At 64.3% G+C, this 115,343-nt stretch carries 89 protein-coding genes and 1 tRNA gene (2 of these 90 only partly in view); 48 read left to right on the plus strand and 42 right to left on the minus strand.

Features of this window, described 5'->3' with window-relative positions; genetic code table 11:
- Both P6U30_RS29640 and P6U30_RS29645 read left to right on the plus strand, forming a co-directional pair.
- A protein-coding gene (locus P6U30_RS29640) for an ABC transporter substrate-binding protein (RefSeq protein WP_407166341.1) crosses the window boundary here: on the plus strand, window positions 1-774 show its 3' portion. Its footprint begins 456 nt before the window's first position; only the last 774 of its 1,230 coding nucleotides appear in the window; the start codon falls outside the window, past its left edge; it ends in the stop codon at window positions 772-774.
- Between the two features lie 96 nt (window positions 775-870).
- The gene (locus tag P6U30_RS29645; RefSeq protein WP_407166342.1) at window positions 871-1,974 is read left to right on the plus strand and encodes a mandelate racemase/muconate lactonizing enzyme family protein; all 1,104 of its coding nucleotides are present in this window, start codon (window positions 871-873) and stop codon (window positions 1,972-1,974) included.
- 297 nt (window positions 1,975-2,271) lie between these two features.
- Here the strand turns inward: P6U30_RS29645 and P6U30_RS29650 are convergent, their stop codons facing one another.
- Window positions 2,272-2,637: a hypothetical protein gene (locus tag P6U30_RS29650; protein WP_407170563.1), complete on the minus strand. Its 366-nt coding sequence runs from the start codon at window positions 2,635-2,637 to the stop codon at window positions 2,272-2,274.
- A 194-nt stretch (window positions 2,638-2,831) separates the two neighbouring features.
- On the opposite strand from P6U30_RS29650, the gene P6U30_RS29655 reads away from it, so the two are divergent.
- Window positions 2,832-3,056: a hypothetical protein gene (locus P6U30_RS29655; RefSeq protein WP_407148083.1), complete on the plus strand. Its 225-nt coding sequence runs from the start codon at window positions 2,832-2,834 to the stop codon at window positions 3,054-3,056.
- Between the two features lie 445 nt (window positions 3,057-3,501).
- Window positions 3,502-4,293: an extracellular solute-binding protein gene (locus P6U30_RS29660; protein WP_407166343.1), complete on the plus strand. Its 792-nt coding sequence runs from the start codon at window positions 3,502-3,504 to the stop codon at window positions 4,291-4,293.
- A gap of 353 nt (window positions 4,294-4,646) precedes the next feature.
- Here the strand turns inward: P6U30_RS29660 and P6U30_RS29665 are convergent, their stop codons facing one another.
- The 6 genes from P6U30_RS29665 to P6U30_RS29690 form a co-directional block, all read right to left on the minus strand.
- A complete protein-coding gene (locus P6U30_RS29665; RefSeq protein ID WP_407170564.1) occupies window positions 4,647-6,380 on the minus strand; it encodes a protein kinase domain-containing protein in 1,734 nt (577 codons plus the stop codon).
- 266 nt (window positions 6,381-6,646) lie between these two features.
- Window positions 6,647-7,465 (minus strand): formate/nitrite transporter family protein, encoded by an 819-nt coding sequence (locus P6U30_RS29670; protein ID WP_407148090.1) that lies wholly within the window; start codon window positions 7,463-7,465, stop codon window positions 6,647-6,649.
- A 488-nt stretch (window positions 7,466-7,953) separates the two neighbouring features.
- Window positions 7,954-8,703: a transporter substrate-binding domain-containing protein gene (locus P6U30_RS29675; protein WP_407166344.1), complete on the minus strand. Its 750-nt coding sequence runs from the start codon at window positions 8,701-8,703 to the stop codon at window positions 7,954-7,956.
- A gap of 162 nt (window positions 8,704-8,865) precedes the next feature.
- Complete coding sequence (locus P6U30_RS29680; protein ID WP_407166345.1) at window positions 8,866-9,291, minus strand: DUF4399 domain-containing protein; 426 nt, start codon at window positions 9,289-9,291, stop codon at window positions 8,866-8,868.
- Window positions 9,292-9,422: 131 nt separating this feature from the next.
- Window positions 9,423-10,991 carry an SUMF1/EgtB/PvdO family nonheme iron enzyme gene (locus tag P6U30_RS29685; protein WP_407166346.1) on the minus strand — a complete coding sequence of 523 codons (1,569 nt, stop codon included), beginning with the start codon at window positions 10,989-10,991 and terminating at the stop codon, window positions 9,423-9,425.
- Window positions 10,992-11,174: 183 nt separating this feature from the next.
- Entirely contained in the window at window positions 11,175-12,353 is a 1,179-nt protein-coding gene (locus tag P6U30_RS29690; protein WP_407166347.1) for an MFS transporter, read from the minus strand.
- A gap of 73 nt (window positions 12,354-12,426) precedes the next feature.
- Here P6U30_RS29690 and P6U30_RS29695 point away from each other — a divergent pair, with 73 nt between their 5' ends.
- Both P6U30_RS29695 and P6U30_RS29700 read left to right on the plus strand, forming a co-directional pair.
- A complete protein-coding gene (locus P6U30_RS29695) occupies window positions 12,427-13,227 on the plus strand; it encodes an AraC family transcriptional regulator (protein ID WP_407166348.1) in 801 nt (266 codons plus the stop codon).
- 144 nt (window positions 13,228-13,371) lie between these two features.
- Window positions 13,372-14,724 (plus strand): malonyl-CoA decarboxylase, encoded by a 1,353-nt coding sequence (locus P6U30_RS29700; RefSeq protein WP_407166349.1) that lies wholly within the window; start codon window positions 13,372-13,374, stop codon window positions 14,722-14,724.
- A gap of 147 nt (window positions 14,725-14,871) precedes the next feature.
- On the opposite strand, the gene P6U30_RS29705 is transcribed toward P6U30_RS29700, so the two are convergent.
- The 7 genes from P6U30_RS29705 to P6U30_RS29735 form a co-directional block, all read right to left on the minus strand.
- Window positions 14,872-16,041 carry a mandelate racemase/muconate lactonizing enzyme family protein gene (locus tag P6U30_RS29705; protein ID WP_407166350.1) on the minus strand — a complete coding sequence of 390 codons (1,170 nt, stop codon included), beginning with the start codon at window positions 16,039-16,041 and terminating at the stop codon, window positions 14,872-14,874.
- Window positions 16,042-16,220: 179 nt separating this feature from the next.
- Window positions 16,221-16,490, minus strand: coding sequence for a DUF3297 family protein (locus tag P6U30_RS29710; protein ID WP_407166351.1), 270 nt, complete (start codon window positions 16,488-16,490; stop codon window positions 16,221-16,223).
- Window positions 16,487-16,963: a glutathione peroxidase gene (locus P6U30_RS29715; protein WP_407166352.1), complete on the minus strand. Its 477-nt coding sequence runs from the start codon at window positions 16,961-16,963 to the stop codon at window positions 16,487-16,489. Before P6U30_RS29715 ends, P6U30_RS29710 begins: the two co-directional genes overlap by 4 nt.
- Window positions 16,964-16,981: 18 nt before the next feature.
- Window positions 16,982-18,373, minus strand: coding sequence for an amidase family protein (locus P6U30_RS29720; protein WP_407166353.1), 1,392 nt, complete (start codon window positions 18,371-18,373; stop codon window positions 16,982-16,984).
- A gap of 155 nt (window positions 18,374-18,528) precedes the next feature.
- On the minus strand, window positions 18,529-19,098 hold the full coding sequence (locus P6U30_RS29725) for a c-type cytochrome (RefSeq protein ID WP_407166354.1): 570 nt from the start codon (window positions 19,096-19,098) through the stop codon (window positions 18,529-18,531).
- 189 nt (window positions 19,099-19,287) lie between these two features.
- Complete coding sequence (locus P6U30_RS29730) at window positions 19,288-20,559, minus strand: PQQ-dependent sugar dehydrogenase (RefSeq protein ID WP_407166355.1); 1,272 nt, start codon at window positions 20,557-20,559, stop codon at window positions 19,288-19,290.
- 174 nt (window positions 20,560-20,733) lie between these two features.
- The gene (locus P6U30_RS29735; RefSeq protein WP_407148107.1) at window positions 20,734-20,991 is read right to left on the minus strand and encodes a DUF6894 family protein; all 258 of its coding nucleotides are present in this window, start codon (window positions 20,989-20,991) and stop codon (window positions 20,734-20,736) included.
- A gap of 321 nt (window positions 20,992-21,312) precedes the next feature.
- Here P6U30_RS29735 and pqqA point away from each other — a divergent pair, with 321 nt between their 5' ends.
- The 6 genes from pqqA (at window position 21,313) to pip (ending at window position 25,758) form a co-directional block, all read left to right on the plus strand.
- Window positions 21,313-21,393, plus strand: a complete 81-nt coding sequence (gene pqqA / locus P6U30_RS29740; protein WP_035635412.1) for a pyrroloquinoline quinone precursor peptide PqqA — start codon at window positions 21,313-21,315, stop codon at window positions 21,391-21,393.
- Between the two features lie 145 nt (window positions 21,394-21,538).
- Window positions 21,539-22,468 carry a pyrroloquinoline quinone biosynthesis protein PqqB gene (gene pqqB / locus P6U30_RS29745; protein WP_407166356.1) on the plus strand — a complete coding sequence of 310 codons (930 nt, stop codon included), beginning with the start codon at window positions 21,539-21,541 and terminating at the stop codon, window positions 22,466-22,468.
- A gap of 20 nt (window positions 22,469-22,488) precedes the next feature.
- Window positions 22,489-23,244, plus strand: coding sequence for a pyrroloquinoline-quinone synthase PqqC (gene pqqC / locus P6U30_RS29750; RefSeq protein ID WP_407170565.1), 756 nt, complete (start codon window positions 22,489-22,491; stop codon window positions 23,242-23,244).
- Window positions 23,245-23,253: 9 nt separating this feature from the next.
- On the plus strand, window positions 23,254-23,562 hold the full coding sequence (pqqD, locus tag P6U30_RS29755) for a pyrroloquinoline quinone biosynthesis peptide chaperone PqqD (RefSeq protein ID WP_407166357.1): 309 nt from the start codon (window positions 23,254-23,256) through the stop codon (window positions 23,560-23,562).
- Window positions 23,559-24,779, plus strand: a complete 1,221-nt coding sequence (gene pqqE / locus P6U30_RS29760) for a pyrroloquinoline quinone biosynthesis protein PqqE (protein ID WP_407166358.1) — start codon at window positions 23,559-23,561, stop codon at window positions 24,777-24,779. Before pqqD ends, pqqE begins: the two co-directional genes overlap by 4 nt.
- On the plus strand, window positions 24,769-25,758 hold the full coding sequence (gene pip, locus P6U30_RS29765) for a prolyl aminopeptidase (protein ID WP_407166359.1): 990 nt from the start codon (window positions 24,769-24,771) through the stop codon (window positions 25,756-25,758). Before pqqE ends, pip begins: the two co-directional genes overlap by 11 nt.
- Before the next feature lie 474 nt (window positions 25,759-26,232).
- Here pip and P6U30_RS29770 read toward each other — a convergent pair whose 3' ends face one another.
- On the minus strand, window positions 26,233-28,581 hold the full coding sequence (locus tag P6U30_RS29770) for a caspase family protein (RefSeq protein WP_407166360.1): 2,349 nt from the start codon (window positions 28,579-28,581) through the stop codon (window positions 26,233-26,235).
- Between the two features lie 195 nt (window positions 28,582-28,776).
- On the opposite strand from P6U30_RS29770, the gene P6U30_RS29775 reads away from it, so the two are divergent.
- From P6U30_RS29775 to P6U30_RS29790, 4 genes are all read left to right on the plus strand, one after another.
- The gene (locus P6U30_RS29775) at window positions 28,777-29,448 is read left to right on the plus strand and encodes a hypothetical protein (RefSeq protein WP_407166361.1); all 672 of its coding nucleotides are present in this window, start codon (window positions 28,777-28,779) and stop codon (window positions 29,446-29,448) included.
- Window positions 29,449-29,691: 243 nt separating this feature from the next.
- The gene (locus tag P6U30_RS29780; protein ID WP_407166362.1) at window positions 29,692-31,491 is read left to right on the plus strand and encodes an FAD-dependent oxidoreductase; all 1,800 of its coding nucleotides are present in this window, start codon (window positions 29,692-29,694) and stop codon (window positions 31,489-31,491) included.
- Complete coding sequence (locus P6U30_RS29785) at window positions 31,461-33,308, plus strand: 2-oxoacid:acceptor oxidoreductase subunit alpha (protein ID WP_407148114.1); 1,848 nt, start codon at window positions 31,461-31,463, stop codon at window positions 33,306-33,308. Before P6U30_RS29780 ends, P6U30_RS29785 begins: the two co-directional genes overlap by 31 nt.
- Complete coding sequence (locus P6U30_RS29790) at window positions 33,305-34,360, plus strand: 2-oxoacid:ferredoxin oxidoreductase subunit beta (protein ID WP_407148115.1); 1,056 nt, start codon at window positions 33,305-33,307, stop codon at window positions 34,358-34,360. Before P6U30_RS29785 ends, P6U30_RS29790 begins: the two co-directional genes overlap by 4 nt.
- Window positions 34,361-34,918: 558 nt before the next feature.
- On the opposite strand, the gene P6U30_RS29795 is transcribed toward P6U30_RS29790, so the two are convergent.
- The 4 genes from P6U30_RS29795 to P6U30_RS29810 form a co-directional block, all read right to left on the minus strand.
- Complete coding sequence (locus P6U30_RS29795) at window positions 34,919-36,109, minus strand: ABC transporter substrate-binding protein (RefSeq protein WP_407166363.1); 1,191 nt, start codon at window positions 36,107-36,109, stop codon at window positions 34,919-34,921.
- A gap of 230 nt (window positions 36,110-36,339) precedes the next feature.
- A complete protein-coding gene (locus P6U30_RS29800; protein WP_407170566.1) occupies window positions 36,340-37,884 on the minus strand; it encodes a SpoVR family protein in 1,545 nt (514 codons plus the stop codon).
- Window positions 37,884-39,155: a YeaH/YhbH family protein gene (locus P6U30_RS29805; RefSeq protein ID WP_407170567.1), complete on the minus strand. Its 1,272-nt coding sequence runs from the start codon at window positions 39,153-39,155 to the stop codon at window positions 37,884-37,886. The genes P6U30_RS29800 and P6U30_RS29805 overlap by 1 nt, the downstream gene beginning before the upstream one ends.
- A 105-nt stretch (window positions 39,156-39,260) precedes the next feature.
- Window positions 39,261-41,204 (minus strand): PrkA family serine protein kinase, encoded by a 1,944-nt coding sequence (locus tag P6U30_RS29810; protein WP_407148117.1) that lies wholly within the window; start codon window positions 41,202-41,204, stop codon window positions 39,261-39,263.
- Between the two features lie 496 nt (window positions 41,205-41,700).
- On the opposite strand from P6U30_RS29810, the gene P6U30_RS29815 reads away from it, so the two are divergent.
- The 8 genes from P6U30_RS29815 (at window position 41,701) to P6U30_RS29850 (ending at window position 50,446) form a co-directional block, all read left to right on the plus strand.
- Window positions 41,701-42,312 carry a hypothetical protein gene (locus P6U30_RS29815; protein ID WP_407166364.1) on the plus strand — a complete coding sequence of 204 codons (612 nt, stop codon included), beginning with the start codon at window positions 41,701-41,703 and terminating at the stop codon, window positions 42,310-42,312.
- Between the two features lie 40 nt (window positions 42,313-42,352).
- Complete coding sequence (locus tag P6U30_RS29820; protein WP_407166365.1) at window positions 42,353-42,799, plus strand: DsrE family protein; 447 nt, start codon at window positions 42,353-42,355, stop codon at window positions 42,797-42,799.
- 217 nt (window positions 42,800-43,016) lie between these two features.
- Window positions 43,017-45,863, plus strand: a complete 2,847-nt coding sequence (locus tag P6U30_RS29825) for a bifunctional transaldolase/phosoglucose isomerase (protein ID WP_407166366.1) — start codon at window positions 43,017-43,019, stop codon at window positions 45,861-45,863.
- A 12-nt stretch (window positions 45,864-45,875) separates the two neighbouring features.
- The gene (gene gnd, locus P6U30_RS29830; protein WP_407166367.1) at window positions 45,876-46,859 is read left to right on the plus strand and encodes a phosphogluconate dehydrogenase (NAD(+)-dependent, decarboxylating); all 984 of its coding nucleotides are present in this window, start codon (window positions 45,876-45,878) and stop codon (window positions 46,857-46,859) included.
- Window positions 46,860-46,862: 3 nt separating this feature from the next.
- Complete coding sequence (gene zwf / locus P6U30_RS29835) at window positions 46,863-48,371, plus strand: glucose-6-phosphate dehydrogenase (RefSeq protein WP_407166368.1); 1,509 nt, start codon at window positions 46,863-46,865, stop codon at window positions 48,369-48,371.
- A 2-nt stretch (window positions 48,372-48,373) separates the two neighbouring features.
- Window positions 48,374-49,126: a 6-phosphogluconolactonase gene (gene pgl, locus P6U30_RS29840; protein ID WP_407166369.1), complete on the plus strand. Its 753-nt coding sequence runs from the start codon at window positions 48,374-48,376 to the stop codon at window positions 49,124-49,126.
- A gap of 28 nt (window positions 49,127-49,154) precedes the next feature.
- Complete coding sequence (locus P6U30_RS29845) at window positions 49,155-49,643, plus strand: gluconokinase (RefSeq protein ID WP_407170568.1); 489 nt, start codon at window positions 49,155-49,157, stop codon at window positions 49,641-49,643.
- Complete coding sequence (locus P6U30_RS29850; RefSeq protein ID WP_407166370.1) at window positions 49,640-50,446, plus strand: HAD family hydrolase; 807 nt, start codon at window positions 49,640-49,642, stop codon at window positions 50,444-50,446. Before P6U30_RS29845 ends, P6U30_RS29850 begins: the two co-directional genes overlap by 4 nt.
- A gap of 108 nt (window positions 50,447-50,554) precedes the next feature.
- On the opposite strand, the gene P6U30_RS29855 is transcribed toward P6U30_RS29850, so the two are convergent.
- Together P6U30_RS29855 and malQ are read right to left on the minus strand one after the other, a co-directional pair.
- Entirely contained in the window at window positions 50,555-52,360 is a 1,806-nt protein-coding gene (locus tag P6U30_RS29855; RefSeq protein WP_407166371.1) for a glycoside hydrolase family 15 protein, read from the minus strand.
- A 15-nt stretch (window positions 52,361-52,375) separates the two neighbouring features.
- Window positions 52,376-54,328, minus strand: coding sequence for a 4-alpha-glucanotransferase (gene malQ / locus P6U30_RS29860; RefSeq protein ID WP_407166372.1), 1,953 nt, complete (start codon window positions 54,326-54,328; stop codon window positions 52,376-52,378).
- Window positions 54,329-54,531: 203 nt separating this feature from the next.
- Between malQ and P6U30_RS29865 the strand changes: the two genes are divergently transcribed.
- From P6U30_RS29865 to treY, 6 genes are read left to right on the plus strand one after another with little or no spacing between them, the layout of a single operon-like run.
- Window positions 54,532-56,478: an alpha-1,4-glucan--maltose-1-phosphate maltosyltransferase gene (locus tag P6U30_RS29865; protein WP_407166373.1), complete on the plus strand. Its 1,947-nt coding sequence runs from the start codon at window positions 54,532-54,534 to the stop codon at window positions 56,476-56,478.
- Between the two features lie 10 nt (window positions 56,479-56,488).
- Window positions 56,489-59,794, plus strand: coding sequence for a maltose alpha-D-glucosyltransferase (treS, locus tag P6U30_RS29870; RefSeq protein ID WP_407166374.1), 3,306 nt, complete (start codon window positions 56,489-56,491; stop codon window positions 59,792-59,794).
- Window positions 59,791-61,938 carry a 1,4-alpha-glucan branching protein GlgB gene (gene glgB, locus P6U30_RS29875; protein ID WP_407166375.1) on the plus strand — a complete coding sequence of 716 codons (2,148 nt, stop codon included), beginning with the start codon at window positions 59,791-59,793 and terminating at the stop codon, window positions 61,936-61,938. Before treS ends, glgB begins: the two co-directional genes overlap by 4 nt.
- 3 nt (window positions 61,939-61,941) lie before the next feature.
- Window positions 61,942-64,014 carry a glycogen debranching protein GlgX gene (gene glgX / locus P6U30_RS29880; protein ID WP_407166376.1) on the plus strand — a complete coding sequence of 691 codons (2,073 nt, stop codon included), beginning with the start codon at window positions 61,942-61,944 and terminating at the stop codon, window positions 64,012-64,014.
- Window positions 64,011-65,765, plus strand: coding sequence for a malto-oligosyltrehalose trehalohydrolase (gene treZ, locus P6U30_RS29885; RefSeq protein WP_407166377.1), 1,755 nt, complete (start codon window positions 64,011-64,013; stop codon window positions 65,763-65,765). The genes glgX and treZ overlap by 4 nt, the downstream gene beginning before the upstream one ends.
- 4 nt (window positions 65,766-65,769) lie before the next feature.
- A complete protein-coding gene (gene treY, locus P6U30_RS29890) occupies window positions 65,770-68,556 on the plus strand; it encodes a malto-oligosyltrehalose synthase (protein ID WP_407166378.1) in 2,787 nt (928 codons plus the stop codon).
- Window positions 68,557-68,574: 18 nt separating this feature from the next.
- Here treY and P6U30_RS29895 read toward each other — a convergent pair whose 3' ends face one another.
- A complete protein-coding gene (locus P6U30_RS29895) occupies window positions 68,575-68,886 on the minus strand; it encodes a polyhydroxyalkanoic acid system family protein (RefSeq protein ID WP_407166379.1) in 312 nt (103 codons plus the stop codon).
- Between the two features lie 168 nt (window positions 68,887-69,054).
- Here P6U30_RS29895 and P6U30_RS29900 point away from each other — a divergent pair, with 168 nt between their 5' ends.
- On the plus strand, window positions 69,055-69,219 hold the full coding sequence (locus P6U30_RS29900; protein ID WP_074125080.1) for a DUF3309 family protein: 165 nt from the start codon (window positions 69,055-69,057) through the stop codon (window positions 69,217-69,219).
- A 127-nt stretch (window positions 69,220-69,346) separates the two neighbouring features.
- Here the strand turns inward: P6U30_RS29900 and ligD are convergent, their stop codons facing one another.
- A complete protein-coding gene (gene ligD, locus P6U30_RS29905) occupies window positions 69,347-71,962 on the minus strand; it encodes a DNA ligase D (RefSeq protein ID WP_407166380.1) in 2,616 nt (871 codons plus the stop codon).
- A 106-nt stretch (window positions 71,963-72,068) separates the two neighbouring features.
- On the opposite strand from ligD, the gene P6U30_RS29910 reads away from it, so the two are divergent.
- Window positions 72,069-72,953 carry a Ku protein gene (locus P6U30_RS29910; protein WP_407166381.1) on the plus strand — a complete coding sequence of 295 codons (885 nt, stop codon included), beginning with the start codon at window positions 72,069-72,071 and terminating at the stop codon, window positions 72,951-72,953.
- A 116-nt stretch (window positions 72,954-73,069) separates the two neighbouring features.
- Here the strand turns inward: P6U30_RS29910 and P6U30_RS29915 are convergent, their stop codons facing one another.
- From P6U30_RS29915 to P6U30_RS29945, 7 genes are all read right to left on the minus strand, one after another.
- On the minus strand, window positions 73,070-73,309 hold the full coding sequence (locus P6U30_RS29915; protein ID WP_407166382.1) for a DUF6496 domain-containing protein: 240 nt from the start codon (window positions 73,307-73,309) through the stop codon (window positions 73,070-73,072).
- 146 nt (window positions 73,310-73,455) lie between these two features.
- Window positions 73,456-74,145, minus strand: coding sequence for a response regulator (locus P6U30_RS29920; protein WP_407166383.1), 690 nt, complete (start codon window positions 74,143-74,145; stop codon window positions 73,456-73,458).
- Window positions 74,142-76,856, minus strand: a complete 2,715-nt coding sequence (locus P6U30_RS29925; protein ID WP_407166384.1) for a DUF4118 domain-containing protein — start codon at window positions 76,854-76,856, stop codon at window positions 74,142-74,144. The genes P6U30_RS29920 and P6U30_RS29925 overlap by 4 nt, the downstream gene beginning before the upstream one ends.
- Window positions 76,857-76,895: 39 nt before the next feature.
- Window positions 76,896-77,501 carry a K(+)-transporting ATPase subunit C gene (locus P6U30_RS29930; RefSeq protein ID WP_407166385.1) on the minus strand — a complete coding sequence of 202 codons (606 nt, stop codon included), beginning with the start codon at window positions 77,499-77,501 and terminating at the stop codon, window positions 76,896-76,898.
- 148 nt (window positions 77,502-77,649) lie between these two features.
- Entirely contained in the window at window positions 77,650-79,761 is a 2,112-nt protein-coding gene (kdpB, locus tag P6U30_RS29935; RefSeq protein WP_407166386.1) for a potassium-transporting ATPase subunit KdpB, read from the minus strand.
- A 15-nt stretch (window positions 79,762-79,776) separates the two neighbouring features.
- Window positions 79,777-81,480: a potassium-transporting ATPase subunit KdpA gene (gene kdpA, locus P6U30_RS29940; RefSeq protein ID WP_407166387.1), complete on the minus strand. Its 1,704-nt coding sequence runs from the start codon at window positions 81,478-81,480 to the stop codon at window positions 79,777-79,779.
- 118 nt (window positions 81,481-81,598) lie between these two features.
- Window positions 81,599-81,688 (minus strand): K(+)-transporting ATPase subunit F, encoded by a 90-nt coding sequence (locus tag P6U30_RS29945; protein ID WP_018454042.1) that lies wholly within the window; start codon window positions 81,686-81,688, stop codon window positions 81,599-81,601.
- 390 nt (window positions 81,689-82,078) lie between these two features.
- On the opposite strand from P6U30_RS29945, the gene P6U30_RS29950 reads away from it, so the two are divergent.
- From P6U30_RS29950 to P6U30_RS29995, 10 genes are all read left to right on the plus strand, one after another.
- A complete protein-coding gene (locus P6U30_RS29950) occupies window positions 82,079-82,540 on the plus strand; it encodes a hypothetical protein (protein WP_407166388.1) in 462 nt (153 codons plus the stop codon).
- Window positions 82,541-82,666: 126 nt separating this feature from the next.
- Window positions 82,667-84,058 (plus strand): NfeD family protein, encoded by a 1,392-nt coding sequence (locus P6U30_RS29955; RefSeq protein WP_407166389.1) that lies wholly within the window; start codon window positions 82,667-82,669, stop codon window positions 84,056-84,058.
- Window positions 84,055-84,816 (plus strand): slipin family protein, encoded by a 762-nt coding sequence (locus P6U30_RS29960; protein WP_407166390.1) that lies wholly within the window; start codon window positions 84,055-84,057, stop codon window positions 84,814-84,816. The genes P6U30_RS29955 and P6U30_RS29960 overlap by 4 nt, the downstream gene beginning before the upstream one ends.
- 149 nt (window positions 84,817-84,965) lie before the next feature.
- Entirely contained in the window at window positions 84,966-85,373 is a 408-nt protein-coding gene (locus P6U30_RS29965; RefSeq protein ID WP_407166391.1) for an Hsp20 family protein, read from the plus strand.
- A 10-nt stretch (window positions 85,374-85,383) separates the two neighbouring features.
- Window positions 85,384-87,777 carry an endopeptidase La gene (gene lon / locus P6U30_RS29970; RefSeq protein ID WP_407166392.1) on the plus strand — a complete coding sequence of 798 codons (2,394 nt, stop codon included), beginning with the start codon at window positions 85,384-85,386 and terminating at the stop codon, window positions 87,775-87,777.
- 205 nt (window positions 87,778-87,982) lie between these two features.
- Window positions 87,983-89,050: a PAS domain-containing protein gene (locus P6U30_RS29975; protein WP_407166393.1), complete on the plus strand. Its 1,068-nt coding sequence runs from the start codon at window positions 87,983-87,985 to the stop codon at window positions 89,048-89,050.
- Window positions 89,047-89,670: a response regulator gene (locus tag P6U30_RS29980; RefSeq protein WP_407166394.1), complete on the plus strand. Its 624-nt coding sequence runs from the start codon at window positions 89,047-89,049 to the stop codon at window positions 89,668-89,670. Before P6U30_RS29975 ends, P6U30_RS29980 begins: the two co-directional genes overlap by 4 nt.
- 425 nt (window positions 89,671-90,095) lie before the next feature.
- On the plus strand, window positions 90,096-91,364 hold the full coding sequence (locus P6U30_RS29985) for an amidohydrolase family protein (RefSeq protein ID WP_407166395.1): 1,269 nt from the start codon (window positions 90,096-90,098) through the stop codon (window positions 91,362-91,364).
- A gap of 54 nt (window positions 91,365-91,418) precedes the next feature.
- On the plus strand, window positions 91,419-91,955 hold the full coding sequence (locus tag P6U30_RS29990) for a DUF1097 domain-containing protein (RefSeq protein WP_407166396.1): 537 nt from the start codon (window positions 91,419-91,421) through the stop codon (window positions 91,953-91,955).
- A 286-nt stretch (window positions 91,956-92,241) separates the two neighbouring features.
- Window positions 92,242-93,789, plus strand: a complete 1,548-nt coding sequence (locus P6U30_RS29995) for a gamma-glutamyltransferase family protein (RefSeq protein ID WP_407170569.1) — start codon at window positions 92,242-92,244, stop codon at window positions 93,787-93,789.
- Between the two features lie 28 nt (window positions 93,790-93,817).
- Here the strand turns inward: P6U30_RS29995 and fdhF are convergent, their stop codons facing one another.
- From fdhF to mobB, 7 genes are all read right to left on the minus strand, one after another.
- A complete protein-coding gene (gene fdhF / locus P6U30_RS30000) occupies window positions 93,818-96,583 on the minus strand; it encodes a formate dehydrogenase subunit alpha (protein ID WP_407166397.1) in 2,766 nt (921 codons plus the stop codon).
- Window positions 96,580-98,286, minus strand: a complete 1,707-nt coding sequence (locus P6U30_RS30005; protein ID WP_407166398.1) for an NADH-ubiquinone oxidoreductase-F iron-sulfur binding region domain-containing protein — start codon at window positions 98,284-98,286, stop codon at window positions 96,580-96,582. Before P6U30_RS30005 ends, fdhF begins: the two co-directional genes overlap by 4 nt.
- Before the next feature lie 147 nt (window positions 98,287-98,433).
- The gene (locus P6U30_RS30010) at window positions 98,434-98,712 is read right to left on the minus strand and encodes a hypothetical protein (protein ID WP_407166399.1); all 279 of its coding nucleotides are present in this window, start codon (window positions 98,710-98,712) and stop codon (window positions 98,434-98,436) included.
- Window positions 98,713-98,805: 93 nt separating this feature from the next.
- Entirely contained in the window at window positions 98,806-100,461 is a 1,656-nt protein-coding gene (locus P6U30_RS30015) for an OFA family MFS transporter (protein WP_407166400.1), read from the minus strand.
- Between the two features lie 328 nt (window positions 100,462-100,789).
- On the minus strand, window positions 100,790-101,059 hold the full coding sequence (locus P6U30_RS30020; RefSeq protein ID WP_407166401.1) for a sulfurtransferase TusA family protein: 270 nt from the start codon (window positions 101,057-101,059) through the stop codon (window positions 100,790-100,792).
- A 38-nt stretch (window positions 101,060-101,097) separates the two neighbouring features.
- Complete coding sequence (gene glp / locus P6U30_RS30025; protein WP_407166402.1) at window positions 101,098-102,351, minus strand: gephyrin-like molybdotransferase Glp; 1,254 nt, start codon at window positions 102,349-102,351, stop codon at window positions 101,098-101,100.
- A 9-nt stretch (window positions 102,352-102,360) separates the two neighbouring features.
- Window positions 102,361-102,888 carry a molybdopterin-guanine dinucleotide biosynthesis protein B gene (gene mobB, locus P6U30_RS30030; RefSeq protein ID WP_407166403.1) on the minus strand — a complete coding sequence of 176 codons (528 nt, stop codon included), beginning with the start codon at window positions 102,886-102,888 and terminating at the stop codon, window positions 102,361-102,363.
- A gap of 263 nt (window positions 102,889-103,151) precedes the next feature.
- Between mobB and P6U30_RS30035 the strand changes: the two genes are divergently transcribed.
- Window positions 103,152-104,042: a formate dehydrogenase accessory sulfurtransferase FdhD gene (locus P6U30_RS30035; protein WP_407166404.1), complete on the plus strand. Its 891-nt coding sequence runs from the start codon at window positions 103,152-103,154 to the stop codon at window positions 104,040-104,042.
- Window positions 103,987-104,661: a molybdenum cofactor guanylyltransferase MobA gene (gene mobA / locus P6U30_RS30040; RefSeq protein WP_407166405.1), complete on the plus strand. Its 675-nt coding sequence runs from the start codon at window positions 103,987-103,989 to the stop codon at window positions 104,659-104,661. Before P6U30_RS30035 ends, mobA begins: the two co-directional genes overlap by 56 nt.
- 510 nt (window positions 104,662-105,171) lie before the next feature.
- Here mobA and P6U30_RS30045 read toward each other — a convergent pair.
- The 3 genes from P6U30_RS30045 to P6U30_RS30055 form a co-directional block, all read right to left on the minus strand.
- On the minus strand, window positions 105,172-105,606 hold the full coding sequence (locus P6U30_RS30045) for a hypothetical protein (RefSeq protein WP_407166406.1): 435 nt from the start codon (window positions 105,604-105,606) through the stop codon (window positions 105,172-105,174).
- A 457-nt stretch (window positions 105,607-106,063) separates the two neighbouring features.
- Window positions 106,064-107,959: a molybdopterin biosynthesis protein gene (locus P6U30_RS30050; RefSeq protein ID WP_407170570.1), complete on the minus strand. Its 1,896-nt coding sequence runs from the start codon at window positions 107,957-107,959 to the stop codon at window positions 106,064-106,066.
- A gap of 120 nt (window positions 107,960-108,079) precedes the next feature.
- Entirely contained in the window at window positions 108,080-109,192 is a 1,113-nt protein-coding gene (locus P6U30_RS30055; RefSeq protein ID WP_407166407.1) for a molybdopterin-binding protein, read from the minus strand.
- Window positions 109,193-109,398: 206 nt separating this feature from the next.
- Between P6U30_RS30055 and P6U30_RS30060 the strand changes: the two genes are divergently transcribed.
- Entirely contained in the window at window positions 109,399-110,589 is a 1,191-nt protein-coding gene (locus tag P6U30_RS30060) for an ABC transporter substrate-binding protein (protein WP_407166408.1), read from the plus strand.
- 73 nt (window positions 110,590-110,662) lie between these two features.
- Here the strand turns inward: P6U30_RS30060 and P6U30_RS30065 are convergent, their stop codons facing one another.
- Window positions 110,663-111,631, minus strand: a complete 969-nt coding sequence (locus tag P6U30_RS30065) for a TAXI family TRAP transporter solute-binding subunit (RefSeq protein WP_407166409.1) — start codon at window positions 111,629-111,631, stop codon at window positions 110,663-110,665.
- A gap of 123 nt (window positions 111,632-111,754) precedes the next feature.
- Here P6U30_RS30065 and P6U30_RS30070 point away from each other — a divergent pair, with 123 nt between their 5' ends.
- Both P6U30_RS30070 and P6U30_RS30075 read left to right on the plus strand, forming a co-directional pair.
- Entirely contained in the window at window positions 111,755-112,723 is a 969-nt protein-coding gene (locus tag P6U30_RS30070; protein WP_407166410.1) for a Bug family tripartite tricarboxylate transporter substrate binding protein, read from the plus strand.
- Window positions 112,724-112,891: 168 nt separating this feature from the next.
- Window positions 112,892-112,967: transfer RNA gene (locus P6U30_RS30075), tRNA-Ile, on the plus strand.
- Window positions 112,968-112,981: 14 nt separating this feature from the next.
- On the opposite strand, the gene P6U30_RS30080 is transcribed toward P6U30_RS30075, so the two are convergent.
- Complete coding sequence (locus tag P6U30_RS30080) at window positions 112,982-114,229, minus strand: site-specific integrase (protein WP_280976145.1); 1,248 nt, start codon at window positions 114,227-114,229, stop codon at window positions 112,982-112,984.
- A 980-nt stretch (window positions 114,230-115,209) separates the two neighbouring features.
- On the opposite strand from P6U30_RS30080, the gene P6U30_RS30085 reads away from it, so the two are divergent.
- Window positions 115,210-115,343, plus strand: the start of a protein-coding gene (locus tag P6U30_RS30085) for a hypothetical protein (RefSeq protein WP_280976143.1). It continues 1,132 nt past the right edge of the window; the window shows 134 of its 1,266 coding nt (coding positions 1-134); it begins with the start codon at window positions 115,210-115,212; its stop codon lies beyond the right edge, outside the window.

The raw sequence follows: 115,343 nt of genomic DNA on the forward strand, positions 1-115,343 counted from the left end.
ACCATGGGCTGGCAGCCGAGCTACCAGGTGGAAGCGCGCATCTACGCCAAGTACATCCTGCAGAACTATCCCGGCAAGACGATCGGCGTGCTCTACCAGAACGACGATTTCGGCAAGGACTACCTGATCGGCCTGCACGACGGTCTCGGCGATCAGGCCAAGAAGCTGATCGTGGTCGAATCCGCCTACGAGACAACGTCGCCGACGGTGGATTCCCAGGTGGTGCAGATCAAGGGCGCCAATCCCGACATCTTCGTCAACATCGCGACGCCGAAATTCGCGGCGCAGGCGATCAAGAAGGTCGCCGAGCTGGACTGGCATCCGGTGCAATTCCTGACCAATGTCTCAGGCTCGATCGGCGGCGTGATGAAGCCGGCCGGCTATGAGGCGAGCCAGGGCGTTCTGTCCACCGCATACCTGAAGGATCCCAAGGACGCCGAGTGGAAGAACGATCCGGCCATGAACGAGTGGCGCGCCTTCATGACCAAGTGGTATCCCGAGGGCGATCTCGACGATGCCGCGACCGTGTTCGGCTATGGCGTCGCCAAGGGCCTCGAGCAGGTGCTGCGGCAATGCGGCGACAACCTCACGCGCGAGAATGTGATGAAGCAGGCCGCCAGCCTGAACTTCGAGATCGGCATCTATTTGCCGGGCACGAAGATCAAGACCGGGCCTGACGACTATGCGCCGATTGAGCAGCTTCAGATGATGCGCTTCAAGGGCGAGAGCTGGGAGCGGTTCGGCCCGGTCATGAGCGGCGGCAAGGAATCGTAAGCGAACGCGCATTCCTGAACGGCGCATCCCCGTATTCCGAGATGCGCCGTTTGCGCTTATGATCCTGCCCGGCAGGTGACCGCAAAGGCAGCAACAATGAAAATCACCGACGTCCGCGCCCACCATATCCGCATCCCCTATGACGCCGGCCCCGCGAGCTTCCGCCAGGGCGCATCTGCGATCTCGGCGCTCGACATGGTGATCGTTGAAGTCTCGACCGATGCCGGCCTGACCGGCTGGGGCGATGCTTTTGCCTATGTCTGCCCGAAGACGAGCAGCATGGCGGTGAGCGAAATGATCGCGCCGCAGGCGCGCGGCCTCGAAGTTCCCGACGCCGCGGGCATTCCCGCGGTCATGGAACAGATCCAGCGCAACCTGCATCTGTTCGGCCGTTACGGCATCACGATGTTTGCGATCTCGGCGCTCGACATCGCGCTGTGGGATCTCGCCGGCAAGGTGCAGGGCGCGCCACTGCATCAACTGATCGGCGGCGCCAAGCGCCAGACGATCCCGGCCTATGCCAGCCTGATGCGGATCGGCAACGCCGCGCATATCGCTTCCGAGTGCAAGAAGGCGATCAAGTCAGGCTATTCCGCGATCAAGCTGCACGAGACCACGATCCCGGCCGTGACGGCCGCGCGGGAGGCGATCGGGCCCGCCGTGCCGCTGATGGTCGACATGAACTGCCCGCTGGATGGACCGGCGGCGATTCAGTTCGCGCGTGACTGCAAGCAGGCGGCGCCGATGTTCCTCGAGGAGCCGGTCTGGCCGCCGGAGGATTTCGCGACGCTCGCCGAGGTGCGCAAGGAGGGCCGGCTCGACATCGCAGCCGGCGAGAATGCCTGCACCGTGCATCAATTCCGCCAGATGATGACCGCGGGCGCGGTCAGTCATGCGCAACCGTCGGTGACCAAGGTCGGTGGCGTCACCGAATTCCTGAAGGTTGCGGTGCTTGCCGACGAGTTCGGCGTCAAGGTGATCCCGCATTCGCCGTATTTCGGACCTGGCTTCCTCGCGACGTTGCACCTGATGGCGATCCGCGACGAGGGGATGATCGAGGTGTTCTTCATGAAGCGCCCCGCCTGCCTGTGGGGCGACCGCATCGACGTCGACGCCAGCGGCAATGTCGCCGTGCCGCAAGACCCCGGACTCGGCTACGAGCCGGATCGCGCCGTGATGGAGAAGTATCGGGTGGCCTAAGCCTGATGAGATAAGTTTGAGCAGTCTCCGCGAAAGGACTGCGCTCCCTCCTTCGCAAGCGTAGGGCAATCGCATTTGAGAGCAAACCGCCCTGCGGCCATCCTTCGAGACGCCATTGGCGGGCTCCTCAGGATGAGGACTTGTTTTGCGGCACAATAGTAGACCCTCATGGTGAGGAGCGCCGCTTGCGGCGCGTCTCGATCCACGAGGCCGAGGATGTGCGCAGCCCAAGGCGGCATATGCGATAGCCTTGCCCGCAAGCGGAAGAGGGAAAGCGAATTCGCGGATAGTCCCTGCCTATTTCGTGTCCTTCGCAGGCGTTGCATCCTTCGCTGGCGGTGTGTCGGCTTTCTTCTTCAAATCGTCAGTCATCTTGACCTGGGCAGCCTGCAAGTCGGCGACGAGCTTCTGAAGGCTCGCGACCGAGCTCTTCAAGGTTTCGATCTGGCGATTGGCGGCATCGAGCTTCTGCTGATGGTCGATCGTGAGCTTGTTGATGGTCTTCTGCAAAAAATCGACGTTGCTCTGCAGACAGCTCGTGCGCCGTTCCATGGTTTTTTCCACGGTGCAGATTTCGATGCCGGGTACGTCCTGCGCGCGCGCTGATCCGACAGCGGCGAACGCAAGCGGCACGACAAAGGCAACAGCAAAACGAACGATCATCATCATCCCCAATCCAGCGCGCCGTTCACAGCTTTGTGCTTGTAACGTTGAAAGCGAGGCAGACATACCACACTGATACCGCATTCAAGCTGTGTGCTTCGCCCATTACGGGAACTTCTCGTGGGGACGGGGACTTCGGAACTTGTTTGGTTCGACCCTATTTGGCTCGACCTTGGGCAGTGGAGACAAATCACATGGCAACGCGCGAGAAACGGCTGGCTCAATTCGATGGCAACGGCGCACCTTCGCCAGACCAATGCGTGGAAGTGCTTTGCGAGGATCATAGCGGGACATATCAATTGCCGTTCGCCTGCCGTTTCGTCGATGGCCAGTGGCGCAATGACACAACCGGCGGCGCGTTGGAGGCCAACGTCATCGCCTGGCGCAAGCCGCGCGAGAAACAACCGGGCGCGGCCTAGGCGGTTCGCGGTTTTCCGCTCCAAAACATCGAGCATGATCTTCCCGCGGCAAAACGCCGCCGACGGGAAGAATCTCTCCGATTGGCGTACGGCCGGACGTGCGGCCGGAAGATGCGCGACGCGTGCTGTTCCAAAACGCGACGTGATCGCACGCGGCCTTAAGATTCGGAACGTGGACGGAACGAACCGCGTCCGAATCGCTGATCGAGCGCCGTACTCCGTTGTTCACGGCTAGATCTGGTCATTCAGCCGAGGCTGCGCACCACATCCAGAAGCATGACGATCAGCCGCGACCAACGGCCATCGACAAAAGGTTAAGCGCCCGGCGGATGGGCCAAGCGATGACGATGGAGCGCTGGTCACGCCCCCTTCTGAGCATTAGTCTCCGCGCCACGGCGACGTCGTGCCCAAGAATCGCCCCTAGTCGTCCCTGGGAGAAATCTCCATGCGCCGCCATGCCCTCCGCGCCCTCGCGCTCGCTTTCGTCGGCGCGCTGGCCATCACCACGGCCGCCTCCGCCGCCGAAATCCACGTCATGATCTCGGGCGGGCTGACCGCGGCCTACAAGGCGCTGGTGCCGGAGTTCGAGCGCAAGACCGGCCACAAGGTGGTGACCGCCTACGGGCCGTCGATGGGCACGACGGTGAACGCAATTCCGATGCGGCTGCAGCGCGGCGAGCCGGCGGATGTGCTGATCATGGTCGGCTATGCGCTCGGCGATCTCGTCAAGCAGGGCAAGGCGGCGGCCGACAGCCGCGTCGACCTCGTGAAGTCGCCGATCGGAATTGCAGTGAAATCGGGCGCACCGAAGCCGGACATCAGCTCGGCCGACGCGGTCAAGCAGGCGCTGCTGGCAGCGAAATCGGTCGCCTATTCCGACAGCGCCAGCGGCGTCTATGTCTCGACCGAGATGTTCCAGAAGCTCGGCATCGCCGACCAGATGAAGGGCAAGGCACGAATGATCCCGGCCACCCCGGTCGGCGAGATCGTCGCCAAGGGCGAGGCCGACATCGGGCTTCAGCAGGTCGCCGAGCTGAGACCGGTCGCCGGCATCGACATCGTCGGTCCGCTGCCGGAGCCGTTGCAGAAGATTACCGTGTTCTCCGCCGGGATTGCCACGGGGTCGAAGGAGCCCGACGCCGGCAAGGCCCTGATCAGCTTCCTCGCCTCCCCGGACGCGCGCGACGCACTGATCAAGAGCGGGCTCGACCCGATCCCGGCCGGCGCGACACATTGACGGTATCTACGGCTTGCCTGTAGCCGCATTGACCACTCTTTCCCCGTCATGCTGAGGCGCTCGCGCAAGCGAGCCTCGAAGGATGAATCGGCCACAGCCGGCCGTACATCCTTCGAGACGCGCGTGCCGCGCTCCTCAGGATGACGGGGCGCACTGCTCCACCCCGTCATTGCGAGCCAACGGATCGCACGAACGCGCGCCCGATGACAGGCTCCGCGAAGCAATCCATCGTACTTCCCCGTCATCCTGAGGCGCTCGCGCAGCGAGCCTCGAAGGATGAATCGGCTACAGCCGGGCCGTACATCCTTCGAGACGCGCGTGCCGCGCTCCTCAGGATGACGGGAATGGGTCGCTCACCGAGCATGATGCGCGCCATAGGCGAGCAGTCCGATCACGACCAGCGCCAGCAGCAGTGTCGTCGACTTCCAGAACAGCACCGGGTTGCGCTCGATCAGCGGCGTCGACGACGTCGTCAGATATTTCGCATTGGGATTGCGCAGGTCGAACAAGAATTCCGACAAGCTATCGTAGCGCTTCAGCGGATTGGGATGCACGGCGCGCTCCAGCGCGCGGTCGACCCAGATCGGGATGTCGCGGCCGCCATGCGCTGGAGCATAGACCAGCCTGCTGAAATCGGACCGGCGGCAGGCGCGCGCGATCTGCGCGCCATAGGGCAGCCGCCCTGTCAGCATCTGATAGGTGACGACGCCGAGCGAGAACAGGTCGGACCGCGTCGAACCACCCTCGCCCAGAAAGTACTCCGGCGCGGTGTATTGCTGGGTGCCGAGGATCGCCTCCGTGCCCGCGGACACGGCCTCGGCGACGCCCGAGATCCGCGTTGACCCGAAATCGATGATCTTCACCGTCCCGGTCTTGTCGATCATGATGTTGTCGGGCCTGACGTCCTGGTGCAGCATCTCCTTGCGGTGGAAGGCGCGCAGCCCCTTGGCGATCTGCTCGGCGATGTCGCGCACCGTCTCGAGCGCCGGATCGGGATGGTCGATCATCCACTGCCGCAATGTCTGGCCGTCGACATATTCGGTCGTGACGTAGAGGAAATTGCGCCTGCGCTGTGGCAGCCAGGGCTTCAGCACGTGCGGGCTGTCGATCCGCTTGGCGACCCACTCCTCCATCATGAAGCGCTTCAGATAGGCCGGATCATCGCGCAGGTCGATCGACGGGATCTTGATCGCAACCGTGGTGCCGGAGTCCTCGTCGAGGGCGAGATAGATGTGGCTGCGGTGTGAGGCATGCAGCTCGCGCACGATACGGTAGCCGTCGAAGCGCATCCGCGCCTCGAGCAGCGGCGGAAGCGGCAGCTCGGTCGGCTGGCCGAACATCTCGCTTGCGTCGCCGTCGGGCAGCTCGTCGATCCGCACGATCTGCGCGGTGAGATTGTCCGGGCTGCCGCGCTCGAACGCCTGCTCCACGATCGACCGCGCGGCGTGGTCGAGATCGGCGGCGCCGTCCTGGATGATCTTCGCGAGCTGGCGCGACGGCACATGCTCGTAGATCCCATCGGTGACCAGCAGGAAGATGTCACCCGGCTCGAGCCGCAGGTTCTGGTAGTCGATCTCGAGCTGGGGGTTGACGCCGAGCGCGCGACCGAGATAGCTCTGCTGCGAGGAGATCACGACGCGATGGTCGTTGGTCAACTGCTCGAGGCTGCCGCCGGACACGCGGTAAATTCTGCTGTCGCCGACGTGGAACAGATGCGCTGACGTCGACTTGATGACGATGGCACTGAGCGTGCAGACGTAGCCCTTGTCCTTGTCGTAGGGATTGTCGCTGCGCCGGGTCTGCGCGTGCAGCCAGGAATTGGTCGCCTCCAGCACGCGCTGCGCCGAGGTCTTCACCGACCAGGATTCCGAGGTGCAGTAATAGTCGGTCAGGAAGCCCTTGACCGCGGACTCGGCAGCGATGCGGCTGACGCTGCTGGAGGAGATGCCGTCGGCAAGCACCACCGCGATACCCTTCAGGCCGAGCAGCGGCTCCTCAGGGATCAAGACGCCGTGGAAATCCTGATTGGTGTCCTTGCGGCCCTTATCAGAGAATTGCCCGACCGATATTTTCAGCCCGCGTGGCATTGCCTTGTTCAAGCGATGGGTCCCTCCACCTCAGGAGCAGGACTCTCGCATATGCCGCGTTGGGCGGCTGCGCACATACTCGGCCTCGTGGCTCGAGACGCGCCGCAGACGGCGCTCCTCACCATGAGGGTCTACTATTGTGCCGCAAGACGAGACCTCATCCTGAGGAGCCCGCCAAAGGCGGGCGTCTCGAGGGATGGCCGCAGGCGCTCTTCTCCCAAATGCGATTGCCCTAGCCTCAGGAGAGACCCATCTGCCTGCGGAGATCAAGCCGCGAGACGCTCGCGCTTCGGCGCCGTCTTCACATGCGTCGTGTAGAGCGTCAGCCCGGTGAAGGCGATGCCGCCGGCGAGGTTGCCGAGCACGGTCGGGATCTCGTTCCAGATCAGATAATCCATGATCGAGAACTTCGCATGGAGCATCAGGCCGGACGGAAACAGGAACATGTTCACCACGGAATGCTCGAACACCATGTAGAAGAACACCAGGATCGGCATCCACATCGCGATCACCTTGCCGGGGACCGTGGTGGAGATCATGGCGCCGACCACGCCGGTGGAGACCATCCAGTTGCACAGCATGCCGCGGATGAACAACGTTGCCATGCCGGCCGCGCCGTGCGCGGCGTAGCCGAGCGTGCGGCCTTCGCCGATGTTGCCGATCACCGTGCCGACCTTGTCGGGCTCCTGCGTGAAGCCGAACGTGGTCACGAAGGCCATCATGAATGCCACTGTCAGCGCGCCGCCGAAATTGCCGATGAAGACGAGGCCCCAGTTGCGCAACACGCCGCCGAGCGTGACGCCGGGGCGCTTATCGAGCAGCGCGAGCGGCGACAGCACGAACACGCCGGTCAGGAGATCGAAGCCCAGGAGATAGAGCATGACGAAACCGACCGGGAACAACAACGCGCCGATGATCGGCTGGCCGGTGTTCACGTTGATGGTCACCGCGAACCAGGCCGCCAGCGCGAGGATTGCGCCGGCCATGTAGGCGCGGATCACGGTGTCGCGTGTCGACATGAAGACCTTGGATTCGCCGGCGTCGACCATCTTGGTGACGAATTCGGAAGGTGCGAGATAGGCCATTTCGTCAAGTCCCCTTAAACAATCTGGTCGCGCCGATGCGACGCGGGCTGGTTGAAAATGCTCGCCCGTCCGGGGACGCTGGTCGGGATCGGAACGGCGAAGCGGCTGCTGCAACGCCGGCTGAACGTCCGGTGCACGATCAAGGCAGGGATTGGCGGGCGATCGCAGAACTCAAGTCGCAACGATTGCTCGAGGCGCGCAGGCATGGCGCCTTGATCCCTTGGCCTCGGCCGGCACTGGCCTGGGCGCTCCGGAGGACGGCAGTCGTCGTTGACCGCAGCAATCAAAAGCAATGGGTATGCCAATCGCCAGCGCTGTCGCCGACACGAAAAACCGTTTGGATACAATAGCTTTGTGATCACCCCGGAAGACCGGACGGCAGCCTGCTGCCTATTTATGCAGCCTGCACAGATGTCGCCCACGGCAATGCGCGTGCCGCAGGCGGAGCTTGGCGGCCTGCTCGGCCCTCCGACAGGTGCAGATGTGCGCTACTTCGCCCCGGTGCGGATCGGCGTGTCCTTCAGGCCATTGTCGTCATAGGCCTTGCGCAGCGTGCCGTTGGTGGTCGCGTCCGTCATGAATTTGCTGACGAAGGCTGCGGCGAGCGGACGGTTGAGCGGCACCGCGACCGCAGTCACGGTCTGCTTGAAGGTCTCGTCCAGCACGCGCGTGCCGGGAATCTTCTTCGCCATCGCATTGAGCTGGTCGCGCGACAGCGCAAACGCGTCGATCCCGCCGCTCTTCAGGAGATTGAAGATCTCGTCATAGGTCTGATACCCCGTGACCTTGGCGTGCTTGAGATGCGCGATCGCGCCGCGCATGGTCGTGGTGTTGTTGACGGCGGCGACCTTGACGCCGTCCCGATCGAGCTCGGCGAACGTCGTCACCGTCGAGCCCGGCCTGACGATGTAGGTGGCGTCGGCGACCTCGTAGATCGGACCGAATGTCATTTTGGTCTCGCGCTCGGGATCCTTCGGCAGGAAGGTGACGTCCCAGCTCTTCTTCGCGGCCGCGTCGGTAATCTGCCCGGAATTCTGGTGCACGACATATTCGATGGGCATGCCGAGCTGTGCGGCCATCGCCTTGCCGAGATCGACTGGGACGCCGGCATAGCCGCCGCTCGCGGTGCGGGTGCACCAGAACGCACCGCCGGCCGGGCTGATCGCAATCGCGACCCGGAGCTTTCCGCTCGGCGCGATCTCATCCTTCAGGTTATCGGCATTGGCTGACACGGTCATCGTCATCACTCCCAGAACGAGGCCAGCCAGACTCGACAGGTGACGAGACATCGGACTTCCCTCCACGCCGGATCAGCGCCCGGCAGGGCCGGCAACAAACCGCATACGTCGGGGAAGCGCAACCGCCAGTTTGCGCAAGGCAGCCTTCGGTGCGGGAGTGGTTTAGCGGACCCTGATCGTGATCTTCTCGGAGACGACGGGAGGATTGAAGGGATAGTGCTTGGCGTCGCCGAGCACCAGTTGCAGCGTATGCTTGCCGGGCGGCAGCTCGAGCCGGGTCTCGGTCTGGCCCGCACCGAAGTGCAGATGCGCCTTGTCCGAGGGGATCGGCTCGTTGGGATTCAGCGGCTCGTCGACGTCGATAAGGAGGTGATGATGGCCGCTGTTCGGATAGTCGTCGCCAGCATGGGTGACGCCCATGTTGCGCAGGCCGAAGCGGCACCAGAACGCGCCTTTGACGGTCGCCCCGTTGTGCGGCCAGACGAAATACAGCACCGCATCCTTGGGCGCCGGCTTGCCTTGCGCGTAAGCGGGGCTTGCAAATAGCGCGACCGCTGCTGCAAACAGAAAAGTGTAGACGACCCTCATCGATTGCCCTCCAAGCCATCCCAACAAAACCTCGAAGCATGCAGGCCACGGACGCAGCCTCATGGTTCGCCTGGCGATGCGCGGCATCGTCCAGAGATGCGCGTTCCGTGCTCCTCACCATGAGGAGCAAATTAGGGTGATAGCGCGACCCGGAAACCGTGGGTCGGATAACGAACATTGGTGTCGTAATTGTCGCGATTGGCCGGCCGCATATAGCGCGCATCGTTCTTCCAGGAGCCCGAGCGGATCACATGGGTGAAGCAGTCGCGGTCATGCCACGCCGCACCGTCGGCCGGCGCGCCCTGGTAATTGCGGTGCCAGCAGTCTTCGACCCATTGATCGACCCCGCCGCCCATGTCGTAAAGGCCGAACGGATTGGGCTTGAAGCTGCCGACCTTGACCGGCTGTTCGGCCGCGGCATCGCCGCCGCAATCCTTGCAGCTCGCCACGCCCGATTGCACCTGATCGCCCCACCAGTATCTGGTCTGCGTGCCGCCACGGGCGGCGTATTCCCATTCGGCCTCGCTCGGAAGCCGGTACGGCTTCTTCGTGGTGTCCGCGAGCCACGCGACATATTGCTTCGCGTCGCTCCAGCTTACATTGGTCACCGGCGCGTCGTTGTTGCCGGTTGCCGTAAAGCCGCAGCCCTTGGCGGCCGCGCAGGCATTCCATTCGCGCACGGTGACCGGATATTTGCCCATGGCAAACGGCTTGACCGTCACCCTGTGGATCGGCCGCTCCGAAGCGTCATCATTGCTGCCCATCGCAAAGCTGCCGCCGGTCAGCGAGACCATGTCGGGCTCGGGCAGGGCCGCGGCTTGCGCCGATGGAGCGGGGCTCGCCGAGGGCGCAGGTTGCGGCTGGGCCGAGGATTGCTGCGCGGTCGGCGCCGGCACCGGGCTCGGCACTTGATTTGGCGCAGCCGGCCCGGCCGCAGGCGATGGCTCGGCCGGCTTCGGCGCGGGAGCGGGAGATGACGACGGCGCCAGCGCCACCTCGCGCGGATTGCCGCGCGGCTGCATCAGCAAGTACCAGAGCGCGCCGCCGGCGATGATCGCGATCGAAAGCCCGAGCAGGACGAGCAGGACGTTTTCGCGACGCCTGCGCGTCCGGGTATACGCCGCCGCATCCGGCAGCACGCGATAGACCCTGACCGGATCGGTGATGTTCTTGACCCTGCGGTCGCCGAGCGACTCGTAGCCGCACACCAGTTTGTGCTTGATCTGCTCGTAGATGCCGCCGGAGATGAAGACCTCGCCCGGGTCGGCGATCCCCTCCAGACGCGCGGCGACATTGACGCCGTCACCATAGATGTCGTCGGGCTCGATGATGATGTCGCCGAGATTGACCCCGATCCGGTATTCGATCCAGAACTCCTTCGGCACCGCTGCATTGCGACCGACCAGGTTCTGCTGAATGACGATGCTGGAGCGGACGGCCTCGACCGGACTGTCGAACATCGCGATGAAGCCGTCGCCGGTGGTCTTCACCAGTCGCCCGTGGTGCTCGGCGATGGTCGGCTCGATCAGATCGCGCAGGATTCGCTTGACGCGGGTATGGGTGCCCTCTTCGTCGAGCTGCATCAGCCGGCTGTAGCCGGCGATGTCGCCCGCCACGATCGCGGCAAGCCGTCGCGGCACCGGGCCGTCGGACGGCGGCTTGCCCGGCTTGCCTGATTTAAAATCGCGGATTTCACCCATGATTCCGGTTGCTCCACAAACCCCAAAAGGCAGTGTTTAAGGCGCAACCGGCGCCTCAGTCCCCGAAACCCCGCAAAGCCTACCACACCGTCGTGCCGGGACAAGCGAAGAACCGCACTCCGCTTGCGACGGATGCGCGCTCCCTGAACGAGGCGGAACCGGCGCGGCAGGGCGCTCCCGCCGTCAATTCACCTGCGCGACCGGCGTCCTGATCTCGCGCGGCAGGATGATCGCGGCGGCGACCGCGAGCAGGCACAGCGCCGCAAAGGCGCGCAGCATCGTGGTGAAGCCGCCCTGGTCATACAGCCAGGCGACAAGACCGACCGAGGCACCGGCGGCGGTGAAGCCGACGAAGTAGCGCACCGCATAGGCACGCGAGCGCCATTCCTCGGTGGTGTATTTGCCGACCATCGCGTCATTGACCGTCACCTGGCCGAACGCGCCCATCACGATGCCGATCGAGACCACGATCAGCGGCAGATTCGACAGGCTCGCCGCGAGATAGAGGAACGGCGCCAGCACGAAGGACAGCGGCAGCGCCACCGCCTTCAGCGAATGCTTATCGAGCAGCTTGCCGATGGTGTACTGCGTCATCGCGCCGAACACGTAGACGCAGGCGGCGATCAGGCCGAGCAGCGCCGGGCTCCTGGTCAGGCCGGCGAGCCGCTCGGCGAACAGCTTTGGCAGCGCCACGGTGACCGCGTTGAACGTAGTCGAGATCGCGATCACGACGATCAGCAGCGCCAGCACCACACGCCACATGTCCTCCTTGGCGACGCGGACCTGGGCCGCGGCCTGCTTCGAGCCCTTGCGGTCCTCGTGCACGACTGTCATCGCGAAGGCGATGCCGACCAAGACGGTGATGATGCCGGGCAGGATGAAGGCCCAGCGCCAGCCGAGATACTGGCCGATCACGCCGGTGACCAGCGCCGAGGAGGCGACGCCGAGATTGCCCCAGACGCCGTTGATCCCCATCTGCGCGCCGAGCTTCTCGGCATAGGACACGATCATGGCGGTGCCGACCGGGTGGTAGATCGAGGCGAAGACGCCGATCGCAAGCAGCGCGGCGCCGAGCTGCAACGGCGTCTGCACGAAGCCGACCGAGATCATCGAAAGCCCGATCCCGACGAAGAAGATCACCATCATGTGACGGCGGCTCCAGCGGTCGCCGAGCCACCCCGTGACCAGCGAGCCGGCGCCGAAGGCGATGAAGCCCGGCGTCGCATAGGGCAGCAGCTCCGAATAGGCCATGCCGAGCGCCGGACCCATGATGATGACCGCGGCGGCGAAAATCAGCATCGAATAGTGGTCGATGAAGTGGGCGGCGTTGACGAAGGTAATCACCCGGCTGGGGCTGTTCATGGGCCAGTCCTGACTCGAATCTTCAACTGATCGAAAATAGGTTATAGGAGCTTGTCCTGACGGAATGTCGCCAATGACTATCGCCGAACCGCCAATCCGAGCGCTTCATGACGACCGGCGCGCCGCCGAGGACGGCGTGCACCTGGTCGCGCGCAGCTACCGGAAAGGCGTCCGGCTCGACCCGCACATGCACCGCGAGGCGCAACTGGTCTACGCCGCGAAGGGCACCATGCAGGTGACCACGCCGAAGGGCCGCTGGCTGGTGCCGCCGGACCGCGCGGTCTGGGTGCCCGCGCTGTTCGCGCATGCGATCGATGTGCTCGCCGACATCGAGATGCGTACGCTTTATTTCGACCAGGCATGGCTGGCACGCGAGAAGCGCAGCGACAGCCTCACCAACGAATTCGTGGTGCGGGTGTCGCCGCTGCTGCACCAGGCGATCCTCGCGCTGTTCGACGGCGCCGGCAGCCGCGAGCGCTCCGAGCTGCTGGTCAGGCTGCTGATGCTGGAGCTGCACCGCGCCGAGGATCCCGCGACCTTCATCCCATTGCCGCAGGAGCCGCGTTGCCGGCGCGCTGCCGACGTCGTGCTGGTGGATCCAACGCGCGACTATGAGATCGAGACGCTGGCGCGCACGGTCGGCACCTCGGCGCGGACGCTGTCGCGGCTGTTCTCGGCGGAGACGCAACTCTCCTTCAAGAGCTGGTGCCAGCGCGCCCGCATCGCAGCCGCGATCGAACGTCTCTCGACCGATGCCAATGTTTCCATCAAGCAGATCGCATCCGATCTTGGCTATGCCAGCGTGCCGGCGTTTTCCCATGCCTTCCGCCAGGTCACCGGCACGACGCCGACCAAGTTTGCGGAGAAAACGTGAACGCAATCCATCATCAAGCGCAGGCACGACCAATTATACCATTGGTGTGCCGCGACATATTTCCGTACGATCGATGCGCTTGATTCCAGTGCTCCCGGCCTTAAATCCCGTGTAAGGTTCGGCTAAACTGGATATGACCCACCGATGGCCAACGCCTTTTTCTCCGATCTGCTCTCGACCATTTCCGAACGCGGCCGCACCCTGCTCCGCCGCGCGGTCCCGACCAACGACAAGCAGGATCCTTCCGAGCTGCTGGACTTGTGCGAGGCATTGCTATCGGGGCGCGGTGAAGCCTCCGGCACTGCAATGGCGCGCGAGGTGCTCGATCGCTACCACCACCTCGATGGTGACGGCCGGCTGTCCTTCTTCCACACGCTGGCCCGCGATTTCGGACCCGATCAGGCCAGACTGCTGCAGGCCATCGAGAGCTGGCGCGCGCAAGCCAATGGCGACGACGCCAGCGACCTGCATTTCGCCTCCGAGCCGCGCCGGCAGGAATTGATTCGCCGGCTCAACCGCGCGCCCGGTGGCACCGGCGAACTGGTGTCGATGCGATCCGATCTGCTTTCACTGATGAATGGCAACAAGGACCTCGCCGCGCTCGACCGCGACGTGGTGCATCTGCTCTCATCCTGGTTCAACAGGGGATTTCTCGTGCTGCGCAGGATAGACTGGTCGTCGCCGGCCAATATTCTGGAAAAGATCATCCGCTACGAGGCCGTGCATGAAATCCGCGACTGGGACGATTTGCGCCGACGCATCGATCCGGTCGACCGCCGCTGCTACGCCTTCTTCCACCCCGCCCTCGCCGACGAGCCGCTGATCTTCGTCGAGGTGGCGCTGACCGAATCCATCCCGGGCGCGATCGCGCCGCTGCTCGCCGAGGAGCGCGAGCCGGTGCCGGTCGAGCGCGCCCGCACCGCCGTGTTCTATTCGATCTCGAACACCCAGCGCGGCCTCGGCGGCATCTCGTTCGGCAGCTTCCTGATCAAGCAGGTGGTCGAGGAGCTGCGCCGCGAATTGCCGAAGCTCGACAATTTCGTGACGCTGTCGCCGGTGCCGGGCTTCATGCAGTGGGTGAAGCAGGCAACCGACGTGCCGCTCAACGACGACGATCGCTCGTTGCTGGAGGGCCTCGGCAAGCCCGATTGGTTCGAAAATGCCGAGCTCGCGACGCAACTGCGCGCGGTGCTGGAGCCGCTCGCCGCCTATTATTTCCTGAAGGCGCGCACGCCCAAGGGCCGGCTGATCGACTCGGTCGCACGCTTCCATCTCGGCAACGGCGCGCGGCTGGAGCGGATCAACTGGCTCGGCGATCTCTCGCCGAAGGGGATGCGTGAATCCGCCGGCATCATGGTCAACTACCTCTACCGGCTCGACGACATCGAGAAGAACCACGAGGCCTACGCCAACACCGGCGAGGTGATCGCCTCCGGCGCGGTGAAGAAGCTGCTCAAGGGCGAAGGCCGGCGTCGGCTGGACATGCGGCTGGGGTAGGAGCCGCAAAGCTCTCCACGTCATTGCGAGCGCAAGCGAAGCAATCCATCCCTCAGCACTCGCGGAGGCATGGATCGCTTCGTCGCTTCAGCGAAAAATTGCTTTTGCAATTTTCTCGCGAGCCGCCCGCAACGACGACGAGGCGTACTACTCCGCCAGCGCCTTCATCTCCTTGTAGAGATCGGACTTGCCCTCGAACCCGATGCCGGGAAGATCGGGCATCGTGATGTGGCCGTCCTCGACCCGCACGCCGTCGGGGAAGCCGCCGTAGGGCTGGAACAGGTCGGGATAGCTCTCGTTGCCACCGAGCCCGAGACCGGCCGCGATGTTGAGCGACATCTGGTGGCCGCCATGCGGGATGCAGCGGCTCGGCGACCAGCCGTGGATCTTCAGCACCGCGAGCGTGCGCTGATATTCGCACAGCCCATAGGACAGCGCGCAGTCGAATTGCAGCCAGTCGCGATCCGGCCGCATGCCGCCGTAGCGGATCAGGTTCCTGGCATCCTGGTGGCTGAACAGGTTCTCGCCGGTTGCCATCGGCCCCGGATAGAACTCGGCGAGCGCTGCCTGCAGCGCGTAATCGAGCGGATCGCCGGCCTCCTCGTACCAGAACAGCGGATAGTCCCGCAGCATCTTGGCGTAGGCGATCGCGGTCTCCAGATCGAAACGGCCGTTGGCGTCGACCGCGAGCTGCGCGTCCTTGCCGATCTCCTTCAGCACCGCCTCGATGCGCTCGCGGTCTTCGGCCAGCGGCGCGCCGCCGATCTTCATCTTCACGACGTTGTAGCCGCGATCGAGATAGCCGCGCATCTCCTTGCGCAAACCCCCGAGGTCCTTGCCCGGATAGTAATAGCCGCCGGCGGCGTAAACGAACACGCGCGGATTGGCGGTCAGGCCGTGGCGCTCCGCGAGCAGGCGGAACAGCGGCTTGCCGGCGATCTTCGCCACCGCATCCCACACCGCCATGTCGATGGTGCCGACTGCGACCGACCGCTCGCCATGGCCACCCGGCTTCTCGTTCGACATCAACGTCGACCACACCTTGTCGGGATCGAGATTGTCGCCGCTGGCATCGAGCAGCGACTTCGGATCGGCGTCCTTGAGCCGCGGCGCGAAGCGTTCGCGGATCAGGCCGCCCTGCCCGTAGCGGCCGTTGGAATTGAAGCCGTAACCGATCACCGGCTTGCCGTCGCGCACCACGTCGGTGACGACAGCGACCAGGCTCGAGGTCATCTTGGTGAAATCGATATAGGCGTTGCGGATCGGCGACGAGATCGGCTTGGTGACCTCGCGGACGTCGATGATACGGACGGACATGGGGTATGCCTTTTTTCAGTTACGCGGGGCTCTCGCTTCACCGTCGTTGCGAGCCACCCGGTCGGCGCGAAAGCGCCGCCGGATGACAGGCTCCGCGAAGCAATCCATTCATCCGCACACTTGGATGGAATGGATTGCTTCGTCGCTTCGCTCCTCGCAATGACGATTGGTCCGAGGCCTCAGGACTTTGCCTTATCCCGGAAATACGGTTCGACCGGACCGTGCACCTTGATGGTCAACGGATTGCCGTAGCGGTCCTTGGCATTGCCGGCGGTGACGCGCACCCAGCCCTCGCTGACGCAATATTCCTCGACATTGGTCTTCTCGATGCCCTTGAAGCGGATGCCGACGTCGCGCGCCAGGATCTCCGCGTTGTAATACGGGCTGTTCGGATCGACCGAGAGACGGTCGGGCAATTGGTCGTTGGTGGTGTCGTTGTTCTCGCTCATAGCAGCGCCTCGATATCCTTCCTCAATCCTTCGGGCCGGGCAGTCGGCGCATGGCGCGCCACCACCTTGCCGGCGCGATCGACCAGGAACTTGGTGAAATTCCATTTGATCGATGCGCCGAGCAGGCCCGACTTCTCACGCTTCAGATACTCATACAGCGGGTGTGCGTTGGCGCCGTTGACGTCGATCTTGGCGAACATCGGGAACGTCACGGCGTAATTGGTCTCGCAGAACTCCGCGATCTGTTTGGCGTCGCCCGGCTCCTGCGCGCCGAATTGGTTGCAGGGAAAGCCGAGCACCGCGAAACCACGCGACGACAGGTCGGCATGCAGCTCCTGCAGGCCCTTGTATTGCGGCGTGAAGCCGCAGGCGCTCGCGGTGTTGACGATCAGCAGCACCTGCCCTTGGAACCGCTGCAACTGCACGTCCTCGCCGGCCAGCGACCTGGCGGTGAAATCATAGACGCTCGGCATCCTGTCTCTCGTCGTGACCTATGTCGCCGGATCGATCGCCGCCGATGGCGTGCCGCCGGCCTCGATCGCCTCGCCCGCGGCGAGGCAGAGGTCTTCGCGGTAGCGGCCGGCCACCAGTTGCACGCCGACCGGAATCCGCCCGACCAATCCGGTGGAGACCGTTAGCCCGGGGAGCCCCATGAAGGGAATGGCAATCTGCGGCAATTGTGCATGCCACACCCGTGCAAACGACGCCTCGTCCTTGCAGTCGAGTTGGTCGGGGAACGGCAATTCGCCGGACACCGGCATCAGCAGCACCGGATATTGCTCGAAGAACGCGAACCACTCGCGCGTCAGGGTGGCGCGGCGGGTCAGCGCCTGCGACAGGTCGAACGGGTGCACCTTGGCGCGGTTGCCGCGCAGGCAGGCGAGCGCGCCCGGATCGCCCTCGCGCTCGGCAGTCGCGAGCTGGGCCTTGTAGCCGTCGCCGAGCCAGAGCCTGGTCTGGATCTCGGCGGCCTCGCGCAAGGGCGGCGTATTGGCGATTTCCTCGACGATCCAGCCCGCTTGCTGCAGCCGCTTGCCGGCATCGGCCACCGCGGCGACCACCTCGGGCACGGGGTTGAGGCCGTCTGGGTTGAGGCACATCGCGACGCGCTTCTCCCGTGGCGATCCCTCGAGCGGCACCGGCGCATACCAGGGATCGCGATAGTCGGGCGCCGACATCGCCGCCAGTGCGATGCGCAGATCGTTGACGGTGCGCGCCAGCGGACCGGATACCGCGCTGATCTGCGGACCGATCGGGCGCTCCGGCAGCGCCGGATTGAACGCCGGGATGCGGCCCATGCTCGGCCGCAGGCCATGCACGCCGCAGGCATAGGCGGGATAGCGGATCGAGCCGGCGATGTCGGTGCCATGGGCGATGTGGCCGATGCCGGCTGCGACCGCCGCACCGGCGCCGCCCGAGGAGCCACCCGGCGTGATGGCTGGATCGCGCGGGTTCTTGGTGTCGCCGTGAATGAGGTTGGTGGTGAACCAGCGATAGGAGAAGGCCGGACAGTTGGTGCGGCCGAGCAGCACCGCGCCGGCCTTGCGCAGATTGGCAACAACGGGATTGTCGGCCCTGGCGATGCTGTCGCGCTGCAGCTTCAAGCCGTTGGTGGTGGCATAGCCTTCCTGGTCGACATTGACCTTGATGGTGACCGGCACGCCGGCGAGCGGCCCCATCTCCTCGCCGCGCGCGATCGCCGCATCGATCGAGGCGGCCTGCGCCAGCACATCGTCGGGCCGGTGATCGACCACCGCGTTGATCTTCGGGTTGACCGCATCGAGCCGGGCAAGCCCCGCCTGCGCCGCCTCCTTTGCCGAAACCTTCCTGGACTTGATGAGGCTGGCCAGTTCGGTGGCCGACAGACGCCAAAGATCCTGCATGTGCTGCTCCGTGTGGTAGGAGGCGTTTTACAGCATGATCCGGAAAAAGTGTGCAGCGGTTTTTCCGAAAAGATCATGCTCAAAAAGAGCGCTAAAGCGCGGCGCTGCTTTAGCGCCGCGTGAAGGACATGGCCAGCGCTGCGCTGCCCGATATCTCAGCGAACGCGGGCGATGTAGTAGGCAAGGTCGCCGATCTGTTCCTTGGTCACCGTCTGCATCACATCGGCCATGGTGGCGTCGTAGCCGTGACGGCTGTTATCCTTGTATTCGGCGAGCGTCTTGGCGAGATAGTCCTCGCGCTGGTTGGCGATGCGCGGCACGTTTTCCTTCCCCGAATAATCCGTGTTGTGGCAGGTGTTGCAGCGGTTCTGCTGCGCCAGCGCCTGGCCACGCGCGATTCTAGCAGGATCGCCGGCATCCGCCGGCGGAGCTGGCTTCGGCAGCGTGGCGATGAAGTCGGAGAAGGCCCTGAGGTCGTCGTCGGTGAGCGGCTTGGCCATCTCGTTCATCGGCTCGAAGGTGCGCAGCTTCTCGCGAAACATGAAGAGCTGGATCAGCGCATATGGCGCCTGCTGGCCGCCGAGCGAGGGCGTGTTCTCGGTTTCCGACGTGCCGTGCTCGCCGTGGCAGGCAAAGCACGGCGCGGCGCGCTCCTGGATGGTTTCGGCGTTGGCGGCGAACGCGATGGAGGCAAGTGCCAGGATGGCAGTGATGGTTTTGTACATTGGCTGCTCCCGGCATATTCCGTCATTGCGAGGAGCTCGCGACAAAATTGCAAAGCAATTTTGCGCTGAAGCGACGAAGCAATCCATCTCTGCGCAAGGGGCGGAATGGATTGCTTCGCTGAGCTTGTCATCGGGCGCGCATTCGCGCGACCCGTTGGCTCGCAATGACGGTAGCTAAGTTGTTTGAGCTTACTGATTGGCGACCTTCGGCTTGCCGTAGGAGACGCGATAGATCGCGCCGTTCCAGTCGTCGGAGACGAGCAGCGAGCCGTCCTTCAACAGCATCACGTCGACGGGGCGGCCGACATATTTGTTGTCCTGGAGGAAGCCGGTCAGGAACGGCTCGACCGACTTCACAGTGCCGTCCTTGTTCAGCTTGACCACGACGACGTCGCCGCCCTGCTTCTGCGTCTTGTTCCAGGAGCCGTGGCGCGCGACGAAGATCGCGTTCTTGTAGGTCTTCGGGAACATGCTGCCGGTGTAGAAGCGCATGCCGAGCGAAGCGGTGTGCGGGCCCATCAGGCCGACCGGCGGCGTGTAGTCCTTGCAGGACTTACCCCAGCCGAGCTCCTGATCGATGATGTTGCCCTGGTAGCAGTACGGCGCGCCGAAATCCTCGCCGGCCTTGGTGACGCGGTTGAGCTCGTCTTCCGGCACTGTCTCCGACAGCCAGTCGCGGCCGTTATCGGTGAAGTACATCTGCTTGGTCTCGGGATTCCAGTCGAAGCCGACCGTGTTGCGCACGCCGAGCGCGTAGACCTCGGCGCCGGAGCCGTCGAGACTCATGCGGCGGATCTGGCCGTGGTCGGCGTCATGCAGCACGTTGTTGCCGGGCTGGCCGACCGGGACATAGAGCTTGTTGTCGGGACCGATGGCGATGAACTTCCAGCCGTGCGCTTCGTCCTTCGGCAGCTTGTCGTAGATCACGGTGGGCTTCGGCGGGTTGTCCAGGACGTCCTCGACGTTGTCGATCTTGGAGACCTGCGAGAGTTCGGCGATGTAGAGCGTGCCGTTCTTGAAGGCGACGCCGTTCGGGCGATAGAGGCCGGAGGCGAGCACCTTGACCGAGCGTTTGCCGTCCTTGTTGATGATCGCATAGACCTTGTCGACGAGGCGGCTGCCGACGAACACGGTGCCCTTGTCGCCGAGCGCCATCGAGCGCGCATTGGCCATGCCGGCGGCATAGACCTCGACATTGAAGCCCGCCGGAGCCTTGAGCTTGGCGAGCGGCAGCTTATCGGGTGAGGCGGGGAGCGGCGGTGGGGCGACGGGAGCGAGCTTAGCGGCCGCCTCACCGTCCGGACGGCCGATCAACGGCGAGCCCGGCGGCAGCGCCTGGGCGGGTGTGGCGCCAGACGCAGGCGGCGCGGCGGGCTGCTGCGCCGCGGCACCGAGCGTCAATGCAGCGAAGACGGCGCCAGCCAGCAGCAGGCTGCGCGGCGCGAATGAGCAACGTATCATGGTGGTCTCCCCTGGGCGGAAGCCGTCTTGCTTGACTGGCACCGGTGACATCGACCGGCGTCGGCGGCCTTCCCGAACCCCTAATCTCCCAATTGTCCCGAGCAATGCAATCGAAAAACATGCCGGACGCAGACGCGCAGGATTCGATGCTGCGCCGCGCGACCTTTCGACGCGTCAATGCCTCGTCATCGAGCGGTCCGGGCGGTCGAGGATCGCCTCCGTGAACGGAAACTCGAGCACGATCTCGCCCTCGTCGTCGGTCACCTCGATCACCGCGCTCAGCAATGCGCCGTCGGCGCCCTCGGTTTTGAGCAGTTCGCGAATCATGGCCCGGGCCATTTCCCAGGCGCGATCGGGATCGCGCAAAACCTCGCCCTCGGGATCGGAAATCAGCTCGTCGCCGATACGGGTGTTGAAGAAATAGCGTGGCATCGGCTGAACTCGGCTCAGTTGGGCACCCCTCGTCGCCGCGGGCGCGAAAATTGTCCACCAGGACCTTGGGAGGAGGCTTGCGAGCCCAACCCCCATCCCAACATCACTATTCACCCAACTCCGAACAACAGGAAAAAGGTCTGATGCCACGGGCTTTTGAGGGGACGATGCGCACAACTCCGTGAGTAATCGCGGAGAGTTGCCGCAGCGCAGCATGACTAGGCGCAACGCAACCTTGCGAAAAATTTAAGTGGCGAAGTTTTTCTGTCGCAGTACGTTAATTGCAGGGCGGAAGTCGTCCGGTTGCAATGGGAGAGCCAAATGGCCTGGAAAGCACCGAAGATCGTCGAAGTGTCAGTCGGCATGGAAATCAACATGTATATGTGCGCCACCCGCAAGTAAGCGGCAGCGTCCAGTATACGTTTAGCGATTAACGCAGGTGGACGTCCGGGCGTAACGCGCTCCCGAGTAAAGGGGTGTGTTCCAAGTCCGGGCTCCACCTCGTAATGTTTCTGGCTGAGAGTCCAATTCCTCCAGGAGACGGGTCATGCTTCGCGTCGTCGTCCTGGGTGCCGCGGCGGGTGGCGGCGTTCCGCAGTGGAACTGCGGATGTCCCGTGTGCAGGGCCGCGCGGAGTAATCATCCGGAATTGCAGAGCACGCAGGCCTCGATCGCATTCAGCGGCGACGGCGCGCACTGGTTTCTGGTCAACGCTTCGCCCGATCTCCGTCAGCAACTGATCGCGACACCGCAGTTGCATCCGAAGCAAGGCGCGCTGCGCCACAGCCCGATCGCGGGCGTGATCCTCACCAATGGTGAGATCGATGCCGTCGCCGGATTGCTATCGATGCGCGAGGGATCGCCGTTCACGATCTACGCGCATGAACGCGTGCTGGCGATCCTGCGCTCCAACAGCGTCTTCAACGTGTTGAGCGAGAAGAACGTCGGGCGCCGGGGAATTGCGGTCGACGCCGCCTTCGAGCCTGCCCTGCCGGATGGATCGCCCTCCGGCATCGAGGTGGTGCCGTTCGAGGTTCCCGGCAAGGGCGCCTGGTACCTCGAAGGCAAGACACATCCGGCCGGCCGCGACGGTGCGGGCGATACGTTGGGCCTGCGTATTGCGGACAAGCGGAGTGGCAAATATTTCTACTTCGTCGCCGCTTGCGCGCGGGTGACCGACGACCTCAGGGAACGGCTCAAGGGCGCGCCGCTGGTGTTCTTCGACGGCACGGTGTGGCGCGATGACGAGCTGATCGCGGCGGGGCTCGGCAACAAGACCGGCCAAAGCATGGGACATATCGCGATGTCGGGCGAGCATGGCGCGATCAGCAGCCTCGACGGCCTCGACATCGGACGAAAAGTGTTTTTGCATATCAACAACTCCAACCCGGCACTGCTTGCGACCTCCGCCGAACGCAAGGCGGCCGAACAGGCCGGGTGGCAGATTCCTGCCGACGGAACGGAGATCGTGCTGTGAATGTCGTGCTGACCTCAGGAATGACCGCGCTTTCGATCGGCAAGGGCATCTCGCTCGACAGCGCCGAGGCGATGGAGGCGACGCTGCGCCAGATCGGCGCGACGCGCTATCACAGCCTGCATCCGTTCCACCGGTTGCTGCATGGCGGCAAGCTCAACAAGGGTCAGGTGCAGGCCTGGGCGCTCAACCGCTACTACTACCAGAGCACGATCCCGCTGAAGGACGCGATGGTGATCTCGCGCTTCCGCGACCGTGCGACACGGATCGAGTGGCGCCACCGCATCGAGGATCACGACGGCGACCTCGGCAATGAGGGCGGCATCGAGCGCTGGCTCAAGCTGACCGAGGGCCTCGGCCTCGATACGGCTTACGTGGAATCGACCGAAGGCATTCTGCCGGCGACGCGCTTCGCGGTGGAGGCCTATGTGCATTTCTGCCGCGACCGCACCCCGCTGGAGGCGATCGCCTCCTCGCTCACCGAATTGTTCGCGCCGAACCTGCACGAGGAGCGCATATCGGGGATGCTGAAGCACTACAGCTTCGTCAACCCCGACATCATGAGCTATTTCAGCCGCCGCCTGACGCAGGCGCCGCGCGACGCGAATTTCGCGCTCGACTACGTCAAGCAGCATGCCAAGACACCGGCCGAGCGCGAGGCGGTCTGCAACGCGCTGATCTTCAAGACCAACGTGCTGTGGGTGCAGCTCGACGCGCTCTATCACGCCTATGTCGACGGCCACATTCCGCCGGGCGCCTTCGTGCCGAAGACCAGCTAGGGACAAGCCATGGCCAGCCGCAACATCAGCGTCAGCGAGACCAGCCGGCCGAAGCTGCCGCGCCATGCCAAGCTGAAATTCGACGAGACGCGGCAGGTCTGGGTGATCCTCGCGCCGGAGCGCGTGCTGGCGCCGGACGAGATCGCGGTCGAAGTGCTGCAGCTCTGCAACGGCGTGCGCAGCGTCTCCGAGATGGTCGACCAGCTCGCGGTGAAATATGCCGCGCCGCGCGAGGCGATCTCGGGCGACGTGGTCGCGATGCTGCAGGATCTCGCTGACAAGGGCTTTCTCACTGAAGCGCGCGAGAAGACGCCATGAGTGACACGCTCGCCGACAACAAGACGACAGCGGCGGCCCCGAGCGACGGGCTCGCGGTGCTGGAGAGCCGCCGCTCGGCGGCCGAGACCTACGGCATTCCGCTTGCGGTGCTCGCCGAGGTCACGCATCGCTGCCCGCTGCAATGCCCGTACTGCTCGAACCCGGTCGAGCTCGACCGTGGTAGCACCGAGCTCACCACGGACGAATGGAAGAAGGTGCTGGGCGAACTTGCCGAGCTCGGCGTACTCCAGATCCATTTCTCCGGCGGCGAGCCGACCGCGCGCAAGGATATCGCCGAGCTGGTGCAGCACGCGACCGATGTCGGACTTTACTCCAACCTGATCACCTCGGCCGTGCTGCTGACGAAAGACAAGCTCGCGGCGCTGGCCGATGCCGGCCTCTGTCATGTGCAGATCAGCTTCCAGGGCAACGAGCCCGGCGTCGCCGACCGCGTCGCCGGGCTGAAGGACGCGCACCGGAAGAAGCTCGAAGTGGCGAAATGGACGCGCGAACTCGAATTGCCGCTGACCGTGAATGCGGTGATGCACCGGCAAAACCTGCATCAGCTCCGCGACATCATCCAGATGGCGGTCGATCTCGACGCTGACCGGCTCGAGGTCGCCAACGTGCAGTATTACGGCTGGGCGCTGAAGAACCGCGCCGCGCTGATGCCGACGATCGAGCAGATCGAAGAGACCAGCCGCATCGTCGAGGAAGCGCAGGCGCGGCTGAAGGGCACGCTCGCGATCGACTACGTGGTGCCGGATTATTACGCGTTGCGGCCGAAAAAGTGCATGGGCGGCTGGGGCCGCCAGTTCTTCAACATCTCGCCGGCCGGCAAGGTGCTGCCGTGCCACGCCGCCGAAAGCATCACCGGGCTGCAATTCGAATCCGTGCGCTCGAACCATTCGATCGCGTGGATCTGGCAGAACTCGGAAGCCTTCAACCGCTATCGCGGCACCGGGTGGATGCCCGAGCCGTGCAAATCCTGCGAGTTCCGCGAGGTCGATTACGGCGGCTGCCGCTGCCAGGCCTTCGCGCTGACCGGCGATGCCGGCAACACCGATCCGGCCTGCGCGCTGTCGCCGCGGCACGAGGAGATCTTCAAGCAGGCCGAGCGTGAGGCGGCGGCGCATCAGGATCGCTTCCTCTATCGCAACTTCGCCGGCGGCACGCTGGAGACGGACGATCCCCAGGAAAAATCTCATGGCGCCTGACGCCGATGCCGGCAAAGCCGCCAGGCGATCCGATCCCTTCGCACCGCTGACGTCGGAATTGATCGATGTCGGCGACGGCCACGCGATCCATGTCGAAAGCGTCGGCCACGAGGGCGGCGTTCCCGCCGTCTATCTGCATGGCGGTCCCGGCAGCGGCTGCCAGCCGGACCATCGCCGCCTGTTTGACCCCGAGCGCTTCCACGCCGTGCTGTTCGACCAACGCGGCTGCGGCCGCAGCCGGCCGAAGGGCAGCCGCGAGCACAACACGACGCCGCATCTGCTCGCGGACATGGAAAAGATCCGCGAGCGGTTCGGCTTCAAACGCTGGCTGGTGGTCGGCGGCTCCTGGGGCGCGACGCTGGCCCTCGCCTACGCGCAGGCCCATCCCGACCGCGTCAGCGGCCTTATGCTGCGCGCGACCTTTCTCGGCACGCGCGAGGAACTGGACGGCGCCTTCCTGCACACCCTGCCGCGCTTCTATCCCGCGCTCCATGGGGATTTCCTCGCGCTGCTGCCGGAGCACGAACGCGCTTCGCCGCTCGCCGCCTATTATCGCCGCATCCTCGATCCGGACGCCGCCGTGCATGCCCCGGCCGCGCGCGCCTGGCACGACACCGAGCGGGCGCTGTCGGAGCACACGCCGAAGCAGACGCGGCTCGATCCCGCCTCCCTGAACGGATCGGGCGCCCTGCCCTCGACGCCATTCATGGAAGCGCACTATTTCGCCAACGACTGCTTCATGCGGCCGAACCAGCTCATGGACGAGGCCGGCAAGCTCGCCGGCATTCCCGGCATCATGGTGCAGGGCCGCTACGATCTGCTGTGTCCGCCGGCGACCTCGCACGCACTCGCCGCGCGCTGGCCCGGCAGCGAAGTCCGCATCATCGACGGCGCCGGCCACATCCTCTACGACCCCGGCATCCGCAATGCCGTGATGAAGGCGATCGCGGATGTGGCGTCCAGAGCAGCGCTCGGTTGACCGACGGAACCGAGCTCCCTCTCCCGTTCTTACGGGGAGAGGGTTGGGGTGAGGGGCTGCCTCCACGAAGGCGGTAACAGTCGGACTCGCGGAGACTCCCCCTCACCCGGAACGCATCTTACGATGCGTTCCGGCCTCTCCCCGCAAGCGGGGCGAGGCGAGGCGGAGCTCGCCGCCCGATAGTCGCGGTTCTGGAACAGGTTGCCCGCGACATCTCGATCTGCTCGCCGGCCATCCGGCCGTCATGGCACGATTTCTGAATAATAGAAAAATACCGCTGAGTTGCCCGACATGTCAAGTTGTCGCGTCGAACAGTGGCAACCGACGACTACTTTGCATGGGGTTGTTTTCGATATTTTGGCGGTGCCCCCTTCAAACCAAACTGAGATCCTTCGGCTTGATGAAGCCGGCCGGAATCCGACAGATCGGGTGGTGCTCATGGATGCTGACCTGCCCGGCCCTCCGCTTACATGATCAGTGTTGACACTGCCCCGGCGGACAGCGCGCCGGCGCGGGCCGCGCCGCAGCCGCGGGCCTCGGAGGCGCCGGCGCCGCCATCCGTGGTGGCGGCGGCGGGGCGGCATGCTGCACCTGCATCGCCGGCCGCGGGGGCGGCGGAGCGGCGGCGCGCGGAGGCGGCGGGGGAGCCACGCGCGCCGGTGGAGGAGCAGCAACCCGCGGAGGCGGAGCGACCGCGCGCTGCGGCGGCGGGACGGCCGCCGTGCGTGACGGCGGTGGGGCCGTACGCGCGGCTGGCGGCGGCGCCGCGCGAACCTGCGGCGGTGCGGCACGCGTCACCGGTGCAGGCGTCACCGCGGCACGCGCGGGCCCGCTACGTTGCGAAGGCGCTGGCGTGACCGGCGCGGCACGGTTCACCGGATTGGGTGCGGTTGCAACCGAAGGCCGCGCTGCATTCGCCGGCGGGGTCTGCGTGCGCGCCCCAGGTGCTGTCCCAGGCGCTGTCGTGGTGCCCGGCCTGGTCGCCGTCGGTGACTGCGCGCCGGGCTGAACCGCACCGACTTGCGGCCGCGCGCCCGGCGCAGGCTGCGAACCGGTGGAGGGAGTGAGCGCATTCGGCCGAGCGCCACGCTGTACCGGACTGGCAGGCGCCGTCGCCGTCTGCGGCAATGGCGGACCATTCCTGGCACCGGGCAGCGTGTGCCCCCCCGGCGCGGCAGGGTTGGTGGGCGCGGTTGCGGCGTTCGTGCTCGGCGCAGCACCCGGCTGTGTCGGCAGCATTCCGGGCCGCGCTGCGGGAGCCGGCTGACCGCCTTGCGGGCCGCCCGGCTGCACCAGATTGGCGCGCTGCAGGGCCGCCGGCGGCAGCGTCGGCGCTCGCGAGATCGGCCCGCCGGGGACCGTCGGCCTCACCCCGGCCGCCGCGAGCTGCGCCGGCGTGGGACTGGGATTGTTGATCACCGTGTTGATGATCGTCGTGTTGTGGATGTTGTTGAAGACGATGTTGTTTGGCGGCGGCACCACATAGGGCGGCGGCGCCACATAGGCCGGCATCGCCACGAAGAACGGCGTCGGCAGCACGAACAGGCCGATCGGCGGCGGTGGCGGCGCCAGCACCACGAAATCCGGCGGCGGCGGCGGCAGGAAGAACACCGGCGGCGGCGGTGGCGGCACAAAGTCAAATACCGGATCGCTGTAGTAGAGCACCGGACGGTCGACATAGACCACTTCATCCGGTGGCGGCGGCGGCACGTCGTAGTCGATCGCGGCGAATTGCGGCGGCGGCTCGAGCGCCGCCGAGAGGTAGGCAAGGCGCCGTCGTGCGTCGGCCGCATGCGGCCCGCGCGGATAGCGATTGAGATAGGACCAGTAGGCATCCGGCGTATCGGCGCTGTAGGTGCGCCGCCAGGTGATCGCCTCGCGCCGCGCGGCCACGATCGCGCGCACGCGCTTGGCCAGCGGATCGTTCGGATAGGCCTGCAGGTAATCCTCATAGCCCTGCATCGTGTCGCGCTCGAGCGCCGCGGCATAGGCATCCTGCGCCGAGTAATCGCGGATCGGCTTGGTGCGCGTTACGGCATCGGCCTGGGCGGGAGGCGCGTCAGGCTTACGATCGAAGAACACGAAGGACGCGTCGATCTTCTGGGCATCCCACGGGATCTGCGCGCCCTTGGTCATCTCGTTGACGCGCAGGCGGACCCGGTCGAACACGTCGGGCAGGCCGAGACCGCCGGTGCGAATCATCTCGGCAAGCGCCTGGGCATACGGCCCGTAGGGCGGTGCGCCGTCGGGGGCGACGGTGCCTGGCGCCGAGTTGAAGGCGATCAGCATCTTCGGGTCCGGATCGACCAGCGCCAGACCGCCGGCCAGCGGCTGCCCTCCCTTGGCAAAGGGATTGCTGCGCGCCGCATCGAGCACGATCACACTCGCCTTGATCTGCAGCGCCGAGAGCTGATGGGTGTAGTCGGACAGGCGGATCGCTTCGACCGGCACGTCAGTGTCGCGGGCGATCTTGGCATCGACCGGCACGAAGTAGTTCTCGCCGGTCAGTTGCAGGCCATAGCCGGCGAGGTAAACGAAGGCGACGGTGTTCGGTCCGGCCTCCTGCACCTTCTGGACGAAATCGCGGAACGACTTGCGCAGCGTCTCGCCGTCAAGGTCGCGGGCGCCGATCACGTCGAAGCCGGCCGCTTGCAGAGTCTGTGCGATCAATCCGGCGTCATTGGCGGCGGTCTGCAACGGAGCCGCCTCATAGGAGCCATTTCCGACGACGAGCGCGAGGCGCTTTTCCTGGTCCTGCGCCAGCGCGGGCAGCGACGCCAGCGACACAAGACCGACGATCAATGCCCACAGAATTCGCGCCATAGCGGTCGTCCTTTTCTTCTTTCAAGAACTTGGCGGGCCAAATGGAACTGCAACCTCCGTGAACCCGCGCTGAACAGCATTACAGCAATTGTGGCAATCCTTGGTCTGGATCGGTTTTACAGCAGGAAACCGGCTTCCGTTGTGTCGGCTGTTCGGCAATATTCGACAATCAAAACAGGCACACAGGAGCACAAGATGCCGATCGCCGGACAGGGCATGCTGCTGACATCGATGGATGTCGACAGCTTACACGAAGCTGAATTCAACCGCTGGTACGATCGCGAGCACATCGAGGAGCGAGTCGCGATCGAGGGTTTCATCGAAGCCCGCCGCTACGTCGCCCATGACGGCAGGCCGAAATATCTGAGCCTCTACTCGACCGCGACCTTCGACGTGCTCGACAGCCCCGCCTATCGCGCGGCCCTTGCCAACCAGACCGAATGGTCGAAGGCCAACATCGCGCGCTTCAAGAACATGATCCGCGGGGTCGCCCGCATCACCATCAGCCGCGGAACCGGCCGCGGCGCGGCGCTCGGCATCATCCGCCTCCGCCCGCCCGAAGACGGGGCGGACAAGCTTCGCGAGGTGTTACAGGAGCAGCTTGATCCATCGGCGCTGGACGGGATCATCTCGATGCACCTCTTGGAGAACGATCCGGCATTGTCCCGGCCGCTGACGCCTGATGCAGCGAAGGCCGATCCCGGTGCGGGCGACTGGTACGTGCTGATCGATGCTACCGATGTGGATGCAGTTCCGGCTGCCGCGGCGCGCATCATCGACAACATCGCGCTCAAGCCGCTGGTCGTGACGAGCGGCGTCTATCGGCTGTTGTGGGACCTCGCCAAGAGCGACCTTCCGCGCAAGTGAGCGCGCAATGCGGCGGCGCACCATGTTGCACCGCCGCATGACGGCATCGAGATTAACGCTGCATGCAACTCAGCCGCGCGAAAGCTGATGATCGCGCAAATTTGGCTTTGCCTTCTCTGGAACGGCTCTAATAAGATAAGTCTATGATCCAATTCAAAAACCAGAACAACGTCGCGTGAGCGCTCGTCGTCAACAATAAGGCCGCGCAAGCTCTGGCATTTTTCGCGCGGGTCAAAGGTAGGAATGAAACCGACTGATATCTCGGCGCCGGATTACTTTCACAAAGTAGTCGATTGCCAATGGGCCTGCCCCGCACACACTCCCGTTCCTGAGTACATCCGGTTGATTGCTGAGGGGCGTTACAGCGACGCCTACATGATCAATTGGAAGTCGAACGTGTTTCCCGGAATTCTGGGACGCACCTGCGACCGCCCCTGCGAGCCGGCCTGCCGCCGCGGCCGCGTCGAGGAGAATCCGGTCGCGATCTGCCGCCTGAAGCGCGTCGCGGCCGACTTCAAGGACGACATCAAGCATCGCCTGCCGAAGCCGGGACCGAAGAACGGCCGCCGCATCGCGCTGGTTGGAGGCGGTCCAGCGTCGCTCGCGGTGGCCCGCGACCTCGCCCCGCTCGGCTATCACTGCACCGTGTTCGACGGCGATCCCAAGGCCGGCGGCATGATGCGCAGCCAGATTCCGAAATTCCGACTGCCCGACAGCGTGATCGACGAGGAGACCGACTACATCCTAGGCCTCGGCGTCGAGTTCAAGGGCGGCCAGCGCGTCGACAGCCTCAAGCAATTGCTGGCCGAGAACTATGACGCGGTCTTCGTCGGAAGCGGCGCGCCGCGCGGTCGCGAGCTCGACATCCCCGGCCGCAAGGAGGCAGCCAGCAATATCCATATCGGCATCGAATGGCTCGCGTCGGTCTCGTTCGGCCATATCGAGAAGATCGGCCGCCGCGTCATCGTGCTCGGCGGCGGCAACACCGCGATGGACTGTTGCCGCACTGCGCGCCGCCTCGGCGGCGAGAGCGTCAAGGTGATCGTCCGCTCCGGCTTCGAGGAGATGAAGGCCTCGCCGTGGGAGAAGGAAGACGCCATGCATGAGGACATCCCGATCCTCAACTTCATGGTGCCGGTCGCTTTCGTTCACCACAACGGCAAGCTCACCGGCGTCACCTTCCAGAAGGTGAAGGCGGAATATGACGCCAAGGGCCGGCGCAATCTGGTGCCGTCAGGCGAGCCCGACGAGACCGTGCCTTGCGACGACGTGCTGGTTGCGGTCGGCCAGGAGAACGCATTTCCTTGGATCGAAGCCGATTGTGGCATCGAGTTCGACAAGTGGCACATGCCGAAGGTCGATCCCAAGACATTCGTCTCGACCAATCCGAAGGTGTTCTTCGGCGGCGACGCGGCGTTCGGACCAAAGAACATCATCTGGGCGGTGGCACACGGCCACGACGCCGCGCTCTCGATCCACCGGATGCTGTCCGGCGAGGACATCAACGAACGCCCGCTGCCCGAGGTGGAGGTCTCTTCACAGAAGATGGGCATCCACGAGTGGAGCTACGACAACGACATCTCCGCCGACAAGCGCTTCAAGGTGCCGCATCGCGACAAGGTGATCGCACTGAAGGACATCCGCGCCGAGGTCGAACTCGGCTATGACCTCAAGCTCGCACTCGGTGAGGCGCAGCGCTGCCTGAACTGCGACGTGCAGACAGTGTTCTCGGCGCCGCTGTGCATCGAATGCGACGCCTGCGTCGACATCTGTCCGATGGATTGCATCACCTTCACCCCGAATGGTGACGAGGATGATTTGCGGCAGCGGCTGAAGGCGCCCTCGCCGCATCACGACCAGGCGCTCTACGTCTCGGGCGACCTGAAGACCGGCCGCGTCATGGTGAAAGACGAAGACGTCTGCCTGCATTGCGGGCTGTGCGCCGAGCGCTGCCCCACCGGCGCCTGGGATATGCAGAAGTACCTCATCGATATGGTTCACGCAGGATCAACATGTCAGTCCAAAGCCCGATCAGCAGCGTAAACGACTTCGTCGTCCGCTTCGCCAACGTCAACGGTTCGGGCTCGGCTTCCGCCAACGAGCTGTTTGCGCGCTCGATCCTGCGCCACGGCGTTCCGGTCTCACCACGCAACATCTTCCCCTCCAACATCCAGGGCCTGCCGACCTGGTACGAGGTGCGGGTCACCGAAGCTGGCCATCTCGGCGCCCGCGGCGGGGTCGACTTGATGGTGGCGATGAACCCGCAAACCTGGGACAAGGACGTCGCCTCGATCGAGCCCGGCGGCTATCTGTTCTACGATTCGACCAAGCCGATGCCGTCGTCCAAATTCCGTGAGGACATCACCGTCATCGGCGTGCCGCTGACCGCGATCACCAACTCGACCTACACCGATCCGCGGCAGCGCCAGCTATTCAAGAACATCATTTATCTCGGCGCGCTCTGTGCGCTGCTCGACCTCGATCCCAAGCTGGTCGAGCAACTGATCGGCGAGCAGTACAAGGGCAAGGAGAAGCTGTTGTCCTCCAACGTCCACGCGCTGCATCTCGGCCGTGACTGGGCGCTGCAGAACCTGAAATGCCCGATCGGGCTCCGGGTGAGCAAGACCGACAAGGTCGGCGACCGCATCTTCCTCGAGGGCAACAGCGCGGCCGCGCTCGGCGCCGTCTATGGCGGCGCCACGGTCTGCGCCTGGTATCCGATCACGCCGTCATCCTCGGTCGCGGAAGCCTTCACCAGCCACTGCAAGAAGTATCGCCACGATCCCGAGACCGGAAAGGCGAAATACGCGATCGTGCAGGGCGAGGACGAGCTCGCCTCGATCGGCATCGTGATCGGCGCCTCCTGGAACGGCGCGCGGGCCTTCACCGCGACATCGGGCCCCGGCATCTCGCTGATGACCGAGTTCATCGGCCTGTCCTATTTCGCCGAGATCCCGGCCGTGATCATGAACATCCAGCGTGCTGGGCCCTCGACGGGTATGCCGACCCGCACGCAGCAATGCGACGTGATCGCCTGCGCCTATGCATCCCATGGCGATACCAAGCATGTGCTGCTGTTCCCGGAAGATCCCGCGGAGGCTTTCGAGTTCGCCGCGGCGGCGTTCGATCTCGCCGAGCGGCTACAGACCACGATCTTCCTGATGCTCGATCTCGACATCGGCATGAACCACCGGCTGTGTCGCCCGCTGAAGTGGGACGACGCCCGCCAGTACGACCGCGGCAAGGTGATGACCGCGGAGATGCTGGAGGAAGGCCGCGACTTCGGCCGTTATCTCGACGTCGACGGCGACGGCATCCCCTATCGCACCTATCCCGGCACGCATCCGACCAAGGGCTCCTACTTCACCCGCGGCACCTCGCGCGACCGCTACGCGCGCTATTCGGAGGAAGGCGCGGTTTACGCCGACAACATGCAGCGCCTCGTGCGCAAGTTCGAGACCGCGCAGGACATGGTGCCGCGGCCGCTGCAAGCCAATGCGGCAAAGCCGACCAAGTATGGCGTGATCTATTTCGGCTCGACCTCGCCCGCGATGGACGAGGCGATCGGCCTCCTGGAGGCGCGCGGTCATCAGCTCGATCGGCTGCGCATCCGCGCCTTCCCGTTCCACTCCAGCGTCGCGAGCTTCATCGCCGACCACGACTTCGTCTATGTGGTCGAGCAGAACCGCGACGCCCAGCTCCGCCAGCTCATCGTCAACGAGAACGGCATCGATCCGGTCCGGCTGGTGCCGATCCTGCACTATGACGGCACGCCGATCACCGCGCGCTTCATCGCCAACGCGATCGGCGACCACCAGGACCATCTCAAGGTGACCCCTCTCCGCAAGGCCGTGTCATGACCTACATTGCAAAGCCCAAGTTCCATCATCCCGGCCTGAAGAAGAACGAGCTCGGCTATACCCATCGCGACTACGAGGGGAAGATCTCGACGTTGTGCGCCGGCTGCGGCCATGACTCGATCACCGCCTCGATCATCGAGGCCTGCTACGAGCTCTCGATCGAGCCGCATCGGGTGGCGAAGATCTCCGGCATCGGCTGCTCGTCGAAGACGCCGGACTACTTCCTCGGCAATTCGCACGGCTTCAACTCGGTGCACGGCCGGATGCCGTCGGTGCTGACCGGCGCCAACCTCGCCAACCGCGACCTGATCTATCTCGGCGTGTCCGGCGACGGCGATTCCGCCTCGATCGGCTTCGGCCAGTTCGCGCATTCGATCCGTCGCGGCGTCAACATGACCTACATCGTCGAGAACAACGGCGTGTATGGCCTGACCAAGGGCCAATTCTCGGCCACCGCCGACCGCGGCTCGAAGTCAAAGAAAGGCATCACCAACACCGACAACGCGATCGATCTGGTCGCAATCGCGCTGCAACTCGGTGCGACCTTCGTGGCGCGCAGCTTCTCCGGCGACAAGACCCAACTGGTGCCGCTGATCGCGGCCGCGATCCGCCACAAGGGCGCGTCCTTCATCGACGTGATCAGCCCCTGCATCGCCTTCAACAACCACGCCGGCTCGACCAAGAGCTTCGACTATGTTCGCGAGCACAATGACGCGGTCAACCGGCTCGACGTGCTGGTCGGCCGCGATCCGATCAGCGTCGACTATGCGCCGGGCACCGTGCAGGTTGTCGAGCAGCATGACGGCTCCAGGCTTGCGCTGCGCAAGCTCGATGCCGACTACGATCCACATGATCGGCTGGGCGCGATGACCTTCCTGCAGAAGCACGCCGCCAAGGGCCAGATCGTCACCGGGCTGCTCTACGTCGACCCGGACGCCGAGGATCTGCACGCCCATCTCGACACCGTTGAGACGCCGCTCAACTCGCTGGATGAAAAGGCGCTGTGCCCCGGCTCGGCCGTGCTGGACAAGATCAACGCCAGCCTGCGGTAAGTGCAGCAAATTCGGTGTCGTCACTGCCTAGTGCGCAATTGCGCACGGAAGCAGGGACCCATAACCACCGATGCTGATTGTCGGGCTACGCTGGAACGACGAGTCCCGCTTACAACGAAGGCCGCGGCGTATGGGTCACTGCTTTCGCAGGGACGACGGCGGAGTTGGTCAGCTCCGTAGGGTGGGCAAAGGAGCACAGCGACGTGCCCACCTTCAGGCATCTTGCTCGTGATGGTGGGCACGCTGCCGCTTTGCCCACCCTACGAATCTTGCATTTGGGCGACTACTTGTCGCTCAATTCTGGAACGGCGAGTCCCGTTCACAACAAAAGCCGCGGCGTATGGGTCCCTGCTTTCGCACTAGGGCATCTACATGTCTTCCGGAGTCTTCTCAACGACTTAGCTTAGCAACGCAGAGAAACGCCGCACTTTTGCTAAGCTCTGCTCGCGAAATGGCGTCATCGAGTGGCAAGCAAGTCCTTGATCGAGAGTCACTTTTCGGTCCGGAAAAGATGTGTAGATGCCCTAGTGCTTTCGCAGGGACGACAGTTGGTGACGGTTACTTGTCGCTCAGGACATCGCCGAACAGCGCCCACGACTTGCCGTCGAACCGCGCCATCTGGATCTGACGGATCGGCGTCACGTTGTCAGGCTCGGTCTGGATCTTGATGCCCGGCAACAGCATCGGCATGTCCAGCGCCTTCAGGTTGGTCGCCTGCTTGATGATGTTGTCGCGGCTGTAGTCACCGTTGCAGTTCTTCAGCACGGCAGTCATGACCTGTGCGACCGTGTAGCCCTGCACGTTGAAGAGATCGCCCGGGCTCGCATTGGGCTGATACTTCTTTATCCAGGCCGAAAATTCCTTCTGCCCGGGATCGTCGGCCCAGCGCGGATCGGTCGGATCCTTCAAATAGAGCCCGGTCACCACGCCGACAACATTCTCGAGCCCTGCCGGTTCGAGCACCGCCGAGACCGAGTTGGACACCGAGGGCAGGATGGTCAGCGGTTTCCAGCCCATGCCCGCGGCCTTGCGCAGCGCCTGCGCCGCGAATTTCGGCGTCGCTTCCGCGAAGAACACGTCCGCGCCCGACTCGCGCATCGTCACCATCTGTGAATCGATGGTTGGATCTGTGGTCAGATAGGTCGTCTCCGCGACGATCTGCCCGACATGCTCGCCAAGGCCTTCCTTGAAACCCTTCAGATAGTCCTTGCCGGCATCCTCGTTCGGCGTGATCACGGCGATCTTCGCGTCCGGCTTGGTCTTCAAGATGTACTTCGCGTAGAGCTTGCCTTCGAGCTCGTAGGTCGGATTGAAGCCGACCGTCCAGGGAGAGTGCTTCGGATCGTTCCAGCGCGTCGCACCCGACGAAACGAAGAGCTGGGGCACATGCTTGATGTTCAGGTACTTCTGGACCGCGATGTTGGGCGCGGTGCCGACGGCGCTGAACAGCGCGAGCACCTCATCCTGCTCGACCAGCTTGCGTGTCTGTTCGACCGTCTTCGACGGCGAATAGGCATCGTCGAGACTTTCGAACTCGATCTTGCGGCCGTTGATGCCGCCCTGATCGTTGAGCATCTGGAAATACGCCGCCTCGGCGCGCGCGATGGTGCCATAGGCGGATGCCGGGCCGCTGTAAGGCGCGGTGTTTCCAATTTTGATTGATGTCTCGGCTGCAATGGACGGCGCGATCAGCGAGGCCGTGAGCGCGGCAATGGCGAGAGAGCCCGCCGGGCGTTTGCGAGTCGACAAGAGCGATATCCTTTTTTTTGGTTTTCTTGACGCGGCGCACATTATCAATCGCGTCCGCGCAGGCAATCGCCAAGAAACCTGCGCATGCCGCCATGCGCTCGAAGCGGCGCGCATCATGTGGTGTGAATGTTGCCGTGATGTTCGCGATGGAGGCCTTCGACGGTCACGAAGGTTCATCGAGCGAGAAATTCATTCCGTACGACGGTCCGCGCGACGGCGCTCGCGCTAGCTTACGCCGCAACCGCCGCCGCGCGCGGGCTGATCACATATTCCTTGAGCACCTTGTCGGTGCCGTCGACCTCGGTCAGCGCGACGTCGTAACTCCAGAGATCGGCGAGGTGCTGCAGCACACGCCGGGTGTCGGTCTCGTTGAGCTGCGCGCCCTTCACCGTGGTGTGGCGCAGCAGCAGCCGGCGATCGCCGGCAAGATCGACGTCGACCACCTCGATATTGGCATCGACGAAACCGACGTCGTACTGCCGCGCCAGTTCGCGACGAACCCGGCGATAGCCGCGCTCATCGTGGATCGCATCGACCCTGATCCCCGCGCTCTCGGCCGGATCATCATGCAGGTGGAACATGCGGAACCGACGGATCAGCGCCGGGCTGAGAAACTGGCCGATGAAGCTTTCGTCGCGGTAATTGCTCCAGATCTCGCGCAGCACACCCTCGACGTCGCCCTTGCCCGCGATGTCGGGGAACCATTCGCGGTCCTCCTCCTCCGGGCTGGTCACGATGCGCTCGATATCCTGCATCATCGCGAAGCCGAGCGCATAAGGATTGAAGCCGGAATAGCGGCGGTCGTCGAATTCGGGCTGGAATACCACATTGGTGTGCGACTGCAGGAACTCGAGGAAATTGCCGTCGGTGATCCGGCCCTGCCGGTGCAGGCGGTTCAAGATGCGGTAGTGGACGTAGGTGGCGGTGCCCTCGTTCATCACCTTGGTCTGGCTCTGCGGGTAGAAGTACTGCGCGATGTGGCGCACGATGCGGATGATCTCGCGTTGCCAGGGCTGCAACCGGGGCGCCGACTTCTCCAGGAAGTAGAGGATATTCTCCTGCGGCAGCCCGAGCAGCGCACGCCTGCGCTCGGCCGTGAGCGCAGCCTTGGTCTTGGTCTTGGTGTGCGGCACCGTCCGCCACAGATCGTTGAAGATGCTCTCCTCATGCTGCCGGCGCTCGCCGGCGCGCTTTTCCTCGGTGCGGAGGTCGAGTGCTTTCTTGCCGGGATAGCGGTCGACCCCGTGCGACATCAACGCATGCGCGGCATCGATCGTCCGCTCCACCGCCTCGCTGCCGTGTCGATCCTCGCAAGCCGAGATGTAGCCCTTGGCGAACTCGAGATAGTCGAGGATGCCGTCGGCATCGGTCCACTGCTTGAACAGGTAGTTGTTCTTGAAGAAATGATTGTGCCCAAAGGCCGCATGCGCAATCACCAGCGTCTGCATCGTCGCGGTGTTCTCCTCCATCAGGTAGGAGATGCAGGGCGACGAGTTGATCACGATCTCATAGGCAAGCCCCATCAGGCCCTTGCGGTAGGATGCCTCCTGGAAGGCGAACTGCTTGCCGAACGACCAGTGCTTGTAGAACAGCGGCATGCCGACGGATGAATAGGCGTCGAGCATCTGCTCGGCGGTGATGACCTCGATCTGGTTCGGGTAGACATCGAGGCCGAGCTCAGTGCGTGCGATTTCCTCGCAAGCGTCGTGGACCCGCTGCAAGGTATGAAAGTCCCAGTCGGCACCTTCGAACAGCCGCTCGCCGGAAGATGCCATCACGCAACCCTTTCCTGTTTGCCGCGGCGTTTGAACAGGTCCTGGAACACGGGGAAGATTTCCCCGCGCTCGCTCACCTTGCGCATCGACAACGGCGCGCCGTCGTTGCGCAGGCGCTCGTAGAGCGTCCAGAGCGAGGAGTCCGGCATGTCGAAGGTGTAGTTGGCGGCCTCGCCGACCTCGAGATAGGCGAAAAACTGGCAGACCGGCAGGATCCTGTCGGTCAGAAGCTGGCCGGTCAACGCGCTGTCGGACGTCATGTTGTCGCCGTCGGAGGCCTGGGCCGCGTAGATATTCCAGTCGGCGGGGCGGAACCGGGTGCGGACGATCTCGTCCATCGCGACCAGGGCGCTCGACACCAGCGTGCCGCCGGAGGCCGGCCCGTGGAAGAAGGTCTCCTCATCGACCTCCTCGGCACGGTCGGTGTGACGGATGAACACGATCTCGACGTGGCGATAGCGCCGCTTCAGGAAGACGTAGAGCAGCATGTAGAACCGCTTTGCCAGATCCTTCATGTGCTCGGACATCGAGCCGGAGACGTCCATCAGGCAGAACATCACGGCTTGCGCGACAGGCTTCGGCACTGTCTCGAATCGGCGGTAGCGGATGTCGATCGGATCGATGAACGGGATTCGCTTGGCCTTCGCCTTCAAGGCGTCGAGCAGCGCCTGCAGTTCACGCCGGCGCGCAGCGTCTTCGCATTCGGCAAGTTCGGTCTCGAGAGCCTCGATGTCCTCCTTGCGCGGCCGGCGCAGCGCCACGCGACGGGCCAGCGCCCGGCTCACGGTGCGGCTGATCGAAATGTTCGCCGGCGAGCCGGAGGTGGCATAGCCGGCGCGCTGGATGCCCTCGCTCTCGGTCTCCGCAAGCTTGCGCTTGGCGAGGTCCGGCAATTCCAAATCATCGAGGAACAGGTCGACGAACTCGTCGCGGCTGAGCACGAAGCGGAAGGCGTCCTCGCTGTCGCCCTCGCCGGCTCCCGAGCCCTTGGCTCCGCTCTGGTTCGGACGCGGCAACCAGTCGCCTTCGACGAACTTCTTGTTCCCGGGCAGCACCATGTCGCGCGTGCCGCCCTCGCGCCGGAATCGCGGCTCGTCCATGCCGTCCAGCGGGATCGTCACCTCGCCGCCTTCCAGGACATCCTTAATGTCCCGGTTCTGCGACGACTTCTTAACGGCTCCCTGAACCAGCGCCTTGGCGCGCCGCAGGAAGCGCTGGCGGTTCTCCAGGCTCTTGCTGCCCGGATTGAGCCGCCGATCGACGATATGCATGACCACGTTGCATCTTCCCTCGGATCATGACGCGATCAGGAAAGATCACATCACAATCTCATCTGATTGAGCAAGGAAAACCGATATGCACTGTCCGGATCATGCCTAACCGGCCTGCTTCACCCTCATGTACCACTCGACGAGCCGGCGGACCTGGCGCTCGGTATAACCGCGCTCCACCATCCGCGCGACGAACTCGCCGTGCTTCTTCTCGGTCTCGCCGTCCTTCTTTGAACCGAACGAAATCACCGGAAGCAGGTCCTCGACCTGCGAGAATATCCGCTTCTCGATCACGTCACGGACCTTCTCGTAGGAGGTCCAACTCGGGTTCTTGCCGCCATTGTGAGCCCGCGACCGCAGCGAGAACTTGACGACCTCGTTGCGGAAGTCCTTCGGGTTGGCGATGCCGGCAGGCTTCTCGATCTTGGTCAGCTCCTGGTTCAACAGCTCGCGGTTCATGAGCTGACCGGTGTCGGGATCCTTGAAGTCCTGATCCTCGATCCAGGCGTCGGCATAGTCGACGTAGCGGTCGAACAGATTCTGGCCGTAGTCGGCGTAGGATTCCAGATAGGCCTTCTGGATCTCGTTGCCGATGAACTCGGCGTAACGCGGCGCGAGGTCGGCCTTGATGAATTCGAGGTAGCGCTTCTCGACCTCATCGGGCAGTTGCTCGCGGCGGATCGCCTGTTCCAGCACATACATCAGATGCACCGCGTCGGCGCCAACCTCGGTGGTGTCGTGGTTGAACGTCGAGGCCAGCACCTTGAAGGCAAAGCGGGTCGAAACGCCGTCCATGCCTTCGTCGACGCCGGCGGCGTCGCGGTACTCCTGCACGCTGCGGGCCTTCGGATCGGACTCCTTCAGGCTCTCACCGTCATAGACCCGCATCTTGGCAAACAGCGTCGAGTTCTCGTGCCTGCGCAGGCGCGACATCACCGAGAAGCGGGCCATCGTTTCGAGCGTCGCCGGTGCACAGGGCGCGGCGGCGAGCTCGGAGCTCTGGATCAGCTTCTCGTAGATCTTCTGCTCCTCGTTCACCCGCAGCACATACGGCACCTTGATGACGCAGATGCGGTCGATGAAGGCCTCGTTATTCTTGTTGGTCTTGAAGCTCTGCCACTCCGCCTCGTTGGAGTGCGCGAGGATGATGCCGGTGAAGGGGATCGCGCCGATATTCTCGGTGCCGATGTAGTTGCCCTCCTGCGTCGCCGTCAGCAGCGGATGCAGCATCTTGATCGGCGCTTTGAACATTTCGACGAATTCGAGCACGCCCTGGTTGGCGCGGTTGAGACCGCCGGAATAGCTGTAGGCGTCCGGATCGTTCTGCGCGTAGGTCTCGAGCTTGCGGATGTCGACCTTGCCGACCAGCGAGGAGATGTCCTGGTTGTTCTCGTCGCCGGGCTCGGTCTTCGCCACCGCGATCTGGCGCAACCGAGAGGGCTGGATGCGCGCAACGCGGAACTGCGAGATATCGCCGCCGAAGGCTTCGAGCCGCTTGTAGGCCCACGGCGACATCAGTCCGCTCAGCCGGCGGCGCGGGATGCCGTACTTCTCCTCGATCATCGGCCCAAGCTGCTCCGGATCGAACAGGCCGAGCGGGCTCTCGAACACCGGCGAGAGCTCGTCGCCGGCCTTCAGCACGTAGATCGGATGAATCTCCATCAACGACTTGATGCGCTCGGCAAGCGACGACTTGCCGCCGCCGACCGGCCCGAGCAGGTAGAGGATCTGCTTGCGCTCTTCGAGGCCCTGCGCCGCATGGCGGAAGAAGCCGACGAGACGCTCGATCGTGTCTTCCATTCCGTAGAACCCGGCAAAGGCCGGATACGAACGGATCGTGCGGTTCAAAAAGATACGGCCAAGGCGTGGGTCCTTGGCCGTGTCGATCATCTGGGGCTCACCGATCGCCGCCAATAACCGCTCGGCCGCATTGGCATATCGCATCGGATCGCTTCGACACGACTCCAAATACTCGGCCATCGACATGTCGGTCTGGCTTCGTGCTTCAAACGACCTGGCAAAGGCGTTGAACAGAGAATCGTTGTACATGATCCCTCTCTCCACGATATGTATCGCCGCACGACTGACACGAGTCGTAACAAGAGCGTTCAAGGATCGAATCAGCGTCGGCACGCTGAGTCCATTGGACACTCGACCGACTCGGTTCGGCAATGCACGGCGTGTGCAGCCTCTGCCTTATCAACAGGCAGGAAGCCCAATAGTTCAACAATATTCCCCTGTTTTTGGCCGTTGTCACACTGTCGCAACATCCGTGATTTAACGGGCCCGGCCTCCAAAAGGCGGACATCTGAACGGGCGACTTCCTGCCCGTCGATGAACGTTGGGCTCCCTGAAAAGGTGTGCCTGTCCAGCCATGGCGTCAAGATGCACAGCGCACAGGCCGCATAAACTAAAGATTAGGCGCCGTTGAACGTGCCATCTTGTCGCCGCGACTAAGGCAGCGAGCCCACGCAGTTCCGCGCGGCACCATCGCCGCGCATCAATGGTGATGCCGCGACGGCGCAACATATTCCCGAGACCGGCCATGAAGCAGACATTCTCTGTCGTTGCTCTCGCAATTGCGGCATACGCCGGCGCGACGTTAACCGTTCAGGCACAGGACGCCGTCGCGAAGGCTGCCGCCTTCGACAACAGGATGTTCGCAGGCTCTCCCGGTGCAAAAGCGTATGCCTGCTTTGTGCGGCAATACGATGCGAACCATCTGGCGCAACATCAGCAGCAGAAGGTCAGCGCGATGAAGCTGCTGGTCGCGGCGGAAGAGAGGGCGGAGGACAAGACCCTCGACTACTCCTTCCGCCTCGGCATCAGGTACCGCCATCGCACCGGCAATTTCGATTCCAGCGGCTACTGCAATCACGCTGTCGCGACCGATGCCGCTGGCGAAGTGCGCTTCGACTGCAGCGTCGACTGTGAAGGCGGTGGTATCAATGTGGCGCTGTCGAAGGACGACAAGTCTGCGATCATCCACCTCCAGAAAATCGCGGTCTGGAATCGCGATAAGCCGGACCAGGAGGCTGGCGACGCGCTGCTCGCCGGCGCGGACGACAAGATCTTCCGGCTCGATCGCGCGGCGGCGGAGCAATGCGCCGAGCTTGTGACCGATCGAAAGGAACTCGCTGCGCTCCGCCACAAGTGATAGGCTTCGCCCGGTCGATAACATCCGCGGGAGGGACGCCATGCATCGACGCGGCATCTTGTGGGGCGCCGTCTCGGCGATCGGCACTGTCTTCGCAGTGTCGCGGGCGAGCGCCACCGCCGAAGCACCGGCGAAAAAGCTGAAGGTGGTCTATCACCTCGACGACCTTGACAAGGTCAACTTCGTGATCGGCAACATCCAGAACCACGTCGATGGTGTCGGCGGTCCCAACAATGTGACGATCGCCCTGGTGGTGCACGGGCCGGCCTTGAAGGCATTTCACTCGGCCGCGGCCAATCCCGACCTGTCGCGCCATGTCGGCCAGTTCGCGAAGGACGGCATCGAGCTCGCCGCCTGCGGCAATACCATGAAATCCCAGCACATCAGCCTGACCGACCTGCTCCCCGGCTTCGTCAGCGCCGACAAAGGCGGCGTGGTCCGGCTCGCCGAGCTGCAGTCGCAGGGCTACATGTACCTGAGACCGTGAGCCGGCGGCGCGCCCGCGACACGTCATAAAAATGTGCTGAGATCGCGCTCTCCTGGGGCCGGCATGCGGAGGGATCGAACTGATGTGAATGGCGTTATCCCTTGTGAATGCTGATATTTCGCCCGGGCCCCCACCCCATGTTGACAATCCGCCTCCGCCCCCGAAAGCTGCCCGGGAACCCAAAAACCGACCCTCGCTCGAACGAGAACAGGCCCCAATGAATCCCGTCAAAGCACTCGAAAACCACCGCCAGGCAGTCTGGCTCGACTTCCTGGCCCGCGGCTTCGTCGCCAAGGGCGACCTGAAGCGGCTGATCGAGACCGACGGCGTTAAAGGCGTGACGTCCAACCCCTCGATTTTCGAGAAGGCGATCGGCAGCTCGGACGAATATGACGGTGCGATCGGCCGGGCCCTCCAGAGGGGCGACTGCTCGGTCGCCGACCTGTTCGAGCATCTCGCAGTCGCGGATATCCAGCATGCCGCCGACGTGCTGCGCCCGGTCTACGACCACACCGGGGGCGGCGACGGCTTCGTCAGCCTGGAAGTATCGCCCTATCTGGCAATGGACACCAAGGGCACGATCGCCGAAGCCGAGCGGCTCTGGAAGGACGTCCACCGCAAGAACCTGATGGTCAAGGTGCCGGCGACGCCGGAAGGTCTGCCCGCGATCGAGCAACTGATCGGCGAAGGCATCAGCATCAACATCACGCTGCTGTTCTCGCAGAAGGTCTACCGCCAGGTGGCGGAGGCCTATCTCAAGGGGCTGGAGAAATACATCGCCAAGGGTGGCGACCCCTCCCACATCGCAAGCGTCGCGAGCTTCTTCGTCAGCCGCATCGATACCGCGGTGGACAAGCAGCTCGACGAAAAGATCGCCAGAGCGAACGACCCCTCCGAGAAGGAGCGGCTCGCCGCCTTGAAGGGCAAGGTCGCGATCGCCAATGCCAAGCTCGCCTATCAGGACTACAAGCGCCTGTTCGCGGGCGCCCGGTGGGACAAGCTCACGGCCAAGGGCGCCAAGCCGCAGCGGCTGCTGTGGGCCTCGACCGGCACCAAGAACAAGGATTACAGCGACGTCCTCTATGTCGAGGAGCTGATCGGGCCCGACACCATCAACACCATGCCGCCGGCGACGCTCGAGGCCTTCCGAGACCACGGCAAGCTGCGCGACAGCCTCGAGGAGGATATCGACGGCGCCCGGCGCGTGCTGGAGGAGCTGGAGAAATCCGGCATCTCGCTCGACGCGATCACCGCCGAACTGGTGAAGGACGGCGTCAAGCTGTTCGCCGACGCGGCCGACAAGCTCTACGGCGCGGTTGCCTTCAAGCGGGCGACGTCGCTGGGCGACGGCATCGACGATCAAAAGCTGGCGCTCGGCCCGACCATCGCGAAGGCGGTCGAGAAGAGCACCGAGGAATGGCGCGCCGGCGGCAAGGTTCGCAGGCTCTGGCAGAAGGACAAGTCAGTCTGGACCGGCGATGACGAGGACAAATGGCTGGGTTGGCTGACCAGCGCCGCCTCGGCCAACATTCCCGATTATGAAGATTTCGCCGGGCGCGTGCGGGGACAACAGTTCACGGACGCCGTCGTGCTCGGCATGGGCGGATCGAGCCTCGGTCCGGAGGTGCTGGCCGAAACCTTCCCGCACAAATCCGGCTTCCCGAAGCTGCACGTGCTCGATTCCACCGATCCGGCGCAGGTGCGCGCGATGGAAGGGCGGATCGACATCGCGAGGACGCTGTTCATCGTCTCTTCCAAGTCGGGTGGCACCACCGAGCCGAACGTGATGAAGGACTATTTCTTCGATCGCGTCGCCAAGGCGATCGGCAAGGACAAGGCCGGCCACCGCTTCATCGCCGTGACCGATCCCGGCTCGTCGCTGCAGAAGGTCGCCATCAAGCAGGGCTTTGCCCGCATCTTCTACGGCGATCCCGCGATCGGCGGCCGCTATTCCGTGCTCTCGCCATTCGGGCTGGTGCCGGCGGCCGCCGCAGGCATCGACGTGCGCAACCTGGTCCACCACGCACTGGCCATGGTGCGCTCCTGTGGCGCAGACGTGCCGCCCCATGAGAACCCCGGCGTGCAACTCGGCCTTGCGATGGGCCTTGCCGGCCTCGAGGGCCGCGACAAGGTGACGATCTTCGCCTCGCCAAAGGTCGCCGATTTCGGCGCCTGGGCCGAGCAACTGATCGCGGAATCGACAGGCAAGGACGGCAAGGGCCTGATCCCGATCGACGGAGAGACGATCGGCGATCCCGGCGTCTACGGCAACGACCGCTTCTTCATCGACCTGCGCACCGAGGGCGAGGACGACGCCGCGCATGAGGAAAAGCTCGCCGCGCTCGCCGCCGCCGGCCATCCGGTCGTGCGGATCGTGATGAAATCGATCGACCATATCGGCCAGGAGTTCTTCCGGTTCGAGATCGCGACCGCGGTGGCAGGCTCGATCCTCGGCATCAATCCGTTCAACCAGCCCGACGTCGAGGCCGCCAAGATCAAGACGCGCGAACTTACGGCGGCGTTCGAGAAGACCGGCGCGCTGCCCAAGGAGCAGCCGGTGGTGTCGTCGGCGGAAGCGGATCTCTACACCGATGCGCAGAACGCCGAGGAATTGCGCAAGGCCGGCGCCGATGGCGACCTCAATTCATGGATCAGAGCGCATCTTTCGCGCTCCTCGCGCGGCGACTATGTCGCCATGCTCGCCTATATCGAGCGCGACCACGACACCATCGACAGCATGCAAACGATGCGGCTGAAGGTGCGTGACGCCAAGCACCTTGCGACCTGCGCCGAGTTTGGCCCGCGCTTCCTGCATTCGACCGGGCAGGCCTACAAGGGCGGGCCCGACAGCGGCGTGTTCCTGCAGGTCACGGCCGACGATGCCAAGGACGTGCCGGTTCCCGGCCAGAAGGCGAGCTTCGGCGTGATCAAGGCGGCACAGGCGCGCGGCGATTTCGACGTGCTCACCGAGCGCGGGCGGCGCGCACTGCGCGTGCACCTCAAGGGCGATCTCGCCTCCGGGCTTGCGGCGCTCGATGCCGCGATCTCGGCAGCGTTGAACTGACGGAGGCCTGAGATGCAACTCGGGATGATCGGCTTGGGGCGGATGGGCGGCAATATCGTCCGCCGCCTGATGAAGCACGGCCACACGGCCGTGGTCTACGACAAGGACGCCAAGGCGGTGGCATCGCTCGCCGCCGACAATGCCGCGCCCTCCTCGTCGCTGGAGGACTTCGTGCTCAAGCTGCAGGCTCCGCGCACCGCCTGGGTGATGCTGCCGGCCGGCAAGATCACCGAGACAACCATCGACGCGCTCTCGAAGCTGATGCAGCCGGGCGATGTCATCATCGACGGCGGCAACACGTTCTGGCAGGACGACGTCCGCCGCGGCAAGGCGCTGAAGCAGCAGGGGCTACATTACGTCGACGTCGGCACCAGCGGCGGCATCTGGGGCATCGAGCGCGGCTACTGCATGATGATCGGCGGCGACAAGGCCGTGGTCGACCGGCTGGACCCGATCTTCAGGGCACTGGCGCCCGGCCTTGGCGACATCCCTCGCACGCCTGGCCGCGAAGGCCGCGATCCCCGCGTCGAGCAAGGCTATATCCATGCCGGTCCCGTGGGTGCCGGACATTTCGTCAAGATGATCCACAACGGCATCGAATACGGCCTGATGCAGGCCTATGCCGAGGGTTTCGACATCCTCAGGAACGCCAACATCGAGGCGCTGCCGCCGGATCATCGCTTCGATCTCAACATCGCCGACATCGCCGAAGTGTGGCGGCGCGGCAGTGTGATCCCCTCATGGCTGCTCGATCTCACTGCGACCGCGCTCGCGGAGAACCATACGCTCGACAACTACTCGGGGTTCGTCGAGGATTCCGGCGAAGGACGCTGGACCGTCAATGCGGCGGTCGACGAAGCCGTGCCGGCCGAGGTGCTGACTGCCGCCCTCTACGCACGCTTCCGCTCGCGTAAGGACCACACCTTCGCGGAGAAGATCCTATCGGCGATGCGTGCCGGCTTCGGCGGCCACAAGGAGCCAGCCAAGAAGGGATAGTGAATGGCTGAAGGTCACGTACAGAAGAAACCCGATCCCTGCTCCTTCATCATCTTCGGCGCCACCGGCGATCTGACGCACCGGCTGGTCATCCCCGCCCTGTACAATCTTGCCGCCGGCAACCTGCTGCCCGACAAGTTCTGCGTCGTTGGCATTGCCCGCAAGGGCATGTCGAGCGATCAGATGACCGACAGCCTGATGGAGGGGCTGCGCAAGTTCGCGACCCGTCCCGTGGACGATGCGATTGCCAAGCGGCTGTTCGAATGCGTCACCGCGATCGAAGCCGACCCGAAGGACCCAGCGTCCTTCGACGGGATGAAGGAGCAGCTCGAAAAGCTCGAAAGAGCGCGCGGCACCGGCGGCAACCGGCTGTTCTATCTCGCGACCCCGCCCAACGCGTTCCTGCCGATCAGCCAGCAGCTTGGGCGTACCGGCATGCTGGAAGAGAACGGCGCCTGGCGGCGATTGGTGGTGGAGAAGCCGTTCGGCACCGATCTCGCATCGGCCAAGGCGCTGAATGCCGCGCTGCTGAAGCTGATGGACGAGCATCAGATCTACCGGATCGATCACTATCTCGGCAAGGAAACCGTCCAGAACATCCTGGTGCTGCGCTTTGCCAACGGCATGTTCGAGCCGATCTGGAACCGCACTCACATCGACCATGTCCAGATCACGGTCGACGAGAAGATCGGCGTCGGCCATCGCGGCAGCTTCTACGACGCCACCGGCGCGCTGCGCGACATGGTGCCGAATCACCTGTTTCAGTTGCTGTCATTGGTGACCATGGAGCCGCCCGCGCGCTTCGACGCGCATGCGGTGCGGTCGGAAAAGGCCGAGGTGCTCAGCGCGATCCAGATCCAGAGCGAGCATGACGCGCTGTACAATTCGGTGCGCGGCCAGTACCGCGGCGGCAAGGTCGGCGACACCGAGATCGAGGACTATCTGAAGACACCCGACGTCAGGCCCGATAGCACGACCGAGACCTACGCCGCGCTGAAGCTGACCATCGATAACTGGCGTTGGGCCGGCGTGCCGTTCTATCTGCGCACCGGCAAGGCGCTCGGTGTCAAGCGCACCGAGATCGCGATCAAGTTCAAGCAGGCGCCGTTCTCGATGTTCCGCACCACGCCGGTCGACCGCCTGTCGCAGAACTATCTGGTGATCTCGACCGAGCCGACCGAGGGCATCGAGCTGCAGTTCAACACCAAGGTGCCCGGCCCGGTCATCGATATCGACGGCGTCGAAATGAAGTTCCGCTACAAGGACTACTTCAAGGCGGAGCCGTCGACCGGCTACGAGACGCTGATCTACGATTGCATGATCGGCGACAACATCCTGTTCCAGCGCGCGGACAGCGTCGAGGCCGGCTGGCAGGCGGTGCAGCCCTTCCTCGATGCCTGGAAGAACGCCGGCGGACGGGGACTGCAGCCCTACAAGGCCGGCTGCGAAGGGCCGGAGGCCGCTAATGCGCTGTTGACGCGCGACGGCCGCAGTTGGCGGAAGCTCGGCTGACCATGGCCGCGGGCACCGAGCGCAGGATCATTCCCGTCGCCGATCCGGCCGCGCTGGCGAAGGCCGCGGCCGAGCGCGTGATCGCAAGGATCGCCGAGAACAGCGGCCGGATCGCGATCTGCCTCACCGGCGGCTCCAGCCCCAAGGCGCTCTACCAGCTCTTGGCGACGCCGGAGTATCGCAGCAGGATCCCATGGGATCGCGTCGAGTGGTTCATTGGCGATGAGCGCCTGGTGCCGCGCAAGGACCCGCTGCACAACATGAGCATGGCGCGTCAGGCCTTCCTCGACCGCTGCGCGCCGGCGGCCAACCTCCATCCGATCGCGACCGATACCGCTGACCTCCTGGACCCGGACAAGAGCGCGGCGCTCTACGAGAACGAGCTGATGGCGTTCTACGGCGCCGAGCAGCTCGATCCGGCACGGCCGCTGTTCGATCTCGTGCTGATGGGCGTCGGCCCGGATGGCCATACCGCCTCGCTGTTTCCCGGCTACCCCGCGGTCGAGGAAACGGCGCGCTGGGTGGTCGGGGTGCCCAAGGCCAATGTCGAGCCGTTCGTGCCGCGCGTCTCGCTGACCCTGCCCGCGCTCGCCTCCTGCCGCGAGATGCTGTTCGAGATCGCGGGCCAAGGCAAGCGCGCGATCTTGACGCGACTACTCGCGGGCGAGAATCTTCCGGCGAATCGCGCGCGATCGCAGCACGAGACCATCTGGCTCGTCGATCAAGCCGCGCTGCCGGAGGACTTTCGTGGGTGACAAGGACAGCCCCTGTGCATTGGTGGTGATGGGTGTTTCCGGCTCGGGCAAGAGCACCATCGCCGATCGCCTCGCAATCAGGATCGGCTGGCGCTATGAGGATGGCGATACCTTCCACCCGCCCGCCAATGTCGCCAAGATGAGCGCTGGCCAGCCGCTGACCGACGAGGACCGCTGGCCATGGCTGCAGGCGATCGCCGACGAGATCGACCGGAGCTGCCGGGTGCGCGAACGCGCCGTGATCGCGTGCTCGGCGCTGAAGCGCACCTACCGCGACATCCTGGTGCACGGACGCGACGACGTCCGCATCATCTTCCTCAAGGGCACGCAGGACCTGATTGCGGCGCGCCTGAGCGCGCGCAAGGGCCATTTCATGCCGCCTGGTCTGCTCACCAGCCAGTTCAGGACGCTGGAGCCGCCGACCGCGGATGAGCGCCCGATCGTGGTCGCGATCGACCGCACGGTCGATGCCATCGTCGGAGACATTGTCAGCCAACTCAACCTGGATCGCCCATGACCCGTATCGACCTTGTCGTGTCCGATGTCGACGGCACGCTCCTGACCAAGGACAAGATCCTAACCGATGCCGCCAAGGCCGCCGTGCAAAGGCTGCACGACGCCGGGATCGGCTTCACCATCGTCTCCAGCCGGCCGACGATCGGCATGGATTTCCTGATCGCGTCGCTCGCCATCACGCTGCCGATCGGCGCCTTCAACGGCTCCTCGATCGTCGATGCAAAGCTCAATCCGGTCGAGCAGCACCTGATTCCGCCAGCGATCGTACAACGCAGCATCGACCTGCTGCACGCGCGCGGCGTCGACATCTGGCTGTTCACCAACGACCGCTGGCTGACCCGCAATCCCGACGGCGAATACGTCGCGCACGAGCAGCACACGATCAAACACGATCCGACCATCGTGCCGGACTTCACGCCGTATCTCAGTCAAGCCTGCAAGATCGTCGGCGCCAGCCCGGACGCCGCTTTGCTCCAGCGCTGCGAGGCCGAGATGCAGCAGGCGGTCGGCAACCAGGCGAACGCGATCCGCTCGCAGACCTACTATCTCGACATCACCCCGCCCGGCCACGACAAGGGCACCTTCGTCGAGGCCATCGCCGGGCGCGTCGGCGTACCGCTCGCGCATGTCGCGACGATCGGCGACATGCAGAACGATCTCGCGATGTTCGCAAAGAGCGGCGTCTCTTTTGCGATGGGCAATGCCAGCGACGACGTGAAGGCGCGCGCCACGCAGGTCACCGACAGCAACGAGCACGACGGCTTCGCGCGCGCGATGGACGTTGTGCTGAGGACCGGCCGCTAAAGCACGATGAGATTGGGTCGAATCGTCATCGCGCTTTAGCTCCTTGCTTGAGCATGATCTTTTCGGAAAATCGCTTCACGCTTTTCCGGATCATGCTCAAGATCGCGCCTATTGCGACCGTTGCATCGCCGGCTTCTCCGCCTCCGCCTTGGCGGAGCTCAGGTTGTGCGCAGTGTTGATCAGCGCGATATGGGTCAGCGCTTGCGGGAAGTTCCCGGTCAATCGGCCGGCGCCTGAGTCGAATTCCTCGGCGAGCAGGCCGAGATCGTTGGCAACGGCCACCACGCGATCGAACATGGCCTGGGCCTTGTCGAGATCGCCCGTCAACACATGGGCGTCGGCGAGCCACAGGCTGCAGGCAAGGAACGCCCCCTCGATCGGCTGCTTTTCGTCGGACACCTCGCGCGGATCATGGCGCAGCACGAAGCCGTCGCGCATCATGTGTCGTTCGATCGCGTCGATGGTGCCGCGGACGCGGGGATCGGTCGGCGGCAGGAAGCCGACCGCCGGCAGCAACAGGATGCTGGCATCGAGGAGCTGCGACCCATAGCTTTCGACAAAGCTGTTGAGCTTGCGGTCGAAGCCTTTCTGGCAGACGTCGCGGTGGATCGCCTCGCGCAGCACCCGCCACTTGACGAGCGGCGCCTTGAAGCTGAACCGCTCCGCGCCCTTGATGGCGCGATCGAAGGCGAGCCAGGCCATGACCTTGGAGAGAACATAGTGCTTCGGCTCGCCGCGGCGTTCCCAGATGCCGTGATCCGGCTTGTCCCATATGTCGGCGAGATGATTGACGACGGTGCATTCCAGCGACCAGGTCTCCTCGCCGAGGTTGAGCTCGGCCATGCGGGATTGGTGGAAGGCGTCGATCAATTCGCCATACACATCGAGTTGCAGTTGCGCATGGGCGGCGTTGCCGATGCGCACCGGCTGTGCCCCCTCATAGCCGGACAGCCATTGCACCTCCCATTCCAGAAGGCGGCGCTGGCCCATGATGCCATACATGATCTGCAGGTCGGCCGGCGTTCCGGCCACCGCCCGCTGCAGCCAGCTATGCCAGGCCGCCGCTTCCTCGGTATAGCCCGAGTTGATCAGCGCCAGCAGGGTGAAGGTGGCATCGCGCAGCCAGCAGAATCGATAGTCCCAGTTGCGCGCCCCGCCGAGCTTTTCCGGCAACGAGGTGGTCGGCGCCGCGACGATACCGCCGGTGGGCCGGAACGTCAGCGCCTTCAGCGTGATCAGCGAGCGCATGACGAGGTCGCGGTTGACACCGTCATAGCTGCATCGGCCACACCATTCGGTCCAGTAGTCCTCGGCATCCTTCAGCGCCGCTTCCGGATCGATCGGCTCCGGGACTGGAAAATGCGATGGGCCGTAGGTCAGCACGAACGGGATCGTCTCCCCCTCGCCAACCTCGAAATCGGCCACCGTGGTGAGGTCCTCGCCGCGGGTTTCGACCTCCGTGCGCAGCACGATCATGTCCTGCCCGCAGATCGCGAGCAGCCCCGGCCCATCCGGATTCCTCCTTACCCAGGGCACATCGATCCCGAGGCCGAAGCGGATCACCAGATCCATGCGCATCTTGACCCGGCCGCGGATCCCGCGGACGAGGCGGACCACGTCGGAGGCCTTGCCGCGCGGCGGCATGAAATCGATCAACGCGACCTCGCCGCGCTCCGTCTCGAACCGCGTCTCCAAGATCAGCGTATTGTCCCGGTAGCAGCGTGACGTCCCGGTGATCTCGTCCGCGGGCGAAATCCGCCAGCGGCCCTGCTTGGGCGTGCCGAGCAGCGCCGCAAAGCAGGCATCGGAATCGAAGTTCGGCCAGCACAGCCAGTCGATCGACCCGTCGCGGCCGACCAGCGCTGCCGTCTCGCAATCGCCGATCAGTCCGTAGTCTTCGATCCGGGAGGCCAAGGGCTGCGCTCCGCGTTAGCTTGCGTGCGACCGCTCGCGGGTCGCACGCTTGAGCGCCTCGAGGTCGATCGCCGACGATAGATGCTCGATCGGGACCGGAAGCCGCCGGCGCCAGTTCGGATGTTCGTAGACGGTGCCAGGAATATTCGGCTGCTCGATCAGGCCGAGCAAATCCTCCATCGAAACCGCCAACATCCGCGATCGGGTCCGCGCCAGGAAGCTCACCACCGAATAGAAGTCGTTGTTGTGGATGTCATGCCGGCGCAACACATCGTCGAGCTGGCCGAGCGCGTGCCAGCGCCCCTCGTCGGTTTCTCCCGGATCGATCCCGAGCGCGCGCTTGGTCTTGAGATCGCTGAAGGAACGCCAGCCGGCATAGGTCGAGAGGTCGTGGGTGTTGAAGGTAACGAGCGCATCGGCGAGGTAATAGTCCGCGTTGCGGAAGGCGCCGCGCTCGTCGGTTTCGAACATCATCACGAGGTAGGACCAGATGCCCCAGCCGTTCATCTGCTCGCGAAAGCCCTCAGGTACGGTGCCGAGATCCTCGCCGATCACGACGCAGCGATTGGCGACGCTCTCCTGCGCGGTCGCCGCCAGCAGCGCCTCGAACGGCATCAGCGCATAAGCGCCGTTGGCGGGGCCGAAGCCGCGCGGCACGAGATAGAGCCGCTTCAGCCCGAACGCATGGTCAAGCCTGACGGCGCCGGCATGCCGCATCGCGGCACGCAGCATCTGCCTGAACGGCTCGAAGGCGCGCAGTTCGAGGCCCGCGGCATTGAAGCCGGCGAGCCCCCAATCCTGGCCGGCAGTGTTGAGCGGGTCGGGCGGCGCGCCGACGCCGAGGTGGCGCGAGATCGCGGTCTGTTCATTCCATGCGTCGAAGCCGTCCGACTGCACGCCGACGGCGACGTCGAGATAGAGCCCGACGTGCATGCCGAGCTCGTGCGCGAGCGCCTGACAGGCGCCGAGCTGGCGATCGGCGATCCATTGCACGAACTCGACAAATTCGACCTCAGCAGCGGTGTCATGCGCACTGCGCAACTTCGCGCACGACGCATCGTCGGGTTGCCGCCATTCGTCCGGCCAGTCCCACCATGGCGCGTTGAATTTGTGCCTGATGACCTCGAAGCAGGCGAAGCGCGACAATAGCGTGCCTTGCTCGCGGCGATAGCTTTCGAAATCCTGCCGGCGTCCGGGGTCCGGATTGGCCTTGAAGGCGGCAAAGGCCGCGTGCAGCGCGCGCCATTTCAGCGCGGCGACCGCAACATAGTCGACCATGTCACGGGTGCGGAGCTGCGCCAGCGCTCCTTGCGTCTCCGCATCGATCTTGAACTCGGGAATGGCTTCGACATCGATGTAGAGCGCGTTGAGAAACAGCCGGCTGTTCGGCGAGTAAGGGCTGCAATCGCCGGGCCGGTCGTCGAACAAGGCGTGCAGCGGATTGAGCCCAACGCCGTCGGCGCCGACACGACGGGCGAATTCGAGCAGATGACGCACGTCGGTGAAGTCGCCGATGCCCCAGTTGCGCGCGGAGCGCACGCCATAGAGCTGCACCGCGATCACCCAGCAGCGCTCGAAGGCACTGCCAAAGGCACCCGCGGGCGCAACCAGCAGCGGCACCTCCTCGCTCGCGCCGGACGCGTCCGATAGGTACAGGCGATGTACCCCTTCGGGCAGATCGGTCGGCCAGGTCACGTTGCGCTCGTGCGCCTCACCTTGCGCGAGCACGGCGGAACCATTCGTGACCTTCCACTGCACCGGAAGCCGGGCGGCTTCCGGCAACGCGGTTTGCGGCTCGCGACCGGCGCGAATGACCACCGGGTCGGCAATCAGCGGGCGCGGCGTGTGCGGTGGCAGCGCCGCGAGGATCGCCGAGAGCGCCTCAGGTGTCGTCACACGGCGGTGACCACTGCCGTCGATATATTCAGTCTGGATTCCCAGGGTTCTGGCTTTGGCGTAAAGGTCCATTCGGTACGCTGCTCGCTCGCAACGAAATTTGGCTCGTTGCTAAATTGTCCAGAAAGAGGAAAGGGATAGACGATGCTCAACGCTCTACCCCGCCTTGCGTTCCCGCCGGGAACCAATGCCCGGCGAGCGGCTTTCTATATGGGTCTGGCGCGCCTCCTTCCCGCCGCCGGGACGTCATTTGCATGTTCGATGGCGGCATCACCGTGACCAAAACTGCCCGACCTGTCGAGAGTGCCAGCGGCACTTTTCATATCACCGATGTCTATCCGTCGGTCGATTGCGGCCGTTTTCCGGTCAAGCGGATCGTGGGCGAACCCGTCGAGGTGTGGGCCGACATCTACCGTGGCGGACATCACGTGATTGCCGCCGCGCTGGTATGGCGGCGCGAGGGCGATGAGCAATGGCGGCACGCGCCGATGAAGCTGCACAGCGATGACCGCTGGGGTGGCCGCTTCGTTCCCGACCGGCCCGGCCGTTACACCTTCGCGATCGAGGCGTGGACCGACGAATTCGCAAGCTGGCGGCAGCGCTTCGAGCAAAGGCAGAAGAGCGGAAGCGACCTCACGCTGGACGCGATCGAAGGCGCGGGCCTGCTGACCCAGGCGCAAGCGCGAGACCCGGCAGCGGCGGCCGTGATCGTCAGGCAGTGCGAGATCTATCTACAGACCGGCGAGGCTGGCGCGCTGCTCGCACCGGAATTGGAGGCGGCGATGGCCGGCAGCCAGTTTCGTCCGGACCTCGCCAGGTCGCAGCTATTCCCCCTGGTCGCCGATCGCCCGCGGGCGCGGTATGGCGCCTGGTATCAGATGTTTCCGCGCAGCCAGGGCAAGGTACCCGAGGCGCACGCGACCTTGCGCGATTGCATCGCCCGGCTGCCCGACATCGCTGCGATGGGCTTCGACGTCGTCCTGCTCACGCCGATCCATCCTATTGGACGCACACACCGCAAGGGCCGCAACAATTCGGCAACCGCGCGGCCCGGCGATCCCGGCAGCCCTTACGCGATCGGCTCTGCCGACGGCGGCCACGATGCCGTACATCCCGAACTCGGTACAATGGAGGATTTCCGCGCCTTTGTCGCAGCGTGCCGGACGCAAGGCATGGAGGTCGCACTCGACTTCGCCGTGCAATGCTCGCCCGATCATCCCTGGCTGAAGCGGCATCCGCAATGGTTCAAGCGGCGCCCGGACGGATCGATGCGGCTTGCCGACGATCGAGCGCGGCGCGACGATGCCGTCGATTTCGACTTCGCGAACGAGGATGCTGCTGCGTTGTGGCAAGCGCTACGTGACGTCGTCCTGTTCTGGGCCGACCAGGGCGTCAGGATTTTCCGAATCGACAATCCGCATGGCCAGCCTTTGGGCTTCTGGGAATGGCTGATCCGCGAGGTGCAGCGTCATGATCCCGAGGTCGTCTTCCTGGCGGGTGCCTTTATGCGGCCGAAGCTGATGAACGGCCTGGCGAAACTGGGCTTCACCCAGTCCTATACCTACTTCACCTGGCGCACGCTGCGCTGCGAGCTCGAGCAGCATGTCGGCGAATTGATCTCCTATCCCGAGCGCGACTTCTTTCGGCCGAATTTCTTCGTCAACACGCCCGACATCCTGCCCTTCCACCTGCAAAGCGGCGAATCCTGGATGTTCAAATCGCGTCTCGCGCTCGCCGCGACGCTGTCGAGCAATTACGGCATCTACAGCGGCTTCGAGCTGCTGGAGCATGCCCCGGTCCCCGGCCGGGAAGAATATCTCAATGCCGAGACCTACGAGATCCGGGTTCGCGACTGGGAACGGCCCGGGAACATCAGGTCATATGTCGCTGCCCTCAACAGGATCAGGCGCGGCAATTCAGCGCTGCAACAGACGAGCAATCTGCGCTTTATCGGCATTGAGGACGGCAATGTGATCGGCTTTGTCAAGGAGGCCCTCGATCAGACCAATGTGATCGCGGCCGTGATCGCATTGTCAGCCGATGTTCACGACATCTGGCTTCCACTCGGGGACACCAAGGTCGGCCCGGGCGATGCGCGTCGTTCCGTCGCCGCCGTGGAAGACCTCGTCACCGGCGAGCGTCATGCTCTCGAATGGGGAGGTGTCCGCCTGCGGATTGATCCCGAGCGCGATCCCGCGCGGCTGTTGCGCTGCGTGGCCTGAAGGAGCCGTCATGAACGTATTCTCCACCGTCGAGACCAAGGTGAAGATCGCGACCGATACCGCGGACGAGCTCTGGTACAAGGATGCCATTATCTATCAGCTTCACGTCAAGGCGTTTGCTGACAGCAACAATGACGGCATCGGGGACTTCGCGGGCCTGACGGAAAAGCTGCCCTATCTGCAGGAACTCGGCGTCACCGCGCTATGGCTGCTGCCGTTCTATCCCTCCCCCGGCCGCGACGACGGTTACGACATCGCGGACTACGGCGACATCAACCCCGATTTCGGGACGATGAAGGATTTCAAGCGCTTTATCCAGGAGGCGAAGAAGCGCGGCCTGCGCGTCATCACCGAGCTCGTCGTCAATCACACCTCCGACCAGCATGCCTGGTTCAAGCGGGCGCGCCGCAGCGCGCCGAACTCGAGCGCGCGGAGCTGGTATGTCTGGAGCGATACCGACCAGAAATATCCGGGCACCCGGATCATCTTCACGGATACCGAGAAGTCCAACTGGACCTGGGATCCGGAGGCCGGTCAGTTCTACTGGCACCGCTTCTTCTCGCACCAGCCGGACCTGAATTTCGACAATCCGCGCGTGGTACGCGCCATCGTGCAGGTGATGAAGCGCTGGCTCGATACCGGCGTCGACGGATTCCGGCTCGACGCCATCCCCTATCTTTGCGAGCGCGACGGCACCAACAACGAGAACCTGCCGGAGACGCACGCCATCATCAAGCAGCTACGCCAGGAGCTCGACGCCTACGCCAAGGGCAAGATCCTGCTGGCCGAGGCCAATCAATGGCCGGAGGACGTCCAGGAGTATTTCGGTCACGGCGACGAGTGCCACATGGCCTACCACTTCCCGCTGATGCCGCGCATCTACATGGCCATCGCGCAGGAAGATCGCTTTCCGATCACCGACATCCTGCGGCAGACGCCGGATATCCCCGCCGTCTGCCAATGGGCTCTGTTCCTGCGCAATCACGACGAGCTGACGCTGGAAATGGTGACCGACGTCGAGCGCGACTATCTGTGGTCGACCTACGCCAACGATCCGCGCGCGCGGATCAATGTCGGGATCCGCCGGCGGCTCGCGCCGCTGATGGACAATGACCGGCGCAAGATCGAACTGATGAACTCGCTGCTGCTCTCCTTCCCCGGGACGCCGATCATCTATTACGGCGACGAGATCGGCATGGGCGACAACATCTATCTCGGCGACCGTAACGGCGTCCGGACACCGATGCAGTGGTCGCCGGACCGCAACGGCGGTTTCTCGCGCGCCGACCCGGCGCGGCTCTACGCGCCGATGATCATGGATCCGGTCTATGGCTATGAGTCGGTCAACGTCGAGGCGCAATCGCGCAGCCTGTCGTCACTGCTCTCTGCGACCAAGCGACTGATCGCGGTGCGCAAGTCGACGCTGGCGTTCGGGCGCGGCACCATGACCTTCATCCGCCCGGAGAACCGCTCGGTGCTCGCCTATGTGCGCCAGTACCAGGGCGAGGCCATCCTGTGCGTCGCCAACCTGTCTCGCTCGGCGCAGGCCACCGAGCTCGATCTCTCCGCCTTCAAGGACCGTATTCCGCTCGAGATGCTCGGCCGGACCCGCTTCCCGGCGATCGGCGAGCTGCCTTACATGATCACCTTGGCGCCCTACGGTTTCTATTGGTTCCAATTGCAGGAACGCGACAAGTCCGAGCCGGTGACTCCGCGGGCGGTGCCGGAGTTCGAGACGCTGGTGGTGCCGCTCAATTCCACCTGGACCTCGCTGGCGCGCACCCGCGGCGTGTTCGAGCACGACGTGCTGCCCGGTCACCTCGCCCGCACACGCTGGTACCCCGAGCACTCCGCAAGGGCGATCCAGCCAACGCTGGTGTCCGCAATCCCGTTCTGCGACATCGGCGACAATCGGCCCTGGCTGATCTTCTTCGAAACCACCGAGCGCGGCACGACCAGCCGCTACGTGCTGCCAATGCAGATCGAATGGGTGCGCTTCGACCGCGAGCGCTACAACCCGCGCGCGTTTGCAGCCATACGCCAGGGCGCCCGCGAGGGTACGCTGCTCGATGTCGCCACCGACCAGATTTTCACCGGACTGTTCCTGCGCAATCTGCGGGAGAACCTGACTGTCGATGAAGGCGAGCAGGGGTTGAAGCTCGAATTCCGGCCGACCAGCCGTTTCTCCGACAGGCCGGTCCGGCAGCCGGAGCGCATTCGCGTCTTCGAGAACGATCAGCCGCACTCGACTGCGCTGGTGGACAACGAATATGTCACCAAGATCTACCGGAAGCTCGAGGTCGGCATCAATCCGGAGATCGAGATGGGCCGCTTCCTCACCGAGGTGGTCAGTTTCCCGAACACGCCCGCTTTGCTCGGCACGGCCGAATTGGTCGAGGGCGACAAGCGCAGCGCGATCGCAGTCTTGCACGCCATGGTTGTCAATCAGGGCGACCTCTGGACGGTTGCGGCCGCGCATTTAGATCGCCTGGTCGAAAAGTATCGTTTGCTCCCAGCGAGCGAACACCCGGCGGAGAACAGCGATCAGGCGACCTTTCTGCACCACATGTCGCAGAGCGGCAAGCGCCTCGCCGAGCTGCATCTTGCGCTTGCCAGCAACAGGGACCAGCCGGACTTCGCACCGGAGCCGACCAAGCCCGAGGACCTGCAACGCTGGAACGATGAGATCATGGCGCGCGCCGAGCGCGTGTTCGACACCTTGAAGCCGCGGCGCGACACCTTGAGAGATGCCGATCGGTTGCTGGCCGACCAATTGCAGGCACAGCACGACATGCTGCCTGGCAGGCTCAAGGCGCTGCTGCCGCGTGAGACCGAAGGGCTCAACATCCGCCATCATGGCGACCTGCATCTTGGCCAGTTGCTGATCGTCAAAGACGACGTGTTCGTCATCGATTTCGACGGCGGGCCGGGTCGCACGATCGCGGAGCGCCGCCGCAAGGCGCCGGCCGCACGCGACGTCGCCAGCGTGGTCCGCTCGATCGACTATGCGATGACGGCCGCGCTGGAACGCGCGCTCAAGGTCGCGCCCGACGAGAGCGGCCGATTGAGCGTTGCCCTGGGCGAATGGCGCGACCGGGCAACGAACGTGTTCCTGGAAGGCTACCGCGAGGTCATGGCTGGCCAGCGCCTGTGGCCTGCCGACGTCGCCGCGGCCGATCGCCTGCTCAACTTTTTCCTGCTTGAGAAAGCCCTCTACGAGATCGAATATGAGCTTGCCAACAGGCCGGATTGGCTGCGGATTCCGCTGGCCGGCCTGTTGCGGATCCTGGCGCAACAGCCGCATGAGGTTGCATGAGCAAACTGCCTGCTGAGGCCTACGCCATCATCGAGGGCCGCCACTCGGATCCCTTCCATTATCTCGGCCTCCACACGGAGGGAGATCGCGCCGTCGTGCGCGCCTTCCTGCCGGACGCCAGCAATGTCGAAGCGATCGGTGAACATGGCGAGACGGCGCCGCTTGCGCGGATTCATGACGCTGGGCTATTCGCCGGCCCCCTGCCCAACGGCTCCACGCGCTATCAGCTTCGTGCGCGCTTCGGCGACAACATCGTCGAGTTCGAGGATGCCTACAGGTTTCCGCCGATCCTGAGCGACTTCGACCTCTATCTGCTCGGCGAAGGCACGCATCTGCGCATCTACGATACGCTCGGCGCACATCCGATGACGCTGGACGGCATCGAGGGCGTCGGCTTCGTGGTGCTGGCGCCGAACGCGCGGCGCGTCAGCGTGGTCGGTGACTTCAATTTCTGGGATGGCCGACGGCACCCGATGCGGGTCCGCGGTGTCGGCTATTGGGAGCTATTCATCCCGCGGGCGCGCATCGGCGACCACTACAAGTTCGAGATCATCGGACAGAACGGCCAGCATCTGCCGTTGAAGTCGGATCCACTCGCGTTCGCGGCCGAGGTCCGCCCGAAGACCGCGTCGATCGTGATCGACGAACGCACTATCCCGCATCCGCGCCCGGCCCCCGATGCCGTCAACGCGCTGCGATCGCCGGTCTCGATCTACGAGGTCCATCTCGGCTCGTGGCGGCGCAAGGGTCACAACGAGTGGCTGACCTATCGCGACATGGCCGAACAGCTTCCCGGCTATGCGCGGGACATGGGTTTCACGCATGTCGAGTTCCTGCCCGTCACCGAACATCCGTTCGATGGCTCCTGGGGCTACCAGCCGACCGGCCTGTTCGCGCCGACCAGCCGCTTCGGTTCGCCGGACGACTTCGCGGCGCTGGTGGACGCCTGCCATGGCGAGGGGCTGGGCGTGCTGCTCGACTGGGTCCCCGGACATTTTCCCGACGACCCCCACGGGCTCGGCCGTTTCGACGGCACCGCGCTCTATGAGCACGCCAACCCGCTGCAGGGCCGCCATCTCGACTGGGGCACGCTGATCTACAATTACGGGCGCACCGAGATTACCAATTTCCTGGTGTCGAATGCGCTGTTCTGGCTGGACCGTTACGGCGTCGACGGGCTGCGCGTCGATGCGGTCGCCTCGATGCTCTACCTCGATTACAGCCGCCCCGCCGGCGGCTGGATTCCGAACAAGTATGGCGGTCGCGAAAATATCGAGGCCATTGATTTCCTGCGCCGCTTCAACACCGAGGTGTTCGCGCATTTCCCCCAGGCGACGACTGCGGCGGAAGAGTCGACCGCATGGCCTCAGGTATCGCGGCCGGTCGAATATGGCGGGCTCGGCTTCGGCTACAAGTGGAACATGGGCTGGATGCACGACACGCTGAAATACATCGGCAAGGATCCCATCCACCGCAAATACCATCACGGCGACATCCTGTTCGGTCTGCACTACGCCTTCTCGGAGAATTTCATCCTGCCGCTGTCGCATGACGAGGTCGTGCACGGCAAGCGTTCGATCCTGGGACGCATGCCCGGCGACGACTGGCAGCGTTTCGCCAATCTGCGCGTCTACTACAGCTTCATGTTCGGGCATCCCGGCAAGAAGCTGTTGTTCATGGGGTGCGAATTCGGCCAGGAGCGCGAGTGGGATCACGACCATTCGCTGGACTGGCACCTGCTGGGACAGCCGCGGCATGTCGGCGTCCAGAATCTGGTCCGCGACCTCAACCGCCTCTATCGGGCGGTGCCGGCGCTGCACGAGCTCGACTGCGATCAGGCCGGCTTCGAATGGGTGATCACCGACGACGCCAACAACAACGTATTTGCCTGGATTCGCAAGGGCAGCCATGATCGATCGCGCTGCCTTGTCGTCGCGAATTTCTCGCCCAACGTCTATCGCAACTACCGCGTCCGCGTGCCGTTCGCGGGCAAATGGCGCGAGGTGCTCAATTCGGACTCGGCGCATTATGGCGGCAGCAATGTCGGCAATGTCGGCGAGGTCCGTGCCCCGGAAGGCGCCACGCCCGAACTAAGCCTGACCATTCCGCCGCTCGCTGCGATCTTTCTCGTACCGGAAAGCTGATCCATGCGACTGACCGAGGGGACGTCCTCGCGGCTTGGTGCAAGCTGGGACGGCAGGGGCACCAATTTTGCTCTGTTCTCCGCCAATGCGGAGAAGGTGGAACTGTGCCTGTTCGACGGTCAGGGCCGCCGCGAGCTCGAGCGGATCGAGCTGCCGGAGCGCACCGAGGACGTCTGGCACGGCTATCTCAACGACGTCTCGCCCGGCCAGCTCTACGGCTATCGCGTCTACGGGCCCTACGCGCCGGAGCGCGGTCACCGCTTCAATGCCAACAAGCTGCTGCTCGATCCCTACGCCAAGCGGCTCGCCGGACGGCTGGTGTGGAGCGACGCCCATTTCGCCTATCGCACCGGCAGCGCGCGCGAGGACCTTTCCTTCGACCGGCGCGACAACGCCCGCGGCATGCCGAAGGCTGTGGTGGTCGACGAGACTTTCAACTGGGGTCGCCGAGAGATTCGACCGCAGATTGCCTGGACAGACACCATTATCTATGAGGCTCACGTCAAAGGCCTGACGCAGCGGCGCGAGGACGTGCCGCCGGGTCTGCGCGGCACCTACGGCGGCTTGTCGTCGCCCGCGATGATCGAGCATCTCAAGCGGCTCGGCGTCACCACGATCGAGCTGTTGCCGATCCACGGCTTGATCGACGATCGCATCCTGGTCGAGAAAAAGCTGGCGAACTATTGGGGCTACAACACCATCGCCTTCTTCGCGCCGGAGGCGCGCTACGCGCAGGACAATGCGCTCGATTCCTTCCGCACCACGGTGGCGCGGCTGCACGACGCCGGCATCGAGGTGCTGCTCGACGTCGTCTACAATCACACCGCCGAAGGCAACCATATGGGCCCGACGCTGTGCTTCCGCGGCATCGACAACGCCTCCTACTACTGGCTGAACCGCGAGGACCCGCGCTACTACGACGACTTCACCGGTTGCGGCAGCTCGGTCAACCTCACCCATCCGCGCGTGCTGCAGATGGTGATGGACTCGCTGCGCTATTGGGTCGAGGTCTGCCATGTCGACGGCTTCCGCTTCGACCTCGCCACCACGCTGGCGCGCGGGCCGAACGGTTTCGATCGCGGACACTCGTTCCTGACCGCGGTGCGCCAGGACCCTGTGCTGGCGACCGTAAAGCTCGTCGCCGAGCCCTGGGATCTCGGCCTCGGCGGCTACCAGGTCGGCGCGTTTCCGTCGCAATGGTCAGAATGGAACGATCGCTATCGCAGCGCAATGCGACGCTACTGGAGCGGCGAAGGCAGCCTGATCGGCGACATCTCGAGCCGCATGACCGCCTCGTCGGACCTGTTTCACCACGACAACCGCGCCACGCGTGCCAGCATCAACCACATCACCGTGCACGACGGCTTCACGCTGGCGGATCTGTTCAGCTACAACGAGAAGCACAACGAAGCCAATGGCGAGGACAATCGCGACGGCTCGAACGATAATCACAGCAACAATTGCGGCTTTGAGGGTCCGACCGACGATCCCGCGATCATCGCGCTGCGCCGGCAGTTGCGCAAAAATGCGATGGCCTGCCTGCTGCTCGCACAGGGCACGCCGCTGATCCTGGCCGGCGATGAGGTCGCGAACACGCAGAAAGGCAACAACAACGCCTATTGCCAGGACAACGAGATCGGCTGGGTCGGCTGGGAGAACCTCGGTACCGAGGACGACTTGATCGATTTTATCGGCCACCTCGCCGCGCTACGACGCCGCTTCGGGCAGATTCGCTGCCAGCGCTGGCTCGCCGGCCGCCGCACCGACGGTTCGTACGGCGTGCTGTGGCTGACGCCCGCATCGGAAGAGATGAAGGAATCCGACTGGAAATTCCCCGAAGGTCGCTTCCTCTCCTATGTGCTCGGGCCGATGGAACCAGGACAGGCGCCGATCTTTATCGTGCTGAACGCCGCCCCCGAGGAGATCCTCTTCAAAATGCCGGTCATGAAGGACATCAGGGCCTGGGAGCAGGTGCTGAACACCACCGAGACGGTGCAGATGCCCGAGCAGTTCGCCGGCGGCACCGACACCAAGGCGCCGCCTCGTTCTGTGCTTGCATTTGCAGGTGTCGCATGAATGCGCAGCATTTCGGTCCGGAGCTGACATCCGACGGCGTTCGCTTTCGGCTATGGGCACCGTCCGCAAAGCGCGTCGATCTCCTGCTCGACAAATCCCACGCGCTCACACGTGACGCAGGCGGCTGGTACGTCGCCGAGATCCCCGGCGCAACCGCCGGCACACGCTACAAATTCCGTATCGATGACGAGGTCGACGTCCCCGATCCGGCCTCCGCTTTCCAGCCGGATGACGTGTTCGGCCCGAGCGAAGTGATCGATCACGCGGCTTTCAAATGGCGCGCGACGGAATGGCGCGGGCGGCCCTGGCATGAAGCCGTCATCCTGGAGGCCCACGTCGGCACCTTCACGCACGAGGGCACCTATCGCGCCATGATCGACAAGCTCGATCACCTGGTCGGGACCGGCATCACTGCGCTGGAGTTGATGCCGTTGGCCGATTTCGCTGGCCGCCGCAACTGGGGCTATGACGGCGTGCTGTGGTACGCCCCCGACAGCGCCTATGGACGCCCCGACGACCTCAAGACGCTGATCGACGAGGCGCATCTGCGCGGCCTGATGGTGATGCTCGACGTGGTCTACAACCATTTCGGCCCCGAGGGGAATTACCTCGGCCGTTATGCCCCCTCCTTCTTCAGCGACGCACACACGCCGTGGGGCAGCGCAATTGATTATCGCGTTCCCGAAGTGCGCGCCTTCGCGGTCGGCAACGTGCTGAATTGGCTGCGCGACTATCGCTTCGACGGGCTGCGGCTCGATGCCGTCAACACGATCGTGGAAGCCGGCGAGGTCTCGGTTCTGCATGATCTTAGTGCGGCCGCAGGACGACTCGCCGCCGAGACGGGGCGGCATATCAACCTCGTGCTCGAGAACGGCGACAACATTGCCAGCCTGCTGGACGCCGCGGAAGAACCGCCACGCGGCAAGTATCGCGGGCAGTGGAACGACGATTATCACCATGCCTGGCATGTGATCCTGACCGGCGAAACGCAGGGCTATTACGGCGACTATCAGCACGCGCCGAAGCAGGATCTGGCGCGCGCACTGGCCTCCGGTTACGTTTATCAGGGCGAGGTCTCGGTTTTCTGGGGTGGCAAGGCTCGCGGCGAGCCGAGCGGCACGCTGCCGCCGACCTGCTTCATCAACTTTCTGCAGAACCACGACCAGATCGGCAACCGGCCGCTGGGTGATCGTCTCGTGAGTATCGCAAGACCCGAGGCGGTCGCGGCTGCACTCGCGGTCACGTTGATCGCACCGACGACGCCGATGCTGTTCATGGGCGAGGAATGGGGCGCGACGTCACCGTTCCCGTTCTTCTGCGATTTCAAGGGCGATCTCGCCAATGCGGTCCGCAATGGCCGGCGTAAAGAATTCGCCTGGGCTTACGCCAAATATGGCGACGACATTCCAGACCCGCTGGCCGATGACACCGTGCGATCGGCCACGCTGGACTGGGCGGACCTCGACCACGACGCGGGTCGCGCGCGACTGGCGCTGGTCCGCGACCTGCTCGCCGTGCGCCGCCGCGAGATCACGCCGCGGCTCGCGGCGGCCCGCTTCGGCGATGCCCGCATCATCGGCGATCTCTTGACCGCGCATTGGATGATGGGTGACGGCAGCAGGCTGCAGCTTGAGGTCAACCTGTCCGACCAAGAGACATCGAGCACGGCTCAGCCGACCGGGCGTCTGATCTGGGGTGATGCGCCGTCGGACCGCATAGCGCCGTGGGCGGTGCGCTGGCATATCGGATAGCGCAATGCCCCCGGCGATCCCGATCGCGACATATCGCCTGCAACTCACCGCCGATTTCGACTTCGATGCCGCAGCGCGCGTCGTGCCCTATCTGAAGGCGCTCGGCGTCAGCCACCTCTACGCGTCACCCTTCATGAAGGCGCGCAAAGGGTCGGCGCACGGCTATGACGTCGTCGACCACACCAAGTTCAATCCGGAGCTCGGCGGCGAAGCAGGCTTTGCCCGGCTCAGCGAAGCGTTGAAGCAGAACGATCTCGGCCTGATCCTCGACTTCGTGCCGAACCATGTCGGCGTGCATTTCGCCGACAATCCATGGTGGCTCGACGTGCTCGAATGGGGGCCGGCGTCGCCGCACGCGGTCTCGTTCGACATCGACTGGGACCAACTGCCCTATCGCGCGCGCGGCGGCGTGCTGCTGCCGATCCTCGGCTCGTCCTACGGACAGGCGCTAGAGCGCGGCGAGATCGAGCTGCGCTATGACGAGCGCGAGGGCAGCTTCTCGGCGTGGTATTTCGAGCACCGGCTGCCGATCGCGCCCGATCGTTACGGCGATGTGTTGCGGACCATTGTCAGAGAAGCTGCTGCAGAGGACAGCGCGGCCGGACGGGTCATGCTGGCTCTCGCCGCGCGCTACAGGAGACTGCGTCATCCCAACCGCGCGGAGGCTCCGGCCTTCAAGGCCGAGTTGCGCGCGATCGACGGCGGCGCCGAGATCATTGCGCGCGGCCTTGCCGCCTATCGGGCCGGTGAAGGCTCCAGCCAGACGCTGGCTCTGCATCGGCTGCTGGAACGCCAGCACTACCGGCTCGGTCACTGGCGGCTCGCCTCCAGTGACATCAACTACCGCCGCTTCTTCGACGTCAACACGCTGGCGGGCCTCAGGGTCGAAGATGCCGGCACCTTCGAAGCGATTCACGGCCTGGTGAAGCGACTGATCGCGGAGGACCGGCTGCAGGGTCTGCGGCTCGACCACATCGACGGCCTGCGCGATCCCGCGCAATATTTCCAGCGGCTGCGCCGCCTGATCCGCGCCGCGCAAGGCGCCAGGACAAGGCCCTTCTACACAGTGGTCGAGAAGATCCTCGGTGAGCGGGAGGCGCTGCCGAAATTCAGCGGCGTCCAGGGCACCACGGGTTACGAATGGATGAACGCGATCAACCAGGTCCTGGTCGATGGAGGCGGACTTGATCCGCTCAGCGAAATCTGGCGCCAGATCAGCAACCAGTCGCCGAACCTGTCGCCGGTGCTGCGCGAAGCCAAGCAGCGCGTGCTGGAGACGCTGCTGACCAGTGAATTCACGGTGCTGGCCCGGCTGCTGGCGCGCATCGCCAGCGGCCATTATTCGACTCGGGATTTCTCGGCCGACAGCCTGCGGCAGGCGCTCGAGCTTTACGTGCTGCACTTCCCGGTCTACCGCACCTACCTTACCGGAGCAGGCACCACGGCCTATGATCGCGCGCTGATCAACGCCACCATCGAGCGCGCCCGCGCCGACTGGTTTGCCGCCGATGAAGGCATCTTCGACTTCCTGCGCGATGCACTGACCATGGATCTGCTCAAGCCCGGCCGCCCGCCGCACGGCGCGCCGCGGGTGCGCCGCTTCGCGCTGAAGGTGCAGCAATTCACAGGGCCGATGATGGCGAAGTCGCTGGAGGATACGACCTTCTATCGCTATCACCGCCTGCTCGCGTTCAACGAGGTCGGCGGCGATCCGGCCGCAAGCGCGCTCTCCGCCGAACGCTTCCACCACTTGATGAAGACCCGAGCCCAAGAGCTGCCGCACGGGATGACGGCGACCGCCACCCACGACACCAAACGCGGCGAGGACGCACGCGCACGGATCATGGCGCTCGCCGAGATTCCGGGCGAATGGACCAGCGCGGTCGCGCGCTGGAAGGTGTTGAACGCGCCGCATCTCGTGCTCGACGGCGAGATGCGCGCACCGTCCGCGACGTTCGAATATATGCTGTATCAGGCCCTGATCGGCGCCTGGGATCCCGACGATGCATCCCTTCCCGCGCGCATCCAGGCCTACGCGCTGAAGGCGGCGCGCGAGGGCAAGCAGGAGACAAGCTGGCTCAATCCGCACGAGCCCTACGAGGCGGGGGTCAAGACCTTCATCGACCGGATCCTGGATCGCAAGCTTTCGCCGGAATTCCTTGAAGCCCTCGATACGCTGGCGCAGCGCACCGCGCTGATCGGCGCGCTGAACTCGCTCAGCCAGATCACGCTGAAGGCGACGATGCCGGGCGTGCCGGATTTCTATCAGGGCACAGAGGCGTGGGACCTTTCGCTGGTCGATCCTGACAACCGCCGTCCGGTCGACTTTACCGAACGCGCGAAGACGCTCGCGATGGTAGAACGGCCGGATTGGGGCGCGCTGACGCAGAGCTGGCGTGACGGCCGCCTCAAGCTGGCATGGACGCGTCACCTGCTGCGGCTGCGGAACGAGGTGCCTGACGTCTTCACGAGTGGTGACTATGAACCGCTCGCAGTGAGCGGCCCGCATCGCGATCACGTCATCGCATTCGCGCGGCGCCACGGTCGCGACGCGGTCGTCGTCGCGGTCGGCCGGTGGTTCGCCCCGTTCACGCAGGGCGGACGGGCATGGCCGAGCCCGGAGTCTTTCGATGGCGCGATCGATAGTGCCGGATTTGCGACCGAACTCGGCAAGGGCGAGCTTCAGCTCTCCGCGTTGTTCAATCACCTGCCAGTCGCGGTGCTGAAAGTGAAGGTCGCAGCGCGAGCGAAGCGGACGTCAAAGCGAGCGCGCGCCGGGAGCCATTCCTAAACGCGTGACGGCCGCGGGTCAGTTTCGCTTGGTCAGCAACATCTGCCCGCGCTTCTGGATGGCGACCTGCGCAATCTCCGCGAAGCGCTGCAATAGCCACGGCAACGTCACTTCCAGCCGTACGCGCGCATCCTCGACATCGAGGTGCCCGGCAGCAACCTGACCGAGCGCGCGCACCCGAAAAGTCATCCGGTTGTCGTCCCAGCGCTCCTCGTCAACGCTCAGTACCGGCACGCTCGACGCCGCACGCGACAGACCCGTCTTCAGGCGGCGCATGGCCTCGTCACGACCGAGATTGTGCGGAATTGAAACGATAAGTGGCGCCGACATCGTTAAAGCCCTCCTCCACCGTTTCCGTTGATGTAATTCCGTTCCTCGCAAATGGAAGGTTCGGGCATCATATCACGTCGCGGGTGGCAGGAACCTTCGCGATTCCGATTTGTTTGCTCACGGGCCGCGCCGAGGCAAACGAGCCCGCGAAGCTGAGGAGGAATCCGAATGTCACTTGGAACGATCATTCTCATTATTCTGATTATCGCCCTGCTCGGCGGCTTCAGCGGCATCGGCGGCGGACCATTCTACGGCACCGGCTACTACGGCGGCGGCGGCCTCGGACTCGTGATCGTGATTCTGCTGATCCTGCTGTTGCTCGGTCGACTGTAGCGATCGATTTCGTGCTGCATTGGCACCTACCACCGTCATCACCCGCGCAGGCGGGTGATCCAGCATTCCAGAGACGTCAGTGCAGGACCGAACCGCCGCGGCGTACTGGATGCCTCGCGAGCGCGGTCTACCGCGCCGCCAGCTTCTTCATCGCCGTCTTGATCGACGCCGCGGCATCCTCATAGCCGTCCCACGCTTTGGTCTTCGCAAGCAGTGCCGGCACTGTTCGTATCGTATACTTCTTCGGGTCGAGATCGCCGCGCACCTGCGTCCAGGTCAGCGGCATCGAGACCGTGGCGCCCTGGCGTGCGCGCGGCGACAGCACCGCGACCGCGGTCGACAGCCGATCATTGCGGAGATAATCGAGGAAAATCTTGCCCGTGCGCTTGGCCTTCGACATGTTGAGCAGATAGCGGTCGGAATCATCCTGCGCCATCCACTGGCAGATGCCTTGCGCGAAGGCCTTGGCCTCCTTCCACGTCACTTTATCCTTCGCGCCGTGAAGCAACGGCGCCACGACGTGAAGGCCCTTGCCGCCGGTGGTCTTGCAGAAGCTTTCCAGGCCCACCGCGGAGAGGCGCTTGCGCATCTCCTTGGCGGCGTCGATCACCTCGGTGAATGCAACATCGGGCGCCGGATCGAGATCGAACACCAGCCGGCCCGGCGTGTCATAGGCATCGGGCGCACAGTTCCAGGGATGCAGCTCGACGCCGCCGAGCTGCGCGACCGCAGCCAGCCCCTCGACCTGGTCGATCTGCAGATAAGGTTTGCGGTCGCCGGAGACCTTGGCGAGATTCAGCAGCTTCGGGGTGCCTGCCATCGCATGCCGTTGAAAAAACGTCTCGCTCTTGATGCCGTCAGGCGCCCGCACGATCGAGCATGGCCGCCCCTTGAGATAGCCGATCATCCATTCGCCGACAGCCTCGAAATACCTGGCGAGATCGAGCTTGCTGACCGCCTCGTCGTCGCCGGCGTCGGGCCACAGCGCCTTGTCCGGATGGGAGATGACGACGCCCATCACCTCGGCGGATGACTTCCCTGCGCCCTTGGCCATCGGCTTCACCACTTTCGTCACGGCGGGCCTCTCCGCCTCCACCTCGCGCGCCGGCTTGTCCTGGCGCAGGCCCTTGAACGCGGCCTGGCGGATATTGCCGCCCTCGGTCCAGCCGGCAAACTCGATCTCGGCGACCAGCTCCGGCTTCAGCCAATGCACGTCGCGCGTCTTCTTCGGTGCATCCTTGCCGCCGAATGGGCTCTTGTCGGCGGCCGCGGCTTCCAGCGCCGGCATGACGCGGCGAACGGTCGCCTGACCGAAGCCGGTGCCGACGATGCCGACAAAGACCAGATGATTGCCGCGATAGACACCCGCCATCAGCGAGCGGAATTTGCCGTTTGTGGTCTTCCAGCCGCCGAGCACTACCTCGTGACCGGTACGAACCTTGGCTTTGGTCCAGTCGTCGGACCGGCCGGACCGATAGGACGCCGCGAGCTTCTTGGAGACGATGCCCTCCAATCCGAGCTTTCGCGCCGAGTCGAGCACGGTTTCGCCATCCTCCTCGAAGTGCTCGACGTAACGGATCAGCTTTTCCTTGCCCTTGCGCGCCTTGAGCAGTTGCTTCAACCGCGCCTTGCGCTCGCCGAGCGGCAGCGGACGGAGGTCCCCCTTGCCGGCAAACAGCAGATCGAAGGCGTAGAAGATCAGCTTGTCCGTCTTGCCGTCCGACAGCGCGGCCTGCAGCGTCGAGAAATGCGGCGTACCGTCCCGGTCGAGCGCGACGATCTCGCCGTCGATCAGGGCGTCGGGCAGCCTGCCGGCCTCCTTCGCAATCGCGTCGAACTTATCAGTCCAGTCCAGCCCCTTGCGGGTCTTCAGGACAGCCTCGCCGTCTTCGACCCGGAGTTGCACCCGGTAGCCATCGAACTTGATCTCATGGCACCAGCCGGCGCCGCTGGGCGGCGTTTCGATCGCCGCGCAGAGTTGCGGCGCAACGAAAGCGGGCATCGCCGAGACCTGCTTCGGCTTCGCCCCAAGCCGGGCTTTCGGCGGCAGTGCCTTGGTTCGAGCTCGCGCCTCGGCGGCCTCGCCGCGGTTGGAGTGCCAGATCGCGTCGGCCTTGGCCCTGCCGTTGCCCTTGGCCAGCATGAACGGCTTTGGCGCGCGCCCCTTGCCGGCCGCGATCTGTGCCATCGACCGGCCCGAAGCGACCGAGCGATCCTCGTCGAGGATCTCTTCTCCGTTGCCATCGACGGCGTATTCGTCGCGATGCTTGATCAACAGCCAGTTGGTGCGCTTGCCGCCGAAGCGGTCGCTCTTCATCCGCACCAGCACCCAGCTCCCATGCAGCTTCTCGCCGTCGAGCGTGAACTTCAGGTCGCCCTTCTTGAAGCCTCGCTCGGGATCGTCAGACTCCCAATAGCCGCGGTCCCAGAGCTGCACCGTGCCGCCGCCATACTGGCCTTCCGGGATCGTGCCTTCGAAATCGCCATAGTCGAGTGGATGATCCTCCACCTCCACCGCCAACCGCTTGTCGTGCGGATCGATCGAGGGGCCACGCGTCACCGCCCAGGACTTGAAGACGCCGTCGAACTCGAGGCGGAAATCATAATGCAGCCGGGTCGCATCGTGCTTCTGGATGACGAAGCGCCGCCGCTTCGCCGGTGCGACCTGGACATCGCCCGACGGCTCACCGGTTTTCTCGAAGTCGCGCTTCTTGCGATAGGTGGACAGATTTCTCAGCGGCACGTGCAAGCCTCGGCGCAAACGACGGCCGCCGCCTCTCCGCGGCCGTCAGGAACCAAAACCCACGGTATCCGTTCAAGTTCCAAACTCAAGCTGTTTGGAGACGACCATGGCCGCTCCCCGCGCCTACTGGAAAGGCACGCTCAAGCTCTCGCTGGTGTCATGCCCCGTGGCGCTCTATCCGGCCTCGACCGCGGTGGAGAAGACCCGCTTCCACATGATCAACAAGGAGACCGGCAACCGGCTGAGGCAACAGATGGTCGACGCCGAGACCGGCGACGTCGTCGACAGCGACCAGAAAGGCCGCGGCTACGAGATCAGCAAGGGCAAATATGTCGAGATCGACAAGGACGAGCTCGAAGCCGTCCAGATCGAGAGCAACCACACCATCGATATCGACAGCTTCGTGCCCGAGGGAGAGATCGACAAGCGCTATCTCGATCATCCCTATTACATCCGGCCCGACGGCAAGGCCGGCGCCGATGCTTTTGCGGTGATCCGCGACGCCATGAAGGACCAGGATCGCGTCGCGCTGGCACGCATCGTCCTGACCAACCGCGAGCACGTGATCGCGATCGAGCCGCTCGACAAGGGCCTGCTCGGCACCACCCTGCGTTACCCCTACGAGGTCCGCGATGCGGACGATTATTTCGACGACATCAAGAGCCCGAAGGTGACAAAGGACATGATTGAGCTCGCCGGTCACATCCTCGACAGCAAGGCCGCGCATTTCGATCCATCGAAGTTCAAGGACGAGTATGAGACCGCGCTGAGGGCGCTGGTCCGCCGCAAGGCCTCCGGCAAGTCGATCAAGACCGCCGAGCGCGAGGAGCGGCCGAGCAACGTCGTCAACCTGATGGATGCGTTGAAGCAGAGCCTGAAGGACCGGGGCAGCGCACGGCGTTCGCGCTCGACGGCGCGTCGGCCGACCCAGCATCGCCGCGCGGCCAAGAAGGCCCATCGGTCGAGTTCGCGGTCGCGCAAGGCGGGATGAGCCTTCACCGGTCGTCATTGCGAGGAGCGAAGCGACGAAGCAATCCATCTTTCCGTATATGCAGAGAGGTGGATTGCTTCGCTCCGCTCGCAATGACGGCGGATAAATTGTGCGATTTACTTCTTCTTCGCGGTCTTCCGCTTCTTGGCTGACTTCCGCTTCTTCGATGTCTTCTTCGACCTTTTCTTCGGCACCTTCCTGCCCTTGGCCCGCGCCTCGGACAGTCCGATGGCGATCGCCTGCTTGCGGCTCTTCACCTTTTTCTTGGAGCGGCCGCTGCGCAACGTTCCGGACTTGCGCTTCTTCATCGCTCCCCGAACGTCGCTCGACGTCTTCCTCGAATACTTTCGTGCCATGGTTGTTTCTCCCGGTGAGAGAAAACAATCCTGACCTGTCGCGAAAGTTCCGTTGCGCAACGCCGAGACCTCGGACGCCTCAGCGTTCGAACAAATAAGCCGCGACCCACTGCACGCCGGCTTGAAGCGAGCATGATAGTGAGGGACTAATCCGCCGCGCGCAGCCGATAGCCGATGCCGGTCTCGGTCAGCACGAATTGCGGACGCTCGGGATCGGCCTCGATCTTCTGGCGCAACTGGCGCACATAGACGCGCAGGTACTGCGCGTCGGTGAGTTCGTCCCACAATTCCTTCAGCAGGAAGCGGTGCGTCAGCACCTTGCCGGCGTGCTGCACCAGCACGCGCAGCAGATCGTACTCCTTCGGCGACAGCTTGATCTCCTTCTCACCGACCCTGACGATGCGGCGGACCAGGTCGACCGACAGATCGCCGGAGCGAAATACTGGCCGCTCCCCTTGCACCTGCAACTGGTGTCGCAGCGCTGCTCGCATCCGCGCCAGCAACTCGTCCATGCCGAACGGCTTGGTCAGATAGTCGTCGGCCCCGAGGTCGAGCGCCTGCACCTTGCCGGCTTCGTCGCCGCGGCTCGACAGCACCACGATCGGAACGCTCTCGTTGCGGCCGCGGATCGTGCGCAGGAGGTCGTGGCCCTGGATGTCGGGCAATCCCAGGTCAAGGATGATCAGCGCCGGCCCCTCGGCCAGCCTGTCCAGCGCCGTCTTGCCGTTCGAGGCCTCCAGGACATCGTAGCCCTGCGTCCCCAGCCCCATCCGCAACAGCTTGCGGATCGGCGGCTCGTCGTCGATGACCAGGACCTTGATGGGCGTCGCGTTCATGCAGCCGTGTCCAGCGCGTTGGCGTCGGCCGTAACAGGCAGCCGGATGGTGATGACGGCGCCGGTCCGGTCGGAGCGGTTGGCCGCCGTGATCGTGCCGTGCATCGCCTCGACGAAGCCGCGCGAAATCGCTAGGCCCAGGCCGGTGCCGGGGCGAACGTGGTCGCCCTTCTCGACGCGATAGAACTTGTCGAACACGCTGTCCAGGTCCGCGGCCGGAATGCCGTTGCCCTGGTCGATAACCTCCAGCGCGATCCGGTCGCGGTCGCGGCTGCCGCGGATCGAGATCGTGGTGCCTGACGGCGAATATTTGGCCGCATTGTCGAGCAGGTTGAACAGCACCTGCTCGAACAGCACCGCGTCGAGCTCCAGCATCGGCAGGTCCGCCGCGAGATCCAACGACACCTTATGATGCACCAGGATCTTGGCGGCACGGCGCAGCGCGCTGCCGATGATCTCGCCGAGATCGTGCAGCGCGATGTTCGGCACGATCGCGCCCGATTCGAGCTTGGTCATGTCGAGCAGGTTGGCGATGAAGCGGTTCAGCCGCTCGGATTCGTCGATCACGGTCGCCAGCAGGTCATGCTTCTGCGCGTCGGTCAGGTTGCCGCCGAGATCGCGCAACGTCGAGGCCGCGCCGAGCACGGAGGCGAGCGGTGTCTTGAGATCGTGCGAGATCGAGGTGAGCAGCGCGCCGCGCAGGCGATCGGACTCGATGGTCCGCTTGACGCGGTCCATGTCCTCGACCAGCAGCACGCGCTCGATGGCGAGAGCGCCCTGGTCGACCAGCGCATCGAGCAGCCGCCGCTGGTCCGGTGTCAGCAGCGGACCGGTGCGGTCGTCGTCGATGCCGATCACGCCGATTGGGCCGCGCCCGGTCCGCATCGGCAGGAACAGTCGCTTGGCGCCGGGTAGCGTGTCCGAGCCGCGCCCAGCCGGACGATCATTGCCCCACGCCCAGTTGGCGGCGGCGAGATCGGCCTGGTCGAGCTGGTCCTCCGGCGGATAGCCGGTCTTGACCGTAAGCACGCCATCGTCCGGTAGCAGCAGCACCACCCGCACCCTCAGCATCAGCGCGATCTGGTAGGCCGTCGCCCACAGCACGTCATCGAGCGTCGCAGTGCCAGCGAGCTTGCGGCTGAATGCATAGAGGGATTCGGTGGTACGGACCCGGCCGATCGCGGTATCGGCCTGGGTGCGTACCCGCGCCGCGACGTTGGAGACCAGGAGCGCCACCAGCATGAAGAAGAAGAACGCCGCGATGTTGGTCGGATCGGTGATCGTGAGCGTATAGACCGGCGGCAGGAAGAAGAAGTTGTAGCACAGCGAGGCCACGACGCTCGCCAGCAGCGACGGCCACAGTCCGTAGCGCACGGCAGCACCGACCACGGCGGTGATGAACACCAGGTCGACGTTCTCGACGCCGAACATCGGCCGGATCAACTCGGCTACACCGAGGCCGAGCCCGATCAGAAGCAGCGCCATCAGATAGGGCCGCGGATTGAACGGCTGCTGCCGCTGCGCGGTCTGCACCGACGCCTTGCCGACCGGCTGCTCGTCACCGGCGATCACGTTGACGCTGATATTGCCGGCGCGGCGGACGAGGTCATGCACCACCGAGCCATGCGTCAACTCGAACCAGCGTGAACGCGTCGACTTGCCGATGATGATCTGCGTGACGTTGTTGGCTTGCGCGAAATTGATGATGTCATCGGCAATGCGGCGGCCGACGCCGGGAATGGTCAGTGCCTCGCCACCGAGCGCTTCCGCAAGGCGCATCGTGTCGGCGAGCCGGTCGCGCTGCTCGTCGGTCAATTGCAGGCTGCGGCGGGTCTCGATGCTGATCGCGGTCCAGGGCGCGTGCAAGCGGTCGGACACGCGCTTGGTGTAGCGGACGAGGCCGGCCGCGCGCGGATCCTCGCTCACGCATACCAGAATGCGCTCGCCAACCGCCCAGGGGCCGGCGATCGCGTTGGCCTGCATGTGGTTGAGAAGCTGTTCATCGACCCGCTCGGCCGTGCGCCGCAGCGCCAGCTCGCGCAGCGCGGTCAGGTTGCCGGGCGAGAAATAATGCTCCAGCGCGCGCTCGGCCTGCCGGGGCACATAGACCTTGCCCTCTTTCAGCCGCTGGATCAGGTCGTCGGGGGTGAGATCGATCAGCTCGATGGCATCGGCGCGATCGAACACCGAATCCGGCACGGTCTCGCGCACCCGGACATGCGTAATCTGCGCGACCACATCGTTGAGGCTCTCGATGTGCTGGATGTTGACGGCCGTGTAGACGTCGATGCCGTGCGAAAGCAGCTCCTCGACGTCGAGATAGCGCTTGGGATGCCGGCTGCCCGGTGCATTGCTGTGAGCAAGCTCGTCGACCAGCGCGAGCTGCGGGCGCCGTGCGATCACGGCGTCGAGGTCCATCTCATCGAGCACCTGGTCGCGGTACGTCAGCCGCTTGCGCGGCACCACTTCGAGGCCCTCGAGCAGCGCATCGGTCTCGATCCGCCCGTGGGTCTCGACGACGCCGACTACGACGTCGACGCCCGTCTTGAGGCGCGCCTGGGCGCTTTGCAGCATCTCGTAGGTCTTGCCGACACCGGGGGCTGCGCCGACGAAGATCTTCAGCCGGCCCGAACGATCGGTCTCGCGGCGCGCCGCCTCGAGCAGCGCATCCGGCGAGGGTCGTTTGTCATGGTCGCGGCGCTGATTGGCCATACCGCAGTATAATCATCCCTTCCGATGCGGCCTACTCCCCTATTTTGCTTCGGCCGCATCCAGCGCCAGGTTGAGGGCGAGAACGTTGACGCGCGGCTCGCCGATGACGCCGGCGAAGCGCCCTTGCGTGTTCTTCGTCACCAGTTGCCGCACCTGCTCCTCGGACATGCTCCTCGCCTTGGCGACCCGCGGCACCTGGAACAGCGCGGCATCGGGCGAAATATCGGGATCGAGCCCGCTGCCCGAGGCGGTGACGAGATCGACCGGCACCGGGGCGCTTGGGTTCTCCGCCTTCAGCTTCTCGACATCCTGCTTGATCCGGTCGTTCAGTGCCTTGCTGGTCGGACCGAGGTTGGAGCCGCCGGAATTCGCCGCGTTGTACGGCGCGGGTACGGTCTTGGAGGCATCGTTCGGATCGGGCGCCACCGTCGCCGACGGGCGGCCATGGAAGTACCTCGCCTCCCTGAACTCCTGCCCGATCAGCGCGGAGCCGATCACCTTGCCGTCTTTCTCGATCAGGCTGCCTTGTGCCTGTCTTGGAAAGATGACGGCAGCCATGCCGGTGATGGCCAGCGGATAGGCAAGGCCCGTGATCGCAACCAGCAGGATCAGCACGAGGATGGCGGGACGGATTTCTCTCAACATGGTCAATCTCCAAAATCTGCTCCGTCATTGCGAGCCACCCGGTCAGCGCGAAGCGCTGCCGGATGACAGACTCCGCGAAGCAATCCACGGTTCGGCATGATCGATGGATTGCTTCGTCGCATCGCTCCTCGCAATGACGGCTGTACGGTTACGCCAGGCCCAAGGCGGCGACCGCGAGGTCGATCACCTTGATGCCAATGAAGGGAATGATGATGCCACCCAGGCCGTAGATCATCAGGTTGCGGCCGAGCAGCGCGCCGGCGCCGACAGCGCGATACTTGACGCCCTTCAGCGCCAGCGGAATCAGCGCGATGATAATCAGCGCATTGAAGATGATCGCCGACAGGATCGCGCTCTGCGGGCTCGCGAGGTGCATAATGTTCAGCACCGAGAGCTGCGGATAGAAGGCGAGGAACATCGCCGGAATGATCGCGAAATACTTCGCGACGTCGTTGGCGATCGAGAACGTGGTCAGCGCGCCACGGGTCATCAAGAGCTGCTTGCCGATCTCGACCACCTCGATCAGCTTGGTCGGGTTGGAGTCGAGGTCGACCATGTTGCCGGCCTCGCGCGCGGCCTGGGTGCCGGTGTTCATGGCGACGCCGACGTCGGCCTGCGCCAGCGCCGGCGCATCGTTGGTGCCGTCACCGCACATCGCCACCAACTTGCCCTTAGATTGCTCGTCGCGAATCAGCTTGAGCTTGTCCTCGGGGGTTGCCTGCGCCAGGAAGTCGTCGACGCCGGCCTCGGCCGCGATTGCGGCCGCGGTCATCGGGTTGTCGCCGGTGATCATCACGGTGCGGATGCCCATGCGGCGCAGTTCAGCAAAGCGCTCGCGGATGCCGCCCTTGACGATATCCTTGAGATGCACGACGCCGAGCAGCCTGCCGTCCTTGGCCACGGCGAGCGGCGTGCCGCCGGCCTTGGCGATCTCGTCGGCAACGGCGCGGATCTCGCGCGCCTCGGTGCTCAGCGTCGCCTGGATCGAGCGGACCGTGTTACCCGAGGCGACGGTGCGGGCCTCGCCGCCCTCGACATAGCCGAGGATCGCATCCACTGCGCCCTTGCGGATCGACGACGATCCGGCATCGATGCCGCTCATGCGGGTCTGCGCGGTGAACGGCACGAAGGTCGCAGCGAGCTCGTGCATGTCGCGGCCGCGGATGCCGTATTTCTCCTTGGCCAGCACCACGATCGAACGGCCCTCCGGCGTTTCGTCGGCGAGCGAGGCGAGCTGCGCGGCATCGGCCAGCTCCTGCTCGGTCACGCCGCGGATCGGGCGGAACGTCGTCGCCTGGCGGTTGCCGAGCGTGATGGTGCCGGTCTTGTCGAGCAGCAGCGTATCGACGTCGCCGGCGGCCTCCACCGCGCGGCCGGACATCGCCAGCACGTTGAAGCGCACCAGCCGGTCCATGCCGGCGATGCCGATCGCCGACAACAGTGCGCCGATCGTGGTCGGAATCAGTGTCACGAACAGCGCGACCAGGATCACGACCGGGATCGAGCCGCCAGCATAGGAGGCGTAGCTCGGAATCGTCACAGTGGCGAACACGAAAATGATCGTCAAACCGGCGAGCAGGATGTTCAGCGCGATCTCGTTCGGCGTCTTCTGCCGCTCGGCGCCTTCCACCAGCTTGATCATCCGGTCGATGAAGGTCGAGCCCTGGGCGGCGGTGATGCGAACGCGGATCCAGTCCGACAGCACTTGCGTGCCGCCGGTGACCGCCGAACGGTCGCCGCCGGATTCACGGATCACCGGCGCGGATTCACCTGTGATGGCCGCCTCGTTCACCGAGGCGACACCCTCGATCACCTCGCCATCGGAGGGGATGGTGTCGCCGGCCTCGACCAGCACGATATCACCCACCTTCAGCGAGGTGCCAGGAACCAGGCGAAAAGTCCGGTCCGTTCCGGTGAGCAGCTTGGCCTGGCTCTCGCTGCGGGTCTTCTTCAGCGATTCCGCCTGCGCCTTGCCGCGGCCCTCGGCGACGGCCTCGGCGAAGTTGGCGAACAGCACCGTGAACCAGAGCCAGAGGATGATCTGGAAGGTGAAGCCGAGGTCAGCGTTGCCGGCAACGAGGTCACGCACAAAGATCACCGTGGTCAGCGCAGCCACCACCTCGACCACGAACATCACCGGATTCTTCATCATCAGCCGGGGATCGAGCTTGACGAACGCCGACCGGATCGCCGGCACCAGGATCTTCGGATCGAGCATGGTCGACGCCGTCACCTGCTTCTGTAGCTTCATAGTTTCCATGGATGTCGCTCCGGATCAGAACAAGGTGTTGGCGTTCATGGCGAGATGCTCGACGATCGGTCCGAGCGCCAGCGCCGGGAAGAAGGTCAGGCCGCCGATGATCAGGATGACGCCGACGACGAGGCCGACGAACAGGCCGCCGGTAGTCGGAAACGTGCCTGCGGAAGGCGGAATCGACTTCTTCTCGACCAGCGAGCCCGCGATCGCCATCGCCGGCACGATCATGAAGAAGCGGCCGACGAACATCGCCGAAGCGAGCGTCAGGTTGTAGAAGAACGTGTTGCCGGTGAGACCCGCAAAGGCCGAACCGTTGTTGCCGGTCGCCGAGGTGTAGGCGTAGAGCACCTCGGTAAAGCCGTGCGGGCCGGCATTGGCCATTGAGGCTACCGCCGACGGCAGCACCACGGCGACGGCGGTCCAGCCGAGATACATCAGCGGCAGCACCAGGATCGCAAGCATTGCCATCTTGACCTCGCGCGCCTCGATTTTCTTGCCGACATATTCCGGGGTGCGGCCGACCATCAGGCCGGCGACGAAGATCGCCAGCACGACGAACAGCAGCATGCCATAGAGGCCGGCGCCGACGCCGCCGATGATGACTTCGCCGAGCTGCATGTTGATCAGCGGGATCATGCCGCCGAGCGCGGTGAAGCTGTCATGCATGGCGTTGACGGCGCCGCAGGACGCCGCGGTGGTGACGACGGCGAACAGCGAGGACGCGACGATGCCGAAGCGGACTTCCTTGCCTTCCATGTTGCCGCCGGCAAGGCCGAGCGCCTGCAGCGCGGTGGTGCCATTGGCCTCCGCCCAATAGGTGACGCTGACGCCGGCGACGAACAGGATGCCCATCACGGCAAGGATCGCCCAGCCCTGCCGCTCGTTGCCGATCATGCGACCGAACACGTTGGTCATCGCGGCGCCGATCGCAAAGATCGAGACCATCTGCACCAGGTTCGACAGCGCTGTCGGGTTCTCGAACGGATGCGCGGCGTTGGCGTTAAAGAAGCCGCCGCCATTGGTGCCGAGCATCTTGATCGCGACCTGCGAGGCCACGGGGCCGAGCGCGATGGTCTGCTTGCCACCTTCCAGCGTGGTGACGTCGACATAAGGCTGAAGCGTCTGGGGGATGCCTTGCCAGACCAGGAACAGCGCGTAGGCGACGCAGATCGGCAGCAGCACGTAGAGCGTGCATCGGACGACATCGACCCAGAAATTGCCGACGGTGCGCATCGACGAGCGCGAAAAGCCGCGGATCAGGGCCATCGCGAGCGCGATGCCGGTCGCGGCCGACAGGAAGTTCTGGTGGGTGAGGCCCAGCATCTGGACCAAATAGGACAACGTGCTTTCGCCGCCATAGTTCTGCCAGTTGGTGTTGGTGATGAAGGAGATCGCGGTGTTGAAGGAGAGATCCTCGGCGACCGCGCTCTGCGCGGCCGGGTTGAACGGCAAGAGCGCCTGCAGCCGCATCAGCCCGTAGATGATGAAGAAGCCACCGACATGGAACAGCAGCATGGCGACGGTGTAGGTCAGCCAATGCTGCTCGCGGCGCTCGTCGACGCCGCCGATCCAGTAGATGCCGCGCTCGATCGGGCGCAGCACGGGGAAGAGCAAGGTGCGCTCGCCGTTGAACACGCGGGTGATGTACCAGCCGAGCGGTTTGACCAGCGCGACGACGATCGCGCAGAAGAGAATGATCTGAATCCAGCCAATGACGGTCATTGCGTCAAACCTTTCGAATGCACGTCGAACGCAGCAGCGGCACGAGCAGGCCCAGCAACAGCCCGCTCAGCACCGCGTCCGCGACGAGGATCGTGAATAGCGTCGGCATCGCGTTGGCCTAGAAGCGCTCGGGCCGCAGCAATGCGTAAGTGAGGTAGAACAGCAGGCCGAGCGACACCGCGCCTGCGAGCGAATAATCGAAGATCATCGCGCCCTCCCTAGAGCCGCTCGCAGGCATAGGCGTAACCGATGCCGGCTGCGAACAAGCCGAGCGCGAGCGCCGCCATGACAATGTCCATCATGAGAAACTCCTGTGCACCATCGGCGGGCATAAGCGCACGCGCGCCGGACGAACGTGACGTGCCATCCGGGGCATAGGTTTTCGAGATGGAGCGAGCAGCGACGTTATAGGAATCTTATAAAGGCCCGGCGGCGTTCCGCCAGGACAAGGCTCGGGATATGTCCGCCCGTCGCCATCCGCGTTTATGGAATCCCTATATCTCCGCCCCTGCGCTCATCTCGTATTCAAATGGCGCTCCGGTCATTTTTTAAGCTGCGGCCCGATGTGTTGGGTCCGCGTATCGGACGAGATGAGATCATGCCACTGCTTGCAGAAAATTCCTCCGCCGCACTCGGCGGCCGGCTGCACGACGCCGATGCAGTCACCGCCGAGCTCATGGCCGACATCGTCGGCCAGGCCTGCCGGCGCTTCCCCTCGCGCGCGGGCGGCAAGGCCGCCTATGTCGAACGCCTGATCGAGACGGGCGCCTGGATCGACGCGGCGTTGGCGCTGATCGATCTGGAGCTGCCGCAATGGCAGCTTCGCCGCCTGGTCTATGACGAGGGCGAATGGCATTGCGCGCTGTCGCGCATACGTGAGCTTCCCGACTGGCTCGACCGGTCGATCGAGACGCATCACGCGAACCTCGCGCTCGCGATCCTCAGCGGCTTTGTCGAGGCGCAGCGGATCGGCGCGCCTGAGTGCCGGACCAGCGTGCCCCCGGTCCGCCGCAACGCCGGCGCGCTCTACGAGCCGCTCTGCCTCGACAATTTCAGCTAACGGGCGCAGCCAAGCTGAATAGGCCATCGCAGCGCACAATGGCCTGAACGAACGGCGCCCCGAGCGCCGCCCCCATATTGAGGTTGCGGAACGGAACCCCATATCCCCGGCAAGGGAGTGCTTGCCGTGCAGATCGTAAGGGCGGCCCTCGTTGCGGCGGCGACCGTGCTCGTCGCTCTGGTTGCTTCGATCCGCCCCGGTGCGGCGGAGGAGGGTAGCCGCCTTGCCCTCACCATTTCGATCGACGGGGCCATCGGGCCGGCGTCCGCCAGCTACGTCAAGGACGCTCTCGCCAAGGCCGGCGAGCGGCATGCCGCGGTCGTCATTCTGCGCCTCAATACGCCGGGTGGTCTCAGCAGCAGCATGCGCGAGATCATCACCGACGTGCTCTCCTCGCCTGTTCCTGTCATCGGCTACGTCGCTCCCTCGGGAGCCCACGCGGCCAGCGCGGGAACCTACATCCTCTACGCGACCCATATCGCGGCGATGGCGCCCGGCACCAATATCGGCGCCGCGACGCCGGTGCAACTCGGCAGTCCGATACCGGGTCTGCCAGGCGGCACTCCGGACAAGGGCGACAAGGAGAAGAAGGACGGCGACCAGCCATCCGCGAAGGACGCCATGACGATGAAGACGACGAACGATGCCGTCGCCTTCATCCGCAGCCTCGCCGAACTGCGCGACCGCAATGCCGACTGGGCCGAGAAGGCGGTCCGCGACGCCGCCACCCTCTCCGCCAACGGCGCCTTGCAGGCCAAGGTCATCGATCTCATCGCGCGAGATGAGGCTGATCTGCTGAAACAGGTCGACGGCCGGACGGTGGAGATCGCTGGCAAGACACAGCATTTGGCGACGAAGGATGCCGTGATCGAGGCCATCGATCCCGGCTGGCTTGCGAAGTCACTGGCGGTCATTACCGATCCCAACGTCGCCTTCGTTCTCCTGATGGTCGGGATCTACGGGCTGATCTTCGAATTCATGTCGCCCGGCGCGGTGGCACCGGGCGTTGTCGGAACGATCTGCCTGCTACTCGGCCTCTATGCCCTCAACATGTTGCCGATCAACTATGCCGGCTTCGCCCTGATGCTGGTCGGCATCGCGCTGCTCGCCTTCGAGGCCTTCAACCCGACCGTCGTGATCGGCCTCGGAGGCGTGATCGCCTTTGTGCTGGGCGCGGCCATGCTGTTCAGGATCGAGGCGCCTGGATACCGGCTGTCATGGTCGGTCATCGCCATTGTCGCGGCGATGATGGTCGGCCTGATCGTGGTCGTGCTCGGCGCACTCCGCCGGGCCCGCAAGGGTCCTGTCCGGCTCGGCGCGCAAGCCATGCGCGGGCTGCCGGCCGAAGTGCTGGACTGGTCGGAGACCACAGGGCACGTCTTCACCAATGGTGAACGCTGGCAGGCGCGCGGCACCGAGACGTTCAAGTCCGGAGAGATGGTCGAAGTCGCCAACATCGTTGGCTTGACGCTGGTGGTTCGGCGTACCGGCGCCACCAGCCAAGGAGGTCCCGCATGATGCTCGATTATCTCACCTATGCGGCGCTCGCGCTGCTGATCGTCATATTTCTGTCGCAGGCGGTTCGTGTCCTGCGCGAATACGAGCGCGGCGTCGTCTTCACGCTTGGGCGCTTCACAGGCGTGAAGGGCCCGGGGCTCATCATCCTGATTCCGGTCGTGCAGCAACTGGTGAAGGTCGACCTCCGGGTGATGGTGCAGGTCGTGCCGCCGCAGGACGTGATCTCGCGCGACAACGTCTCGGTCAAGGTCAACGCCGTGCTCTACTTCCGCATCGTTGACGCCGAGCGCGCGATCATCAAGGTCGGCGACTACATGGCGGCGACCAGCCAGCTCGCGCAGACCACGCTACGCTCGGTGCTCGGCAAGCACGATCTCGACGAGATGCTCGCGGAACGCGACAAGCTGAACGCCGATATCCAGGAAATCCTCGACAAGCAGACCGACGTCTGGGGCATCAAGGTCACCTCGATCGAGATCAAGGATGTCGACATCAACGAGACCATGGTGCGGGCGATCGCCAAGCAGGCCGAGGCGGAACGGTTGCGGCGCGCCAAGGTGATCAACGCGATGGGCGAGCAACAGGCCGCCGAGAAGCTGGTCGAGGCCGGCCGGATCCTGGCCCAGGAGCCGCAGGCGATGCAGCTCCGCTATTTCGCGGCGCTGCACGACATCGCCGGCGAGCGTTCATCGACCGTGGTGTTCCCGCTGCCGATGAACCTGCTCGATCACCTGACCCGCCGAAGCGAGGCGACCTGATCCTGCTGGTGCGTGGCGCGCCAGGCGGCCGCGCCGCGCAGCAGGAACATCGTGGGGCTTTTTCCATCAATTTACCCGCCGTGGGGCCGGTTTACGGTCGGCGGCAACATCGGTAACCTCGCATCCCAATGCGACATCGAGAGGTGCCCATGCGATCCAAGGATCCCATCAACTGGATGCTGTCGGATGCGATCGAGACACTCGCCCGCGCCGAGCGCCTGCACCAGCGTTTCCTGACCATCCATCCGCTCACGGAAAGCCGCGAGCCGAGTTGGGAACCGCCGACCGACGTGATCGAGACGGACGATGAAATTCTGATCCTGGTGGCGCTGCCGGGGGTCGACCCGGACGAGGTCGAGGCCGCGCTTGACGGCGCAACGCTTGTGATCAGTGGACGCCGCACTCTGCCTCCGGAACTGCGCAACGCACGCATCCTGCGCCTCGAACTGCCGCAAGGCCGGTTCGAGCGTCGCATTCAACTGCCGACCGGCCGCTACACCATCAGCCGCTTCGCCGCGCATGGTTGCGTCGGGCTACGGCTTGGAAAATCGAGCTAAGGAGTTCGGCATGGCTGCTACCGACACATCGAACTCAACACCGGTTTCGTCGTCCGAACGTACGACGCCGATCCCGGGCGATGCCTTGATCATCGTCCCGGCGCGCAACACCGTGCTGTATCCGAACGTCATTGTCCCGATCACGATCGGGCGGGCGAAATCGATTGCGGCGGCCCAGCAGGCGGTGCGCGAACAGCGACAGATCGGCATCCTGCTGCAGCGTGATGCCGAAGTGGATGACCCCGGCCCCGACGACCTGTACCGGATCGGCACCGTCGCCAATATCGTGCGCTACATCACCGGCCCCGACGAGACGCACCATCTGGTCTGCCAGGGCGTGCAGCGCATGCGCGTGCTGGACTACCTTCCGGGAACGCCGTTCTTGGCCGCGCGCGTGCTTCAGATTCCGGAGCCCACGACGACATCCCCCGAGATCGAGGCGCGCTTTCTCAATCTGCAGCGCCAAGCGCTCGAGGCCGCACAACTGTTGCCGCAGGTGCCGCCGGAGTTGATCGCTGCGCTGCAGGGCACGAACTCGCCGGCAACGCTGGCCGATCTTGCAACCTCCTACATGGACATCAAGCCGCAGGAGAAGCAGGACATCCTCGAGACCATCGATCTCGCGACCCGCATGGACAAGGTGTCCCGTCAGCTCGGCGAGCGCATCGAGGTGCTGCGGCTCAGCCAGGAGATCGGGCAGAAGACCAAGGCCGCCTTCGACGAGCGGCAGCGCGAGGCGATCCTGCGCGAGCAGATGGCGACCATCCAGCGCCAGCTCGGCGAAGGCGACGGCAAGGCCGCCGAAGTGGCGGAGCTGACCAAGGCGATCGCCGCGGCCAAGATGCCGCCGGAGGCCGAAAGCCAGGCGCAGAAGGAGCTGCGCCGCTACGAACGGATGCCGGAGGCCGCGGCCGAATCCGGCATGGTCCGTAGCTACCTCGACTGGCTGATCGATCTGCCCTGGAGCCTTCCGGACGAGAAGCCGATCGACATTGCCGAAGCGCGGCGCATCCTCGATGCTGACCACTATGGTCTGGAGAAGATCAAGAGCCGCATCATCGAATATCTGGCCGTGCGCAAGCTGGCGCCCAGCGGCAAGGCCCCGATCCTCTGCTTCGTCGGACCTCCCGGCGTCGGCAAGACCTCGCTTGGACAGTCGATCGCACGCGCGATGGCGCGGCCGTTCGTCCGCGTCAGCCTCGGCGGCGTGCATGACGAGGCCGAGATCCGCGGCCACCGCCGCACCTATATCGGCGCGCTGCCCGGCAACATCATCCAGGCGATCAAGAAGGCCGGCGCACGCAATTGCGTGATGATGCTCGACGAGATCGACAAGATGGGTCGCGGCATCCAGGGCGATCCATCGGCCGCGATGCTCGAAGTGCTCGACCCCGAGCAGAACTCGACGTTCCGCGACAATTATCTCGGCGTGCCGTTCGACCTCTCGCGCGTGGTGTTCATCGCGACCGCCAACATGCTCGACGGCGTCCCGGGGCCGCTGCTCGACCGCATGGAGATCATTAGCCTTGCGGGATATACCGAGGATGAGAAGCTCGAGATCGCGAAACGCTATCTGGTCCGCCGCCAGCTCGAGGCCAACGGGCTGAAGGCCGAACAGGCCGAGATCGAGCCCGACGCGCTCAGGCTGGTGATCCGCAGCTACACCCGCGAGGCCGGCGTGCGCAATCTGGAGCGCGAGATCGGCAAGGTGCTGCGCAACGTCGCGGTGCAGATCGCGGAAGGCAGCGCGACCCATGTCACCATCGCGCCGAAGGACATCGTGCCGCTGCTCGGCCAGCCGCGGTTCGAGAACGAGATCGCGATGCGCACCAGCATTCCGGGCGTGGCGACCGGGCTCGCCTGGACCCCGGTCGGCGGCGACATCCTGTTCATCGAGGCGTCGCGCACGCCAGGCCGAGGCTCACTGATCCTCACCGGCCAGCTCGGCGAAGTGATGCGTGAGAGCGTGCAGGCCGCGCTCACTCTGGTGAAGAGCCGGGCCTCCCAACTCGGGATCGATGCCGGCGTCTTCGAGAAAAGCGACATCCACGTTCACGTGCCGGCGGGCGCGACCCCGAAGGACGGCCCCAGCGCGGGCGTTGCGATGTTCACCGCCCTCACCTCGCTGCTCACGGAGCGCACAGTCCGCAGCGACACCGCGATGACCGGCGAGATCTCGCTGCGCGGGCTCGTGCTTCCGGTCGGCGGCATCAAGGAGAAGGTGGTCGCCGCCGCCGCGGCCGGCCTGACCCGTGTGATGCTGCCGGCGCGCAACAAGCGCGACTTCGACGATATCCCGGCCGGGGCGCGCGCCAAGCTGGAATTCATCTGGCTCGAGCGCGTCGACGACGCGATCGCCGCCGCATTGGAGACCGCCAAAACGACGCCCGCGGCAGCGGAGTGACGGTCGCCTGGGCAGTGAAGCAACCGACGGTCGCGCGCGTGGGGATATGATCCGTCTCCGTGTTCGATTGCGAGGCCGGGAAGGCGAGATGGAGATTGACCATCTCTCCATCCGTTTCGCATTTGCGAAGAATTGCACACCTCACCCATGCATCGGCCGGCGATTTTCCACTATGCAGGTACCGCGAAGTTGATAGTCTTCGGCGATGACCGACGATGGACAGCAAGATCGCCAAAGAGCGTTGCTCGACAATATCCCGGACATGGCATGGCTGAAGGATCGCAAGTCGCGCTATCTTGCTGTCAACTCGGCCTACCTGAAGGTCATCGGCCGACCCGAACACGAGGTGATCGGAAATACCCCGTCCGCAATTTGGGCGCCTGAGATCGCCAATATCTATCTGCGCACCGATCGCGCCGTTCTGAAAAGCGGCAGACGTCGGCGCTACGAGGAATCCCGCCCCGACAACAATGGCGAACCGCGTTGGTTCGAGACCATCAAAGCACCCATTCGCAATGAAGCGGGGCGCATTGTCGGAACCGTGGGCATATCTCGCGACATCACCGAACGAAGGGCGGCAGAAGACGAGCTTCTTCGTTCCAGGTCGCAGTTACGCGAGCTCTCATCGTATCTTCAGTCAGTTCGGGAGGAGGAGCGCGCAAGAATCTCACGCGAGCTGCACGACGAGCTGGGACAAACACTGACGGCGATGAAAATCCAGTTAACCTGGATCCGGGACCACCTGTCCTCACCGCCGGACGTTCTGGGCCTCCACATCGATCGTCTCGTTTCGGTTGCGGATCATTCGGTGACGAACCTTCGACGCATCGCCGCTGACCTGAGGCCGATCATGCTGGACGAACTCGGCCTCGTCTCCGCGATCAAATGGTTGACCCAAAACTCTGCCGAGATGAGCGGACTCGACGTGTCCCTATCCTTTGATCGGGAAGACATCGCCTACAGCAAGGATGTGAGCACGGGCGTGTTCCGCATCGTTCAGGAGTCGCTTACGAACGCGCTGCGCCATGGGCACGCCAGGCAGGTTGACATCAGCGCACGGCACGCCGCAAACGAGTTCCGGCTCGAGATCGTCGATGATGGTTGCGGCATCGACAACGTGATATTGCCGCGAGACGGGCTGGGCCTCGTGGGCATGCGCGAGCGCGCCTTCTCGCTCGGAGGATCGATCGACGTATCAGGTGCTGCACACGGCGGAACGCGCGTCTCGGTTCGCATTCCGCTCGACACGCCCAAGGTTAGAACTCGACGATGACGCGTCTCATCATCACCGACGATCACACCATCTTCCGCGAGGGCTTGAAGCAGATCCTCGCGGACCAGGCAGATATGGACATTGTCGGCGAGGCGCGAAGCGGCGACGAACTGCTTGGGCTGCTGGAAACCACACCTTGCGAGATCGTGCTGCTGGACCTTTCCATGCCTGGAATCAGCGGGATTCCGCTTCTTCAGCTCCTCAAAGCAAAACATCGCGAGATTCGTATCGTCGTCCTCAGCATGCATGAGGAGCATCAGTACGTCATCGAGTCGCTGAAGGCGGGCGCCGTCGGATACGTCACCAAGAACAGCGCCAGTCTTCAACTGATCCAGGCTATCCGGACCGCGGCGCGGGACGAAATGTTTGTCAGCGCAGCGACGCGAGACGCCACGCGGCATCCGCCGGCCGCAGCATTCCCGCATATCCGATTGACGAAGCGCGAGCGCGAAGTCTTCGATATGCTGGTTCTCGGGCGCAAGATCACCGACATTGCCCGCAGGCTCGACCTCAGCATCAAGACCGTGAGCACCCACAAGGCGAACCTCATGGAAAAGATGGGGGCTGCAACGGTGGTCGACCTGGTCCACTACGCGCTCCGAAATCAACTCGTCGAGTGACCCTGCCCTGCATTCCGTCGTGCCGGCTCGCCCTGTGGGCCCATGCTTCGAGGCGCCCGCTTTTGGCGGCTCCTCAGCATGAGGTGTTGTTTTGCGGCACAATAGTAGACCCTCATGGTGACGAGTGCCGCTTGCGGCGCGTCTCGAACCACGAGGCCGATTACGCGCAGCCGCCCGAGACGGCATATACGATAGCCCTGCCCCCGGCGGGGAGAGGTGGACCGGAGCCGCCGCGAGTCGATTCGACCCACACTGATCCTGCTCTAGGATTATTCCTAGTCGCTCTTAGGAACTCACTGATTATCCGCCGACGCTTTCTGCTTTAGCTTTACAACGCGCCGCTCGGAATCCTTTTCCTAAATTCGTTCGACGCGTGTCGGAGAAACAAAAACCAAGGCTCCGACGAAGCCAAGGAGGAAACTTCAATGGAGATGGTCGTTCGCCAGGTTCGGCTTAGCGACGAACAGCCCCTCATGGATATCGGAATTCGCGGCGGACGAATTGCGGCGATTGAGGAAAATCTCGACAGGGCGGGTGAAGAGGAGATCGACGCGCAGGGCCGCGTGGCCCTCCCTGGCTTCATCGAACCGCACCTGCATCTCGAAAAGGCGTTCGTTCATCGCCGACTGCCCGCCCGCTCCGGGACCTTGGAAGAAGCCATCCGGGTCACCGGAATCCTGAAGGCGAAGCAAGAGCGCAGTGACGTGCTGGAGCGATCGCGCAAGGTCCTGGACATGGCGGTCCGCAACGGAACGGTGTTCGTTCGTGCCCATCCGGACGTCGACCCGATCCAGGGACTCATTGGCGTCGAGACCGCCCTGGAGCTGAAGGAGGAGTACAAGGATCTGCTGGATCTGCAGATCGTGGCCTTTCCGCAGGAGGGCCTGCTGAAGACGGCCGGCGTCGTCGAACTCATGGAGCAGGCAGTGGCGATGGGCGCCGACGTCGTCGGCGGCTGCCCCTACAACGAACTGAGCTGGAACGATACGTGCGCACACATCGACAAGGTGTTCGATTTGGCCTTGAAGCACGATCTCGACATCGACATGCATGCCGACTTTGCCGACGATACCGACGACAAGCGTTTCGCTGCGGCGGAATACATCGCGCGAAAGACCATCGATACGGATTACCGAGGCCGGGTCGCCTTGGGTCACATGACGAGCTTGGGTGCGCTGACGCCGGAACATGCGAAGCCGGTGATCGACCTGCTGAAGGAAGCGGACATCACCGTTGTTACGCTGCCCGCTACGGACACCTATCTCGGCGGCCGCAAGGACGATGCCCGGCCACGTCGCGGTCTGACCCCGGTGCGGGCGTTGCATGCAGCGGGCGTCAACGTCGCCTATTCATCCAACAATATCCGCAACGCCTTCACGCCGTTCGGCAAGGCCGACCCGCTTCAGATCGGCAATCTGCTGGCTCACCTGATCCAGTTTGGTACTCCCGAGAATCAGCTCGAGGTTCTCAAGATGGGCACCTCGAACGCGGCGCGTGCGGTAGGGCTGTCTGATCAGTACGGCCTGGCGGTGGGCAAGCCGGCGGACATCGTCATTCTCGATACGTTCGCTTTCGCGGACGTGCTGCTGGACATTCCGCCACGCTCGTGGGTCCTCAAGCGCGGGCGCGTGACGGTGATCACCCGGCACGAGAGCCGAATCTGCAGAGAATGCGGCCATGCCCATCCGCGATGAGCGGGCCGTAGCGAAAGCCGAAGAACAACCAAAAGCATCAAGCGAGGAAACCCCATGACAAAGCTGCCTGCGGAAGTTGTCGCATCACTTCTGGCCGTCACAACGATCTTCATCAGCATGACCTCTTTCCATTTCCCGCCGTGGGCGATCTTCATCACATGGGCGGGAACATTCGCGGCTGGCGGACCCTCCATCGGCCTATTGAAGAAGTTCTGGCCCACCATGATCATCGGGGGCATCTTCGCCTACATCATCGTCGTTTGCTTCAAGTTCTCTGCGCAGCACTTGACGGGGAATGCCCAGATCCTCGCCGAGTGCGCCATCTTGTTCGTGTTCAACGGCACGATGATGTTGCTGGGACGTATTCCTGCCCTCAGCTTCGTGCCGGGAATGTTCTTCGGGTTTGCATCGTACTTCGCAACCGTGTTCGGCGGATTTGGACCGGTGCCCGGCGATCCGCTCGCCGCGCTGGCGGCCTCGCTCTTGATGAACCTGCTGGGACCGATCTATGCTTGGCTCACGGCGCACCTCGGAGCTCACCACCCGCATGCCGAGACAGCAGATCGGCGCCTGCCTGAGATCGCCTCCTAGGGCATGATCCGAACCCGCAGCCGCTTTCGCGCACAGTTGAAGCTGGTCCTCCCTCGCGATAAACGCGAAGCCGCTGCGCGGAGATCATGCCCGATGAAATCATGATGCGATTACGCGCAATCGCGTCATGATCCCAACAGTGCCGGTCTCCTGTTTGCAGATGAACTGAAAGGACACGATGAATTTCCATGTCGATGAAAGGTCGGGCGGCATCGTCGCCGGCCGATCTGATCGTGCGGCCGAGGCGGTACTTGGGTCGCGGACACAGGCCCAGTCGACCGATGGCATGGTGACAAGCCCGCACGCGCAGGCCAGTGAAGCAGGTCTCAAGGTGCTGCGTGACGGCGGTAACGCTATCGAGGCGGCGATCGCCGTCGGAGCCGTAATCACGGTCACCTGCCCGCACTTCTGCGGGATCGGCGGCGATGCCATCTGGATCGTCGCCGACCGCAGCGGTCGCAGGGATGTCCTCATGGGGCTCGGCCAGGCCGTGGAACATCTGCCGAACTTCCAGGATGCAATTCCCTTCCGCGGTTCGGGCTCCACGATCGTCTCGGCAGGCGCCGTCGATAGCTGGGAGAAGGCCCACGCCTATTCGAGGGCACATTGGGGTGGGCAACTCAGCTTCTCGTCGCTGCTGGATGCGGCGATCGGCTACGCCGAAAACGGCTTTCCGATCACCGCCTCGCAACTGTACTGGCTGGATTACCGCAAGACCGAGGTGGACGGTTGGCCGAACTTCCGGGCCACGTTCATGCCGAATGGGCGTCGGCCCAGGGAGGGCGAAACCTTCGCTCAGCCGAATCTGGCGCGCAGCCTCAAGGCGATTGCTCGACACGGGGCACGAGAATTTTACGAAGGAGAACTTGCCACAAGGATTGCGAAAGGGCTGGAAGCGGTCGGCTCCCCGGTGACCGCGATCGATCTTCGCAACACCCGGTCCACGCTCGAGCAGCCGGTCAGCCTCGACTACCGGGGGCTCACTTTGCTCGCCCCGCCGCCGCCAACGCAGGGCATTTCGACCCTCGGGATCATGGGAATCCTGCGCGAATTCGACCTAAGCAAGATTCCTGAAGGCAGCGCGGACTACTACCACCTCTGCGTGGAAGCGGTGAAGCAAGCCTTTCTGGACCGCACGCGCATTGCGGACCCGAATTTTGTCCCACAACCTCTCGACCAGTGGCTGGCTCCGGACCATCTCGGGCGCAAGGCCCAATCGATCAAGCTGGACCGCGCGATGAACTGGCCGCATCCGTTCAAGACCGGCGACACCGTCTACTTCGCGGTCACCGACCGGTTTGGGCATAGCGTCAGCGTACTGCAAAGCACCTATTACGACTGGGGCAGCGGGATCGTTGTCGGGGATACCGGCATACTCTGGCAGAACCGGGGTGCCGCCTTCAGCCTCGATCCACGCAACCCGAACGTGGTTCGCGGCGGGAAACGCCCATTCTATACGCTCAATCCGAGCATGGTGCTGAAGGGGGACGCGCCATATGTCCTGTGCGGCACCCAAGGAGCCGACGGACAGCCGCAAACCCTGGCGGTGCTGCTCACCCGTCTCTTGGACTATCGCCTCGATCCGTGCGAGGCGCTGTCACGCCCGCGTTTCCTGCTTGGCAAGACATTCTCGGACCAACGCGACAGCCTCAAGCTCGAGGCCAGCGTGAACGACGCGACGGTCGATGATCTGGCCAAGCGTGGTCACTGCATCGCGGCCATTCCCGCACTGAGCCCGCTGGCCGGCCAGGCCGGAGCCATCGTGATCCATGACGACGGCTTGATCAAAGGCGCACACGATCTGCGTGGCGACGGTTGCGCCCTGGGCCTTTAGACTGATAGCGACGCCTGGCGGCGGCGGGTTACTCCGCCGCCGAGCGAAACTCGGCCTTTTCAGCGCGCACCGCGCAGAATTTGAATTCCGGAATCTTGCCGAACGGATCGAGCGCCGGATTGGTCAAGAGATTGGCCGCCGCCTCGGCGTAGCAGAACGGCATGAACACCATGTTCTCCGGTACGTCGCGATCGGAGCGCACCTTGACCTCGACCGCGCCGCGGCGGGTCTGCAGGCGGATGAAATCACCCGGCCAGAGCTCGAGCCGGCGCATGTCCTTCGGCGACATGAAGGCCACAGCCTCGGGCTCGATCTGGTCGAGCACGGAGGCGCGGCGCGTCATCGACCCGGTGTGCCAGTGCTCGAGCACCCGCCCCGTCGACAGCACCATCGGATACTCGTCATCGGGCAATTCATCCGGCGGGATCACGTGCGCCGGCACGATCTTGCCGCGCCCGCTCTCGGTCGGGAAGCCCGTGGTGAAGATGATCTCGTTGCCTGGCTGATGTGGATCGTCGACCGGATAGGTCACCGCGCCCTCGCGCACCAGGCGTTCCCAGGTGATGTTGTTGAGCGACGGCATCACCTCGGTCATTTCGGCGAATACGTCGGCGGGGCCGCTGTAATTCCACGGCAGGCCCATGCGCTTGGCGATCTCCTGGATGATCCAGAGATCCTGCCGCGCGTCGCCCGGCGGCCGGATCACCTCGCGCGCGAGCTGCACGCGGCGGTCGGTGTTGGTGAAGGTGCCGGACTTCTCGGCGAACGCCGACGCCGGCAGGATCACATCGGCATAGAATGCGGTCTCGGTGACAAACAGATCCTGCACCACGAGATGATCGAGTTTCGCCAATGCCTCGCGGGCATGCTGCAGATCGGGATCCGACATCGCGGGGTTTTCGCCCTCGACATACATGCCGTGGATCTCGCCGGCATGGATCGCGTTCATGATCTCGACCACGGTCAGGCCGCGCACGGGATCAAGCTGCTGCTGCCAGAGCTGCTCGAACGGCGCGCGCAGATCGGTGCGGCCGACCGGCTGGTAGTCCGGCAGGAACATCGGGATCAGGCCGGCGTCGGAAGCGCCCTGCACGTTGTTCTGGCCGCGCAGCGGATGCAGCCCGGTGCCGGGACGGCCGACCTGGCCGGTGATCAGCGCAAGCGCGATCAGGCAGCGCGCATTGTCGGTGCCGTGGACATGCTGGCTGATGCCCATGCCCCAGAAGATGATCGACGACTTTGCCTTGGCGTAGGTCCGCGCCACCTCGCGCAAGGTCTCCGCCGGGATGCCGCAGATCGGCGCCATCTTCTCCGGCGGGAAGTCCTTGATCTTCTCCTTCAGCTCATCGAAGCCTTCGGTGTAGCCGGCGATGTACTGCTCGTCGGTCAGGCCTTCGGTGATGATGGTGTGGATCATCGCGTTCAGCATCGCGACGTCGCTGCCCGGCTTGAATTGCAGATGCTCCGTGGCGTGACGCGACAGCGTCTGCCGGCGCGGATCCATCACGTACAGCTTGGCGCCCTTCTTGGCCGCGTTCTTGATGAAGGTCGCCGCCACCGGATGGTTCACGGTCGGGTTGGCGCCGATCACCCAGATCACCTCGGCATCCATCGCCGCCGAGAACGGCGCCGACACCGCGCCCGAATTGAGGCCCTCCATCAGCGCCGCCACCGACGAGGCGTGGCACAGCCGCGTGCAATGATCGACATTGTTGGAGCCGAAGCCGGTGCGCACCAGCTTCTGGAACAGATAGGCCTCCTCGTTGGAGCCCTTGGCGGAGCCGAAGCCGGCGAGCGCCTTGACGCCCTTCTCGTCGCGGATCCTCTTCAGCCCCTTGGCCGCGAGATCCAGCGCCTCCTCCCACGAAGCTTCGCGGAAGTGGGTGTAGGGATTGGCGGGATCGACCTGGTCGTTGGGATCCTTCTTGACGTTGGGCAGCCGCACCAGCGGCTTGGTCAGCCGATTCGGATGATGGATATAGTCGAAGCCGAAACGGCCCTTGACGCAGAGCCGGTTGTGATTGGCCGGGCCGTCGCGCCCCTCCGCATAGATCACCTTCTCGTCCTTGACCTGGTAGGTGACCTGGCAGCCGACGCCGCAATACGGGCACAGCGAATCCACCTTGCGGTCCGGATAGGTGACGCGCTCCTGCTTGTCGTCGAGCATCACCGACGGCATCAGCGCGCCGGTCGGACAGGCCTGCACGCATTCGCCGCAGGCGACACAGGTCGATTCGCCCATCGGGTCGTCGAAGTCGAACACGATCTTGGCGTCGTGATTGCGATACGCCATGCCGATGACGTCGTTGACCTGCACCTCGCGGCAGGCACGCACGCACAGCCCGCACTGGATGCAGGCATCGAGATTGACGCGCATCGCCGGATGACTGACGTCCGGCGTCCAGCGTTCCGCGGCCGGAAAGCGGCTCTCGGTGACGCCGGTCTTCTCGGCCCAATGCCAGAACTTCGAATCCGGATCGTGCGAGGTCTCGCGCGCCGGCTGGTCCGCGACCAGGAGCTCCATCACCATCTTCTGCGCGGCGACGGCGCGATCGCTGGCGGTCTTGACCTTCATGCCGACGGAAGGCGTGCGCTTGCAGGACGCTGCCAGCACGCGCTCGCCCTCGATCTCGACCATGCAGGCGCGGCAATTGCCGTCGGGCCGATAGTCCGGCGCCGGCGAGTAGCACAGATGCGGAATCTCGCTGCCCTGACGCTTTGCCACCTGCCAGATGGTTTCGCCGGGACTGGCTTCGACCTGCTTGCCGTCGAGCTCGAACGTGATCTTGGTCATTCGGCAGCTTCCTTGAACTCGTCGGGGAAGTATTTAATCACCGATGTCAGCGGATTGGAGGCCGCCTGCCCGAGGCCGCAGATCGATGCATCGCGCATCGCCTGGCTCAGCTCATCGAGCAGCGCCCGGTTCCATACCGGCCGTTCCATCAATTGTGCGGCCTTCTGAGTGCCGACGCGGCACGGCGTGCACTGGCCGCAGCTCTCGTCCTCGAAGAAGCGCATCAGGTTTAACGCCGCGAGCTTGACGCTGTCCTGCTGCGACAGGATCACGATCGCGGCGGAGCCGATGAAGCAGCCGTATTTCTCCAGCGTGCCGAAATCGAGCGGGATGTCGTCCATCGACGCCGGCAGGATGCCGCCGGAGGCGCCGCCCGGCAGATAGGCGTGGAAGGTGTGGCCGTCGGCCATGCCGCCGCAATATTGGTCGATCAGCTCGCGCACCGTGATGCCGGCCGGCGCAAGCTTCATGCCGGGGTTCTTCACCCGCCCCGAGACCGAGAAGCTGCGCAGGCCGAGCCGGTCGTGGCGGCCGTGGCTCTTCCACCAGCCGGCGCCCTTCTCGACGATGTCGCGCACCCACCACAGCGTCTCGACATTGTTGATCAGCGTCGGCAGGCCGAACAAGCCGACCTGGAACGGATAAGGCGGCTTGTGCCTGGGCAGGCCTCGCTTGCCCTCGATGCTCTCGAGCAGCGAAGATTCCTCGCCGCAGATATAGGCGCCGGCGCCGCGGCGCATGTGAAGCTTCGGCCCGCCGGCGGGCAGCTTGGCGATCTCGCGGGCCAGGATCTCGCGGCAGGCCGGATATTCGTCGCGGATGTAGATATAGACCTCGGACGCCTCGACGACATGCGCGCCGATCAGCATGCCCTCGAGGAAGCGGTGCGGATCACTTTCGAGATAGACGCGGTCCTTGAAGGTGCCGGGCTCGCCCTCGTCGCCGTTGACCGCCATCAGCCGAGGGCCGGGCTCCCCGAGCACCGCGCGCCACTTGCGGCCGGTCGGAAAGCCGGCGCCGCCGAGCCCGCGCAGGCTGGCATCGTCGAGCGCCTTCAGCAGGTCTTCCTTCGCAAGCTCGCCGGAGCGCAATCGGTTGAGCAGCCTGTAGCCGCCACCGGCGACATAGGCGTCATAATCGACATAGGCGGGCAGATGGGCGTGCGTGTCCTCGGCCTTCGCCGCCGCCAGCACGTTGTCGACCGTGGCGTGATCGACGAAATTGTGCCCGACCTCGGCGGCGGGCGCGGTGTCGCAGCGGCCGACGCAGGGCGCGCGCACAACGCGGATGCCCGGGCCGGCCGCGCTCTGCAGATCCTGCAACAGCTTCTCGGCACCGAGCATCGCGCAGGTCAGCGAGTCGCAGACCCGGATGGTCAGCGGCGCGATGTCGGGCTCGCCTTCCTTCACCACGTCGAAATGCGCGTAGAATGTCGCGGTCTCGAACACCTCGGCGAATGACAGCTTCATCTCGTCGGCAAGCGCGGCCAGATGCGCCGCCGAGATCTGGTGGTAGCGGTCCTGGATCAGATGCAGGAACTCGATCAGCATGTCGCGCTGCCGCGGCCGGTCACCAAGCAGTTGCTCGATCTCGTGGGCCGCGGCCGGGTCGACCTGGCGGCCCTTGGGGGTGGATTTCGCGCGCTTCCGGCCCGCGCCGGGATGCTCGAAGCTGCGGACCTGGTGCACGTCATGCGTCGTCATAGGCGTCTCGTTACCGCTGTCAGATCAATAGTCTAGCGCCTTGGCATGCCAGATGCCAACTAAATTCGAAGCGTTCCAAACAGCATTAGGGGGCATGCAGCCGCCTGTCACGCCCCCCTGATCCACACGCTTGCGAGGCGCCAGTTCTCACGTCTTCTCCATGCAATCGGCGATATAGAACCAGCGGTCATCGCCGGTCAGCCCCTTGGCCTTTACCTCCCTGCGGCAGGCCTTCAGCTTCGGCTTATTGGCCTTCCACTGCGCCCTCATGCTCTTCAGCTTCTCCATCGTCGGCTTGATCTTCGTTGGCTTGGCCGTGGTCGAGGTTGCCGCAGGCGCGGCCGGCGACGCGGTCTGCGCCGATGCCATGTGCAGCGTGCCTGAGACAAGCAGCACAGCGGCAAGACAGGTTCCGATGCGAAACATTGCGGAATTCCTTTTTGGTTTATTCGTTGATCTGAAAAAATCAGACAGGCCGCGGAACGGGCCTGCCCGTTCCGCGGATCGCGCGACGTGAAATCAGAGGATCTTGATAGCGCTCTCCAGCGTCTTCCAGACGCCCCAAGCCAGCGGAATGCCGACGAACAGCCAGAACAGCGCCGCCTTGGCGTCCAGGCCGCCCTTGCCGATGCCGAACGACCCACGCTGCACGGCCGCGTCGCTCTTGGCGCTAGCCGCCTGCAACTTGGCGACCTCCTCCCCGCTCATATGCCATTTCGGATCGACCGGCTTGATCAGGTAGTTGCAGATCAGGCCGGCGATCAGCATGGCGCACAGGATGTACATCGTCGTGTTGTAGAGATGGTCGCGCGGCACGCCGGCCCTGAGCTGGAATTCGCGGATGTAGTTTACCACCACCGGACCGATGATGCCCGCCGTCGACCACGCCGTCAGCAGCCGTCCGTGGATGGCGCCGACGAACTGGGTGCCGAACATGTCGGCGAGATAGGCCGGCACGGTGGAGAAGCCGCCGCCATACATCGACAGGATGATGCCGAAGCCGAGCACGAAGAGCAGCTTCGAACCGATCGCCGCAAAGGTCGGCGCCAGCGCGTAGAGCGCGATGCCGAGGACGAAGAACGTGTAATAGGTGTTCTTGCGGCCGATGTAGTCCGACAGCGAGGCCCAGAAAAATCGGCCGCCGATGTTGAACAACGACAGCAGACCGGCAAAGCCCGCAGCGATACCGGCAATCGCGGTCTTCTGCTCGACCGAAAGCTGACCGAACGCCAGCTCCGGATGCCCGATCAGCTTGCCCGCGAAGATCTCCTGGAGCATCGGCGAGGCCATGCCGATCACGCCGATGCCGGCCGAGACGTTCAAGCAGAGCACCCACCAGATCAGCCAGAACTGCGGCGTCTTGTGCGCATTGTCGAGATGCACATGATGCTCCGAGATCATCGACTTCTTCTCGCTCGGCGGCGTCCAGCCGTCCGGCTGCCAGCCCGGCGGGGTCACGCGATAGGCGAAGGCGCCGATCACCATGAATACGAAATAGATGACGCCCATCGCGACGAACGTCTCCCAGACGCCGACCGAGGTCGGTGTCTTGAAGTAGTTGATCAGGAGGTTCGCAAGTGGCGCGCCGATCATGGCGCCGCCGCCGAATCCCATGATGGCCATGCCGGTCGCCATGCCGCGACGATCGGGAAACCACTTGATCAGCGTCGAGACCGGCGAGATGTAGCCGAGGCCGAGACCGACGCCGCCGATCACGCCGGCACCGAGCCACATGATCCAGAGCTGATGCATGTAGATGCCGAAGGCGGCGACGATCAGTCCGCCGCCCCAGCACAATGCAGCGACCACGCCCGCCTTGCGCGGCCCAGCGCGCTCCAGCCATCCGCCCCAGATCGCAGCAGAAACGCCGAGCAGCACGAAGAACAATGTGAACATCCAGCCGAGGCTCGCGACCTTCCAGTCGCACGTGGTCGTGAACAATTCCCCGAGCAGCGAAATGTCGGGGCAGTCCTTCGGGGCGTTCAGCCCGATCGCCCGTGACAGCGGCAACCAGAACACCGAGAAGCCGTAAGCCATGCCGATGCAGAGATGAATGCAGAGCGCGGCCGGCGGCACCAGCCAGCGATTGAAGCCGGCGGTCGCAATCGTCCGCTCTCTGTCAAGGATACCTGCGCCTGCTGCGGATACAGTTCCGGCGCTACTCATCGTCGTCATTGGTGCCTCCCCTGCAGCCGCCGCCGTTGGCAGCGCGCCTGCCGTCTTCGATCCCGCTTCCGCCCTGTTCGCGGCGCAACTTTGATGTCGTTGTTCCGCACAATTCCCTTGCATGCGCCGGGACCACCACGCGCATTTTGGAATTCTAACACCCGATGCGGCCGGATATGCCCGCGGTCGTGCGGCCGATCTGGAGGGAGGTCAGCCCTAGCCCACCCTCACGCCGCTTCCCAGGCACGACTCCGTCTCCACACCCCAGTGGAGATTATCAATTCGCGCAGAAGCCGGAACAGGTGTCGATAGGCAAAAGGTAGATATCAAGCCGTGCCTAGCTGATACGCGGCGATGCAGCATTCGACTTGCCTATCGCTCCATTCGTCTTCTCGATCAGGAAGACGATGCGGACGTCGCTTCGTTCGGTGATCTCGACCCTGTCGCCGGTTTCGCGGATGAGGTTCGGAATGTCGATCACCGAAAGCGGGTCGGTGCAGTGCACTTCGAGGAAATCTCCGGGTGTCACGCTCTTGAGCGCCTTGCGCGTCTTCAATGCGGGCAGCGGACATTTCAAGCCGGTGAGATCGAGCTTTGTCGTGGTCATGGCTCGACCATGGCGAAGCGACTGTGCATCGTCAACGCTCACATCAGGTTTGCATAGGACAGGAAGCCGACCGTCTGGCCCGGCTCGACGCGCGCCACCTGCTCGCCGAGCTCGACCAGTCCGTCGGTGTCGACAAGTGATGACAACAGGCCGGCGCCTTCGCGCGGAAACTTGATCGCCTCGCGCGCACCATCCTGCGTTTCGCGGAGACTGACGCGGACATATTCGCGCCGCCCGAGCTTCTTCTTGTAGGTGAAGGCCGCGCGCACCGGCAGCGCAATCAACGGCTCCTGCCGCGCGCCCATCAGCGCCAGCGCGGTCGGACGCACCACGTGGACGAAGGTGACGAAGCTCGCCACCGGGTTTCCCGGCAGGCCGATCAACGGCGTGCCCTCGATAATGCCCATCGCGACGGGCCGCCCCGGCTTGATCGCCATCCGCCACAGCACGAGCTTACCGACCGCCTCGACACCGGCCTTGACGTGATCCTCCTCGCCGGTCGAGACGCCCCCGGTGGTGAGGATCAGGTCATGCGCGGCGGCGACGTTGCGCAGCGCCGCTGCAAGTGCTGTGCGTTCGTCGCGCAGGATTCCGAGATCGCTGACGTCACAGCCGAGTCGGCGCAGCATCGCCATCAGCATGAAGCGGTTGGAATCGAACAATTGCGGCGCCGCGCGACGCTCGCCGGGCGACACCAGTTCATCGCCGGTGGAGAACACCGCAACGCGCAGCCGCCTGACGACGGCGAGCTCGGTCAGGCCGAGCGCCGCCGCGAGCGCCACGTCCTGTGGCCGCAGCCGCTGTCCGGCCGGCAATGCCACGTGTCCGAGCGGAATGTCCTCGCCCGCCGGGCGGACATTGGCGCCGGGCTTCAGTCCGGCCGGCAAGACGACCTTGTCGTGCTCGAGGCGCACATCCTCCTGCATGAACACGGTGTCGGCGCCATCTGGCATCGGCGCTCCCGTGAAGATGCGCATCGCCTCGCCCGGCTTCAGCGCAGCCTGCGCCGACGCGCCGGCCTGCACCCGGCCGGACAATGCAAAGGCGCGTGCGTCGGTCTGCGGCAGATCACCGCTCGCCACCGCATAACCATCGACCGCGGAGTTGGTGAACGGCGGCAAAGGCAAGGGCGCGGCGATGTCACCGGCAAGCACGCGGCCATCGGCTGCCGCAAGCCTCACCGTCTCGACGTCAGCGACGGCGCTGACGCGCGCAGCGATCAGGCGCACCGCCTCGTCCACCGACATCATCGGCCCGCCAAAGGCAAAACAATCGTCCGACAGTTGCGCCATTCAGTCTCGTCAGCTCCCGGCCGAAGCCATCGCCAGCACGTCGGCAACCGGGAGCGCCGACCGCAGCATCAATTCAGCGACCTCCTCGATGTCGTCGAGATGGGCCATCGGCAACGTGGTTTCAACCACGACGTCGCTGACGATGCCGACCACGCTCGCATCGTCGGGGAACAGCAGCGGCTTGCCGTTGGCCGCGCGATGCACCTCGATCTTGTTGACCGCCTCGCGCTTGAACCCCTCCACCACCACCAGATCGACCCGCGCCATCTTGGCGAGCAGTTCCGGCAGCCGCGGCTCGCTCGCGCCGCGCAGCTCGTGCATCAAGGCCCAGCGCCGTGTCGAGGACACCAGCACCTCGGTGGCGCCGGACTGCCGGTGCACCCAGGAATCCTTGCCGGGCACGTCGACGTCGAACTCGTGATGGGCATGCTTGATCACGGAGACGCGCAAGCCGCGGCCGAGCAGATGCGGGATCACCCGCGACAGCAAGGTGGTCTTGCCGGCGCCGCTCCATCCCGCGAGGCCTATCACTTTCATCTTGCTTCGCTCTCCATCACGGAACCGGCTCTAACCCCGTCATTGCGAGGAGCCCGCGACAAGATTGCAAAGCAATTTTGCGCTGGAGCGACGAAGCAATCCATGCCTCCGCGGGCGGATCGATGGATTGCTTCGCGGAGCCTGTCATCGGGCGCGCGTTCGCGCGACCCGTTGGCTCGCAATGACGGTCCTGGTCGAGGTTTCATTCAATTCCTCACATGCTTATATCGGCTGCAAGCCCTTGTCATGCTAGCCTGACCGACATGATGAAGATCGAGAAAGCGCCCGTTCCCCTGATCGTCCCCAATCCGGACGATCCTCGCCTGACCGAGCGCGTCACCGGCACCGACCAGACCGGAGCCGCGGTCGAGATCAAGGTGCCGGTGGAGCGGCCGCTGACGCTGTACCTCAACGCGCAGGAGATCGTCACCATGATGACGATCGGCGACTATCCGGAATACCTGGCGCTCGGCTATCTTCTGAACCAGAACATGCTCAAATACGACGACGTCGTCACCGAGGTCGAATATCACGACGATCTCCAGGTCGTGGTCGTCCGCACCGAGCATCACACCAATTTCGAGCAGAAGCTGAAGAAGCGCACGCAGACCTCGGGCTGCGCGCAGGGCACCGCATTCGGCGACCTGCTGGAGGCGGTCGAAAGCGTCGTGCTGCCGAAATCCGAGCTGCGCACCTCCTGGCTCTACCAGATGACGCAGACGATCAACACCATGCCCTCGCTCTATCTCGAGGCCGGCGCGATCCATGGCTGCGTGCTGTGCAAGGAAGGCACGCCGCTCTGCTACACCGAGGACGTCGGCCGCCACAATGCCGTCGACAAGATCGCCGGCTGGATCTATCGCCACGAGGTCGATCCCGGCGACAAGATCCTCTACACCACCGGACGGCTGACCTCGGAGATGGTGATCAAGACGGTGCGGATGGGAATTCCGATCCTGGTGTCGCGCTCCGGCTTCACCGCCTGGGGCGTCGAGCTGGCGCGGCAAGTCGGGCTGACGCTGGTCGGCCGCACCCGCGGCAAACGCTTCATCGCGCTATCAGGACAGGAGCGCATCGTGTTCGACCAGAACCTCGACTATGTCGAGGAGGAATCGGCCCGGCACAAGCGCAAGGGCGAAGCGCGTGACGACTGATATTCCTGGTGTTCTGCTCGCCGGCGGTCTGGCGCGACGCATGGGCGGCGGCGATAAGCCGATGCGCACGATCGGCGGCCGCACCATCCTCGCGCGTGTGATCGCGCGGCTGACGCCGCAATGCGACGGCTTGGTCCTCAACGCCAACGGCGATCCGGCGCGCTTCACTGCGTTCGGCTTGCCCGTGATCGCGGACACGGTGGCGGATTTCCCCGGCCCGCTCGCCGGTATCCTCGCCGCGCTCGATTGGGTGGCGGCGCACCGGCCTGAGGTCTCGCTGGTGCTGAGCGCCGCCGCCGACTGCCCGTTCCTGCCGCGCGACCTGGTGGCGCGGCTTTATCGGGCCCTCACCGAACAGGACGCGCAACTCGCGGTCGCCGCGTCCGGCGGACAGTCGCATCCGGTGATCGGGCTGTGGAGCGTGGCCTTGCGCGACGAGCTGCGCCACGCGCTGGTCGTCGAGGATGTGAGGAAGATCGACCGCTGGACCGCGCGCTACACGCTGGCGACCGTCACTTGGCCCACCACCCCGCTCGACCCGTTCTTCAACGCCAACACAATGGACGATATCGCGGAGGCTGAACGGCTGGCGGCGTTGGATGAGGCGGGTGCGCGATAGAGCCGAGCCTTGAGGAGCATGGGCAATAATGACGCGCCGCGCTTCCAGTGCGCCGGCTATCTCGGAGGCCCTAATCCCGGAGGGTCAACCAATCCGTTGGCTGACGGGCCGCCCTGTCTTGGCGAGCCTTGCCGATCGGCTCTCTTTCGAGGCCTGATGGCGCGCCCGGAACCTCTTCCGAAGGCGCAGCGGGTCGCCCGCCAGGACTTCTTCCAAGGTTGTGTTCCTGAAACGAAGCCGTCTTAACATGGCACTGCTCCCTGATGCAGGAGCTCAATGGTCACACTCAGCCGCGGGCGCCTACGTGGGTCCTGCGCTGCTAAACGATAACGTGCGACGGCGCGCTTTGCTTCAACGGGATCGCCGATACCGGCCGCCCCCTCTTACCCGGCTGATTTACCTCAAAATTTCCCGCGAATTGCCTGCAGGGGCGCTCACAATGGAGTAAGGTTCCATGGATTCGTCGCAGCGGGAAGTTCACATATGCCTCGCGTGCCTTCGATCGCGCCTTCACAAGCGGACCATGATACCTACTTGGTGCTGAACGATTTCGGCAGACTTGGCCGCGCCTGGTGCGAAGCGGATGAAGAGGGCACCGATCGCAAAACCCTGATCCGGCGTCTGATGGACGACCAGTACAGCCACCCGGTCCGCATTGTGGCCTTCAACACCGCCGAAGGATGGTCTCGCGATGTCACCAAGGATATTGCCGACGAGCTCCGGCGCTGCATCGCGGAGTACGATGAAGTGCCACGCTCCGTGCAGGAATTCGTTGAGGCAGCCCTTCGGTGCTGAGCCGAGCACGGCCGATGTCGGTGACAATCGACGTCGCGCCTGAACACCGGCCAGTTCATCGCGGCAGCGAGGCACGCGCTCCGCTTCTTTACCCAGGGTGCGACAACTCGACACGACGGGCAACTCAGCACCCATGGGTGCGATCGGCACCCGGCTTTCCCTGCGCCCTCTAGAAAGAAGAGGGGGACGAAATGCAAAGCCCGGACAATTCATGTCGCGAGAACGTGAATTTTTGCTCAAATGTCAGACACCGTCATTGCGAGCGAAGCGAAGCAATCCATGGTCCCGCATGTGCGGAGCGATGGATTGCTTCGTCGCTTGCGCTCCTCGCAATGACGGCATGAGACATCGAGCGAGAACTATCCCCATCGTCGTCCCGGCCGAGTGCGCAATTGCGCACGGGGGCCGGGACCCATTACCCCAAATCTTCATGGTTGCACGAGGCTGGGTCACCATCGCGCGTATCAGCAACCTCGGTGGTTATGGGTCCCGGCCTGCGCCGGGACGACGGCTGACTTGTTGCGCAACATGCCCACCGCTCACGCGGCCAGCGGAGTCGTCCACGCATCGTACGCCGGAGATCCTGCTGTTGCGGCGGAATGTCGGGCTAGGCCGGCCTGAACCCTGCCTCGGTCAATGCGGCACGGCTTTCATCGGACGCCAGCGCGTCGAGGAACGCCCGCACCGCCGGCCGCGTTTTGCGCGCCGTCGCCAGCGCAAAATCATAATGCTCTTCGGCGAGCGGAATGAAACCGAGTCCGGACGCATGGGCGACCGGCGCGATGGTCATGCCCCAGTCGGCGCGATGCTGCGCCACGGCGGCCGCGACCGCATTGTGCGAGCGCGGCTGATTCCAATAGCCGTCGGGCCTGCTGCCACCGAGCAGCCGGTCGATCAGAATGCGGGTGCCGGCGCCCTGATTGCGGTTGACCATGATGCAGGCGGGATCGGCGAGCGCGGCGCGCACCGCATCCTGCGCGCTCAATCTGGCAAAGCGCGTGTCGTCCTTGCGGAACACGATGCCCTGCATGCGCCGCCACCCCGGCACGAGCTCGAGGCCGGCGGCGAGATACGGCGTGTTGTAGGTTTCGGTCTTGTCGTCGAACAGATGGATCGGCGCGAGATCGCACTCGCCGCGCTTGGCGGCCGCCAGCCCGCCGAGGCTGCCCACTGCGATCGACCGCACAGTCAGGCCGGCACGCGCGAGCGGCGCAGTGATGAGATCGAGCCCGATGCAATGGCTGCCCACGATCACGAGATCAGGCACCCGCACATGCGGCGTGAACAGCGTCACCTCGGCCTCACTGCCCGCCGTCATCTGATCGGCCAGCGCGTCGATCTTCAGGAAGCCATCGGCCTGCGCGAACGACGTGATCGCGCCAGAGCCCTTGCCGCTGGGATAGGCGATCAGGCCATCGGCGCCTTCGACCAGCGAGACCATCACGAACTCGGTGCGCCCAAGCTCGGACGCGATCCGCACCGGCACCTTGGCCATCACCTTGGCATCCGAGCGCGGCGGCAGACCGGCCATCCGCCGCAGCACCGGCACGATCATGTCATGGAAGGTGAACATCGCCGAGGTGGGGAAGCCCGGCAGGATGACCACTGGCTTGCCGTCACAGACCGCGAGGCAGAGCGGCTTGCCGGGCTTCAGCGCCACACCATGCGCGATGATGCCGGGCTTGCCGAGCCGGCTGATGATCCGATGCGAGACGTCGCCTGAGCCCTTGGATGTGCCGCCCGACAGCACCAGCATGTCGCTCTCTGCCAGCGACCGGCGCATCGCGGCTTCGAGCTCGGCCTCGTCGTCCGCGATTGCGCCAAGGAAACGTGCCTCGCCGCCATTCTCGGCAATTGCCGCCGTGACGATGGCGCCGTTGGTGTCGTAGATCGCGGCCGGCCGCAGCTTCTCACCCGGCTGCACCAGTTCGTCGCCGGTCGAGAGGATCACGACCCGGGGCCGCCGTGCCACCTGAACCTCCGCGATGCCGCAGGCCGCGAGCATGCCGATCTCGCGCGAGCCGATAATAGTGCCGGCGCGCAGCAGCGCCTCGCCGCGCGCAATGTCGGAGCCGGCATAGGAGACGAATTGTCCCGGCGACGCCGCACGGCGAACCTCGATCGCGCGATGGCCGGCGGGCTGGGTGTGCTCCACCATCACGATGGCGTCGGCGCCGCGCGGCACTGGCCCGCCGGTCGCGATTGCCGTCGCGGTGCCCGACAGCACCGGCCGCATCGGCGCCGTGCCACAGGCGATGACCTCGTCGTTCAGCACCAGGCGGACCGGTGCTGCTTCGCCGGCGCTCGCGAGATCGGCCGAGCGCACGGCGAAGCCGTCGACATTGGAGCGATCGAACGGCGGCACGTCGATCGGCGCGACCACGTCCTCCGCCAGCGCGCAACCGAGCGCATCGGCGAGCGGCCGCGTCTCGCTCGGCACCGACCGCGGAAACAGCGCAGCCTCGAAGCGCGCGAGCGCGTCCTCGCGCGAGAGGATGGTCAGGAACTGGTCCTGATCGAGGCGGGAGCCATCGTCATTCCGGGATGGTGCGCCAGCACCGGACCCGGGATGATGATGCTGCTTGCTGTCGCTCGACACGGGCATCTCGCTTATCTCGGGAACTCACTCTCGCAACATATAGGCATCGACGGAGGTGCCCGCAGCAAAGCCCTCGGCGGCGCCCGGCACGATCAGCACGGCCTCGGCGCGCGCGATCGCCTCGAGCGACAGTTCCCCGATGGCGAGCGTCATCCAGGTGTCCTGCTGCCGCGCAAGCAACACGACCTCCGCGATGCCGACGCTCGAGGCGATCTTGCGCGCCAGCGGCAGCGCGAGCATCTCGCGCGGACGTCGTCCCGACAGATGATCGAGCACGGGAACCCCAACTGCCCACCACGCCGCGAAGGCCTGATCGGGTGCGCCCGGCAAGGCGATGACCGGCGTCGCATCGATCCGCGCGACCGCCGTGGTACGGCCGGGCTGCAAGGCGATGCCATACGCGATCACTTCGGCGCGCGCGGCAAGCGCGGTCACCGTCGCATCGCTGCGGCCGACGCCGCTGCCGCCGATCGTGATCAGCAGATCGCAACCATCCGCATCGAGTGCGCTTGCGATCGCCGCCGCATCACGGCCCGTTGCGTCGACGCAGACGACATCGGCGCCCGCGCTGCGCGCCACTTCCGCGATGAACGGCGCGGTCACCATGCCGCCAGGACTATTGACGATGCGAAGCTGCGGCCGTCGTACGCGCAACCTCTCCAGTCCGGCGGTTCGCGCAAGCAAGAGGTCACGCGGCCGCACGGGCCGCCCTGCTTCCATCAGCGTCCGCCCGTCGGCGAGATCGCCGCCGGCGCGCCGGACGCCCTGCCCCGGGATCGCTTCGGCAAGCACCTGCGCAAGCGGACCGGAGATGTCAACGGCGTCGGCGTCGACCACGCAATCGGTGGCACCGGGCATAGCCTGGCCGGCCTCGACCCAGACCGGGGCCGCGGCCAGCGGCAAGGGCGCATAGGACGACGCGCCGACCAGATCATTGGCGCGCATTGCCCAGCCGTCATGGACCGCGACGTCGCGCGACGGATGCGCGCGCAGTGGCGGCATCTCGGCGGCGACACAGCGCAAGGCATCGGCGAGCGGCAACGCGGTCGGCTCGACCGGCGTGATGTCGCGCAACAATGCGGCGAGCGCTACGTCAAGCGGAGTGAGCGAAGGCGGCAAGCGTTGGGCTGTGACCATGGCCCGCTATGGACTGAATCGACGCCGAAGGAAACCGCCTTGGGCCGGTCCGGCGCCCGCCATTAGACCGAAGGCGCGTTGACGCAGACCCTAAAATGGTTGCAAAAGAAACCAATATGGCCACACGGCAAAGCCGCGGCACAAAGAATAACGGGCCAATGCGCCAATTCAGGGAGGGAGACAGGATGATCGCCAGAAGACTATCCATGTTCGGGACGCTCGCAGCCGCGTTGGTGGCCTCCTCGGCCGCGATGGCGCAGATTTCCGACGACGTGGTCAAGATCGGTGTGCTCACCGACATGAACGGCCCGGCCTCGACCCCGACCGGACAAGGCTCCGTCACCGCCGCGCAGATGGCGGTCGACGATTTCGGCGGCAAGGTGCTGGGCAAGCCGATCTCCGTGATCGTCGGCGACCATCAGCTTAAGCCCGACATTGGCGCGACCATCGCCCGGCGCTGGTACGACGTCGATCAGGTCGACCTCATCGTCGACGTTCCGGTGTCGGCGGTCGGGCTCGCGGTGCAGAACATCGCCAACGAGAAGAAGAAGCTGTTCATCACGCATTCGACCGGCGCGACCGATTTCCACGGCAAGTTCTGCTCGCCCTACGCGATCCAATGGGTGTTCGACACCCGGGCGCTCGCGGTCGGCACCGCCAAAGAAGTGGTGAAGCGCGGCGGCGATAGCTGGTTCTTCATCACCGACGACTACGCGTTCGGCCACTCGCTGGAGAAGGACGCGTCCGCTGTGGTGACCAAGAACGGCGGCAAGGTGCTGGGCGCGGTGCGGCCGCCCTTTGCGACGCCCGATCTGTCGTCTTTCATCCTGCAGGCGCAGGCATCGAAAGCGAAGATCATCGGCATTGCCGGCGGGCCGCCGAACAACACCAACGAGATTAAGACCGCCGGCGAGTTCGGCGTGTTCGCCGGCGGGCAGCAGATGGCCGCGCTGCTGGCCCTGATCACCGACGTCCACTCGATCGGCCTCTCGGCCGCGCAGGGGCTGTTGCTGACCACCTCGTTCTACTGGGACATGGACGACAAGACCCGGGAATGGTCGAAGCGCTATTTCGCCAAGATGAACCGGATGCCAACGATGTGGCAGGCCGGAGTCTATTCCTCGGTCATGCACTATCTCAACGCCATCAAGGAGGCGGGCACCGACGATCCGCTGAAGGTCGCAGCCAAGATGCGCGAGAAGCCGATCGAGGATTTCTTCGCGCGCAACGGCAAGCTGCGCGAGGACAATCTGATGGTTCATGACCTCTGGCTGGTGCAGGTCAAGACGCCCAAGGAATCGCAATATCCGTGGGACTATTACAAGATCCTGACGAAGATCTCGGGCGAGGACGCGTTCGGCCCGCCGGACCCGGCCTGCCCGCTGGTGAAGAACTGAGATCAGCGAATGGCGAATGGGGGGTAGCGAATAGATGTCACCATTTGCTATTCGCAACTCGCCATTCGCCGCACTACCGCACCACCCCGATCTCACGGAAGTATCTGAGCACACCGGGGTGGATCAGGTTGATGTCGGGCGCGGCGGCGACCGTGTTCGCCGCGGTGGTTTCGCAGGCCTGCGCGAGCTTCTTGCAGAAGGTCGCCTCGGCGCCGTGCAGCGTCTTCGCGAGCCGATAGGCGACATCGTCGGGCAGGCTTTCGCGCGCGAGGATGTAGCTCCAGGACCCGACCGAGGCGATCGCTTCGGTCTGCTTCGGATAGCTGCCCGCTGGGACCGTCAACGGCTTCAGGAAGGCGTGCTTGGCGCGGATGCGCGCGATCTCGTCTGCGCTTGGCGCGATGAAGCGGGCGCCGCTCGGGCTCTCGGCCATTTTGGTGAAGCCGGGCCAGCCGATGCCAGCGCCCCACAGCGCGGCGGCGCGGCCGTCCTCCACCATCGCCGGGCCGTCGCCGGCGCGATCGAGGTAGATCGACTTGAAGTCCTCGTCCTGCTTCAGCCCGATGCCGTCGAGGACGTAGCGCGACAGGATCGGCAGGCCGGAGCCCCTGGCGCCGAACGCGACGGGCTGGCCGACCAGATCCTGGATCGTCTTGTAGGGGCTGTCGGCGCGAACCACGAACATGCCGGGGCTCGAGTACATCGCGGTGAGGATCTTCAGCTTCGTCGCCGCCGGCCGCCCGATTCCCATGAAGGCCTCATAGGACGGCTCGCCCGCAACGGTTGCAATATCGATCGTGCCGGCCTCGAGCAGCGGGATGTTCTCGTTGGACCCCTTGGTGTTGCGCGGCTCGATCGACAGTGTCGGGTCGGCGGCGTTGATGACCTCGGCGAAGGCGTTGCCATAGAGCGGAAAGCCGCCGCCCGGCGTCGCCGTGCCGAGATGGATCGTGGTCTTCGACATGGCCCTATCCCGCTCTTGCGCGCCCGCGCCACTCGCGAGCAACAATGCGCCGGCGCAAATCATAACAGCGAATTTCATGTCAGGCCTCAAGCAGCATGCGATGCAGGGCAGGCAATCGTCGCACGGCCGACGTCGGTAGGCAAAGCCGGCGTTTTGTGAAACCATGGCGGCAATGCTCACAAGAAAATGACGGCAGAAACAATGATCCGCTTCGTCCGCGCGACGCTACTCGGCCTGGTCTGCTGCCTTGCCTCTGTCGTCCCCTCCTCCGCCTCCGACTATCCGAACCGCCCGGTGCGCTGGCTGATCGGCTTTGCCGCCGGCGGCCCGGTCGACATCGTCGCCCGCATCATGGGCCAGTGGCTGTCGGATCATTTCGGCCAGCAATTCATCGTCGAGAACCGCACCGGCTCGGGCGGCAACATCGCCGCCGCTGCCGCGATCAACTCGCCGGCCGACGGCTACACGCTGCTGTTCGTCGCACCCAACAATGCGATCTCGACCTCGCTCTACAAGAAGCTGCCCTTCGATTTCCTGCGTGACACCACGCCGGTCGCGAGCATCATGCAGCTTACCAACATGCTGGTGGTCTCGAACGCGATGCCGGTCAAAACCGTTCAGGAGTTCATCGACTACTGCAAGGCCAATCCCGGCAAGATCTCCTATGCCTCCTCGGGCAACGGCACCTCGGTGCACATGTCGGCCGAATTGTTCAAGGCAATGACCAAGTGCGACATGCTGCACGTGCCGTATCGCGGCTCGGCGATCGCCTTCCCCGACATCATCTCCAACAAGGTGCAGTTGATCTTCGACAATCTTCCGTCGGCGCTGGAGCAGGCCCGCGGCGGCAACGTGCGGGCGCTTGGCGTCACTTCGCCGCAGCGCTGGCCGTCCGTGCCCGACGTGCCCGCGATCGCCGAGACGGTGCCGGGCTTCGAGGCCGTCGGCTTCTACGGCATCTCGGCGCCGAAGGGCACGCCGCCGGAGATTGTCGAGACGCTCAACAAGGCGGTCGGCGAAGCCTTGAAGGACCCGAAGCTCGTGGCCCGCCTCGCCGAGGTCGGTGGCATCCCGAAGCAGATGACGCCGGCCGAATTCGGCAAGCTGGTGGCGGACGAGACCGAGAAATGGCGCAAGGTGGTCGAGTTCGCGGGAGTCTCGGTGGATTGAGGCGTCGGCGACCGCGAAAAACCGGCGTCTGGCCTCTGTTCCAGCAGGCCGCCGATCAGGAGATCGCAGAGCGATCGGCGGCTCTGGGCGGCATTGCCGAATGCCCAGGCACCCTGTAAACGGAGCCCGCACCGTTGCCGGCCGCGCCAAAGCGGCCCGCAGGCGGCGGGGCCTGTAGCTCAATGGTTAGAGCCGGCCGCTCATAACGGTCTGGTTGCAGGTTCGAGTCCTGCCGGGCCCACCAATGAAATCAACTCCTTATTGGATCTTGTTTGGCCGAAGCGGGATAACCGCACCAGAAACCGCACCAGATACGTGCGCATTTCGTTCGCTGTGCTCATGCATGGCGATCTTCTCGACGGCGTCGGAGAGATAATCTGGGTGATGATGACCGTAGGTGTTCAGCAGGACGTCAAGTGACATTCCGAGATAGCCAGCTGCCTGCCACGGATCTGCGCCCCTCTGCATCAGCCAAGTCGCCGCCGTGTGTCGCAAGGTATGAGGAGATATTCCGGGACCAAGCCCCGCAAGCTTGACGGCGCTCTTGAATGCGGTTTTGACCGAGGCCACCGGCCTGCCGTTGAACTCAACGAAGTGCCTTGCGTCTGGATCAATGCGGTGCCAACGCCGCAAGTGGGTGAGCAAGCGCGAGGGGATCGGGACCGTCGGTTGCCGCTTGTTGGTTTTCGCGCTGCCCTGCTTCTGACGGTAGTAGCGTCCGCGCTCCAGGTCGACATAAGAACGACCGACCGCTGGGATTGGTGATGCCGCGGCTATGGCTCCAGCCCGCGTCCCGCTGTAGATGCCCAAGAGTATGAAGCGAGCAAGATGTCGCAGCGGACGCTTGCGCGTCGGGGCCTTCACATCCTCCATCGGTCGGCGCGAATTCTTTTGCCGTTCGCGATAGCGCCAGCAAGTCCAAATCAGCTTGGCCGCGTCGCTGCGTGTCAACCACTTGTCGCGCGGCTCACCCTTCTCCGGCAACGAGACCTTGACGATTTCCCTGTGGTATCCTTCGGCTGCATGGTGACCAACAGCGGCACGCAGATCCTCAAGATCTCGGCGCGCGCCGCCCTTTCTGCGGCATTTCTTGTATGAGCGGCATGCCTCTCCGTTTACTTCGCCAAGCATTTTTGCGCCCCACCACTCGTTCAATCGCTCGATGCGCTTCTTGAACTTGCGGATAGCGGGAATGGAATCTTCGTTTTCGCCATCGACGTTAAAGCGATCGCGAAGCTTTTCAAGCTGCGCATCTAAGTAAATCGACAGAACATCCGCGACCGGAATATCGTCGATGTGCCGTATTCGTCGCTCCGGCGTGTACTTAGACGCTAAGTATTCCTCTAATTTCCTTTCCGCAGCCGCAATCTCATCTGCAGCGCAGCCTGTGCCGACATCCCGGCCGTTGTCTCTGATAATCCAGGTCGCTTGGTGGGTGATCTTTCCGCTTTTGTCTCGGCGGGCGGCCTTGAGCTGGAGCCTGGCGCCCTTGCTTCGTCGCGGCATAGCTCTCGCATCCGTTCAATGTGAGCCAGAGTGGTAAATTCCTTGCCGGCAATCTTCTCAACTAGCAGTCGGTTACGATCGCGCTCACGTCGCAGGCCGGCGACCGTCATTCCGCCCATAGGGAATGCGATCTTCACGGCATCAGCAAGGCGAAGCGGGGTATCTGGCGTAATTTCCGATTGCGTTCGATCTCTCATCGACGCCTGCGCGGTTCTTCAGCGGCAAAGCCGCACTTGTTGAATTATGGTCCTCCCAATCCTGCGAAGGAAGCCGACGTTCCCCATTATCGCACAGTGCCGTGTAACCTCGTACAATTGGCCAGATAGCTTCAAGACCACCGTCCGGGGAGTTGGCGCTTGGACACCCGAGCGGGTAGCCACGGCTTCGCGCGCTTCGGTGACACGACTGAGAAACGTTTTGTACGTTTCGGACGTTGCCATCGAGATTTCCCCATACATTTCGAAGTTACCGTCGTCGACCCTGATCGATGATTGCGCAAGATAAGCAATCTGCTGCGGCACGATCGAACATCGACACCGGTCGTGTCGTGCGTCTTGAGGACGCCCGCCGCTAATTTATGCCGCGAACGCGTCGATCCCTTATCAAATTGTCCGATTTGCACCTCGCAGCCGCCAATTGCCGCACTAGCCGAGGGAAAGGCTTCCCGAAACGCAGAATTCACATACACCTTGAACTAACGGCGGAGCCGAAGGGCTCGCTAATCCATGAGCACCCTGTCCAAGCATGCCGAAGCATAAAGTCGACAAGCTCGCCCGCGCAAAAGCGCGGCCCAATCCCGCCCAATGGGACGAGGACGAAGTGATGACGCTTGTGGAGGCTGTTGCCGTGTTCTTTCCACACGGACCGTTGACGTTATCGTCCTTGCGCAAGGCCACGGCTGTAGGGACTCTTGAAATCGCCAAAGTAGCAGGGAAGGATCTGACGACCCCTCGTGCCATCCGCAAAATGGTCAAACCATCATGCCGGGCCGCAAAGCCAAACCGCCGCGACTCTGGCTGCGAGAAGACGAAGGATGCTGGGTCATCCTCGATCAATCGGGCGGAAAGCGACGGCAGATCCGCACAGGCTGCTGCCGCGATGACACTGATGGAGC

This window comes from Bradyrhizobium sp. ORS 111 (assembly GCF_045571485.1).
Lineage (GTDB): Bacteria > Pseudomonadota > Alphaproteobacteria > Rhizobiales > Xanthobacteraceae > Bradyrhizobium.

What these genes read in the sequence shown, in the direction of transcription:
- P6U30_RS29770 (WP_407166360.1), bottom strand. Translation starts at nt 28,581, where the DNA reads ATGGCGCGAATTCTGTGGGCATTGATCGTCGGTCTTGTGTCGCTGGCG.
- P6U30_RS29805 (WP_407170567.1), bottom strand. Translation starts at nt 39,155, where the DNA reads ATGCATATCGTCGATCGGCGGCTCAATCCGGGCAGCAAGAGCCTGGAG.
- P6U30_RS29675 (WP_407166344.1), bottom strand. Translation starts at nt 8,703, where the DNA reads ATGACCGTGTCAGCCAATGCCGATAACCTGAAGGATGAGATCGCGCCG.
- P6U30_RS29965 (WP_407166391.1), top strand. Translation starts at nt 84,966, where the DNA reads ATGCGATCCAAGGATCCCATCAACTGGATGCTGTCGGATGCGATCGAG.
- P6U30_RS30010 (WP_407166399.1), bottom strand. Translation starts at nt 98,712, where the DNA reads ATGTTTCGCATCGGAACCTGTCTTGCCGCTGTGCTGCTTGTCTCAGGC.
- P6U30_RS29990 (WP_407166396.1), top strand. Translation starts at nt 91,419, where the DNA reads ATGACAAAGCTGCCTGCGGAAGTTGTCGCATCACTTCTGGCCGTCACA.
- P6U30_RS29980 (WP_407166394.1), top strand. Translation starts at nt 89,047, where the DNA reads ATGACGCGTCTCATCATCACCGACGATCACACCATCTTCCGCGAGGGC.
- P6U30_RS29775 (WP_407166361.1), top strand. Translation starts at nt 28,777, where the DNA reads ATGCCGATCGCCGGACAGGGCATGCTGCTGACATCGATGGATGTCGAC.
- P6U30_RS29910 (WP_407166381.1), top strand. Translation starts at nt 72,069, where the DNA reads ATGGCCGCTCCCCGCGCCTACTGGAAAGGCACGCTCAAGCTCTCGCTG.
- P6U30_RS30065 (WP_407166409.1), bottom strand. Translation starts at nt 111,631, where the DNA reads ATGAAATTCGCTGTTATGATTTGCGCCGGCGCATTGTTGCTCGCGAGT.
- P6U30_RS29670 (WP_407148090.1), bottom strand. Translation starts at nt 7,465, where the DNA reads ATGGCCTATCTCGCACCTTCCGAATTCGTCACCAAGATGGTCGACGCC.
- pip (WP_407166359.1), top strand. Translation starts at nt 24,769, where the DNA reads ATGGCGCCTGACGCCGATGCCGGCAAAGCCGCCAGGCGATCCGATCCC.
- treZ (WP_407166377.1), top strand. Translation starts at nt 64,011, where the DNA reads ATGAATGCGCAGCATTTCGGTCCGGAGCTGACATCCGACGGCGTTCGC.
- P6U30_RS29815 (WP_407166364.1), top strand. Translation starts at nt 41,701, where the DNA reads ATGAAGCAGACATTCTCTGTCGTTGCTCTCGCAATTGCGGCATACGCC.
- treS (WP_407166374.1), top strand. Translation starts at nt 56,489, where the DNA reads ATGAACGTATTCTCCACCGTCGAGACCAAGGTGAAGATCGCGACCGAT.
- mobA (WP_407166405.1), top strand. Translation starts at nt 103,987, where the DNA reads ATGTCGAGGAGGAATCGGCCCGGCACAAGCGCAAGGGCGAAGCGCGTG.
- P6U30_RS29715 (WP_407166352.1), bottom strand. Translation starts at nt 16,963, where the DNA reads ATGCCGAGCGTCTATGATTTCACCGCCAGGTCGCTGGCCGGCGAGGAC.
- P6U30_RS29915 (WP_407166382.1), bottom strand. Translation starts at nt 73,309, where the DNA reads ATGGCACGAAAGTATTCGAGGAAGACGTCGAGCGACGTTCGGGGAGCG.
- P6U30_RS29730 (WP_407166355.1), bottom strand. Translation starts at nt 20,559, where the DNA reads ATGATACGTTGCTCATTCGCGCCGCGCAGCCTGCTGCTGGCTGGCGCC.
- gnd (WP_407166367.1), top strand. Translation starts at nt 45,876, where the DNA reads ATGCAACTCGGGATGATCGGCTTGGGGCGGATGGGCGGCAATATCGTC.
- P6U30_RS29800 (WP_407170566.1), bottom strand. Translation starts at nt 37,884, where the DNA reads ATGGCATCTTCCGGCGAGCGGCTGTTCGAAGGTGCCGACTGGGACTTT.
- P6U30_RS29660 (WP_407166343.1), top strand. Translation starts at nt 3,502, where the DNA reads ATGCGCCGCCATGCCCTCCGCGCCCTCGCGCTCGCTTTCGTCGGCGCG.
- P6U30_RS29950 (WP_407166388.1), top strand. Translation starts at nt 82,079, where the DNA reads ATGCCACTGCTTGCAGAAAATTCCTCCGCCGCACTCGGCGGCCGGCTG.
- pgl (WP_407166369.1), top strand. Translation starts at nt 48,374, where the DNA reads ATGGCCGCGGGCACCGAGCGCAGGATCATTCCCGTCGCCGATCCGGCC.
- glp (WP_407166402.1), bottom strand. Translation starts at nt 102,351, where the DNA reads ATGGCGCAACTGTCGGACGATTGTTTTGCCTTTGGCGGGCCGATGATG.
- P6U30_RS30020 (WP_407166401.1), bottom strand. Translation starts at nt 101,059, where the DNA reads ATGACCACGACAAAGCTCGATCTCACCGGCTTGAAATGTCCGCTGCCC.
- P6U30_RS30070 (WP_407166410.1), top strand. Translation starts at nt 111,755, where the DNA reads ATGATCCGCTTCGTCCGCGCGACGCTACTCGGCCTGGTCTGCTGCCTT.
- P6U30_RS29645 (WP_407166342.1), top strand. Translation starts at nt 871, where the DNA reads ATGAAAATCACCGACGTCCGCGCCCACCATATCCGCATCCCCTATGAC.
- P6U30_RS29925 (WP_407166384.1), bottom strand. Translation starts at nt 76,856, where the DNA reads ATGGCCAATCAGCGCCGCGACCATGACAAACGACCCTCGCCGGATGCG.
- P6U30_RS30005 (WP_407166398.1), bottom strand. Translation starts at nt 98,286, where the DNA reads ATGACGACGCATGACGTGCACCAGGTCCGCAGCTTCGAGCATCCCGGC.
- P6U30_RS29710 (WP_407166351.1), bottom strand. Translation starts at nt 16,490, where the DNA reads ATGAGCGAGAACAACGACACCACCAACGACCAATTGCCCGACCGTCTC.
- zwf (WP_407166368.1), top strand. Translation starts at nt 46,863, where the DNA reads ATGGCTGAAGGTCACGTACAGAAGAAACCCGATCCCTGCTCCTTCATC.
- P6U30_RS29790 (WP_407148115.1), top strand. Translation starts at nt 33,305, where the DNA reads ATGACCTACATTGCAAAGCCCAAGTTCCATCATCCCGGCCTGAAGAAG.
- glgB (WP_407166375.1), top strand. Translation starts at nt 59,791, where the DNA reads ATGAGCAAACTGCCTGCTGAGGCCTACGCCATCATCGAGGGCCGCCAC.
- P6U30_RS29895 (WP_407166379.1), bottom strand. Translation starts at nt 68,886, where the DNA reads ATGTCGGCGCCACTTATCGTTTCAATTCCGCACAATCTCGGTCGTGAC.
- P6U30_RS29920 (WP_407166383.1), bottom strand. Translation starts at nt 74,145, where the DNA reads ATGAACGCGACGCCCATCAAGGTCCTGGTCATCGACGACGAGCCGCCG.
- kdpB (WP_407166386.1), bottom strand. Translation starts at nt 79,761, where the DNA reads ATGGAAACTATGAAGCTACAGAAGCAGGTGACGGCGTCGACCATGCTC.
- P6U30_RS29900 (WP_074125080.1), top strand. Translation starts at nt 69,055, where the DNA reads ATGTCACTTGGAACGATCATTCTCATTATTCTGATTATCGCCCTGCTC.
- P6U30_RS29825 (WP_407166366.1), top strand. Translation starts at nt 43,017, where the DNA reads ATGAATCCCGTCAAAGCACTCGAAAACCACCGCCAGGCAGTCTGGCTC.
- P6U30_RS29985 (WP_407166395.1), top strand. Translation starts at nt 90,096, where the DNA reads ATGGAGATGGTCGTTCGCCAGGTTCGGCTTAGCGACGAACAGCCCCTC.
- P6U30_RS29725 (WP_407166354.1), bottom strand. Translation starts at nt 19,098, where the DNA reads ATGTACAAAACCATCACTGCCATCCTGGCACTTGCCTCCATCGCGTTC.
- P6U30_RS29780 (WP_407166362.1), top strand. Translation starts at nt 29,692, where the DNA reads ATGAAACCGACTGATATCTCGGCGCCGGATTACTTTCACAAAGTAGTC.
- P6U30_RS29845 (WP_407170568.1), top strand. Translation starts at nt 49,155, where the DNA reads ATGGGTGTTTCCGGCTCGGGCAAGAGCACCATCGCCGATCGCCTCGCA.
- P6U30_RS29680 (WP_407166345.1), bottom strand. Translation starts at nt 9,291, where the DNA reads ATGAGGGTCGTCTACACTTTTCTGTTTGCAGCAGCGGTCGCGCTATTT.
- P6U30_RS29975 (WP_407166393.1), top strand. Translation starts at nt 87,983, where the DNA reads ATGACCGACGATGGACAGCAAGATCGCCAAAGAGCGTTGCTCGACAAT.
- P6U30_RS29655 (WP_407148083.1), top strand. Translation starts at nt 2,832, where the DNA reads ATGGCAACGCGCGAGAAACGGCTGGCTCAATTCGATGGCAACGGCGCA.
- fdhF (WP_407166397.1), bottom strand. Translation starts at nt 96,583, where the DNA reads ATGACCAAGATCACGTTCGAGCTCGACGGCAAGCAGGTCGAAGCCAGT.
- lon (WP_407166392.1), top strand. Translation starts at nt 85,384, where the DNA reads ATGGCTGCTACCGACACATCGAACTCAACACCGGTTTCGTCGTCCGAA.
- kdpA (WP_407166387.1), bottom strand. Translation starts at nt 81,480, where the DNA reads ATGACCGTCATTGGCTGGATTCAGATCATTCTCTTCTGCGCGATCGTC.
- pqqD (WP_407166357.1), top strand. Translation starts at nt 23,254, where the DNA reads ATGGCCAGCCGCAACATCAGCGTCAGCGAGACCAGCCGGCCGAAGCTG.
- malQ (WP_407166372.1), bottom strand. Translation starts at nt 54,328, where the DNA reads ATGGACCTTTACGCCAAAGCCAGAACCCTGGGAATCCAGACTGAATAT.
- P6U30_RS29665 (WP_407170564.1), bottom strand. Translation starts at nt 6,380, where the DNA reads ATGCCACGCGGGCTGAAAATATCGGTCGGGCAATTCTCTGATAAGGGC.
- pqqB (WP_407166356.1), top strand. Translation starts at nt 21,539, where the DNA reads ATGCTTCGCGTCGTCGTCCTGGGTGCCGCGGCGGGTGGCGGCGTTCCG.
- P6U30_RS29850 (WP_407166370.1), top strand. Translation starts at nt 49,640, where the DNA reads ATGACCCGTATCGACCTTGTCGTGTCCGATGTCGACGGCACGCTCCTG.
- pqqE (WP_407166358.1), top strand. Translation starts at nt 23,559, where the DNA reads ATGAGTGACACGCTCGCCGACAACAAGACGACAGCGGCGGCCCCGAGC.
- P6U30_RS29690 (WP_407166347.1), bottom strand. Translation starts at nt 12,353, where the DNA reads ATGAACAGCCCCAGCCGGGTGATTACCTTCGTCAACGCCGCCCACTTC.
- P6U30_RS29930 (WP_407166385.1), bottom strand. Translation starts at nt 77,501, where the DNA reads ATGTTGAGAGAAATCCGTCCCGCCATCCTCGTGCTGATCCTGCTGGTT.
- P6U30_RS30080 (WP_280976145.1), bottom strand. Translation starts at nt 114,229, where the DNA reads ATGCCGCGACGAAGCAAGGGCGCCAGGCTCCAGCTCAAGGCCGCCCGC.
- P6U30_RS29960 (WP_407166390.1), top strand. Translation starts at nt 84,055, where the DNA reads ATGATGCTCGATTATCTCACCTATGCGGCGCTCGCGCTGCTGATCGTC.
- pqqC (WP_407170565.1), top strand. Translation starts at nt 22,489, where the DNA reads ATGACCGCGCTTTCGATCGGCAAGGGCATCTCGCTCGACAGCGCCGAG.
- P6U30_RS29685 (WP_407166346.1), bottom strand. Translation starts at nt 10,991, where the DNA reads ATGGGTGAAATCCGCGATTTTAAATCAGGCAAGCCGGGCAAGCCGCCG.
- glgX (WP_407166376.1), top strand. Translation starts at nt 61,942, where the DNA reads ATGCGACTGACCGAGGGGACGTCCTCGCGGCTTGGTGCAAGCTGGGAC.
- P6U30_RS30015 (WP_407166400.1), bottom strand. Translation starts at nt 100,461, where the DNA reads ATGACGACGATGAGTAGCGCCGGAACTGTATCCGCAGCAGGCGCAGGT.
- P6U30_RS29945 (WP_018454042.1), bottom strand. Translation starts at nt 81,688, where the DNA reads ATGATCTTCGATTATTCGCTCGCAGGCGCGGTGTCGCTCGGCCTGCTG.
- P6U30_RS29650 (WP_407170563.1), bottom strand. Translation starts at nt 2,637, where the DNA reads ATGATCGTTCGTTTTGCTGTTGCCTTTGTCGTGCCGCTTGCGTTCGCC.
- P6U30_RS30035 (WP_407166404.1), top strand. Translation starts at nt 103,152, where the DNA reads ATGATGAAGATCGAGAAAGCGCCCGTTCCCCTGATCGTCCCCAATCCG.
- P6U30_RS29700 (WP_407166349.1), top strand. Translation starts at nt 13,372, where the DNA reads ATGGCCAACGCCTTTTTCTCCGATCTGCTCTCGACCATTTCCGAACGC.
- P6U30_RS29735 (WP_407148107.1), bottom strand. Translation starts at nt 20,991, where the DNA reads ATGCCACGCTATTTCTTCAACACCCGTATCGGCGACGAGCTGATTTCC.
- P6U30_RS29785 (WP_407148114.1), top strand. Translation starts at nt 31,461, where the DNA reads ATGTCAGTCCAAAGCCCGATCAGCAGCGTAAACGACTTCGTCGTCCGC.
- P6U30_RS29705 (WP_407166350.1), bottom strand. Translation starts at nt 16,041, where the DNA reads ATGTCCGTCCGTATCATCGACGTCCGCGAGGTCACCAAGCCGATCTCG.
- P6U30_RS29810 (WP_407148117.1), bottom strand. Translation starts at nt 41,204, where the DNA reads ATGTACAACGATTCTCTGTTCAACGCCTTTGCCAGGTCGTTTGAAGCA.
- treY (WP_407166378.1), top strand. Translation starts at nt 65,770, where the DNA reads ATGCCCCCGGCGATCCCGATCGCGACATATCGCCTGCAACTCACCGCC.
- P6U30_RS29820 (WP_407166365.1), top strand. Translation starts at nt 42,353, where the DNA reads ATGCATCGACGCGGCATCTTGTGGGGCGCCGTCTCGGCGATCGGCACT.
- mobB (WP_407166403.1), bottom strand. Translation starts at nt 102,888, where the DNA reads ATGAAAGTGATAGGCCTCGCGGGATGGAGCGGCGCCGGCAAGACCACC.
- P6U30_RS29720 (WP_407166353.1), bottom strand. Translation starts at nt 18,373, where the DNA reads ATGCAGGATCTTTGGCGTCTGTCGGCCACCGAACTGGCCAGCCTCATC.
- P6U30_RS29995 (WP_407170569.1), top strand. Translation starts at nt 92,242, where the DNA reads ATGGTGACAAGCCCGCACGCGCAGGCCAGTGAAGCAGGTCTCAAGGTG.
- P6U30_RS30055 (WP_407166407.1), bottom strand. Translation starts at nt 109,192, where the DNA reads ATGGTCACAGCCCAACGCTTGCCGCCTTCGCTCACTCCGCTTGACGTA.
- pqqA (WP_035635412.1), top strand. Translation starts at nt 21,313, where the DNA reads ATGGCCTGGAAAGCACCGAAGATCGTCGAAGTGTCAGTCGGCATGGAA.
- P6U30_RS29695 (WP_407166348.1), top strand. Translation starts at nt 12,427, where the DNA reads ATGACTATCGCCGAACCGCCAATCCGAGCGCTTCATGACGACCGGCGC.
- P6U30_RS30060 (WP_407166408.1), top strand. Translation starts at nt 109,399, where the DNA reads ATGTTCGGGACGCTCGCAGCCGCGTTGGTGGCCTCCTCGGCCGCGATG.